This is a genomic window from Streptomyces sp. JLYT201 (genome assembly GCF_059448825.1).
In genome coordinates, this window is the sequence record NZ_CM182551.1 from 1,246,540 (window position 1) to 1,361,882 (window position 115,343).

Annotated in this window: 89 protein-coding genes (1 of these 89 running past the window's edge); 29 read left to right on the forward strand and 60 right to left on the reverse strand. The window is 73.0% G+C overall.

Annotated features, from left to right (window positions below):
• The 4 genes from AC5WAM_RS05315 to AC5WAM_RS05330 all read right to left on the reverse strand — a co-directional run.
• Positions 1–832 carry the 5' portion of an MFS transporter gene (locus tag AC5WAM_RS05315; protein WP_495523505.1) on the reverse strand. The gene continues 407 nt to the left of window position 1, outside the view, so 832 of the gene's 1,239 nt are visible here — the first part of the coding sequence; it begins with the start codon at positions 830–832; the stop codon falls past the left edge of the window.
• A gap of 22 nt (positions 833–854) precedes the next feature.
• Positions 855–1,970 carry a pyridoxal phosphate-dependent aminotransferase gene (locus AC5WAM_RS05320; protein ID WP_495521757.1) on the reverse strand — a complete coding sequence of 372 codons (1,116 nt, stop codon included), beginning with the start codon at positions 1,968–1,970 and terminating at the stop codon, positions 855–857.
• Entirely contained in the window at positions 1,970–3,493 is a 1,524-nt protein-coding gene (locus AC5WAM_RS05325) for a pyridoxal phosphate-dependent decarboxylase family protein (protein ID WP_495521758.1), read from the reverse strand. The genes AC5WAM_RS05320 and AC5WAM_RS05325 overlap by 1 nt, the downstream gene beginning before the upstream one ends.
• Before the next feature lie 227 nt (positions 3,494–3,720).
• The gene (locus AC5WAM_RS05330) at positions 3,721–5,673 is read right to left on the reverse strand and encodes a trypsin-like serine peptidase (protein ID WP_495521759.1); all 1,953 of its coding nucleotides are present in this window, start codon (positions 5,671–5,673) and stop codon (positions 3,721–3,723) included.
• 110 nt (positions 5,674–5,783) lie between these two features.
• Here AC5WAM_RS05330 and AC5WAM_RS05335 point away from each other — a divergent pair, with 110 nt between their 5' ends.
• Positions 5,784–6,353: a hypothetical protein gene (locus tag AC5WAM_RS05335; protein WP_495521760.1), complete on the forward strand. Its 570-nt coding sequence runs from the start codon at positions 5,784–5,786 to the stop codon at positions 6,351–6,353.
• A gap of 158 nt (positions 6,354–6,511) precedes the next feature.
• On the opposite strand, the gene AC5WAM_RS05340 is transcribed toward AC5WAM_RS05335, so the two are convergent.
• The 5 genes from AC5WAM_RS05340 to AC5WAM_RS05360 form a co-directional block, all read right to left on the reverse strand.
• The gene (locus tag AC5WAM_RS05340; protein ID WP_495521761.1) at positions 6,512–9,469 is read right to left on the reverse strand and encodes an AfsR/SARP family transcriptional regulator; all 2,958 of its coding nucleotides are present in this window, start codon (positions 9,467–9,469) and stop codon (positions 6,512–6,514) included.
• Between the two features lie 253 nt (positions 9,470–9,722).
• Positions 9,723–12,677, reverse strand: a complete 2,955-nt coding sequence (locus AC5WAM_RS05345) for an AfsR/SARP family transcriptional regulator (protein ID WP_495521762.1) — start codon at positions 12,675–12,677, stop codon at positions 9,723–9,725.
• Between the two features lie 435 nt (positions 12,678–13,112).
• On the reverse strand, positions 13,113–14,165 hold the full coding sequence (locus tag AC5WAM_RS05350) for a hypothetical protein (protein WP_495521763.1): 1,053 nt from the start codon (positions 14,163–14,165) through the stop codon (positions 13,113–13,115).
• Positions 14,166–14,251: 86 nt separating this feature from the next.
• The gene (locus AC5WAM_RS05355; RefSeq protein ID WP_495521764.1) at positions 14,252–15,223 is read right to left on the reverse strand and encodes an alpha/beta fold hydrolase; all 972 of its coding nucleotides are present in this window, start codon (positions 15,221–15,223) and stop codon (positions 14,252–14,254) included.
• Between the two features lie 194 nt (positions 15,224–15,417).
• Positions 15,418–16,860, reverse strand: a complete 1,443-nt coding sequence (locus tag AC5WAM_RS05360) for an aldehyde dehydrogenase (protein ID WP_495521765.1) — start codon at positions 16,858–16,860, stop codon at positions 15,418–15,420.
• Between the two features lie 225 nt (positions 16,861–17,085).
• Between AC5WAM_RS05360 and AC5WAM_RS05365 the strand changes: the two genes are divergently transcribed.
• Entirely contained in the window at positions 17,086–18,153 is a 1,068-nt protein-coding gene (locus tag AC5WAM_RS05365; protein WP_495521766.1) for an alpha/beta fold hydrolase, read from the forward strand.
• A 299-nt stretch (positions 18,154–18,452) separates the two neighbouring features.
• Entirely contained in the window at positions 18,453–18,941 is a 489-nt protein-coding gene (locus AC5WAM_RS05370) for a TetR/AcrR family transcriptional regulator (RefSeq protein WP_366789574.1), read from the forward strand.
• A 49-nt stretch (positions 18,942–18,990) separates the two neighbouring features.
• Here the strand turns inward: AC5WAM_RS05370 and AC5WAM_RS05375 are convergent, their stop codons facing one another.
• On the reverse strand, positions 18,991–19,455 hold the full coding sequence (locus AC5WAM_RS05375) for a cupin domain-containing protein (protein ID WP_495521767.1): 465 nt from the start codon (positions 19,453–19,455) through the stop codon (positions 18,991–18,993).
• A gap of 54 nt (positions 19,456–19,509) precedes the next feature.
• The gene (locus AC5WAM_RS05380; RefSeq protein ID WP_495521768.1) at positions 19,510–21,120 is read right to left on the reverse strand and encodes a tannase/feruloyl esterase family alpha/beta hydrolase; all 1,611 of its coding nucleotides are present in this window, start codon (positions 21,118–21,120) and stop codon (positions 19,510–19,512) included.
• Between the two features lie 404 nt (positions 21,121–21,524).
• On the opposite strand from AC5WAM_RS05380, the gene abc-f reads away from it, so the two are divergent.
• From abc-f to AC5WAM_RS05410, 6 genes are all read left to right on the forward strand, one after another.
• Positions 21,525–23,159 (forward strand): ribosomal protection-like ABC-F family protein, encoded by a 1,635-nt coding sequence (abc-f, locus tag AC5WAM_RS05385; RefSeq protein ID WP_495521769.1) that lies wholly within the window; start codon positions 21,525–21,527, stop codon positions 23,157–23,159.
• Positions 23,160–23,310: 151 nt separating this feature from the next.
• A complete protein-coding gene (locus AC5WAM_RS05390) occupies positions 23,311–24,927 on the forward strand; it encodes an ABC-F family ATP-binding cassette domain-containing protein (RefSeq protein ID WP_495523506.1) in 1,617 nt (538 codons plus the stop codon).
• 190 nt (positions 24,928–25,117) lie between these two features.
• Positions 25,118–25,678: a CGNR zinc finger domain-containing protein gene (locus tag AC5WAM_RS05395; RefSeq protein ID WP_366789499.1), complete on the forward strand. Its 561-nt coding sequence runs from the start codon at positions 25,118–25,120 to the stop codon at positions 25,676–25,678.
• 164 nt (positions 25,679–25,842) lie between these two features.
• The gene (locus tag AC5WAM_RS05400) at positions 25,843–27,186 is read left to right on the forward strand and encodes a diacylglycerol/lipid kinase family protein (protein ID WP_495521770.1); all 1,344 of its coding nucleotides are present in this window, start codon (positions 25,843–25,845) and stop codon (positions 27,184–27,186) included.
• Positions 27,179–27,778, forward strand: a complete 600-nt coding sequence (locus AC5WAM_RS05405) for a phosphatase PAP2 family protein (protein WP_495521771.1) — start codon at positions 27,179–27,181, stop codon at positions 27,776–27,778. Before AC5WAM_RS05400 ends, AC5WAM_RS05405 begins: the two co-directional genes overlap by 8 nt.
• Before the next feature lie 51 nt (positions 27,779–27,829).
• Entirely contained in the window at positions 27,830–29,488 is a 1,659-nt protein-coding gene (locus tag AC5WAM_RS05410) for an alpha/beta hydrolase (RefSeq protein WP_495521772.1), read from the forward strand.
• Positions 29,489–29,503: 15 nt separating this feature from the next.
• Here AC5WAM_RS05410 and AC5WAM_RS05415 read toward each other — a convergent pair whose 3' ends face one another.
• The 28 genes from AC5WAM_RS05415 to AC5WAM_RS05550 all read right to left on the reverse strand — a co-directional run bounded on the left by AC5WAM_RS05415 (position 29,504) and on the right by AC5WAM_RS05550 (position 61,648).
• Entirely contained in the window at positions 29,504–30,397 is an 894-nt protein-coding gene (locus AC5WAM_RS05415; protein ID WP_366789495.1) for an arylamine N-acetyltransferase family protein, read from the reverse strand.
• Positions 30,398–30,445: 48 nt separating this feature from the next.
• Complete coding sequence (locus AC5WAM_RS05420) at positions 30,446–30,841, reverse strand: pentapeptide repeat-containing protein (RefSeq protein ID WP_366789494.1); 396 nt, start codon at positions 30,839–30,841, stop codon at positions 30,446–30,448.
• A gap of 15 nt (positions 30,842–30,856) precedes the next feature.
• Positions 30,857–31,894, reverse strand: a complete 1,038-nt coding sequence (locus AC5WAM_RS05425; RefSeq protein WP_495521773.1) for a BtrH N-terminal domain-containing protein — start codon at positions 31,892–31,894, stop codon at positions 30,857–30,859.
• Positions 31,895–31,977: 83 nt separating this feature from the next.
• Entirely contained in the window at positions 31,978–33,477 is a 1,500-nt protein-coding gene (locus AC5WAM_RS05430; RefSeq protein WP_495521774.1) for a B12-binding domain-containing radical SAM protein, read from the reverse strand.
• A gap of 7 nt (positions 33,478–33,484) precedes the next feature.
• Positions 33,485–34,357, reverse strand: coding sequence for a carbon-nitrogen hydrolase family protein (locus AC5WAM_RS05435; RefSeq protein WP_366789491.1), 873 nt, complete (start codon positions 34,355–34,357; stop codon positions 33,485–33,487).
• Positions 34,357–35,061: a class I SAM-dependent methyltransferase gene (locus AC5WAM_RS05440; RefSeq protein ID WP_366789490.1), complete on the reverse strand. Its 705-nt coding sequence runs from the start codon at positions 35,059–35,061 to the stop codon at positions 34,357–34,359. Before AC5WAM_RS05440 ends, AC5WAM_RS05435 begins: the two co-directional genes overlap by 1 nt.
• A complete protein-coding gene (locus tag AC5WAM_RS05445) occupies positions 35,051–36,424 on the reverse strand; it encodes a coproporphyrinogen-III oxidase family protein (RefSeq protein WP_366789489.1) in 1,374 nt (457 codons plus the stop codon). Before AC5WAM_RS05445 ends, AC5WAM_RS05440 begins: the two co-directional genes overlap by 11 nt.
• Complete coding sequence (locus AC5WAM_RS05450; RefSeq protein WP_366789488.1) at positions 36,421–37,398, reverse strand: ABC transporter ATP-binding protein; 978 nt, start codon at positions 37,396–37,398, stop codon at positions 36,421–36,423. The genes AC5WAM_RS05445 and AC5WAM_RS05450 overlap by 4 nt, the downstream gene beginning before the upstream one ends.
• Positions 37,391–38,173 carry an ABC transporter permease gene (locus AC5WAM_RS05455; protein WP_366789487.1) on the reverse strand — a complete coding sequence of 261 codons (783 nt, stop codon included), beginning with the start codon at positions 38,171–38,173 and terminating at the stop codon, positions 37,391–37,393. Before AC5WAM_RS05455 ends, AC5WAM_RS05450 begins: the two co-directional genes overlap by 8 nt.
• Before the next feature lie 11 nt (positions 38,174–38,184).
• Positions 38,185–39,039 carry a carbon-nitrogen hydrolase family protein gene (locus AC5WAM_RS05460; RefSeq protein ID WP_495521775.1) on the reverse strand — a complete coding sequence of 285 codons (855 nt, stop codon included), beginning with the start codon at positions 39,037–39,039 and terminating at the stop codon, positions 38,185–38,187.
• A 43-nt stretch (positions 39,040–39,082) separates the two neighbouring features.
• Positions 39,083–40,264 (reverse strand): tyrosine decarboxylase MfnA, encoded by a 1,182-nt coding sequence (gene mfnA / locus AC5WAM_RS05465; protein ID WP_495521776.1) that lies wholly within the window; start codon positions 40,262–40,264, stop codon positions 39,083–39,085.
• A 1-nt stretch (position 40,265) separates the two neighbouring features.
• A complete protein-coding gene (locus tag AC5WAM_RS05470; RefSeq protein ID WP_495521777.1) occupies positions 40,266–41,087 on the reverse strand; it encodes a carbon-nitrogen hydrolase family protein in 822 nt (273 codons plus the stop codon).
• On the reverse strand, positions 41,084–42,043 hold the full coding sequence (locus tag AC5WAM_RS05475; protein ID WP_495521778.1) for a carbon-nitrogen hydrolase family protein: 960 nt from the start codon (positions 42,041–42,043) through the stop codon (positions 41,084–41,086). Before AC5WAM_RS05475 ends, AC5WAM_RS05470 begins: the two co-directional genes overlap by 4 nt.
• Positions 42,044–42,113: 70 nt before the next feature.
• Complete coding sequence (locus AC5WAM_RS05480) at positions 42,114–43,235, reverse strand: AMP-binding protein (RefSeq protein WP_495521779.1); 1,122 nt, start codon at positions 43,233–43,235, stop codon at positions 42,114–42,116.
• Between the two features lie 2 nt (positions 43,236–43,237).
• Positions 43,238–46,291 (reverse strand): flavin reductase, encoded by a 3,054-nt coding sequence (locus tag AC5WAM_RS05485; RefSeq protein WP_495521780.1) that lies wholly within the window; start codon positions 46,289–46,291, stop codon positions 43,238–43,240.
• On the reverse strand, positions 46,281–47,789 hold the full coding sequence (locus AC5WAM_RS05490; RefSeq protein ID WP_495521781.1) for a 4-hydroxyphenylacetate 3-hydroxylase N-terminal domain-containing protein: 1,509 nt from the start codon (positions 47,787–47,789) through the stop codon (positions 46,281–46,283). The genes AC5WAM_RS05485 and AC5WAM_RS05490 overlap by 11 nt, the downstream gene beginning before the upstream one ends.
• Positions 47,790–47,800: 11 nt before the next feature.
• Positions 47,801–49,282 (reverse strand): tryptophan 2,3-dioxygenase, encoded by a 1,482-nt coding sequence (locus AC5WAM_RS05495; RefSeq protein ID WP_495521782.1) that lies wholly within the window; start codon positions 49,280–49,282, stop codon positions 47,801–47,803.
• Between the two features lie 7 nt (positions 49,283–49,289).
• The gene (locus AC5WAM_RS05500; RefSeq protein ID WP_366789478.1) at positions 49,290–49,538 is read right to left on the reverse strand and encodes a ferredoxin; all 249 of its coding nucleotides are present in this window, start codon (positions 49,536–49,538) and stop codon (positions 49,290–49,292) included.
• Positions 49,539–49,541: 3 nt separating this feature from the next.
• Positions 49,542–50,909, reverse strand: coding sequence for a phenylacetate--CoA ligase family protein (locus AC5WAM_RS05505; protein ID WP_495521783.1), 1,368 nt, complete (start codon positions 50,907–50,909; stop codon positions 49,542–49,544).
• Entirely contained in the window at positions 50,906–51,892 is a 987-nt protein-coding gene (locus tag AC5WAM_RS05510) for a BtrH N-terminal domain-containing protein (RefSeq protein ID WP_495521784.1), read from the reverse strand. Before AC5WAM_RS05510 ends, AC5WAM_RS05505 begins: the two co-directional genes overlap by 4 nt.
• Entirely contained in the window at positions 51,879–52,556 is a 678-nt protein-coding gene (locus tag AC5WAM_RS05515; protein ID WP_366789475.1) for a hypothetical protein, read from the reverse strand. The genes AC5WAM_RS05510 and AC5WAM_RS05515 overlap by 14 nt, the downstream gene beginning before the upstream one ends.
• On the reverse strand, positions 52,556–53,242 hold the full coding sequence (locus AC5WAM_RS05520) for a class I SAM-dependent methyltransferase (protein WP_366789474.1): 687 nt from the start codon (positions 53,240–53,242) through the stop codon (positions 52,556–52,558). Before AC5WAM_RS05520 ends, AC5WAM_RS05515 begins: the two co-directional genes overlap by 1 nt.
• Complete coding sequence (locus AC5WAM_RS05525) at positions 53,235–55,355, reverse strand: molybdopterin-containing oxidoreductase family protein (protein ID WP_366789473.1); 2,121 nt, start codon at positions 55,353–55,355, stop codon at positions 53,235–53,237. The genes AC5WAM_RS05520 and AC5WAM_RS05525 overlap by 8 nt, the downstream gene beginning before the upstream one ends.
• Positions 55,352–56,389 carry a BtrH N-terminal domain-containing protein gene (locus tag AC5WAM_RS05530; protein ID WP_495521785.1) on the reverse strand — a complete coding sequence of 346 codons (1,038 nt, stop codon included), beginning with the start codon at positions 56,387–56,389 and terminating at the stop codon, positions 55,352–55,354. The genes AC5WAM_RS05525 and AC5WAM_RS05530 overlap by 4 nt, the downstream gene beginning before the upstream one ends.
• Positions 56,390–56,486: 97 nt before the next feature.
• Complete coding sequence (locus AC5WAM_RS05535; protein ID WP_495521786.1) at positions 56,487–57,869, reverse strand: TrpB-like pyridoxal phosphate-dependent enzyme; 1,383 nt, start codon at positions 57,867–57,869, stop codon at positions 56,487–56,489.
• 383 nt (positions 57,870–58,252) lie between these two features.
• Complete coding sequence (locus tag AC5WAM_RS05540; protein WP_495521787.1) at positions 58,253–59,485, reverse strand: hypothetical protein; 1,233 nt, start codon at positions 59,483–59,485, stop codon at positions 58,253–58,255.
• Between the two features lie 256 nt (positions 59,486–59,741).
• A complete protein-coding gene (locus AC5WAM_RS05545) occupies positions 59,742–60,359 on the reverse strand; it encodes a TOPRIM nucleotidyl transferase/hydrolase domain-containing protein (protein ID WP_495521788.1) in 618 nt (205 codons plus the stop codon).
• 164 nt (positions 60,360–60,523) lie between these two features.
• Positions 60,524–61,648, reverse strand: a complete 1,125-nt coding sequence (locus AC5WAM_RS05550) for a hypothetical protein (protein ID WP_495521789.1) — start codon at positions 61,646–61,648, stop codon at positions 60,524–60,526.
• Positions 61,649–61,962: 314 nt separating this feature from the next.
• Between AC5WAM_RS05550 and AC5WAM_RS05555 the strand changes: the two genes are divergently transcribed.
• Complete coding sequence (locus tag AC5WAM_RS05555; protein WP_495521790.1) at positions 61,963–63,468, forward strand: carotenoid oxygenase family protein; 1,506 nt, start codon at positions 61,963–61,965, stop codon at positions 63,466–63,468.
• Between the two features lie 67 nt (positions 63,469–63,535).
• On the opposite strand, the gene AC5WAM_RS05560 is transcribed toward AC5WAM_RS05555, so the two are convergent.
• From AC5WAM_RS05560 to AC5WAM_RS05580, 5 genes are all read right to left on the reverse strand, one after another.
• The gene (locus AC5WAM_RS05560; protein ID WP_495521791.1) at positions 63,536–64,066 is read right to left on the reverse strand and encodes a hypothetical protein; all 531 of its coding nucleotides are present in this window, start codon (positions 64,064–64,066) and stop codon (positions 63,536–63,538) included.
• A 260-nt stretch (positions 64,067–64,326) separates the two neighbouring features.
• Positions 64,327–65,460 carry a ferritin-like domain-containing protein gene (locus tag AC5WAM_RS05565; protein WP_495521792.1) on the reverse strand — a complete coding sequence of 378 codons (1,134 nt, stop codon included), beginning with the start codon at positions 65,458–65,460 and terminating at the stop codon, positions 64,327–64,329.
• A 31-nt stretch (positions 65,461–65,491) separates the two neighbouring features.
• Positions 65,492–66,550, reverse strand: a complete 1,059-nt coding sequence (locus tag AC5WAM_RS05570; RefSeq protein WP_495521793.1) for a hypothetical protein — start codon at positions 66,548–66,550, stop codon at positions 65,492–65,494.
• Complete coding sequence (locus tag AC5WAM_RS05575; RefSeq protein WP_495521794.1) at positions 66,547–68,790, reverse strand: hypothetical protein; 2,244 nt, start codon at positions 68,788–68,790, stop codon at positions 66,547–66,549. Before AC5WAM_RS05575 ends, AC5WAM_RS05570 begins: the two co-directional genes overlap by 4 nt.
• A 64-nt stretch (positions 68,791–68,854) precedes the next feature.
• Positions 68,855–69,088, reverse strand: a complete 234-nt coding sequence (locus tag AC5WAM_RS05580; RefSeq protein ID WP_366789461.1) for a hypothetical protein — start codon at positions 69,086–69,088, stop codon at positions 68,855–68,857.
• Positions 69,089–69,674: 586 nt separating this feature from the next.
• Between AC5WAM_RS05580 and AC5WAM_RS05585 the strand changes: the two genes are divergently transcribed.
• Positions 69,675–70,004 (forward strand): hypothetical protein, encoded by a 330-nt coding sequence (locus AC5WAM_RS05585; RefSeq protein ID WP_495521795.1) that lies wholly within the window; start codon positions 69,675–69,677, stop codon positions 70,002–70,004.
• A complete protein-coding gene (locus AC5WAM_RS05590) occupies positions 70,001–70,453 on the forward strand; it encodes an SRPBCC family protein (RefSeq protein WP_495521796.1) in 453 nt (150 codons plus the stop codon). The genes AC5WAM_RS05585 and AC5WAM_RS05590 overlap by 4 nt, the downstream gene beginning before the upstream one ends.
• On the opposite strand, the gene AC5WAM_RS05595 is transcribed toward AC5WAM_RS05590, so the two are convergent.
• Entirely contained in the window at positions 70,450–70,989 is a 540-nt protein-coding gene (locus AC5WAM_RS05595) for a hypothetical protein (RefSeq protein WP_495521797.1), read from the reverse strand. The genes AC5WAM_RS05590 and AC5WAM_RS05595 overlap by 4 nt on opposite strands.
• A gap of 5 nt (positions 70,990–70,994) precedes the next feature.
• On the reverse strand, positions 70,995–71,762 hold the full coding sequence (locus AC5WAM_RS05600; protein WP_495521798.1) for a sulfite exporter TauE/SafE family protein: 768 nt from the start codon (positions 71,760–71,762) through the stop codon (positions 70,995–70,997).
• An 84-nt stretch (positions 71,763–71,846) separates the two neighbouring features.
• Between AC5WAM_RS05600 and AC5WAM_RS05605 the strand changes: the two genes are divergently transcribed.
• The 6 genes from AC5WAM_RS05605 (at position 71,847) to AC5WAM_RS05630 (ending at position 89,132) form a co-directional block, all read left to right on the forward strand.
• Positions 71,847–72,782, forward strand: coding sequence for a LysR family transcriptional regulator (locus AC5WAM_RS05605; protein WP_495521799.1), 936 nt, complete (start codon positions 71,847–71,849; stop codon positions 72,780–72,782).
• 553 nt (positions 72,783–73,335) lie between these two features.
• A complete protein-coding gene (locus tag AC5WAM_RS05610; protein WP_495521800.1) occupies positions 73,336–77,265 on the forward strand; it encodes a non-ribosomal peptide synthetase in 3,930 nt (1,309 codons plus the stop codon).
• A complete protein-coding gene (locus AC5WAM_RS05615) occupies positions 77,262–86,429 on the forward strand; it encodes an amino acid adenylation domain-containing protein (protein WP_495521801.1) in 9,168 nt (3,055 codons plus the stop codon). The genes AC5WAM_RS05610 and AC5WAM_RS05615 overlap by 4 nt, the downstream gene beginning before the upstream one ends.
• Positions 86,430–86,459: 30 nt before the next feature.
• A complete protein-coding gene (locus AC5WAM_RS05620; protein WP_495521802.1) occupies positions 86,460–87,515 on the forward strand; it encodes a GSCFA domain-containing protein in 1,056 nt (351 codons plus the stop codon).
• Positions 87,481–88,185 (forward strand): hypothetical protein, encoded by a 705-nt coding sequence (locus AC5WAM_RS05625; protein ID WP_495521803.1) that lies wholly within the window; start codon positions 87,481–87,483, stop codon positions 88,183–88,185. The genes AC5WAM_RS05620 and AC5WAM_RS05625 overlap by 35 nt, the downstream gene beginning before the upstream one ends.
• Positions 88,186–88,259: 74 nt before the next feature.
• Complete coding sequence (locus tag AC5WAM_RS05630; protein ID WP_366789451.1) at positions 88,260–89,132, forward strand: TauD/TfdA dioxygenase family protein; 873 nt, start codon at positions 88,260–88,262, stop codon at positions 89,130–89,132.
• 100 nt (positions 89,133–89,232) lie between these two features.
• On the opposite strand, the gene AC5WAM_RS05635 is transcribed toward AC5WAM_RS05630, so the two are convergent.
• From AC5WAM_RS05635 to AC5WAM_RS05650, 4 genes are all read right to left on the reverse strand, one after another.
• Positions 89,233–90,069: a SpcZ gene (locus AC5WAM_RS05635; RefSeq protein WP_495521804.1), complete on the reverse strand. Its 837-nt coding sequence runs from the start codon at positions 90,067–90,069 to the stop codon at positions 89,233–89,235.
• A gap of 127 nt (positions 90,070–90,196) precedes the next feature.
• The gene (locus AC5WAM_RS05640) at positions 90,197–91,123 is read right to left on the reverse strand and encodes a phosphotransferase (protein ID WP_495521805.1); all 927 of its coding nucleotides are present in this window, start codon (positions 91,121–91,123) and stop codon (positions 90,197–90,199) included.
• Between the two features lie 72 nt (positions 91,124–91,195).
• Positions 91,196–92,494: an MFS transporter gene (locus tag AC5WAM_RS05645; protein WP_495521806.1), complete on the reverse strand. Its 1,299-nt coding sequence runs from the start codon at positions 92,492–92,494 to the stop codon at positions 91,196–91,198.
• The gene (locus AC5WAM_RS05650) at positions 92,487–93,284 is read right to left on the reverse strand and encodes an inositol monophosphatase family protein (RefSeq protein ID WP_366789447.1); all 798 of its coding nucleotides are present in this window, start codon (positions 93,282–93,284) and stop codon (positions 92,487–92,489) included. Before AC5WAM_RS05650 ends, AC5WAM_RS05645 begins: the two co-directional genes overlap by 8 nt.
• A gap of 374 nt (positions 93,285–93,658) precedes the next feature.
• Here AC5WAM_RS05650 and AC5WAM_RS05655 point away from each other — a divergent pair, with 374 nt between their 5' ends.
• From AC5WAM_RS05655 to AC5WAM_RS05690, 8 genes are all read left to right on the forward strand, one after another.
• A complete protein-coding gene (locus AC5WAM_RS05655) occupies positions 93,659–94,783 on the forward strand; it encodes a Gfo/Idh/MocA family protein (protein WP_495521807.1) in 1,125 nt (374 codons plus the stop codon).
• A 105-nt stretch (positions 94,784–94,888) separates the two neighbouring features.
• A complete protein-coding gene (locus AC5WAM_RS05660; protein WP_495521808.1) occupies positions 94,889–96,220 on the forward strand; it encodes an aspartate aminotransferase family protein in 1,332 nt (443 codons plus the stop codon).
• Positions 96,221–96,286: 66 nt separating this feature from the next.
• Positions 96,287–97,096 carry a sugar phosphate isomerase/epimerase family protein gene (locus AC5WAM_RS05665; protein WP_495521809.1) on the forward strand — a complete coding sequence of 270 codons (810 nt, stop codon included), beginning with the start codon at positions 96,287–96,289 and terminating at the stop codon, positions 97,094–97,096.
• On the forward strand, positions 97,087–98,277 hold the full coding sequence (locus tag AC5WAM_RS05670; protein ID WP_495521810.1) for an ABC transporter substrate-binding protein: 1,191 nt from the start codon (positions 97,087–97,089) through the stop codon (positions 98,275–98,277). Before AC5WAM_RS05665 ends, AC5WAM_RS05670 begins: the two co-directional genes overlap by 10 nt.
• 79 nt (positions 98,278–98,356) lie before the next feature.
• Entirely contained in the window at positions 98,357–99,676 is a 1,320-nt protein-coding gene (locus tag AC5WAM_RS05675) for a DegT/DnrJ/EryC1/StrS family aminotransferase (RefSeq protein WP_495521811.1), read from the forward strand.
• Positions 99,673–100,581 (forward strand): radical SAM protein, encoded by a 909-nt coding sequence (locus tag AC5WAM_RS05680; RefSeq protein WP_495521812.1) that lies wholly within the window; start codon positions 99,673–99,675, stop codon positions 100,579–100,581. The genes AC5WAM_RS05675 and AC5WAM_RS05680 overlap by 4 nt, the downstream gene beginning before the upstream one ends.
• Before the next feature lies 1 nt (position 100,582).
• Entirely contained in the window at positions 100,583–101,422 is an 840-nt protein-coding gene (locus AC5WAM_RS05685) for a glycosyltransferase family 2 protein (protein ID WP_495521813.1), read from the forward strand.
• A gap of 55 nt (positions 101,423–101,477) precedes the next feature.
• A complete protein-coding gene (locus tag AC5WAM_RS05690) occupies positions 101,478–102,281 on the forward strand; it encodes a DNA-methyltransferase (RefSeq protein ID WP_495521814.1) in 804 nt (267 codons plus the stop codon).
• Between the two features lie 63 nt (positions 102,282–102,344).
• On the opposite strand, the gene AC5WAM_RS05695 is transcribed toward AC5WAM_RS05690, so the two are convergent.
• On the reverse strand, positions 102,345–103,385 hold the full coding sequence (locus AC5WAM_RS05695; RefSeq protein ID WP_495521815.1) for a Gfo/Idh/MocA family protein: 1,041 nt from the start codon (positions 103,383–103,385) through the stop codon (positions 102,345–102,347).
• Positions 103,386–103,606: 221 nt separating this feature from the next.
• Here AC5WAM_RS05695 and AC5WAM_RS05700 point away from each other — a divergent pair, with 221 nt between their 5' ends.
• The gene (locus tag AC5WAM_RS05700) at positions 103,607–104,536 is read left to right on the forward strand and encodes an NAD-dependent epimerase/dehydratase family protein (protein WP_495521816.1); all 930 of its coding nucleotides are present in this window, start codon (positions 103,607–103,609) and stop codon (positions 104,534–104,536) included.
• A 29-nt stretch (positions 104,537–104,565) separates the two neighbouring features.
• On the opposite strand, the gene rfbB is transcribed toward AC5WAM_RS05700, so the two are convergent.
• Positions 104,566–105,558, reverse strand: coding sequence for a dTDP-glucose 4,6-dehydratase (gene rfbB, locus AC5WAM_RS05705; RefSeq protein ID WP_366789436.1), 993 nt, complete (start codon positions 105,556–105,558; stop codon positions 104,566–104,568).
• A gap of 99 nt (positions 105,559–105,657) precedes the next feature.
• Here rfbB and rfbA point away from each other — a divergent pair, with 99 nt between their 5' ends.
• Positions 105,658–106,533: a glucose-1-phosphate thymidylyltransferase RfbA gene (rfbA, locus tag AC5WAM_RS05710; protein ID WP_495521817.1), complete on the forward strand. Its 876-nt coding sequence runs from the start codon at positions 105,658–105,660 to the stop codon at positions 106,531–106,533.
• Positions 106,534–106,636: 103 nt separating this feature from the next.
• Here rfbA and AC5WAM_RS05715 read toward each other — a convergent pair whose 3' ends face one another.
• Genes AC5WAM_RS05715 through AC5WAM_RS05740 form a run of 6 tightly spaced genes read right to left on the reverse strand, consistent with a single transcriptional unit; the run spans position 106,637 to position 113,359 of the window.
• Entirely contained in the window at positions 106,637–107,149 is a 513-nt protein-coding gene (locus AC5WAM_RS05715; protein ID WP_495521818.1) for a DUF4430 domain-containing protein, read from the reverse strand.
• Positions 107,150–107,196: 47 nt separating this feature from the next.
• On the reverse strand, positions 107,197–108,684 hold the full coding sequence (locus AC5WAM_RS05720; protein WP_495521819.1) for a prenyltransferase/squalene oxidase repeat-containing protein: 1,488 nt from the start codon (positions 108,682–108,684) through the stop codon (positions 107,197–107,199).
• A complete protein-coding gene (locus AC5WAM_RS05725; RefSeq protein WP_495521820.1) occupies positions 108,596–109,627 on the reverse strand; it encodes an ECF transporter S component in 1,032 nt (343 codons plus the stop codon). Before AC5WAM_RS05725 ends, AC5WAM_RS05720 begins: the two co-directional genes overlap by 89 nt.
• Positions 109,624–111,228, reverse strand: a complete 1,605-nt coding sequence (locus tag AC5WAM_RS05730) for an ABC transporter ATP-binding protein (protein WP_495521821.1) — start codon at positions 111,226–111,228, stop codon at positions 109,624–109,626. Before AC5WAM_RS05730 ends, AC5WAM_RS05725 begins: the two co-directional genes overlap by 4 nt.
• The gene (locus AC5WAM_RS05735; protein WP_495521822.1) at positions 111,225–112,337 is read right to left on the reverse strand and encodes a CbiQ family ECF transporter T component; all 1,113 of its coding nucleotides are present in this window, start codon (positions 112,335–112,337) and stop codon (positions 111,225–111,227) included. Before AC5WAM_RS05735 ends, AC5WAM_RS05730 begins: the two co-directional genes overlap by 4 nt.
• Positions 112,334–113,359, reverse strand: coding sequence for an SCO2322-related protein (locus tag AC5WAM_RS05740; RefSeq protein ID WP_495521823.1), 1,026 nt, complete (start codon positions 113,357–113,359; stop codon positions 112,334–112,336). Before AC5WAM_RS05740 ends, AC5WAM_RS05735 begins: the two co-directional genes overlap by 4 nt.
• Before the next feature lie 622 nt (positions 113,360–113,981).
• On the opposite strand from AC5WAM_RS05740, the gene AC5WAM_RS05745 reads away from it, so the two are divergent.
• Positions 113,982–114,254, forward strand: coding sequence for a DUF6355 family natural product biosynthesis protein (locus AC5WAM_RS05745; protein WP_495523507.1), 273 nt, complete (start codon positions 113,982–113,984; stop codon positions 114,252–114,254).
• 55 nt (positions 114,255–114,309) lie between these two features.
• Here AC5WAM_RS05745 and crcB read toward each other — a convergent pair whose 3' ends face one another.
• Together crcB and AC5WAM_RS05755 are read right to left on the reverse strand one after the other, a co-directional pair.
• Positions 114,310–114,684, reverse strand: coding sequence for a fluoride efflux transporter CrcB (gene crcB, locus AC5WAM_RS05750; RefSeq protein WP_366789427.1), 375 nt, complete (start codon positions 114,682–114,684; stop codon positions 114,310–114,312).
• Entirely contained in the window at positions 114,681–115,169 is a 489-nt protein-coding gene (locus AC5WAM_RS05755) for a fluoride efflux transporter FluC (RefSeq protein WP_495521824.1), read from the reverse strand. The genes crcB and AC5WAM_RS05755 overlap by 4 nt, the downstream gene beginning before the upstream one ends.
• Between the last annotated feature and the right edge of the window lie 174 nt (positions 115,170–115,343).

Genomic DNA, 115,343 nt, shown 5'->3' on the forward strand with positions numbered 1-115,343 from the left:
CGTACGGCGTGCCCTTGAGGTGCACCAGGCCGAGGACGATCCCCGCGACGCAGGAGCCCACCGCGTACGCGGCGAGCACCAGGCTCGCCGCCCCCTTGTGGCCGCGCTCCTCCGCGAACGCCACCGTGACCACGTCGACGGATCCGAAGATGACGCCGATGGCGACATAGGTGGCGACGAGCACCTGGAGTCCCCGGGAGCGCAGCGCCAGGCCGCCGCCCCCGTCCGCCCGGGGATGCGGGGCGGGCTCGGTGGCGCGCTGGGCGGTGAGCCACAGCACGCCGACCGCGAGGAATCCGCCCGCGAGCACCACGCCCGCCTGCGGGAACCAGACGGTGGACAGGCCGATGGAGACGATGGGGCCGACGACGTAGCACACCTCGTCCACCACGGCCTCCCACGCGTACGCGGTGTGCAGCTCGCGCGGCAAGCCCCGGTGGACCTCAGCCCAGCGGGCCTTGACCATCGAGCCGACGTTGGGCGCGCACCCGATGACCGCGGCGCATCCGAACAGGGCCCACTCGGGGGCGTCCTGCCGCAGACAGAGCAGCAGCCCCGCCACCGCGACGACGGCGACCAGCGTCACCGGGCGCAGCACCTTCGCCTGTCCGTGCCGGTCCACCAGGCGCGACGTCTGCGGGCCGAGCACGGCGGCCGCGAGCGCGACGGTCGCGGCCAGCGCTCCGGCGAGGCCGTACCGCCCGGTCACCTGGGAGACGAGCGTGATGACGCCGACGCCCATCATGGAGAGGGTCATGCGTCCGAAGAAGCCCGCGGCGGTGAACGAGGCCGTGCCGGGCGCGGCGAAGATCTTCCGGTAGGGGCTGAACACAGGGGACACGGCGTGCCCCGGCTCAGCCGGTCGCGCCCGGCCCCGCCAGGGCGGAGCGGAGCGCGGCGGTCAGCGGCGGCACGTCGCGGGGGCGCGGGACGCTGATCCGCGCCCAGCCCGCGAAGCCCAGGCCCGCCATGTCCCGGATGTGGATGCCGTGCTGCTCCGCCAGGCGCGCGACGACGCCTCCGGCCCCCTCGGCGTGGTCGCTCAGCCGGGCGAGCACGAAGTTCGTCTGGGAGGGCAGGCTCTCCACGCCCAGGTCCGCGAGCCCGGACGTCAGCTCCCGCCGGGCGGCCGTGCACGCGTCGACCACGGTCCGCAGGTGGTCCTGGTCGGCGAGCGCGGCGCCCGCGGCGGCGAGGGCCACTCGGTTGGTGTTGTACGGCAGGGCGGTGCGGATCGCGGTCATCGCGGCGATGAGGTCGGCGTCGCCGAGGGCGTAGCCGCAGCGCAGGCCCGCGAGTCCGTACGCCTTGGAGAAGGTGCGCAGCACCACCACGCCCGGCCGCCCCAGGTGCGGAAGGCCGCTGCCGAAGCGCCGGGCGTCGGCGAACTCGGCGTACGCCTCGTCCAGGACGAGGAGGGCCCCGGCGTCGGCACACGCCTCGACGAGGGTCGTGACCTGGTCGGAGGTGAGGGCGACACCCGTCGGGTTGTGCGGGTTGCACACCACGACGCAGGCCGCGTCACGCGCCGCCTCGCATACGGCGTGCGGGTCGACCCCGCCCGCTCCGGCCAGCGGCACCGTGGTCACCGTGTGGCCCGCGGTCTCCAGGGAGGCCGCGTACCCGGCGAAGGTGTTGGCGGTGATGACCGTGGGGCGGTCCGCGCCGGAGGTGGCGAGGGCGACGAGCAGGATGATCTCGTCGACGCCGTTGCCGACGACGACCTGGTGCCCGGACAGGCCGTAGTGCGCGGCGAGGCGTCCGCGCAGGGGCTCGCCGTCGGAGTGCGGGTACCAGTGGGCGTGTTCGAGGGCGGCGCGCGCCGCGTCCATGGCCTTCGGCGAGGGGCCGAGGGGGTTCTCGGACAGGGCCAGGCGCAGCACGTCACGCGGGTCGTGCGCGACCGGACTGGCGCTGAACGGCGTCAGCGTGCGGAACTCCCGTACAGCGGCCGTGGTGTGACGCACCATCACAGCTCTCCCTCGTCGAACCGGGCGCCGAGCTCCAGGACGTAGTCGAGAACGCCGGTCATGTGCTGCTCCTCGATGCGCGGGTTGGCCGCCATGAACCGCATCGGGTACAGCGTCGCCCCGTACTTCAGGACGCCCGTGTCGTCGGGCAGGCCGAAGTGGTGCAGGTGCCAGGTGCCGTCGGCGAGCATGCGCTCGTGGATGCGCAGGTTGGCCTCGTTGATCCGGTCGATGTCCGGGGCCGTGACGTCCACGTCCGCGGGCACGTACAGGAAGGTGACCGCCATCATGTCGACGGGGTGCAGCCGGACCAGGCGATCGCGGGCGTCGACCAGGTCGGCGAAGCGCCGTGCCGTGGCGACGCGGTCCTCGGCGAGCCGGGCCAGGCCCGAGCGGCCCCGCGTGCGCATCATCATCCACAGCTTCAGGGACAGCCAGGCCTTGGTGCCGACGAACGGCGTGACCTGGCCGAAGTCGAAGTCGTCGCCCATGATGAGGCCCGAGTGGCTGGAGATGGCGCGCAGGCTGTCGGGGTCCCGGACCAGGACCGCCCCGAGGCTGTGCGGCACACCCATGACCTTGTGCGGGTCCACGGTCACGCTGTCGTAGTCGGCGATGCCCTCGATCAGGCCGCGCAGTTCGTCGCTGAAGGCGCACAGCAGGCCCCAACAGGCGTCCGCGTGCAGCCAGATGGTCTCGTCGGCGGCGCGCACCACGTCGCGTACGCCCCGCAGGTCGTCGACGGTCTGGGTGCGGCTGTCCCCTGCGTACGCCACCACGGACATGACGCGGCCCGCGTGCTCGCGCAGCGCCCGTTCCAGGGCCTTCAGGTCGTAGCGGAACCCGTCGGTGTCGACCTCGATGACCTGGTAGCCGAGGCCGATCCACTTCAGGGCGCTCTTGACGCTGTAGTGGCCGATGTCGCGGGGCACGACGATCGCGTACTGGCCGGGGTCCCGCACGCCGTGTTCCATGGTGCCCGGCACCTTGTGCTCGCGGGCCAGCATCATGGCGAGGGAGTTGCTCATGGTGCCGCCGTGGGTGATGATCCCGCCGACGTCGAACACGGTCCTGAGCTGGTCGACCGGTGGGTTGGTGAAGCCGATGAGCTCGCGCAGCCAGCGCAGGACCGTGGTCTCCACGAAGGTGCCGCTCGGCGAGTCGAAGCTCTGGTTGATGAGGTTCTGCTGGGTGAGCAGAGCGAGGACGCCGCCGGTGAGCGCGCCCACGTCGTCGCCGGTGTCGCCGAAGCCGAGGAACTGCGGGCTGGCCTCGTTCTTGCACAGCGGCAGCATGGTGTCGGTGAATTCGGCGAGCGCCGTCTCCACGCTCGCGGGCCCCTCGGGCAGCTCCGTCACCAGGCGGTCGCGCGCCTCGGCGGACGGGACGCGCTCGCGGAACACCTCCGGCTGGAGCTTGAAGTCGAGGCCGAGGTGGAGCGCCCTGGTGAGCAACGCGGCCGTCTCGTCACGGCTTTCGGCGGAGAAGGGGCGGGTCCGGTCGGTGTCCGGGGCAGGCGGCATGACGACTCCTGGTCAGTGAGTGCGTGACGTCCGTACGCGAGGTCGGGACGTGAGAGGGCGCGCGGGCACGACGACGGGCCGCGGCGCGCGGTGCGGCGACAGCGGTGGCGATGGCGAAGGAGTGACGGGAGGGACGGTGGGGGACGAAGGGCCCCCTCCGGGGGACGAAGGGCCCCTCCCCCGACGGGGAGGGGCCCTTCAACCCTGTTCCGTGCGGCCTGTGGCCGTTACGCGGGCGGGTACACCAGCGTGATCTCCCGGTTCAGACCGGTCTCGTCGGCGTCGGGGTACATGGAGACCTCACCGTCGGACCAGCGCACCAGGAAGTCGTCCGGGTGCTTGTTCTCGGTGTAGTCGCCCGCACCGAGGACCGTGGCGTGCGTCCAGAGCCGGTTGGGCTTCTTGACCTGGACCTCGCCGTGGAAGCCGTTCTGGTCGATGTCCTTGTAGAGCGTCAGCTCGCCGTCCGTCCAGCGCACCATGAGGTCGTGCTGGTCGTTGCCGGTGAAGTCGCCCGAGGTGATCGTCGAGGCGTGCGTCCACGTGCCGTTGGGCGCGGCGAGCTTCTTCTCGCCGTGGAAGCCGTCCTTGTTGAGGTTGGTGTAGAGGGTGACCTCACCGTCGCTCCAGCGGACCACGAGGTCGTCGGTCCACTTGTTGTCGGTGGTGTAGCGGCCGCCGGTGATGGAGGTGGCGTGCTTCCACAGGTCGTTGGGCTTCTGGAGCTGCACCTCGCCGTGGAAGCCCGCCACGTCGACGTCCGGGTAGAGCGTCAGCTCGCCGTCGGACCAGCGCACGATCAGGTCGTCCGTGTCGGCCCCGGAGAAGTCGCCCGCGGCCATGGTGACGGCGTGCTTCCAGGTGCCGTTGGGGCCGGTGAGACGGATCTCCTTGTCGAAGTTGTCGTTGTCCTCACCGGCGCCGCGGTACAGGCTGACCTCGCCGTCGGACCAGCGCACCACCAGGTCGGAGTAGTCCCACGAACCCGGGTTGCCGTCGGTGAAGTAGCCGCCGGCCATGACCTCGGCGTGCTTCCACGTCTCGGCCTTGCCGAGGACACCGCGCCCGGCCGGGGGCTTGTTGTTCACCGCGTCGTCGTACAGCGCCTTGGCGTCGCCGTCCAGGTAGGAGCTGTACGAGATGTCGTCCACGTCGCCGCCGGTCTTCCAGCCGCCGATGACGCCGATGATGCCGAAGCCGCTGCCGCGCTTGATCAGGAAGGGACCGCCCGAGGCGCCGCCGGAGTACTTGTCGCAGGCGATGCGCAGGAAGCTGCCCGGGATCTTCGGGTCGGTGCTGTTGTAGCGGACCGTCTTGTCCGTGCAGTCGAGCGGGCGCTTCTGGTTGGCGGGGTAGCCGATGAGGCGGACCGGGTTGTGGTCGTACCCGGCGTTGATCATCAGCTCGGCGCCGCCGACGACGTCCTCGACGTTCTTGCCGCCGCGCGGCTCGAGCACCAGGAAGTTGAAGTCCAGGTCGGCCGCGGCGTCCGGGCCCTTGGACAGGTACCGCTTGTCGACGTAGATGCGGCCGGGCTTGACGGTGAACGCGCCGTGCGGCTTCTTGCCGTCGTCGTACTGCGGGACGAATGTCAGGTTCTTGCGCGCGTCCTGGTCGTCGAAGCAGTGCCCGGCGCTCATCACGATGTTCTTGCCGGGGCTCTTGACGACCGTGCCCCCGCAGAAGCGGCCGGTGTTGGTGCCGTCGTTCCAGAAGAAGGTGCCGACGATCGGCAGGCCCTCGAAGGGCTTGCTGGCCGAGCGCGCAAGACGCCGCTGGGCCGTGGTCCCGGGCTTGCGGGTCGTGTCCTCCTCGACGGGCTCGGCGGCCCGCATGCGGGCGGGCGTCCAGTAGTCGTCGGCGTCGGCCGGGGTGAACGCGCGGGCGTCGTTGTCACCGCCCGCCGGTACGGGGGTCGGACGCGCGGTCGGGGCCTTCGGCGTGGCCGTCGGGGCCGAGCGCGTGGGCTTCGGCGCGTCCTTCCGGGCCGCGTCCTTGCGCTTGGGCACGCGGGTCGGTGCCGGAGGCTCGGCCCCCGGCGTCGGCTCGGTCACCGAAGCCGCGTCGGTGGCCTTCGCCGTGGGCGACGGATCGCCGGGCTCCGCCTGCGCCGGGAGCCCCGGCAGCAGGATCAGGGCGACGGCTCCCGCCGCGGCACCCAGCGCTCTGCGCACGTGCATGGTTGTTTCCCCCCACATGAATGAGACGCCTATCACCCGGTATGGCGTGACTGCGTCAAGGTCGGCCAAGATCGTATGGCCACCGCGCACCAAGGGAAGGTAAAGCCTCTATGAACAACTTCACAGGGCCGTCCGGGCGGGCGGCAGCCGCCGCGCTGACCACGTCCGCCGCGTTCGCCCTGGTCATCGGGGTGTCGGGCCCGGCCAACGCCGAGCGGCTGCCGTTCCCCGGGCGGGGCTACGCCTCGGTCGGCGGCCCGGCCGCGCCGGGTGGTCTGGTGGACCTCACGGTGAAGGAGCGCCCCGGCAATCCCCGGCCGACGGCGGTGGAGGTTTCGAGTCCCGCTTTGGACGACGGCACGGCCATGGGCGACACGGGCGCGGCCTGGGTCGGCGCCGGCCGGGTCAAGAAGGGCGTCCGGCCGGGGACGTACGCGGTGACGTTCACCCTGAGGCACAAGGACGCCGACTGCGTCGGCGAGGGCGAGGAGGACTACACGTGCGACTACCCGGCGATCGTCCTGCGCAAGAAGGTGACGATCGCCGCGTCCGAGGATGACCGGGACGGGGACGACGGTTCCGGGTTCGGCCGAGGTGTCGCGGTCGGCGCCGGGTCGGCCGTCGCCGCCGGGGCGCTGTTCGGCGCTGCCGTGGCGTGGCGCCGCAGGCGCCGGTCCTGACGCTCGGGCGGCGGGGTGCGGGTCAGCGGCCGCGGAGCTCGGTGACCCGCCCGGTGTCCGCGTCGCTGCCGGAGTTGAGCCGCCGGTGTCCGCGTCGCCACCGGCGCTGATCGGACGGGCGGGGGTCCGGGGGCCTGCCCCGGCCGGGGCCCGGGGCCTCACAGCTCCCCGAGGTGTCGCTCGACGTCGTCCGCGTCGGGCAGCCCGAGTTCGCGGAAGACGGTGTGCGCGCGGCGGTAGTGCTCCCGGGCGCGGTCGGTGTCGCCCTGGGCCCGGTGGGCGTGGCCGAGTTGGGCGAGGGCGCGGGCGACGATGCCCGCGTCGCCGCGCGCCTCGGCGATGTCGCGGGCCCGCGCGGCGTGTTCGGCGGCTTCCGCGGGGCGCCCCGAGAGGTTGTGGGCCTGGGCGATCGCGCCGAGCAGGAGGCCCTCGCGGAAGCGGGAGCCCGTCTCGCGCCACAGGCGCAGGCTCTCGTGCAGGCTGTCGAAGGCCTCGTCCGTGCGGCCGGTGCGCAGGCAGACCTGGGCGAGGTTGTGCAGCGCGTTGGCCCGGCCCGCGACGTCCCCGGTCGCCGAGGTGACGGCGACGGCCTCGCGGCAGTGCGCCAGGCCCTCGTCGGCCCGGCCGGTGGCCAGCAGGGCCAGGCCGAGGAAGCCGAGCGCGTACGCCTCGATGCCTCGGCTGGCGACGGCCCTGCCCTGGGCCAGCGCCTCGGTCAGCAGAGCGTGCGCGGTGGTGAAGTCGCGCAGGGCGAGGGCGCCTCCGCCCCGGGTGATCAGGACGTGGGCGAGCAGCGTCCGGTCCCCGGCCGCTCGGCACAGCTCGATGGCCCGGTCGAGCGTGGGAGCCCCCAGCCGCATGGCGAAGCGGTGCTGCACGGAGCTGCCCAGCATGTACAGGGCGCGCGCTTCGGCGGTGCGGTGCCCGGCGGCGCGCGCGGCCTCGGCCAAGGTCCGGGCGGCGCGTTCGATGCCGTAGGGCTGTGCGCCGAGGCGGCCGAGCGGGTCCGCGGCGAGGAGCAGGTCCGCGCAGACGGTCAGCGACAGGGAGGCGTCGCCCGCGGCCTGCTCGATGAGCCCGAGGAGCGACGTCTGCTCGTCGAGGAGCCAGGCGGCGGCCTCCTGCGGGCTGGCGAAGGCCGGGCCCTCGTAGCGCAGTGCGGCCACGTGCCCGGGGAACACGTCGTCGGGCAGCGAGGCCCGGTGGGCGCCGAGCGCGGTGGCCAGGCAGAACTCGAGCAGACGGGTGAGCGCGGCGGTCCGCTCGTGGTCGGGCACCGCGGCGCACGCGGTCTGCCGGGCGAAGAGCCGGAGCAGGTCGTGGTAGCGGTAGCGGCCGGGGGCGACGGACTCAAGCAGGCTCAGATCGACCAGCGCCTCGCACAGCTCCTCCGCCTCCCGTTCCGGCCGGGCGAGCAGCGCCGCGGCGGCGGGCACGCCCAGTTCCGGCACCTCGGGCAGGGCGAGGAGCCGGAAGGCGCGGAGGTGCTCGGCGTCGAGGAGTTCCATGCCGAGCCGGAAGGTCGTCTCCACGGCGGTGTCCTCCGCCCGCAACGCGCCGAGGCGGCGCCGCTCGTCCGCGAGGAGCGCGGCGGTCTCCGCGAGCGTGTGGTCCGGCCGGGCGACCAGGCGGGAGGCCACGATGCGGATGGCCAGCGGCAGATGGCCGCAGGCGTCGAGCACCTCGGCGGCGGCCCGCGGCTCGGCGGACACGCTCTGCTCACCGACGATCCGGGTCAGCAGCTCCAGGGCCTCCGCCCGGTCCATGGGCCGCAGGTCCACCAGCGTGGCCCCGGTCAGACCGACGAGCCGGGAGCGGCTGGTGAGCAACACCGCGCTGCCGGGTGTGCCGGGCAGCAGGTCGCGGACCTGGGCCGGGTCGCGGGCGTTGTCGAGGACGACGAGCACCTGCCGGGTGGCGAGCATGGAGCGGTACAGGGCGGCCCGCTCCCCGGGCAGCATCGGGAGGTGGCCCGCGCGGACGCCGAGGACGCACAAGAAGCGGCCGAGGACCTCCATGGGCTCCGCGGGCCGGGGGTCGGTTCCCCGCAGGTCCGCGTAGAGCTGCCCGTCCGGGAAGCGGTGGCGCATCCGCCGGGCCACGTGGACGGCGAGGGCGGTCTTGCCGATGCCGCCCATTCCGCTGATGGAGCTGAGGGAGACGATCCCGTCCTTCTCCAGCGCGGCGCACAGCCGGTCGGCCTCGTCGCTCCGGCCCGTGAAGTCGGTGACGTCCTGAGGCAGTTGTGCCGGTCCGTGGGGCCGGTCCGGGTCCCGGAGCCCGGCCGCGGCGCCCGCCTGCTCCCCGGGTCCGTCGGTGAGGATCTTCTGCTGGAGCCGGTCGAGGGCTGGCCCCGGGCGGATGCCCAGCTCCTCGGCGAGCGCACGGCGGATCTGCGCGTGCACGGCGAGCGCGTCCGCCTGCCGTCCGGCGTGGTGCAACGCCGTCATCAGCAGCTCGTGGACGCGCTCGCGCCAGGGGTGTTCGGCGGCCAGCGCGCGCAGCGGACCGATCGCGTGGTCGTTCCCGCCGCACGCGATCTCGGCCTCCCAGCGGGCCTCGACCGCCGCCAGGCGCAGCTCTTCGAGGCGAGTGCGCTGGGCCTCGGCGAAGGGGCCGGGCACACCGGCGAGCGGCCTGCCCCGCCACAGGTCGAGGGCGGAGACGAACAGGGACCGCGCCTGGTCCAGCCGACCGGCGGCCCGGGCCCGCCGCGCCTCGGCCGTACGGAGTTCGAAGACCGTCACGTCGACGTCCTCCGGGGCGACGTGCAGGGTGTAGCCGTCGCCCGTCGTCCGCAGGGTGCGCGCGGCGGCGCGGGGCGCCCGGTCGGGCTCGAGGAGTCGGCGCAGGGTGAAGACGTGCGTGCGCAACGACGCAAGGACGCCGGGCGGGGCCTCGTCGCCCCAGGCCCCGGCGATCAGTTCCCAGGCGGATACGGGGGTACGCGCCCGGAGCAGCAGGACCGCGAGCACCGCCTGCAGTTGGGGTGCGCCGACGGACACCTCGGCCGACCCGTCGTGGACGCGCAGGGGGCCGAGAACGGAGAAGCGGTGCGCGGCGGCTCGTCCGGACGCGCCGTCGGAGGAGGGGCCTGGCGGGGCGGTGGGGGGCATGGGATGTCTCCAAGTGACGACAGGACCAAAGGACGTCAGGACCAGGTGGCGGGAGAACCAGGTGGGGTGAGGACCAGGTGGTGTGAGGACCAGGTGACGTGACGGCCTTTGACGTGAGGGGCCATGTGGCGAGAGGGGCTTGGGAGGCGTGAGGTCACGGCGGGGGATCACCCATGACGCCGGTTCCGCCGTGACGGGTCCGGCACGCGAGGTGAGTCGGCCGGTCCCGTCGGGGAGGCCCGCCCCCGTCCCGTCAGGGAGGCCCCTGCCCGCGCCCGTCCCGGCTGCCGGACCCGTCGCCGAGCAGGGCGAGGAGGTCGTCGGCCTCCGGCATGCTCAGGCGGGTGCAGATCTCGTACGCGGCGCGCCGGTGCGCCCGGGCGCCCTCGTGGTCCCCGAGCCGGACGAGGGCGGAGCCGAGCACGGCCAGCGCGTGGGCGCGGCCCCAGTCGTTCCTGACCTCCTCCAGTGTCGTGGCCGCGGTGCGGGCCAGCCGCGCGGCCTCCTCGGCACGGCCGGTGGCGAGCCGGTTATCCGCGAAGCGGAAGAGGGTGAGCCCTTCCCACAGCCGGTTGCGGCGGTCGCCGAAGAGGGCCAGCGCCTCGGTGAGGCGTGCGGCGGCCTCGGCGGTCCGCCCGGCGGTGTCGAGGACGACGCCCAGTTCGTACAGGGCGAACCCCACCCGGTGGCCGTCGCTCAGCCCCTGATGGATCGCCAGGGCCTGCTCGGCGTCCGCGACCGCCAGGTCCGTCTCGCCCGCCGACTGGCGCACGCGGCAGCGCGCCCCGAGGACGTTCGCCTCGCCGAACCGGTCGGCGTGGGTCCGGAAGACCTCCGACGCCTCGGTGAGGAGGGCGCGGGCCTCGTCGTGGCGGCGCAGGTGGTACGAGCAGCGGGCGAGCAGCACCAGGGCGTCGGCCATGACGAGCGCGTCGTCGGCCGCGCGGCTCGCCGCCACCGCCCGGCGGCAGACCTCGACCAGTTCGGGCAGGCGGGCCGCGTAGTAGTAGCCGTGGCCGAGGGCCAGGTGGGCGCGCCCCTCGCTGCGCCGGTCGCCCTGGCGGAGCGCCGCGGAGATCACCGCGTGGGCGGCCTGCTCGAACTCCGGCCCGGGGCCCCCGCGTTCGAGGAGCTCCTCCATCATGAGCAGCAGGTCGGCCGCCGGGGCGACGGCGCGGGCGGGGCCTTCGGCCGCTTGGCGCACGGCCGCGAACAGGCAGGGTGCCTCCTCGGTGAGCCAGGCACCGGCGTCCCTGGCCGTGGCGAACGTCAGGCCGGGGACCGTCGCGGTCACCCCCAGGCGTTCGGCCCTGCGCAGGGCGTCGGGGTGCGAGGCCCGCACGGTGGACACCAGGAAGTCCAGCAGGCGGCGCAGAGCGGCGGCCTGTCCCTCGGGGGACTCCTCCGCGCTCGCGCGTCCACGCGCGTAGAGGCGGAGCAGGTCGTGGTAGCGGTAGCGGCCGGGCGTGGGTGACTCCAGCAGGCTGACGTCGACCAGGGACTCGCACAGCGCCTCGGCCTCCGGCTCCGGCAGGCCTAGGACGGCGGCCGCGGCGGCGGACGAGATGTGCGGCCCTTCGGGCAGGGCGAGCAGCCGGAAGGCACGCTGCTGGTCCGGCCGGAGCTGGGCGTGGCCGAGGGCGAAGGCGGCCTCGACGGTCAGGTCGGCGACGCGCAGTTCGGCCAGGCGGTGCCGCTCGTCGGCGAGCCGGGCGTGCAGCGCGCCGAGCGGCCACGCGGGGCGCGTGGCGAGGCGGGCCGCCACGATCCGTACCGCCAGCGGAAGGTGGCCGCAGGCCGACACCAGCCGGGCGGCGTCGTCCGCCTCGGCGGCGACGCGGGCCCGGCCCAGGGCCTTGGCAAGGAGGTCGAGCGCCTCGTGCGGGGTCATGACGTCGAGGTCGACCAGGCGCGCGGACGCGGGCCCGGCGAGCTTGGCGCGGCTGGTGACCAGGACGGCGCACCGGGGCAGCGCGGGCAGGAAGGGCCGCACCTGCTCGGGGCCGTGGGCGTTGTCGAGGAGGACGAGGACGCGGCGGCCGTCGAGGCGGGCGCGGAAGAGGGCGGAGCGTTCCGCGAGGCCGTGGGGCATCGCGGCGTCATCCACGCCGAGGGCCCGCAGGAACGAGCCCAGTACGACGGCCGGGTCGGCGGGGTGGCCGCCGACGCCCTGGAGGTCCATGTAGAGCTGTCCGTGGGGGAAGGACTTCCGTACCAGGTGCGCGACGTGCACGGCGAGGGCGCTCTTGCCCACCCCGCCCGCGCCGGAGACGGCCACCACGGGGGCGGCCCCGGGGCGGTCGGACGTCAGCAACGCGCACAGGTCCGCCACGAGCGCGGCGCGCCCGGTGAAGTCGGCGAGGTCGCCCGGGAGCTGGGCGGGCAGCGGCGGCGCGCCCTGGTCCGGGAGCCCAGTGCCGCCGGTGGCCGCCGGTGGCGTGAGCAGATCGCGTGCCTGGGCGAGGTCGTGGCCGGGTTCGAGCCCGAGTTCCTCGCTCAGCAGCAGGCGGGTCTCGTCGTAGACGGCGAGTGCCTCGGCGGACCGGCCGTCGCGGTGCAGGGCCTGCATCTGGAGGGCGCGCAGCCGTTCCCGGAAGGGGTGGTGCGCCGCCAGGCGGGCGAGTTCCGCGAGGACGGGCTGCGGGCCGTCCAGTTCCAGGTCGAGTTCCAGGCGGGCTTCGAGGGCCGTCAGGCGCTGGTCGGCGAGCCGGGCGCGGTGCGCGTCCATGGCCGCGCCGGGGACGCCCGCCAGGGGGTCGTCCTGCCAGGGTTCGAGGGCGAGGCGCAGCCGGGCGCGGGCCTCCGCGAGCTGCCCGGCCGCGCGGGCCCGGCCCGCCGCGGCGACGTGGTCCTCGAACCGGGCGAGGTCCACGGCCTCGCGCGGCACGTGCAGCGCGTAGCCGTCGGGGACGGACACCAGGACCCGGGGGGACTCGCCCGCGGCCCGCTCCGGCTCAAGGAGTTTGCGCAGCCGTGAGGCGTACGTCCGCAGGGCCCCCACGGCGCGGGGTGGCGGATTCCCGCCCCACAGGGCCTCCACCACGTCGCCCACCGAGGCGGCCCGCTCCTGACGCAGCAGCAGCACCGCGAGGAACGCCTGCTGCTGCGGGGAGCCGAGCTCCAGCTCCCTGTCGCCGCGCCATGCCCGCAACCGGCCGAGCAGCACGAAGCGCAGCCCGGTCTCCCCCGTGACCATCTTCCGCCCCACCCCATTGACACCTTCAGGCGCGCATGCCGCGCGACGGGCCGGCCCCGTCTTCCCGCCGGGCGCTCGGCACGTCGCCGTCCCGGTCGTCGTCCCCACGGGTCGTCCCCACGGGTCGTCCCCGTCGTCGTCCCCACGGCGTGCGCTGGCCTGAATCGTACCTGGGTGGTGCCCGCCGAACCGTCGCCGGACCGCCCTCGGGACCTGACCGCCGTGCGGCCGGGCGCCGCGCTGCCACGCCGTTCGGCGACCGTCTCCGGCGCGCTCGCCCGTACCGGGTTCCACCCTCCGCGTACACGCTCTCCGGCGCTCAGGAACCGTGCATTGCCCACGCAGATTTCGGCCAGACTTCGGTGTGCCGCTGCCCGCGGCGGTGGTGCCGCTGCCCGTGGCGGTCAGGGGCGTCGGTGCTTCTCCAGGCGGGTCCGGGGTCGGAGGCTAGTCACCGCCGCCTCCGTCACCGCCGTCACCGCCGCTGTCCCCGCCGTCGCCGCCGTCGCCGCCGTCCGAGCCCCAGCCGTCGCCGCTGCCGGACTCGTTGTCGTCGCTGCCCTGGCCCAGGTTGCTGAACCAGGGGCGGTCCCAGCCCTCGTCGAGGGCGATCGGTTCGCCCCCGTCCGACGGGCGTCGCTCCGCGCGGAACCGCGCCGAGCCCGTCGTGTCGCCGAGCCCGAAGGCCGTGGCGAAGGCGTGCGCCATGACGGCGTCCAGCGGATCGGCGGCCTCGTACCGCACCGGAGCCAGCGGCAGCAGTACCGTGCCCGGTTCCAGGACGGGTCGGCGCGGGGGCCGTGCCAGCAGGGCGACCCGGCGCTCGTCGCGCAGCAGCCACGAACTCGTGGCGTTCTCCCGCCGCAGCGTCCACGCCTGACCGGGCAGCCTCGCCTCCACCCAGCTCTTGGACTTGCGCAGCTTCTTCTTCAGGGTGAGCTCGGCGGTCACGTCGCCGACCGTCAGCAACAGGCCCTGGGACGGTTCGGGGGCGTTCCGCACGAAGCCGCGCGGGGCCCGGATCCGTACGACGGGAGCCTGCGGGCCCCACACGTCCACGCGTACCAGGCGCCGGTCCACGGCCACGGTGATCGGCCCGAGGGGTCCCGGCGCGGACCGCCGCGCCATCCACAGCGGTACGTCCTCGGCGCGGGCCCGGGCCGCGAGGGCGGCGACCTGGTCCGGGCCGCCGCTCTGGCGCACGGCCAACTCCCCCAGCTTGCAGGCGAACTCGAAGGCCTGCCGCACCTTCAGGGGTGTGGCCGTGCCGGTGACGCGGGTCACCGGGACGAAGCCGGGCCCTTCCGTGAGGCGCTCCAGCGGCCGTTCCGCACCGCCGCCGCCGAGCCAGCGCCCCCGCAGGAACGCCTCGGCCATCGCCGCGAGGTTCAGTTCGCCCAGCGGCGTGGTCCTGCCCCCTCGCCGCAGCCCGTCCTCGGACAGCTCCACCGTCCGCGCCAGCGGATTCCACGAACGCTCGCCATAGAGCACCTGGCTCACAGCTCCCCCATACCTCACCCATACAGCCGGCTGGACGGACTCACCTTCACACACCTCACGACGTGGGGTGACACCGAGTCCCCTGGTCAGCTCAGGGTGGCGGCTTCGAGGACGGCGTCGGTGAAGGCTCCGGGTCGTTCCTGTGGGAGGTTGTGGCCCGCGGCGGGCACGACGTGGTGGGTCCAGGGGCCGGAGAAGTGAGCGGCGTACTCGCTGCCGTCGGTCGGCGGAATGGCGCCGTCGGCCTGGCCGTCGAGCGTGACCGTGGGGACGGTGATCTTCGGCTGGTCCAGCAGCCTCCGCTCCAGCGCGGCGTACCGGTGGTCTCCGGGTGCGGCCGTCAGGCGGTGGCGGTAGCTGTGGATCACCACGTCGACGTAGTCGGGGTTGGTCCACAGCTCCGCCGCCTGTGCGAACTCCGCCTCGGTGAAGCGCCATTCGGGGGAGTTGCGGCGCCAGACGACGCGGGCCAGGTCCTCGCGGTTGTCCTGGAGCCCCTTCCGCCCGCGCTCGGTGAGGAAGTAGAAGAAGTACCAGTAGGCCTCCTCCCGCGCGGGGGCCAGGGGCTCTTGGGCGACGGCGAGGTTCTGGATGAGGTAGCCGTTCACGGAGACGAGGCCGGTGCACCGCTCGGGCCACAGCGCCGCGGCGACGTCACCGGCCCGCCCGCCCCAGTCGTAGCCCGCGAACAGGGCCCGGGGAATGCTCAGGGAGTCCATGAAGGCGACCAGGTCCGCGCCGAGCGCCGCCTGCTGCCCGGAGCGGACGGTGTCCTCGCGCAGGAAGCGGGTTTGTCCGTGGCCGCGCAGATAGGGGACGTAGCAGCGGTGGCCGTGCCGGGCCAGCGCGGGCGCCACCTCGGCGTAGGAGCCGACGGGGCTGAACGGCCAGCCGTGCAGGAGGATCACCGGCTCGCCCCGGGCCGGGCCGACGTCGTGATAGGCGACGTCCAGTACGTCGGTACGGGTGTGGCGCACCGGCCCCAGGCCGTCCGCGGCCCGCCCGGTCGCGGGCGCCGCAGCCGTGACGGCCCGGGCCGGTCCTCGCCTACTGATCATGTCGCTTCCTCGCGTTCGGTCGAAGGTGCCGGGTGTACGCGAGCTGCGTACGCGCCCCCTCATGTTCGTCACCACTCTAAACGGTGACAATGTTCGCCGTCAGCCTTGCCGTCAAGCCCGACGGAACGTCACGCCGAACCGGCCCACGGCGACGTCGGCCGTCACCCGCAGCCGCGTCCGTGCCGCACCGCGGATCACAGGGTGATGGTCTTGTACTCGGTGTACGTGCCGAGCCCGACCGCGCCGAACTCGCGGCCGACGCCACTCGCCTTGAAGCCGCCGAACGGGCCGTCGAAGCCGACGGAGGCGCCGTTGACCGCGACGGTGCCGGTGCGGACGCGGCGGGCCACCGCCAGGGCGCGCTCCTCGTCGGCGGACCAGACGCCGCCGGACAGGCCGTACTGCGAGTCGTTGGCGATGCGGACGGCGTCGTCCTCGTCGTCGTAGGCGATGACGACGAGGACCGGGCCGAAGATCTCCTCCTGGGCGATGCGCAGGGAGTTGTCGACGTCGGCGAAGACGGTGGGGGTGACGTAGTTGCCGCGCTCCAGGCCCGCGGGGACCTGCGGGCCGCCGGTGACCAGGCGGGCGCCTTCCTCGATGCCGAGCCGGATGTAGTCGCGGACGCGCTGCTGCTGGTCGGGGCGGATCATCGGGCCGATGAACGTGTCGGGGTCGCTCGGGTCGCCGACCTTCAGCGACTCCACCAGCTCCTTGAGCCCGGTCACGACCTCCTCGTACCGGTCGCGCGGGGCGAGGATCCTGGTCTGGGCGATGCACGACTCGCCGTTGTTGAGCAGGGAGCCGAATCTGACGCCCGCCACGGCCTTCTCGATGTCGGCGTCCGGGAGGATGATCGCCGCGGACTTGCCGCCCAGCTCCAGGCTGACCCGCTTGAGCTGCTCGCCCGCGAGGGAGGCGATGCGGCGCCCGGCCCGCGTCGAACCGGTGAAGGCGATCTTGTCCACCTCCCGGTGCGACACCAAGTACTCACTGGTCTCCCGGTCCGCGGGCAGGACGCTGATCACTCCTTCGGGCAGGCCCGCGCGCTCCAGGAGTTCGGCCAGGAAGCCCATGCTCAGCGAGTTCTCCGGGGACACCTTGAGGACCACGGAGTTTCCTGCGAGCAGAGCGGGGATGACCTTCGAAGTGGCCGAGGAGAAGGGCGAGTTCCACGGGATGACGGCGGCCACGACGCCGACCGGCTCTCGGCGCACCACGCTGCGCAGGGGGGAGGCGGGGGCGGACGAGGCAAGCGTCTCTTCCCAGGCGAAGTCCTCCGCCGCCTTCAGATAGGCGTTCGCCTGCCGGGTCAGGCCCGCCTGTCCGGCGCGGGTGAACCATCCCGCCGAACCGGTCTCCTGGGAGATCAGGCGGGCGATCCTCTCCGCGCTCTCCTCGCGCAGCGCGTTGAACTGCCGCAGACGCGCGATCCGTTCGGCCGGAGGGGTCAGGCGCCATGCGCCCGCCTCGAAGGACTCCCGCGCCGCGGACACCGCCCGGTCGACGTCCGCCGGTCGCGCCTGCGCGGCGCGGCCGAGGACCGTCCGGTCGTGCGGCGAGGCGATGTCGAGCAGCTGCGGGTCGCTCGGCTCGACCCAGGAGCCTCCGATGAAGAGCCGACCGTAGGTGATCATGCGCTTTCCCCCTTCCCGTGAGCTCGGCGCGTTCCCGAGCGCTCATTAACTGTCACATCAATGTAGCAGTAATGGACACTAACTGCCTCGCCTGCGCCGCCTCTCAGCGCGGCGAGGGCCACCCTTCGCCCGACCAGCACGACGCCACGAATCACCCCCTTGACCGGTGACACACCATCTGCGAGTGTCGCCCCCGTCCCCCGTACGCATGACGAAGGGCTTCAGATGATCGACCGGCGCACCTTCAGCAAGGCCGCGGCCCTGGGTGCCGGCGGCGCGGCCGTCGCGCTGTCCGGCCCGCAAGCCCGGGCCTCCGCCGAGGCCACCTCACCTCGGCCGCACAGCGGCCCCGCACCCACCGTGCCCGCCATCACCCCCGGCACCCACACCGCGTTCGCCACGCTGAAGCACGTCAAGGCGGGTGTCCTCGACGTCGGTTACGCCGAGGCGGGACCGGCCCACGGGCCGGTCGTCCTGTGTCTGCACGGGTGGCCCTACGACATCCACAGCTTCGTCGACGTGGCACCGCTGCTCGCCGGGATGGGGTACCGCGTGATCGTTCCCCATCTGCGCGGGCACGGCAGTACCCGCTTCCTCTCCGGGCGCACGCCCCGCACCGCCGAGCAGTCCGCCGTGGCCCTCGACATCGTCGCCCTGATGGACGCGCTCAAGATTCCCCGAGCGGTCCTCGCGGGCTTCGACTGGGGCTCACGCACCGCCGACATCATCGCCGCCCTGTGGCCCGAACGCGTCAAGGCCCTCGTCTCCACGGGCGGTTACCTCATCACCGACCTCAAGGCGCAGCGGGAGCCCGCCGCCCCGGCCGTGGAGCACACCTGGTGGTATCAGTGGTACTTCGCCACCGAGCGCGGCAAGAGGACCATGGAGGACGTGGACGACCGCGTCGCCCTCTGCCGCTACGTGTGGACCCTCGTCTCCCCCAACTGGCGCTTCGACGATGCCACTTTCGCCCGCACGGCCCACGCCTTCCGCAACCCGGACTACGCCGCCGTCGTCCTGCACAACTACCGGTGGCGCATCGGCCTCATCGAGGGCGAGCCCCGCTACGACCGCTACGAGAAGCTGCTCGCCGCCCGGCCCTCCCTCCACGTGCCCACCGTCACCCTCGACGCGGCCCTCGACCCCTTCACCCAGCCCGGCGACGGTTCGGCCTACCGCCATCACTTCACGGGGCCGTACGCGCACCGCACGATCGCGGACGTCGGGCACAACCTGCCGCAGGAAGCGCCCACCGCCTTCGCCCAGGCGGTCGTCGACGCGGACCACCTCTGATCCCTGCCGACTCGACGGCCCTCCCGGCGCGGGGGCTCCGCCGGTGCGGTGGCCCTCCCGGCGCGGGGGCTCCGCCGGTGCGGTGGCCCTCCCGGCGCGAGGGCTCCGCCGGTGCGGTGGCCCTCCCGGCGCGAGGGCTCCGCCGATGCGGTGGCCCTGCCGGTGCGGCAGCTCTGCCACCAAGGTGCACACCACTGTGGCGTTAGACGGCCCAGGCGCCCCACCTCACGGCTAGACTCCGTGCGGTGAGAGCCGACGCAGCGCGCAATCTGGAAGCCGTCCTGACCACCGGGGCCCGCATGCTCGCCACCGACCCCGGCGCCAGCATCGCGAGCATCGCCGCCGAGGCGGGCGTGGACCGGCGTACCGTCTACCGGCGCTTCGCCTCCCGCGAGGACCTCCTGGCCGCCATCTACGACGCCCGCCTCACCGCCGTCGAGCAGGCCATCGAGGACGCCCGGCTGCGCGAAGCGCCCGTCGCCGTCGCCCTGCACCGCTACGTCGAGAACGTCATCACCGTCAACCGCACCTGGCCCGTCGACCTGGCCCGCATGCTCACCGACGACGCCGTCCGCCGGCGCAGGGACGCGTCGGTGCACGAGGTCGACGCCTTCCTCCGGCGGGCCACCGACGAAGGCCTCCTGCGCCGCGACAGGCCCGAGGGCTGGGCGAGCGTCCTCCTGCCCCAGCTCATGCACCTGGTGGCACGGCACCTGCCCGACCTGAGTGCGGGTCAGGCGGCGGACGTCGTCGTCGACACCCTGCTCCACGGCATCGGCGCGCCCTGACAGGGACGCCACCGGGCGCGTCCGGTGCACGGACGCGCCCGGCCGGGCTCTAGTAGGTGGTCACCAGGGGCTTCGTCTCGTCGACGACGTACGTGGAGAGCATCATCGTCGTCACCTTGCCCACGTTGCGGGCGTTGTGGACGGCCCCTTCCGGGATGAAGAACGGGTCACCCGTGCGCAGGCGGAGCGGCGGCCTGTCGTCGAACTCCATCAGCACGTCACCGCGGATGATGTAGCCGACCTCGACACCGGGGTGGCTGTGCCGCCCCGACTCCTTGTGCCGCGGGATCTGTACGAGCGTCTGTACGGTCTCCCACCCCTTCGCGGGCGAAGGGTGCTCCTGGAGGAGGGTACGGGTGACGCCCCCGGTCGGATCGGGGTCCCCGCCGGGACGCGGGGACGGGCCTCGGGCGGGCTCCGCGGCCGAGGCGGTGGCCGACGGAGCGGCAGCACCGAGGGCCGCCGCCGCGGCGGCACCGCTCGTCCGTAAGAGACGGCGTCGATCGATCATCATGGTTCTCCATTCGTGGGATGCCGTGCCATGGAGGTCATGGCGGAGGGCAGGTGGTCAGCGCCGCTCGCAGCGGAAGCCGGCCGGGTCGGCCGGGTCGCCGTGGCCCCGGTAGCGGGAGACGCGCGGGTAGCCGCACAGGTCGCGGTTGACGCTCCGCCCCTGGGCGTCGACGAGGGTGGCGGGCAGGACCGCGGGGGCCTTGCCGTGCTCGACCCAGGTCCGCAGCGCGCCGAGGTCGTCGGTGGCGCCCTTGCCCCTGTTGAGGCCGCAGTGCGGCGTGCCCGGGGCGAGGAAGAGGCGGTAGAAGCCGTCGACGCGCCGGGCGCCGCCCATGGCCCGCTCGACCTGTCGGCGGTACTCGACCGTGCCCTGCGCGGGGATGTACTCGTCGGCCTCGCCGTGCCAACTCAGCAGCTTCCCACCGGACGTGCGGAAGGCCGAGAGGTCCGGGTCGTCCGAGCCGATGACCTCGCCGTACTCGGCCTGCGACTGCCGGAACAGCCGGGCGAACCGCTCGTAGGTGATCGTCGCGACGTCGAACGACGGCTGCTTCTCCAGCCAGGTCGCGACCCAGGCACGCGGCACGGGGAACGGCTCGCCCTTGACGTCGCCGTGCGCGTCGGGCTCGGTGACGCGGGCCAGACCCGTCAGGTCGGCGCCGACCGGGACGCCGGACCACAGCTTCTCGCCCGACGGGGTGCGCGGGCCGTCCCAGATCTTGCGGACCACCGCCGCCTCGGCCGCCGTGACGGTGTGCTTCCCGTCGCCGCACAGCACGTCGGTGCCGATCAGGCGGCGCGGGTCGAAGTCACACCGGGCCGCGTCGTTGACCAGGCCGTCCCTGAGGCCGTCGAGCGCGTCGCAGGCCTTGACGGCGGCGTCGGTGAAGGCCTTGAACGTGCAGGAGGACGGGTAGGTCCGCTCGTTGTTCATGACCACCTGCGGCCACAGGGTGGCGACCTCGAACTCGTCCCAGCTGACGGCGGGCGCGTTCGCGAGGATGCCGTCGTAGTCGTCGGGGTGGCGCTGGGCCTCCATATAGCCCTGGCGTCCGCCGGTGGAGCAGCCGTTGAAGTAGGCGTAGGAGGCACGCCTGCCGTAGACCCCGGCGACGGCCTGCTTGCCGAGGACCGCGGCCTCGTGCTGGGAGCGGGAGGCGAAGTTGGCCAGCAGCGCGGAGTCGACCCGGCCGTCGCCGCGCAGCCCCCAGCCGACGTCGAGGACGTCGCCGACGCCCGCGTCGGTGGTGGTCGCCGCGTAGCCGTTCTTGACCGCCGTGGCCAGGCCGACGCCGTTGTCCCCGGCCGCGTACGCACTGCCGCCGAGCCCCTGGAAGCGGCCGTTCCAGCCGTCCTCGGGCAGCCAGGTCCGCACCGTGGCGCGGTCGCCGGCGCCCGGGTGGGTGAGGGTGACCGTCACCTCGCAGTAGGCGGGGACGCCGGTGACCGTGCCGCCCAGGATGCCGCTCCCGTGGACGGTGCCGCCCGGTCGGCGGACCGCCGTCACGGACTCCGCCTCGGTCCCGGCCGGGGCGTTCAGGGGCGGCGCGACGCAGGCGGCCTTCGCGGGGCCGGAGCTCTCGTGGGGCGCCGCCGTCGCGGTCGGCAGGTACACGGACGCGGCCAGCGGGGCACCGGCGGCCAAGACCGTCAGAAGTCGTCTCATGGATCGTCCCGTCCAAGGAAAGGGGTGTGCGCGAGTGCGCCGACATGGGGTCCGGACGGCGCTGACGCTATCACCGGTTAGACCGGTGACGGCAAGAGCAGAGGGCGATTTCGCGTCAGCCCGGCGGCCAGAGGCCGACGACGAGGGCGATGGTGGCGGACGCGGCCGCCGCTCGACGCACGGCGGCGTACACGCCTGCTACTGTGTGCGCGACGTGGACCCATCGATCGAGGAGCGGCAGTCGTGGCAGGTGACGACGACATCTCCGGGTGAGACCCGGATGTGACCGGCCGTCGGACGGCGCTGTACGAGCGCCCGTACCGAGGCCCCTTCGTCGTACCCCCTTTCCCACAACTGCCCAGGGCAGAGCTCCGTCTGCCCTCGATCCTTCGAGGTCACTTCCCATGTCCGACGCCGCTGTCGTCTGCTCGAACGTCTCCTTCGCCTGGCCCGACGACACCCCCGTCTTCCACGACCTGTCCTTCACCGTGGCCACCGGCCGCACCGGCCTGGTCGCCCCCAACGGCTCCGGCAAGAGCACCCTGCTCAAGCTGATCGCCGGTGAACTCACGCCCGCCACCGGCTCGTTGTCGGTCGGCGGCACGCTCGGCTACCTCCCGCAGAGCCTCCCCCTGACCGGTGACCTCACGGTCGCCGAGGTGCTCGGCGTCGCCGCGGTGATCCGCGCCCTCGACGCCGTCGAGTCCGGTGACGTGAGTGAGGAGCACTTCACCACCATCGGCGACGACTGGGACATCGAGGAGCGCACCCGCGCCCAGCTCGACCGTCTCGGCCTGGCCTCGCTCGCCCTGGACCGCACCCTGAGCACGCTCAGCGGCGGGCAGGTCGTCTCCCTCGGCCTCGCCGCCCAACTGCTCAGGCGCCCCGACATCCTGCTGCTCGACGAGCCGACCAACAACCTCGACCTACCGGCCCGGCACAAGCTCTACGACGTCCTGTCGGACTTCACCGGCTGTCTGCTCCTGGTCAGCCACGACCGCGCGCTGCTCGACCGCATGGAACGCGTCGCGGAGCTCGGCAGCGACGAACTGCGCCTCTACGGAGGCAACTTCACCGCCTACGAGGAGGCCGTACGGGCCGAGCGGGAGGTCGCCGAGAAGAACGTCCGCAACGCGGAGCAGGAGCTCAAGCGCGAGAAGCGCGAGCTGCAGCAGGCCCGCGAGCGCGCCGAACGCCGCCAGAGCAACGCCGCCCGCAACCTCAAGAACGCGGGCCTCCCCCGCATCTTCGCGGGCAACATGAAGCGCGGCGCCCAGGAGTCCGCGGGCCGAGCCGGGCAGATGCACGCCGCCCGGGTCAGCGAGGCCAAGTCCCGGCTCGACGAGGCCGGACGCGCGCTGCGCGACGAACAGCGCATCACCCTCGAACTGCCCGACACCCACGTCCCCGCGGGACGCAACCTCTTTCTCGGCGCGGGGATGCAGGTCCACCACGGCGGCACGGCCGTGTTCGCCGACGGCGGCGTCGACCTCACCGTCCGCGGCCCCGAGCGCATCGCGCTGACCGGGCCCAACGGCGCGGGCAAGACCACCCTGTTGCGCCTGATCACCGGTGAACTCACCCCGGACAGCGGTGAGACCAAGCGGAACGACGGGCGGATCGCGTACCTCTCGCAACGCCTCGACCTGCTGGACGTGGACCGCACCGTGGCGGAGAACTTCGCCGCGTTCGCCCCCGAACGGCCCGAGGCGGAGCGGATGAACCTGCTCGCCCGCTTCCTCTTCCGCGGGCCACGAGCACACCTGCCCGTCGGGGTCCTCTCCGGCGGCGAGCGGCTGCGCGCCACGCTGGCCTGCGTCCTGTGCGCCGAACCGGCCCCCCAGCTCCTGCTGCTCGACGAGCCGACCAACAACCTCGACCTCGTCAGCGCGGGCCAGCTGGAGAGCGCCCTCAACTCCTACCAGGGCGCCTTCGTGGTGATCAGCCACGACGAGCGGTTCCTCACCGAGATCGGCGTGGACCGCTGGCTGCGGCTCGCCGACGGACGCCTCAAGGAGACCGGGGCGCCCGAGATGTGAGCCCGGCGCGTGCAGTGGCCCGCGCCGAGGCCGTGCGCCCCGCGGGCCGACCACCGCCACCGTCCCCGTGGAGCGGATCCCTGTGTCCCCACACACCCAGCACACCCGGTACACCCAGCGCACTCAGCACGCCCCACACACCCGGCACGCCCTGCTCGCCCATGACCTCGTCCGCGTCCTCGGCGGCCGACGCGTCCTGGACGGCGTCGGCCTCACCGCGTCGCCCGGCCACCGCATCGGCCTCATCGGGGAGAACGGCGTCGGCAAGTCCACCCTGCTGCGGCTCCTCGCGGGCACGGACCGGCCCGACGCCGGAACCGTCTCGCGCCCCGACGACCTGGGCTTCCTGCACCAGGAGATGCCCTTCCCCACGGGCTCGACCGTCGCCGCGGTCCTCGCCGACGCGCTCCGCGAGGCCCGTGCCGACCTCGCCGAGCTCGCCCGGCTCGGCGACGAACTCGCCCGCGTCCCCGAGGACGCCCCCGGCCACCAGGAGCTCCTCGACGCCTACGGCAGACGCCTCGAACAGGCCCAGGACCGCGAGTCCTGGGACGCCGACCGCCGCGCGGCCCTGGTCCTCGAAGGCCTCGGCCTGGGCGCGCTCGGGCACGACCGCACGCTCGGGTCGCTGTCCGGCGGGCAGCGCGGCAGGCTCGCCCTGGCCGCGCTGCTCGTCCGGCGGCCGTCGGCGCTGCTCCTCGACGAGCCGACCAACCACCTCGACGACGGCGCCGCCGCCTTCCTCGAGGAGCAGCTCCGCGCGCTGCCCGGAGCCGTGGTGTTCGCCAGCCACGACCGGGCGTTCCTCGACGCCGTCTGCACCGACCTGGTCGACCTCGACCCGGCGATGGCGGGGCCCGTGCGCTACGGCGGCGGCTACACCGCGTACCTGAGCGAGAAGCGCGCCGAGCGGCGGCGCTGGGAGCGGCGCTACGCCGAAGAACAGGAGGAGTTGACGGAGCTGCGCCGCTCGGCACAGGTGACCGCGCACCGCGTCGCGCCGGACCGGGGGCCGCGCGACAACGAGAAGATGGGCTACGGCCACCGGGCCGGGCGCGTGCAGCACCAGATCTCCCGCCGCGTGCGCAACGCCGCACGGCGCCTCGCGGAGCTGGAGCGCGACCGGGTCGCCGAGCCGCCCACCCCCCTGCGGTTCGCGGCCGGAGCGCCGGCCGTGGTGAGCGAGGACGAGCCGGGGCCCCTGGTCGCCCTGCGGAACGCGCACGTGCCGGGCCGGCTCGCGCCGACCGCTCTGGAGGTGTCACCGACCGACCGGCTGCTGGTCACCGGCGACAACGGCGCGGGCAAGTCGACGCTGCTCGCCGTGCTCGCCGGACGCCTCCCCGCCGAGGGCGTCGTCCGCGCGCGCCCTCGGTTGTCGGTGGGGCTGCTCGACCAGGACACCGTGTTCGACCGGCCCGCGCGCACGGCACGTGACACCTACGCGCTGTCGCTGGGCCCGGCGCGGGCCGAGCAGGTGCCCCTCGGCTCGCTCGGCCTGCTGCACGCGGGCGACCTGGACAAGCCCGTGGGGCAGCTGTCCGTCGGGCAGCGGCGGCGGCTCGCGCTCGCCCTGCTGGTGGCCCGCCCGCCCGAGCTGCTGCTCCTGGACGAGCCCACCAACCACCTCTCCCCGCGCCTGTGCGACGAACTGGAGGAGGCCCTGGGCAGCGGCCCGGGCGCCGTCGTCCTCGCGAGCCACGACCGCTGGCTGCGCCGCCGGTGGCCGGGCCGCACGCTCCACCTGGAGCGCGACCACGGCCGGTGAACGGGGCGGCCCGGCACGGTGAGCGGGCGGCCCGGCACGGTGAGCGGGCGGCCCGGCACGGTGAGCGGGCGGCCCGGCACGGTGAGCGGGTGGCCGGGCGCGGTGAGCGGGTGGCCGGGCGCGGCGAGCGGGTGGCCGGGCGCGGTGGCGATTCTTGCGCCCCTCGACAGTCACCTGCCAGGATGGTGATGTGAATCTTGACCACGTCTTCGTCTGCGGACAGCCGGCCCTCGACTTCGCGGCCACGCTCCGCGCACGGCGCTCGGCGCGGTTCGAGATGTTCGTGACGCCGGAGCGGCTCAACGCCTGGTACCTGGAGTCCGGGCTCGTGGACACGATCACCCCCGCCCACGAGGAGGACGTCCGGGCGGCGATCACCCTCCGCGAGGCCGTCTACCGGCTCATCACCAACCGCCGCCTCGGCGAGGAGTTCGACCGCGAGGCCCTCGCCGTGCTCAACGGCGCGGCCCGCGCCACCCCGGTCACGCCCCAGCTCTCCCTGACCGGACGGCACAACGAGGCGACCCCCGCCCAGGCCCTGGCCACCGTCGCCCGCCAGGCCGTCGAACTGCTCAGCGGCCCCGACGTCCCACTCCTGAAGGAGTGCGGCAATCCGGAGTGCACCCGCGTGTACGTCGACCGCTCCCGCGGCATGCGGCGCCAGTGGTGCGGCATGGAGTCCTGCGGCAACAAGATCAAGGCCGCGGCGTACCGCGCGCGCAAGAAGACCGCGCCCGCCACGACCGCCTGACCCGGCCGGGTGCGCCCCGGCGGCCTCGGGCGGCGCCCGCACCCGGCTCACCCGCACGGCCCGGCCGGGGTGCTCCCCGTCCGCGAAGTACGCAGGATGGTGCCCCGGACCAGGCGGCGGAGAGCGGAGAGCGGCATGCGAGGGCGGCCACGGGCAGGGCACGGGTGACGGGCTCCGGCAGCGGCGGCGCCGCGCGGTTCCTCGCCCGCCTGACCGTGGTCGCCGCGCTCGGCACCTTGGCGGTCCTCGTCCTGGTGTTGCGGGAGGGCGGTCTGCTGATCCTCGGGGCCGGGCTGCTGGGTCTCGTCGTCTGTGCCGCCGGGCTGTGGTGGTTCCTCGCCCACCGCGGGGCGGTGCGTCTGTGCGGGGCGCTCGTCGCGGTGGCCGCGCCCGTCGCGGTCCTCGTGTACTTCGCGTACGACGGCCTGTGGCTGGCCGCGCTCGTCCTGATCCTGTGCTGGGGCGCGACGCTGCTCTGTGCCCGGGCGGCGCTGCGGGCGGCGGTCGCGGCGCGGCCGCGGCGGGCGGTCGCCGCGCGCAGGCCCCGGCGGCCGGTGCTCATCATGAACCCCAAGTCCGGCGGCGGAAAGGTCGGCCGCTTCGGCCTCGCGGAGCGGGCGGAGGAGCTCGGCGCGCGCGTGGTCCTGCTCGACCCGTCCGCCCCCGCCGACGTCGCCGAACTGGCCCGCCGGGCGGTGGCCGACGGCGCGGACCTGCTCGGCGTCGCGGGCGGCGACGGCACCCAGGCGCTGGTCGCGGCGGTCGCCGCCGAGCACGGCCTGCCGTTCCTCGTGGTCTGCGCCGGCACCCGCAACCACTTCGCCATGGACCTCGGCCTGGACCGGGCCGACCCGACGCGCTGCCTGGACGCCCTGACCGACGGCGAGGAACTCCGGGTCGACCTCGGTGACGTCGCGGGCCGCGCCTTCGTCAACACGGTCTCCTTCGGCGTGTACGCGGACGTCGTACAGCGGCCGGAGTACCGCGACGACAAGGCGGGCACGGCCCTGAGCCTCATGCCGGACCTGCTGGTCGGCGAAGGGGTGCGACGGCTCGACGCCCGGGCGGACACCAGCGCGCTCTCGTCCCAGCAGGCGCTGCTCGTCAGCAACAACCCGTACGGCTCGCCCGACGACCTCGGTGCCAGTGGCCGACGGCCACGGCTCGACAGCGGCGAGCTGGGTGTCATCGCCCTGCGCGTCGAGGGCGCGGCCCAGGCCGCGGACCTGGCCGTGCGCGGCTCGCAGTCCACGGGCCTGACCGTCCTGACCGCGCGGCGCGTCGAGGTGACCTCCGACGCCGACGAGATCCCCGTGGCGGTGGACGGCGAGGCGCTGCGCATGCCCACGCCGGTGGTGTGCACGCTGCGCCCCGGCGCGCTGCGGGTCCTGGTGCCGCGCGACCGTCCGGGCGCCGTGGTGCCCGCGCCGCCGGTGAACTGGCGGCGCCTCATCGACCTCGCCTTCGGCGGGCCGGGGCGGACCTCGCGACGGGAGAGCCATGGCTGACGACGACACCGCCACGGAACGGCCCCGGTCGACGGCGGCGGCCGTGCTCGGGGACCTGCGCGCGATCGACGGGGCGCTGTACGCCGCCGTGGCCGCCACCCCCACGCCCACGCTCGACCGAGCGCTGCGGCGCCTGTCGCACGCGGCCGACCACTCGAAGATCTCGTTCGCGGTCGCGTCGGGCCTGGCGCTGGTGCCGGGACGCCCCCGGCGCGCGGCGCTGGCCGGGACCGGAGCGGTGGCGCTCGCGTCGGTGGCGGCGAACCTGTTCGGCAAGCGCATGGTCCGCCGGAGGCGGCCCGACCGGGAACAGGCCCGCGTCGTCGTGGACCGGCACGTGCCGATGCCCCAGTCGGCGTCCTTCCCCTCCGGTCACACGGCGTCGGCGGCCGCCTTCGCCACCGCCGTGGGCGTCGTCCTGCCCGCGGCGGCGGTGCCGCTCGGGGCGCTCGCGGTCGCCGTCGGCTACTCCCGCGTCCACACGGGCGTGCACTACCCCGGCGACGTCGCGGCCGGCGCGGTCCTCGGCCTCGGCGCCGCGGCGGTCTCCCTCGCGGTCGTGCGCGTCCTCGCGGACCGCCACAGCGGTTGAGATGCGCCCCTCCCCGGTCCGGGCGGCAGTGCAGGTGAGGCGGGAGGAGCCATGAGCCCGAGGTCGCCGGCGGCGCCGGACACGCGCCGCGCGCGGCACGCGACGCTCCCCGGCGCCTGGGGCGCGCTGCTGCTCGTCTGCCTCTCCTTCACCCCCTCGCTCCTCCCCCGCGGCGGCCTCCTCCAAGGGGTGATCTCCGGGATCCTCGCCGCGATCGGATACGGGCTCGGAACGGTCGCCGCGTGGATCTGGCGGGCCTTCGCCGACCGCGGGCCGCGGCCCGCGCGGCGGGCGTCCTGGCGGGTCTTCCTCGTGGCCGGGACCGCCCTGCTCGGCACCGCGTTCGGGCTCGGCCAGTACTGGCAGCACCAGATCCGCAGGCTCCTGGACGTGCCGGAGTACAGCCTCCTCCAGACGATCGCCTCGCTGCCGATCGCGTTCCTGCTCTTCGGCCTCCTCCTGCTGGCGGCCCGCGGGGTCCGCGGGGCCTACCGCCGGGTGGCCGGACTGCTGCGGCGCTGGATCGGCGCGCGGGCGGCGCAGGCGGTCGGCGGGATCCTCGTGGCCACCGCGTCCGCCCTGCTCCTCAGCGGTGTGCTGGTCGACGGCCTGGTCGCCGCGGCGAACCAGGCCTTCTCGCTGCGCGACACGCGGACCGAGGAAGGAGTGCGGCGCCCCGCCACCGCCCTGCGCTCGGGCGGCCCGGGTTCCACCATCCCCTGGGACTCGCTCGGCAGGAACGGGCGCACCTTCGTGTCCGGCGGCCCCTCGGCCGACGCCATCGCGCGGTTCACCGGCCGCCGGGCGCCGACGCCCGTCCGCGCGTACGCGGGGCTCGACACCGCGGACGACACCGAGTCCCGGGCCGCCCGCGCGGTCGCCGACCTGGAGCGCGCCGGGGGCTTCCGGCGCCGGAGCCTCCTCGTCGTGACGACGACGGGCAGCGGCTGGGTCGACCCCGCCGCGGTGGACAGCTTCGAGTACCTGACCGGTGGCGACAGCGCGAGCGTGGCCCTGCAGTACTCGTACCTGCCGTCGTGGATGTCGTACCTCGTCGACCAGTCCAAGGCCCGTGAGGCGGGCCGCGAGCTCTTCGACGCGGTCTACGACGTCTGGTCGAAGCTTCCCGCCGACGACCGGCCCCGCCTGTACGTCGCGGGCGAGAGCCTGGGGTCGTTCGGCGGCGAGACCGCGTTCAGCGGGGAGTACGACCTCCGCAACCGCACGGCGGGCACGCTGTTCGCGGGGCCGCCGAACTTCAACACCCTGTTCCGGCGGTTCACCGACGACCGCGACGCCGGCAGCCCGGAGGTCCAGCCCGTCTACAAGGACGGGCGCACCGTGCGGTTCGCCGACGACGCCGCGGCGGACATCCCGCCGTCGGACGCGCCGTGGGAGGGCACCCGCGTGCTGTACCTCCTGCACGCCTCCGACCCGATCGTCTGGTGGGGGCCCCACCTGATGCTCGACCAGCCGGACTGGATCGGCGAGGCCCCCGGGGACGATGTGCTCCCGAGCATGTTCTGGGTGCCGTTCGTGACGTTCTGGCAGGTCACCGCCGACCTGCCGTTCGCCACCGGGGTGCCCGACGGCCACGGCCACCGGTACCGGGCCGCGTACGTCGACGGGTGGAACGCCGTCCTGCGGCCGAGCGGCGTCGGCGAGCGGGACCTCGCCCGCCTGCGGGACATCGTGGCGGGTCACGCGTGACGGCGGCCGGGCGCGTCACCCGCCCCCGGCCGCCGGCGTGGTGACGGGCGGCGGCGCGAGGCTCGACCGGACGTCGGCGACGCGCGCCAGCAGTTCGCGCGTCTCGTGCGCGTTCAGGGTCAGTCGGAACTCCTCCGTGAGGACCTTCGCCAGGTCCGTGTCGTCGAGGTGTGACGTCTTCTCGCAGGTTCCGTCGGGCAGCACGCGGGAGAACTCCCGGTTGAGCAGGCGCCGCAGTTCGCCGCCGAGCCGCTGCATCACGACGAGCTGTCCGGTGAAGGGCGATTCGGGGTGGGTGGACGTGTAGTAGTTCGCCGCGTCGACGTCGGCGGCGCGCTGCCCGCGGCCGCCGAACGCGTACAGGGGGTTCTCCCCCGTCCCGGCGCGCTCCAGGAGCTGCCACCCCTCGTCGTGCCGCGCGAGGCGGAACGACCAGCCCCCTTGGGCGCACCACGCGCCCTCGGCGAGCGGCAGCGGTTCGAGCAGACCGGAGCCGAACCCGGCGTCGGCCAGCCACTCGCCGTCCGATCCGCGGACGCGCAGGGTCAGGTGCGTACGGGGCCAGGGCCGTCCGGGACGCTCCCTGGGCCGGGCGAGCAGCCGGTCCACGCGGTAGCCGAGCTGGTCGAGGACCGCCCCGAACAGCAGGCTGTGCTCGTGGCAGTAGCCGCCGCGCCCCGAGGCCACCAGCTTCTGCTGGACGTCCGCGATCGCCGTGGAGACGCCGCGCTCCAGCACGATGTCGATGTTCTCGAACGGAATCGTCTCCACGTGGGCGCGGTGCAGCAGTCGCAGCGTCTGCCCGCACGGTCGCGCGCGGCTCAGATCGGGCCTGCCGATCCGCTTCAAGTAGGTGTCGAGGTCGAGCTGTTTCACGCCCCATTCGTCAGCAAGCGCAGTGGTCGTCACCGGGGCCTCCTTCCGACGCACCCGCCAGGCCCTGTGGGACCTGCTCCTCTATGCCCAGATCGTGAGGTAGTCCGAGATCACCGCCGACCGCCGGAAGTCCGGATCGAGGACGGCGCCGGTGAGGTCCGCGCCGCTGAGGTCCGCGCCTTCCAGATTCGCTCCCACGAGGCGGCAGTTCATCAGGTCCGCCTGGATCAGATACGCCTCGCACAGGTCCGCGCCGTCGAGGATCGCGCCGCGCAGGTCGGCCGTCATCAGGTACGACTCGCTCAGCACGGCCCCCGTGAGGTCCGCGTCCACGAGGTCGACCCCGCGCAGGTCGGCGCCGTGCAGCCGGGCGGCCCGCAGGTCGGGGCGGAACGGGCCCTCGGCCCGGCGGCGACGCGCGTGTTCGTTCCACCGGTCGGGGCCCTGCATCAGTACGGATTCGTCCACCGTCGGCATGTCTCCACCTCGCGCCTACAGAGCGGTCAGCGCGCCGAGCGCACGCTTCTCGACGTCCATCGCGGACCGGACCGTGTCCGTCACGCCGTCCACGAGCGACGTGAGGTCCTGGCGCGAGTCGCTCGCACCTCGCTCCAGGAGCGTGGATCCCAGGGTCTGCCAGAGGCGGCCGCTCTCGAAGAACAGCTCGGCCGACTCGGCGTAGCGGGGGTCGTCCGTGGCCGCCGCCACCTGCGTCAGGAAGCGGCCCAGCAGCGGGCGGAAGAGCCCGCCGCCCGTGCCGAACGACTCGATCTGTCTGCCGACGTGCAGCAGCTGCCGGGCCAGCGCGTCGGTGCGGATCACCCGGCCTTCCAGGTCCACGTCCTCGACCTCGCCCCGCTTCGACCGCGGCCACGACGCGGCCGCCGTGATCAGGCGCTTCATGCCGGGGATGCCGAGGCTCCGGCTCCCCGGTCTGAGCACGTCGCGGCAGAGGGTGCGGACGGCCACGGGGCCGACCAGGCGCAGCCGCGGGGTGGTGCGCCGCGGCCCGAAGACGTACACCTTGCGGTCCGGGTTCACCGGCGGCGAGCTCCTGCTGGCGCGGGCCGCGTCCAGATCCGCCGCGCCGACGACGACGGGCGCGTCGAAGGCCGGGTCCGACACCTCGAACGCCTCGCCGCCGACGCCACGCGTCACGTTGACGAAGTACCCGCCGAAGGACGAGCGGCCCCCGAGCCCCCAGTGCGGCAGGAGTCCGAGGTCCACCCGGGTCATGACGGCGGGCGTCGAGGCGAGCAGCTTCGCGAGGGCGGCGCTGGACCTGGGCGTGTGCAGGCCCACCTCGACGCCCATCAGCCGGGCGGCGCGCAGCGGCATGATCTCCTGCTTGCCGACCACGATGTCCGGCGCGTTGCCATTCGCGGGGAAGAACGAGAAGCCGAAGCCCCCGTCCAGGCCGAACACCACCTCCTCGGCCACGTCGAAGCCACCCGCGGCGAGGATGCCGCACTGGCAGGCCGATTCGCAGTGGATCCCTCGCCGATGGACGTAGCGGCCTGCCGAGTTCACCGGTCTCCCTCCCTGGCGCGGGGCCGTCAAGGACGTTCGAGTCTGTCGGTCCAGCTCGTCGTCGGCGGTGTCGCTCACGTGCACTACGCCGATCCGAGGGTCAGGGAGACCGGCTGGGGGCCGGTCGGCTTCGGGGCCCGCTGCAGCCGCGGCTTGTCCCGCATCACGTACTCGTACTCCCGCTGCATCTCAACCACGGTCTGCATCGCGTCGGTCGACCGGTCCGTGAGGTTCTGGCCGCCGAGGCCCCACCACAGGTACCAGTTCTTGTGGCTCAGATAGGAGTCGCGGACGAAGTCGAGGGTCTCCCGGCTGGCGAGGATGTCCGGCTCGACGTAGAACGCGGGGACGAACGTCCCTTGCCCCTCCTTCATGATCCCGGCCTTGACGGCCTGCTTCTCCAGTTTGGTGGCGCTCAGGACGCGGATGCCGAGGTTCGCGTAGATCTGGGCCGGGTTCAGGAACCGCTCGGTGAAGCGGATCGACTCCCTCAGAGCCGCGGGCGTCTCCCCGGGACCGCCCAGGAAGACGCAGTGCGTGTGCTCGATCGGGCTGGCCGTGAAGAGGCGGTCGATCTCCAGGACCCGGGCCATGTCGAAGCCCTTCATGAGGTCCTGGAGCGCCTCGTCGGTGAGCGCGTCGGTGCCCAGGTCGACCCGGATGCAGCCGGCCGCGGCCAGCAGTTCCACGAACTCGGGCGTGACCGCGTTCGGGGTGAGCTGGCAGTACCAGGGCACGTCCAGCTTGGCGCGGACCATCTCCTCGCACACTTCGACCGCGTATTCCAGCGGATAGTTGAAGGTCGCGTCCACGATCTCGAACTCCCGGACGGCGGGGTTCTCCCGCATGGCCCGCTGGATCTCCGCGACGACTTCGGCCGGTTCCTTGAACCGGTTCCCCTTGCCCTCGGTCTTGCGGATGATGCAGTACGAGCAGTACAGCTTGCAGCCGCGCTTCGTCTGCAGCGTCTCGATCGCGGGCTGGGTGTCCCGGGTGAGGTCGGAGGCCGCCGAGACGCCCTCCTCGAAGTACCGCGGGTCGTACACGGACCGGTCGGGCACCAGGGCGCCCAGGTCGAAGGCGGAGTTCGAGGGGTTCTGGCAGAACCAGCCGTTGTCGTCGAGGTAGCACAGGCCCGAGACGTCGTTCAGGGAACCGCCGACCTCCAGGTACTCCAGGAGCTGGACGATCCCCGCCTCGCCCTCGCCCGCGATCCCGAAGTCCGGCTGTGCGTACTCGAAGAACGACAGCGGCTCGACGGAGAAGCCCGAGCCGCCGAGCACGACCTTGGCCGAGGTGTACTTGCGCACGCACCGGACGATCTTCTCGGTCATCGGGCCGAAGAAGATGGGGTCGATGAACGTCAGGTTGTCCAGGTTGCGCACCGCGATGCCGACGACGTCGTACGTCTTGGCGGTGAGGCGCTCCCTGACCGCCTTCAGCTCCCTGGACTCCCACAGCAGGTCCAGGACGTCGACCTCGTGTCCGGCCCGCTTCGCCGCGGCGCTGATGTAGGCCATGCCGATCGGCAGCGCTGGCCGCGGCACCCGAATCTTGTTGGTGGAGATGAGGAGAACTCGCATGGGGCCATCACTTCCGTTCGCCCGCGTGAGGAGCGCCCGCGACCTCGAAGGACCGCCAGTACGTCGCAGGCTGGAGATCCGCGCGCAAGGTGGCCGACTTCCGGTAGCGGCGCATGCGCTCCATGTCGACCTCGACGACGCCCACGCCTTCCCCGCTCTCCAGGAAGACCATGCGTTCGTCGCCGTCGACGAAGTCGAACTGCTCCGCCTCCAGGAACAGGGGGTCCGCCACGACCTGGCTGCACCCCATGTAGCCGAAGCCCGCGTACAGGTTGGTACCGATGCCGGAGGCGAACGCGATGATGCACTCGGTGTCCACGGCCCGCGCGAGGAGCCGGAGGTTCGCCACGTACCCGAACATCTCGGGGACCAGGGCCGAGCACACCAGCATGTCCACTCCGCGGCGGTAGTACTCCCGCGCGGCCTCGGGGAAGTTGATGTCGTAGCCCTGGAGGAGTCCGACGCGTCCGAACTCGACGTCGAAGACGGGGTAGTCCGAGCCGCTGGACAGGTACCGGCTCTCCAGTTCGTGGCAGTGCACGCGCCGGTAGCGGCCGATGAGGGTCCCGTCCGGCCCGAACAGGATCGAGGTGCTGTAGTACTTGCCGTCGTCGCCGCGCTCCAGGAGACCGGCGACGAGGTGGATGTTCGCGTCCTGGGCCAGCTTGCCGAGGCGGTCGGTCTCCGGGCCCGGTATCGGGACCGCCACGTCCGCGACCTCGAGGATGTTGCCCGACGTCAGAAAGGCCTCGGGCAGGCAGACGAGGGTCGCTCCGCGCCCGACTGCCTCCGCGACGTACCGCTCGGCGCGCCGCATGTTCGCCGTGTGCCGTCCGAGCTTCGACTCCATCTGGACGACTGCGATCGTGACGGCCGACATCACGTGCTCACGGGCTCGATGGGGCGCGAGGAGATGACGAGGCCGAGGTCCTCCTCAACCACGTGCCAGTCCTCAAGACCGGCCTGGCCGAGCAGTTCGACCACTTCCTCGCGGCAGTACGCCGACTGCAGCGACCTCATGAACTCGTCGCCGCCCTCCTTCACGAACTGGAGGATGAAGGTGATGTGCCCTTCCTCCGCGTGCCGGTTGATGTCCTCGATGATCACGAGTCCGTCGGGCTTGCAGATCCGGGCGCACTCCTTGAGCGTCTCGACGGGCCTGCGCCAGCGGTGCAGGGAGGAGAACGAGAACACGATGTCCGCCGAGTCGTCGGGGAACGGCAGTCGGCTCAGCTTGGCGAGTTCGAACTCGACGTCGCCCTCGGTGTTCGCCCACACGGCGAGCGTCAGGTTGTCCTCGGCGACGTCGACCAGGTTCTGGTTCTCCTCCACCCCGGACACCGCCAGGTGCGGCAGCTTCCCGGCGACGTGCAGCGACAGCAGGCCGGTGTTGAAGCCCACTTCGACGAGGTCGGTCATGCCGTCCCGGACGTTGGCCATGATGCGGTCGGTGGGGCGCTTGTACGCCATCAGCGCGGAGCGGCGCATGCCGAGGTCGTAGGCGCGCACGCCCTCGATGTCGGCGTACGGGGCCGTCTGCGGCACCCGGGCTTCCAGGTCGAGGAGCCGTGTGTCAGTGGTCATGGCAGGCCTCCTCGGCCGACGGCCTGGTGACGATCTCCAGGGGCAGCGAACGCGACGAGATGAAACTGGAGATGTCGGCGCCCAGGTGCTGGGGGTAGCGCCGGTACTCCTGCGAGTAGAACGCCTTCGAGATGTTGTCGAGGTAGTACCAGCCCTTGGGTCCGGTGACCTCGATGCCCTTCTCGTCGACGGTGACCAGTCCCTTGTCGACCAGGTCGTCGATCTCCGCGCGGAACATCTCGACGAAGTCGACGCCGTGCAGCCTGCGGAAGGTCTCCCGGTCGACGCGTCCGGCCTTGACCCCGAGGACCATGGAGCGCCGGATCGCCTCGGACTTGGTGATGTGCTTGCCCATGGCGATGGGCAGGCGGCCGTCCCGCACGGTCTGGATGTAGCGGCCGATGTCGGGCTCGTTGAAGTACCAGTAGTCGCGCAGGTGGCCGGTGGCGGTCGGGCCGAGCGGGATGATCGGCACGTCCTCGCTCCACGACGTCTCGCCGTACTTCGGCTGGTACCCGGGCTTGGCGAAGCAGTCGCCGTAGTAGCCCAGGAAGCCGTGCCGGGTGAGTTTGTCGGCGGCGAAGAGGAACATGTCGTCGACGACCGCCCGGTCGGGCACGGGCGGCAGCTTGCGCCGCTTGGTGGAGACCTGTGCGAACTCCATGTAGGTGTAGAAGGACACACAGGTCACGCCGAGTTCGATGGCGACGTCGAGGCTGTGCTCCCAGCTCTCCATCGTCTGCCCGTTGATGCCGTGCATCAGGTCGATGTTGATGTTCTCGAAGCCGCACTCGCGGAGCAGGCGGATGCTGTTCTTCAGCATCTCCGGGTCGTTGGGCCTGCCCAGGTTCTTCAGCTCCTCCGCCACGAAGGTCTGCACGCCCAGGCTGATGCGCCGCACGCCCTTGTCGAGCAGGACCCGGGCCTTGCGCTCGGTGATGTCGACGGGCGTCGTCTCGATGGAGAAGTCCGCGTCCTCGGCCATGTGCAGGCTGCCGAAGAGGTGTCCGAGCAGGTCGTCGAGCTGGGGTGCGGTGAGCGCGGTCGGCGTTCCCCCGCCGATGTAGCCCAGGGTGATCTCGTGGTCCTGGACGTAGGGGCGGTCGGCGTAGTTGGTGATCTCCGCCTTCAGGGCGTCCAGATAGGTCCGGGTCAGATCGCGGTCGGTCTGGTGCTTGATGTAGGGGCAGCTGAAGCACAGGCGGTTGCAGAACGGGATGTGGACGTACGCCCCCATGGGCTTGCGGGCGAAGACCTCTTCCTCGGCGACCGGCACGTGCTTCGTCGGGTACTGGCGCACCCACTCGTTGTCGCGCTCGGGATACTCTTTCCAGAACGGCATGCTGGTCGTGGTGATGCTCATACCAGTTGCTCCAATTCGGCTTGCTCGACGATGGCTCGGACGACGTCCGCCAGAGTGGGCTCGAAGTAGGAAACGGAGCGGAGCGCGATGCCCTCGGCATGCGCGCGGGCCACCACCTCCGCCAGTGAGTTCCGGTGGTCGCCCGCGCTCAGTGCGATCCTCACGCCGTTGTCGACGTCGTGGGCGGACCGGATCAGACCGCTCGTCATCACCTGGCGCGCCGCCCAGGACCGCAGCTGCGCGCGTTGCGGTTCGGCGAACGCCTCCAGGACCAGGCTCGACCGCTCGCCCGACCGCGTGACGGCCGCCAGTGAGGCGTCCTTGAGCTGGCGCCCCTCGTGGAGCACCACGACGGAGTCGGCGAGCGCGACGAGTTCGTCCCGGTGATGGCTGGCGAAGACCACGCCGACGCCGTCCCGCTTCAGGCTCCGCAGCAGCTCGAGCAGGGTCTCGCGCGCGGTCGGGTCGAGCCCCGTCGTCGGTTCGTCGAGGATCAGGAGGTCGGGGCGGTGCGCGACCGCGCAGATGACGTGCAGCTTGCGCTGGCTTCCCCCGGAGAGGGTGCGGACGTACTGGTCGTGGTGGCGTCCGAGGTCGGCCAGGGCGATGAGTTCCTCGTAGCGGCCCGCGTCGGCCCGCCGGAGCTTGAGTTGGTGCTTGACGTACGTCTCGACCGAGACGCCGTCGGGCAGTTCCTTCGTCTGCTGGACGTAGCCGATGTGCCGGCTGACCTGGCCCCAGCGGCGCGGCGGCGTTCCGCAGATCTCCACGGTGCCGTCGCCCGGGCGCAGCAGGCCCGCGATGAGCCGGATCAGCGTGGTTTTTCCGGAGCCGTTCGTGCCGATGACGGCGACGCCTTCACCGGCGGCGACGGAGAATTCTATTCGGCGGAGCGCGAAGCCCGGACTGACGCGGTATTCGAGCTTCGCTACCGAAAGCACGGGCGGCGCGGCGCCCCTTGCCGTATCAGCCATGGCCGATCCTCCAGCGGAATGCGAACGAGGCGATACCGACCGCGAGCAGAGCATAGGCGACGGCGAGAACCAGCGACAAGGCCGATACCGAAGGCCCTTCCCCGGTGGCCGCCCGGAAGATCTCGACGTGCACCGCGAGCGGCAGCCTTTCGAAGACGGACCCCAGCGTTCCGAGGTTCCGCAGGGGAAAGAAGATGCCCGCGAAATACATGAGGGGGATCACGATGATGTTCACGACCCCCGGGAACGAGATCTCGTTCGTGTACGTCGCGACCAGGATCCCGAGTCCCGCGAAGGCCATACAGGTCGCCAGGAAGCCGAGGACGAAGAGCGGCATCGATTCGATCCGCGCGTCGAAGACCCAGACTCCGAGAATGAGGACGAGGACGAACTGGAAGAGGCACTTCAACACCACGCCGATGAGCCTGGCGAGCAGGAATCCCGAGTACGAAAGCGGAGACAGGATGAGATCCTCGATCGTTCTTCGATTCCGATCGATGATCATCGTGTAGCCGACGGTGTAGGTGCAGCTGAACATGATTCCTGAGGCGACGATGCCCGGGAAGACGAATCCGAAGTAGTTGGTGGCCGAGTCCGAAGGGCTCACCATCTGGTCGGTCGCCGCGCCGAACGCGAGCACCATCGACACGGACGTCAGGAGGGTCGACACCGCGAACAGGCGGTTGTCCAGGAACTGCCGGAGGTCCATGGCGACGAGCCCGCTCACGTCCGCGAGCCAGCCGGAGCGCTCCGACCGGGCGCGGTCCGGTCGCATACGGCCTGTCCTCATCGCTCACGCCCCCTGTGGGCGGTGGCCCAGGTCGAGCGGGCGTCGTCGTGGAACGGCAGCCCCGCGCGCAGCTTGCGCCGCTGCCGCAGGTGCACGGCCGCGTCGATCACGGTGTCGCGCGTGCCCGCGCCCGCCTCGGCGAGGACGTCCGCCTCCGGGTCCTCGCGGGCGTCCTGCACGAGGCCGTCGACGATCAGGCTGCGGCCGAGGTAGGGCATCATCGCGAACCGGTTCTCGCCGATGGCGCTGGCCAGGACGAGCGCGCACTCGTTGTCCGCGGCCCGGGCGCGGCAGATCGACCGCACCGGGTGCGAGTAGGGCGCGAACAGGTTCGCCGCGCAGAGGACGACGTCGGCGCCCTGGAGCAGGTACGGCCTGGCGGCCTCCGGGAAGCGGATGTCGTAGCCGACGAGGAGCCCGATCCGCCCGACGGGCGTGTCGATGGCGGTGCCCGGCGCCCCGGCGGTCACGTACTCCGCCTCCCCCGCCCAGACGCACGCGCGGTGGTACCAGCCGAGCGTGTCCCCCGAGGGCCCGACGAGCACGGCCGCGTCGTAGACGTCACGGCCGTCGGCCACGAGGACGCCCGCGGCGATGTGGATTCCCAGACCGCGGGCCTGGTCCGCGAGGAATTCCACCACGGGGCCGTCGCTCGCGGTCGCGTCCGCGCGCAACGTCGGGAAATTGACCCCGGTCGCGAACGCGCCCGGCAGACACACCAGATCCGCCTTCCGTTCGGCCGCGACCGCGAGCATCTTGGCCGCGCGCGCCTGGTTCTCCTGCCGCATTCCGGGCTCGATCCACATCTGGATCGCGGCGAGTCGCGTGGCGGGGCCGCGGAACAGGCTCATCGCACGGCTCCCGTCCGCTCGGCTGCCGTATGGCTCGCTGACATCACGCTGCCGCCACCTCGGCCTCTATTTCCTTGCGGGCCCGGTCGAGCACGGGAATGAATTCGTCGACCATTTCCCGGGTGACGTGCCGGGCGACAACGAGGCGCAGGGTCTCGACGAACCGCTTCGACGTGGAGACGATCCAGCCCCATGATTCGAGCCGCTCCGAAATCTTCGAGGCGTGCGGCATTCTGACGACGACGATGTTCAGCTCCGGTTCGATGAACAAGGTGTACCCGGCCGCTCGCAGCCCGGCCACGAGATGAGCGGTCACCTCGTAGTTGGTGCGCGTGATCGAGAGGAATCCCGAATGTCCCAGGTGTTCGAGAACGGCGTAGGTCGCGACGGCGGCGCCCCCGGGGCGTGTGCCGAGGAACGTGTGGTGGGTCGGTGTGTCGATGAAGAAGGAGTCGAAGGCGAATGTCGCGGCGTCCTCCGCGCCCCGGAAGAGAATCGCGCCGGCGGGGACGCTCACGAGCCCGTATTTGTGCGGGTCGATGGTGATCGAGTCGACGCCGTCGACCGAGAAGTCGAACTGCGGCAGGTCGTGGCCGAGTTCGCGGGCGAAGGGGATGATGAAGCCGCCCGTGGCCGCGTCGACGTGCAGATGGACCTCGTGCGCGGACACGGCGCGGGCGATCGCGTCGACCGCGTCGACCACGCCGAACTCGCTGCTGCCCGCGGTGGCGACGACCGCGATGGTGTGCTCGTTGAGGCGCCGGGCCACCTCGTCGGCGGGCAGGCGCAGCGCCGCGTCGACGGGGACGACGACCGGTGTCAGGCCGAGCAGCCCGAAGACCTTGGTGAACGAGAAGTGCACGGTGCTGCTGACGACGACCTCGGGGCGGTCCGTGAGCCGCCCCCGGGCGCGGGCCGACTCGCGGGCCACCAGCATCGCGATGAGGTTGGCCTCGGTCCCGCCGGACACCAGGTTCCCGGAGCCTTCGGGGTTGGCGAGCAGGGAGAGGAGCAGCTGGACGGCCTTGCGCTCGATCCGCTTGGTCCCGCGGAAGATGCGGACGTCGCCCAGGTTGGTGTGTGCCGCGGCCGCGGCCGTCTCCACGCCGAGGGGGTGCGGTTCGGTGCAGATGGAGTTGAGCACGCGGTTCCACGGAACGTCGTCGTCCATCTCGGCCGCGATCCGGCGCCGGACGACGGACGCGGGAATGCCGTCGCTTCGCATCTCAGCCCACCTGCGCCCGGCTCGGGTGCCCGGCCGCCTCGTGGCCGTCCACGAGCGCCGCGTACAGATCGGGTCGGCGTGCCCACAGGCCGAACCACAGGGTCTGCTGGAAGCGCAGGTCGGGCTCCCTGAGGTAGCGGACGCGTTCGAGGTCCCAGGGCGCTTCGAGGACGGTCTCGTGCGTGTCCCCCTCGGCGGCGAACCCCTCGGGCATCGCCACGGCGCTGCCCCCGCCGGAGCGGTCGCTGAGCGAGCTCGCGAAGGCCACCGCGACGGTGTTGAGGGTCGCGATGCCCCAGACGGCGGCCCGCTGCGCGGCCTGCTCCCTGCCGTCGAGCGAGCCCGCCACGAGGAGCAGCTCCGCGCCGCCGAGGCACTCGATGCGCGGCGGCTCGACCAGCCAGAAGTCGGGGCCGAGCAACACGCCGACGTGGCCGAACTCGGTCTCGACGACGGGGAAGTCGTCCCCGGTGCCCGTCGTCCCGTCGGGCAGGAGCGGCCGCTCCACCTGCGCGCGGACCGCACCGCTCGGGTCGAGCAGGCGGGTCACCTGCACCGAGTCGCCGCCGGAGCGCTCCTCGGCCCACGATCCGGTGAGGACGTAGGTGCCGCGCCTGCGCGCCAGCCTCGTCAGGCGCTCCAGGCACCGTTCCCGCAGGTCGAGCGGGAGGACCACGGAGCCGTCGCGGCCGGCGAACGCGTTCTCCGGCAGGACGACGAACTTGGCCTCGGCGCTCACCCAGCTGTCGAGGTCGTCCAGGACGACTTCGGCCGTCGCCTCGGCGCTCGGCCGCCGCGCGTGCTGTGCCACGAAGATGGTCACGAACCCGTCCCCTCACTCCCTGGGGTCGCCGCGACCGGGCGACCTCGGTCCGCTGCGCCGCCCGCCTCGGCCATGCTCGACCGGAGTTCGGCGGCGAGGTCGCGGCGCGCTCCGACGTAGCCGTTCAGGAGCGCCCCGTACGCGCCGGGCCTGCGCAGCTCCTGCCAGCGCCGGCCGTCGCCGCCCGCGGGCCCGTCGCCGTCGGCCGTGGACGGCAGGTCGACGACCAGTACCTCCGGCTCGTCGCTGCCCGCCTGGGCAACGATGCCGCCCGGCGTGGTGACCAGGCTCGTACCGGCGAAGTGGATCTCGACGAGGCGGTCCCCGCGCACGCCCCTGACGACGCCGACCGAGCTGGCGTAGACGAGGGTGACGTCGTTCAGGTACGCCGCGGTGCGCAGCGCGTTCACCATCAGGGCCTGGTTCTGGCGGAGCGTTCCGCCGGGTACGAAGATCGTGCGCGCCCCGGCGAGGGCGAGCAGCCGGATGACTTCCGGGATCCAGAAGTCCGAGCACACGGCCACGCCGATCAGGCCGAACTCGGTCCGCATGACGCCGAGCGACTCGGCCTGGCGGCACACGACCATCTCGTTGCCGAACGCGTGCGCCTTGATGGCGCGGTCGGTGATGGCTCCCTGGCGGCCGATGAGGAGCGAGGTGTTCCTGTACATGCCGTCCTGGAGGTCCTCCACGATCGAGCCCAGGAGGATGTTCGTGTCGACCTTGCGGGCCAGGGACTGGAAGCCGTCGACGACGGGCCCGGGGACGGGTGTGTCGGTGCGCCCCCGCAAGCCGTCCTGGCCGGGCATGTACCACGGCGGGCCGAGCAGGAACTCGGGGAAGCAGACCATGTCGATGTCGCCGCCGCCGCAGACCTCCTCGATCGCCTTGTACGCGCTCTGCAGGCCTTCGTGGTGATCGTCGGCCCAGCGGGTCTGTACTACCGCTACCCTCATACGTCTCGTCTCCTCGAGATGCCACCGGTGGTTCGACCGCGGCGAGGGCTTCGCCGCGGCCGGGAGAAGGTCAGGACTCGGGGGTGTTCCAGTCGTGCACGGCGACGATCCGGACGTCGGCCTCGACGTCCAGCTCCGCGCGGATCCGCTTCTCCAGTGACCGTTTCGCCTCTCCGTCGCGGACCGCCTCCCCGTCCGTGACCGCGCACGTCACGTCGAATCCGCCCTCCCGGACGGCGCAGGCGAAGTGCGGCGCCAGCTCGGCGCGGTCGAAGACGACGCGCTCCACGTCGACCGCGGAGACCGGCCCGCGGCGGGCGGCGACCGCCTCGCTCACGGGGCCGAGCGGAGTCAGGACGGCGCTCCCCGCACCGCAGGCGCACCCACGGTCCGCGGGCCCCAGCTCGACCAGCTCACCGGTCGCACGGCTCTCGCCGTCCGGCGAGCCGGTGTCCGCGGCGGCGAGCAGCAGTTCGCCGCGGGTGACGGCGCCCCGCACACGGGCCCCGTCGGGGGCGGCCCGGCCGCTCGGCACGTCCCGGACGGACGCCCGCAGCCGGTGGTCGCACACGTGCAGCGCGCCGTACGCGCACGGAACGGCCACGGTGGGCGTCGACGCGGTCCCGTAGAGCGCGTGGGCCCGCGCGCCCCACGCGGCGCCGATCCGGTCGAGGCGCTTGCGCGAGCAGGCCTCCCCCACGCAGATCACGGAGCGGACGGTCGAGTGGTCGAGCGGCTGCTCCGACGCGAGCGCGAGGCCGGCCAGTTCCGTGGCCAGGCTCGGCGAGCAGACCAGGGCCGTCGCCTCGTACTCCTTGATCAGCGCGAGCAGCCGGGGCATGGGGCAGATGGTGTTGCTGGTGCCGACGGAGATCACGGACGCGCCGACCAGCTCGATGGCGCGGTCGACTCCGGCACCGGTGAAGGACAGTTCGTACGGGACCGCCACCACGACGACGTCGTCCGCCGTCAGGAGCTGGTCGAAGGACCGGGCCAGGTCGATCTGGTCGAGGATCCACTCGTCCCGGGTGATGAGGACGGCGTGCGAGCGGCCCGCGCCGTCGGTCCGCTCGCCGTAGCGCGCGCGGGCCGGTTCCCGGCCACCGCCCGGCGGGGGCGGCTCGGCGGGGCCGGGCCCCGGCGAAAGGAGCTCCAGGAAGCGCTCGTACAGCCTCGATGTGGGCTCGGACATCGTCACCTCACCCCCGCCTCGTCGTCGTAGCGGCGCCATCCGTAGGCGTCGAGGGCGCTGTCGGGCGGGCCCGTGCGCAGCAGTGGCCGCCGGTCCTGCTGGGGGTTCATGTCGACGCTCACGGCCTTCGCCAGGACGAATTCGTGATCGCCGAGCTGGTACGCCGACTCCAGGCTGCAGTCGATGGTCCCGAAGGCGCCGGAGAGCCGGGGGCAGCCGTTCGCCGACGGGGTCCAGGACAGGTCCTCGAAGCGGCTGTCCGGCCTGCCCTGCGAGAGCGCGGCGGCCACGTCCGTCTGCTGTTCGTCGAGGACGTTGACACAGAACCGGCCCTCGCCCGCGATGGCCGACCAGCTCGTGCTGCGCGAGCGCACCAGGAAGCCGATCAGCGCGAGTTCCTCGGAGACGACGGTGAGGGAGCCGATCACGAGCCCGTAGGGCGTCCCCCCGTTCTGTTCGGCGTGCCGCTTCGTCCCGGCGACCACCGTGATGGCCAGCGGCAGCAGCTTCGCGAGGCCCCGCAGATCGGGCGCCCCGCCCGGCCGCGCGTGTTCCACGGCCCCGGAGGCCTCGGCCGCCTCCGGTTGGTGCACCGGCGGGCCGACACCGTCCCGGAGCGCGCGCACGTACTGTCCCGTGCTGCTGTCCGGGTTGTCGGCGAGGTCCTCGGGGGTGCCGCAGTGGATGACGCGGCCGCCGTCGCCGCCCGCGCCGGGGCCGAGGTCGACCACCCAGTCCGCGATCGAGATGACCTTCGTGTGGTGCTCGATGACGACGATGGTGTTGCCCGTGGACAGTAGCCGCTCGAACAGCGTCAGGAGATGGCGGATGTCGGCGGCGTGGAGGCCGCGCGTCGGCTCGTCGAAGATGAACAGCGTACGGCTGCGGCGCTGTTTGAGCAGCTCGCTCGCGAGGTTGAGCCGCTGTGCCTCGCCGCCGGAGAGGGTGGTCGTCGCGCACCCCAGTTGCAGATATCCCAGGCCGAACTCGTTCAGGACGGTGAGGGCCTGGGCGACCTTCGGATGGCTGTCCGGCTCGAACCAGTCGAGGGCGTCCTCGACGGTCATCGACAGGACGTCGTGGATGTTGCTGCCGCGCAGGCGCACGTCGAGCACGTGCTCCTGGAACTTGTGGCCTTCGCACTCCGGGCACACGATGAATTCGCTCTTGAAGAGCGTCATCTCGATCTCGGAGAGGCCGAGCCCCTTGCACGCCTCGCAGCGGCCACCGGGCACGTTCGGGCTGAACTGCGCCCGGTTGAGGCCTCGGTCGGCCGCGTCGGCGCTGGCCGCGAAGGCGTCCCGGATGTGGTCGCTGATGCCGATGTAGGTGACGAGCGTGCTGCGGCTCGACCGGCCGATGGCGCGTTGCTCGACGTGGATGACCTCGTCCAGGGCGTCCGCGCCCGCGACGTCGGCGCTGTCGTCCGCCACGCCCGCCACGCGCCGGGCGATGGCCCGCGACACGGCGTCGTGGACGCCCGCCACCAGCGAGCTCTTGCCCGCCCCCGACACGCCGGAGACGCAGGTGAGCCCGCCGATCGGGAACCTCGCGGTCTGCCGTACGACGTTGTTGCGCGAGATGTCGCGCACCTCGAGCCACTCCCTGTCGCTCAGGTCGGGCTTGGTGCGGTTCGGCGCGGAGGACAGCAGGGCGGCCGCCGTCGGCGACTGGGCGGCGTGCAGGAGGTCGGCGAAGCGGCCCTGGAAGACGACCTCGCCGCCGCGCGACCCCGCGCCCGGGCCCAGCTCGACGATCCAGTCGGCGGCCCTGATCACGGTCTCGTCGTGCTCGATGACGATGACGGTGTTCCCGAGGTCCCTGAGCCGGCGCAGCGAGGTGAGGAGCTTGCCCGTGTCGCTCTCGTGGAGGCCGGCGGTGGGCTCGTCCAGGACGTACATGACTCCGGTCAGATCGCTCGCGAGGTGCTGGGCGAGGAGCAGCCGCTGGAGTTCGCCGCCGGACAGCGTCGCCACGGGGCGTTGCAGGTGCAGATGGCCCAGGCCGACCTCCACGATGTTTGCACTCTGTTTGACGATGGCCGTCGCGAGCTCGCGGACCTGCGGCGGCAGACCGCCCGACGACAGGCCTTCCCGCAGCCGGGCGATGGCGTGCGTCAGCTCGTCGCTCTGGAAGTCGTGGAAGGTGTGCCCGGCGACCGTCGCCCTGAGCGACTCGGGCCTGAGCCGTCCGCCCGCGCACGCGGAACACGGCTCCTTTCCCAGGTAGTTCGTGAACGCGTTGCGCCGCGACGCGGACGAGGTGTTCTTGTACGAGCGCTGGAGGAATCCCAGAATTCCTTCGAAGCGGAAGTCGTTGGTGACCTTGCGGACCTTGATCGTGTACACCGTGTCCGAGCCGTGGAGTACCCGCTCGCGTTGTTCCGGACTCAACGATTCATAGGGGGTGTCGAGGTCCAGACCCGTGTCCGCTGCCATCGCTTCGAAGACCTTGCGCACATTGGGAATCGCGAACGTGCCCGGATCGGCGTTGTCCCAGATTTCCCGCAGCGTCTTCGACGGGTCGGGAATGATTTTCTCCAGCGAGAAATCGACGATCTCGCCGACGCCGTCGCAGTGCAGGCACTTGCCCTCCTTCCTGTTGGGGCTGAAGTGCCGGGCCGTGTGCGGTTCGGCGAAACAGCCGCAGTCGTCGCAGAACAGATCCGGCTTCGTCGGCCCAAGACAGGCCGGACAGACGGGCCTGGAGCCCGCCCCGAACAGCAGGCGGTAGAGCCCGTCGAGACCGGTGAGGGTGCCGACGGTCGAGCGCGGATTCGACAGGCCGCCGTCGCGCTGACGCAGCGCCACGGGCGGCTGTGTGCCCGCGATGCGGTCGAATTGGTAGTCGGCGTCCCCCATGTCGAGGGACTTGCTCGACAGGGCGCCCAGGTACAGCGACTTGGAATGCTCGAACAGGGTGTCGATGACGAGGGACGACTTGCCCGACCCCGAGACCCCGACGGCGACGACCAGCTTTCCCTTGGGAAACGAGACGTCGACGGACTTCAAATTGTGGGTGGCCACTCCCTCGAGAACGATGCTGTCAAGAACCATGACTGCCGTTCCGTCCTGCGAGCAGCTCGCGGACCTGGCTCTCGCACCGTTCCAGGTCCGGATACGTGGCGTACAGCATCGAGCGGACCCGTGCCGGGTCACCGCGGTTCCAGGACTCGTAGAGCTCCTGGCGCATCCCGAAGCGGTCGACGACGAGGTCCGCGGCGAGCGCGAAGATCCGGGCCTTCTCGTCCACGCCGACGTCCCGCCCGCACATATAGGTGTCCAGGACGTCGCGCAGCTCGGCCGCACCCAGATCGCCGTGCGTGGGCTGCATGATCAGACCCGAGGCGCCGATCTGCCGGATGATGGCCGACGCCCTGGCCGAGAAGCCCCCGGCGACGGCGTCGAGCGCGGCCGTGGAGCCCGGGGCGAGCAGGCCGGAGGCGGTCGGCACGCACTCGGCGTCCACCGCGGCGAGACCGAGGCGCACGATCTCGACGTACGAGGTCAACTCGCCGAGCATGGCGGCGACCTCGCGGAACTTGTCGACGCCGATCGACTGGGCGAGGAGCGAGGCCACGCCGAGCATGGTCCGCAGCCGGTAGTAGAAGCGCAGCTGGCCGGTGTAGAGCGACCACTTGTTGAGCTCGTGGAACCCCCGGGCGGCCACGCCGGAGTCGTCGAGCAGGAACACCCGCGACATCGGCACGAACACGTCGTCGAACACGAGCATGGCGTCCTGCTCGTCGAACCGCGAGGCCAGGCCACCGGACTCGTCGACGTACGACTTCCGGCACAGGACGCGCAGCCCCGGGGTGGCGATGGGGATGCCGAACCAGCAGACGTAGGCCGGGTCCTCGCGGAGGTAGTTCGCCGGGGAGAGGTAGATGAGCACGTCGTGGGCGTAGGGGGCCAGGGTCGCGATCTGTTTGGCGCCCCGTACGACGATGCCCTCCGCGTCGCGGCGCACCACGCGCAGCCCGAGTTCGGGGCGCTCAAGGGGGCTCGACGAACGGTCGATCTGGGGGTCGCCCAGGCCGTGCGTGAGCGAGATGTCGTTCTCGCGGCAGTAGTGGTAGTAGTTCTCCGCGTTGCGGCCGAACTCCGGATCCACCTTCGCCAGCTCGAAGCGGTAGTCGTAGAGCCCGACGACGACGTTCGCCATGAAGTCGGGCACCCGGGAGAGCTGGCCGCCCGAACTCTCCGCCCAGCGGCGGGAGTTCCGCCACTTCAGGCTGAGCTCCTCCCTGTTCGACGGCGCGAGGTAGGAGCGGCTGACGAGCCGGCCCGTGGTGGGTGACCGGTAGAGCATCTCGTCCGCGCGGTCCGGTGCGTGCTGGTCGTCGTAGAGGCCGGCCAGGGTGGTCAGCATCGGCTGGAACCTCGGCTCGCCGGTCACGTCGATCCGGCGGCCGTCGGACCAGACCTCTCGCTTGTCGCGGAGGCTGGCCGTGTACTCCTGCCCGCGCCACGCGCCGCCGGGGGAGCCCGGCAGGATCTCGATGTCGTTGCTCGGCCCCGCGGTGTCGGAGGCCTTCGGTTCTGCTGTCGTCACCGTCAGCACTCCTAGGGGTTTCGCTCGGCCGCACCCGAGCGGAACGGCTGGTAGCTCTGCTCCTGCACCTGCGGGAAGTACTCGCGCGTCGCCTCGCCCACCACGCGCATCAGCTCGGAGTCCACCGACGCCGGGTCCGCGATGAGCTTGGCGAGCGGTGAGTCCGGCGCGGAGTTCGCGAGGCTCACGCGCCGGGCCCGGTGCACCGCGGCGAGCGCGCTCTGGCAGTTCGCCGCCTCGCGCATCTTGTAGACCGCCTGGGGCCCGTCGGGGATGCCGATCATCGACTTCGTCCCGCCGCTGCCCAGGCAGTTGCGCGGCATGTGCAGATGCTCGTGCCGCCACTCCTGGTGGGCGAAGTGCAGCTGGAAGGCCTGGTCGACCACGCTGTGCCGCAGCCATGCCGCCGCGTCCTGGTGCCGGCGCTCGTCGATGTGCCGCACGGCTTCGTCGAGGGAGGGCTCCCCCAGCGAGCCCAGCCACGCCTCCATGTCGTTCCACAGGTGTTTGAACAGGTCCTTGAACATGTGCTGTTTGATCGCCAGCGAGTGCGTACCGCTCGCCGGGCCGAGGTTCGTACGGAAGGCGTGGTACTCGCCGGTCGCCAGGTGTTCGGCCATCACGCGCTGCGCCTCGACGATCGGCTCCAGCATCGTGCGGCAGGCCGCGAGGTGCTGCGCCGCCTCGCTCAGGGACGACGAGCGCAGGTGCCGGATGGCGACTTCGAGGTGGTCATTGGCCTCGGCGCACAGGATCTCCGGGATCTGGTGCAGGGCGACGAACTCGCCGTGCAGCGTCGCCGCGTTCAGCTCGGTGGCGGCGACCGCCCGCGCGAGGATCTCGGTGGAGAGGAGCTCGTCCACGCCGCTGTGGGTCTCCACGGGCACCCCGGTGAGGTCGCCCTCCCACTTCGTCGCGTCGTGACAGCCGATCCTGATGCCGTGCAGCACGCGGTACAGCGCGTCGTCGATGCTCTTCGACGCGATCGTCGCGCGAGCCACGTCCGGCGCGCCGAGCAGCAGCGACTCCTTCACGGTCTCTTCGAGGCCGCGCAGCGCGTCGGCGTACGCCGCGTACCCCGCGGAGTCGGCGATGCTGATGCTCGTGGATCCGGCGGTGCTGCTGGCCCCGAAGATGCTGCGGAAGTCGAACATCACCGAGCCGAGCTTGCGCAGCAGCCGATGGAATCCGTTGCTCCACTGGATGTGGCGGGACGCGCCCGCGATGTCCTCGGCCTCGACGCACGCCTGCGTCCGGGCCGCCATCCGCACCAGGTTGAGCAGGCACACTTCCGCGGCCTGGAAGACGGCGCACACCAACGAGTCGTAGGACGCCGGGGGCACCCCCCGCGACTCCCGCGCCAGGGCGAGGAGGTCGATGCGGTGCAGTTGGTCGTAGCTCTCGGCCACCGGGCCGAGTTCGGTCGTCCGCCGCCCGTCGGCGGCGCGTTCAGCACCCGCTTCGGCTCGCCCCGGATGTTCTAGGCTTGACATTCCGCCATCACTCCTCCGTAGACGCAGCCAGATACCGGATCGATTCGGTCGGGCAGGAGTCCAGCGCGTCGATGACACATTCGAGCTCATCCATCGTTTCGGGCTGTTTGCAGACGTAGTGGACGTCGTTGTCGACGTCGCACTCGAAGTTCTGTGGTGCGAGGTCCTGGCAGAGGCGGCAGTCGATGCAGGTCTGATCGATCGCGAACCGCCCCGCGAGCGGGAGGCGGGTGGGAAGCGGCAGTTCGGTCGGCACGCCTCAGCTCCCTTCCTGGTACGCGCTGAAGTTGCGCATGGTCGGCTTGGCCGAGGTGCGCAGCGCGGTTTCGAACCGGGAGACGTCGAGGCGGCGCAGCCGGGTCGGCACACCGAGGCGGTCGCGGACGCCGTCGGCGACCGCCGTCCTCGTCGCGTCGTCGTCGGCGCTCCGGGGAGGCAGGGCGATCTCCAGCACGCCGCCGTCGACGTGGAAGGCGAAGTAGTACGGCGGCCGGGTCAGGGCCCCGAGGACGATGTCCTCGATCTCCAGCTGCGACGTCCCCCGCTCGCCGATCCGGATCCGGTCGCCGATGCGGCCGCGGTGGCGCAGCCTGCGCAGCGGCGATCCGCACGCGCAGGGCGCGGCCTCGATCTGGCAGACGTCCCCGGTCCGGTAGCGCAGCAGGGGCATCGCCCGGCTCGCGAGCGTCGTCAGGGCGAGCTCGCCGACGCCGCCGTCGGGCAGGGGCTCGCCCGACGCCGGATCCACGATCTCGAAGTACGTGCGCGTCTCCACGAGGTGCAGTTCGCGGTGCGCGCAGAACATGGCGAGCGTGTTGGTCTCGGTCATCCCGAACATCGAGTACGCGGTCGCGCCCCACTGGTCGGCGAGGCGCCGCTTCTTGGCCGGTGACGCTCCTTCACCGGCCATGAGGATCTTGGAGACCTTGAGGTCGGTGCGCGGGTCCAGGCCCCTGCGCCGGGCGATCTCGCCGAGGTAGAGCGCGCGCGTTCCCGAGCACACGAGCGTGGTGGCGCCCGAGCGGTGCAGGGCGTCGACCATGCGCTCGGGCGTGCAGGAGGGCGAGGCGGCGCCCAGCGGGACGATGGTGCACCCCAGGACCTCGATGGCGCGGTCGAGGTCCTGCCCCACACCGGCGAGTTCGTAGGGGACGGCGATGGCCGCGACGTCCCGCTCGTCCAGCACGCGGGAGAGCAGGGCGGCGACCGTGAGGTTGTTCTCCAGCCAGTCCCTGCGCGTGAAGAACGCCGCGATGGGCCGTCCGTTGCCCGTGCCCGAGCTCTCGTCGAACCGGATGACGTCCCTGCGCGGGACGGCCAGCATGCCGAGGGGGTAGGCGGCGGAGAGGTGCTCGCGCGTCGTGAAGGGCAGCGCGCCGAACGCCCCGGGCTCGCCGTCCGCGGCGGCCCGGGCCAGGTGGGCCGGGACGAAGTCGGCGTAGAACGGGGAGTTGCCGCAGGCGTGTTGCACCGTCGCCGCGAGCGCCTGGCGCACCCAGGAGTCCAGGGCCCGCCGGTCGAAGGAGGTCACCTCCGCCACGTGGCGGGCGACGTCGACGCGGGCGAGCAGCACGTCGCGGAGCCTGTCGGGCGCGTCGGGCCCCGCGGGCCTGGCCAGCGTGGTCATCGGGACGCCTCCTCCAGCTCGGCCATCGCCTTCTGCTCCTCGGTCGCGAGCTCGCCGACGATCGCCGCGGCCTCGTCGAGGGCCGCGTGCGCGGTGGAGTCGTCGGCTTCGCGCAGGAGGTTCGCCACCGCCGTCCACCGCTCGGAGACGCGGTGGTACTCGGTCGCGCCGCGCTCGTACGCCGCGATGCCGGTGAGGCCGTGGGCCTCTTCGAGGAAGCGGGCCCACAGCGTCCGGAAGAGCCCGCCGCCGGTGCCGCCCTCCTCCATGCTGGTGCCGACGAGCCCGAGGACGCGGCCGGGGTCCTCCAGGCGGCCCCATCCCTTGCGCATCACCGCGCTGGTCTTCGCGATGCCCTTGAAGCCCAGGTTCGCGATGGGCGGGCGCAGGAACTCCCGGGCGGTGGCCCGGATCGAGGCCCGGCAGGCCTCGGCCGGCGCCGTCGGGTCGTATCCGGCGGCCCTGATCACGAACGAGAGGTTGCGCGAGCTCATGGGCCCCTTGGCGGCGCGGGCCTCGGCCATGCTCTGCCGGGACGTCGACCGGACCCCGAGCGAGGAGGTCTCCACGACGACGAACCGTTCGTCCTCGTAGCCGATGCAGGCGACGTAATGCGCGGCGAAGTGGTGGTCCTCCTGGGCGTAGTCGAGGTGGTAGCGGTCCAGTTTCAGGCCCACCACGTCGCCGTTGTCGAGGGCCTCGACGAGGCTCGACTCGGCCTTCGTCCGGGACGCGGTCCGCTGCTCGCGCAGGTCGAGGCCGAGGGCCCGGGCCGCGTTGCGCATGAGCTGGTCCGGCTTGACGCGCCCGGCGAGGAACGGGGCGGGCATCTGCTTCGAGTGCCAGTAGAGGAAGGACAGGCCCTGTCCCAGGCCGAAGACCATGGGCTCGCTGAGGTCGATGCCGCGGTTGCGCAGCATGTTCACCAGAGCGGTGGATTCGCAGTGGTCGCCGGAGAACGGCGTGATGTCAATGACTCCCATGGGGCTGTTCACTCTCGTCCCGCGGCGCCTGGTACACGATTTCGAGCACGGACATGTCGGCGTTGTTCCGCACGTGGCCGTAGGTGTGGCCGAGTTCGTCCGCTTCGGTGAACGCGATGACTTCGAGGCTGTCGACGTCCCGTTCGAGGGCGTCCAGGACGAAGCGGACGCCGTCCTCGGTCCGGGTGTCGATGGCGACGTGGGACATGAGGCGGCGGCGCTCGTCCACGGCGCGGTCCGCCCACGGGCCGAACTCCATGCAGGCGAACGTTTCGATGGCCCGGCCGTCCGGGAGGACGAGCGCGTTCCACCAGCCCGGAGTGCCGTACTGCCGGGGCGAGATGTACGAAGGGCCCATCTCGACGGTCGCGATGTGCGCGGACTTCTGCAGGTCCCGCAGGTAGGCGTTCCAGGTGAGGATTTCCTCGTCGCGTTCGTAGTCGCCCATGTAGATGCCGACGTGGTTGACACCCGCGACGTGGTCGACGATGTGGTCGGGGGCGGTGCCGCACCAGCCGCGGATGTATTCCGCGCAGTCCGCGTTCCGCCAGGTGTCGGAGGTTTCGAGGATCTGTTCCCAGGCCGTGTCGAAGCTCGGACGCTTGGGGAAGCGTCCGTCGCGGCTGGCGGCGATGGTCGGCCAGCCCTCCGTGATCGAGCCCATCACGCTTCCTTCCTTCCGGCGATGACGATGCCCATCTGGACTTCCGTCACGGCGGCCGTCGTGAGCGCCGCGTCGCGCAGTACCTGTTCGACCTCGCTCCTGATGTAGGAGGAGCGGATCGAGGAGCGAAAACCCGGCCGCATGTCGGCCGCGATGTTCGCCTTCATGAATTGGAAGGTCGTCCGGTCGATGTCTCTGCGCAGGTCCATGACGCAGTACCGGCCACCGGGCCGCAGGACGCGGTGGATCTCCGACAGGGCCCGCACCGGGTCCGCCCATTCGTGCAGGGAACTGGCGCTGAACGCGTGCTCGAACCTGCCGTCCTCGTACGGCAGCGCCAGGACGTCCCCGCATTCGTAGGCGCACTGTCCGGCCACGCCGTACGCCTCCGCGTTCCCGCGCGCGCGGCGGACCATGGCCTCGGAGATGTCGACGCCGGTGAGGCTGACGGTCCCGGTGACCTGTTTGATCCACTCCAGACCGAGGTAGCCCGGCCCGCAGCCGACCTCCAGGACGGTCCCGGAGGTGATGTCCGCCGCCAGGATGTCGTCGACCTTCTCCTGCAGCCAGCCCTGATCGCGGATGTGGCGCTGCATCTCGTCGTACTTGAGCGCCAGTTCGTCGCCTTGCAGGCCTTCGTCGGTCTCCGGGATCCGGCCGGCGACGCTGCCACGCGCGCTATGCATGGTCGGCTCGTGTCACCGGGCCGGACGGTGCACCGGCTCGCCGAATTCCTACGGGTACGCCTCTCATCGTCGCGCTCCCCATGTGCTCGTCGGTCCGATCGTTGCTTGTCACGAGATTGACGGAGGACGTCAGGGAGGCGGCGACCGAGGATTCGTCGGGATACCACCAACAGGCGTCCGCCACTACGACGTGCGGTTCGACGTCCTCGGAGAGCTTGACCGCCATGCGCACCCCGCGCCCTCCGGGCCGTGTGAACAGTTCCGCCTCGTCGCCGTCCTTGAGTCCTTCTCGCGCCGCCGCCCGCGGGTGCACGGTCAGCCGCGGCACGGCCCGGCCGCGGGCCGTGGTCGGCAGCTGGTGGTACTCGCTGTTGTAGAACTCGCGCGCGTGGGCACTCGTCATGAGGTACGGGAGTTCGGGGCTCGGGGCCGGTGGCATCTTGAATACCGGCAGTTCCCGGTAACCCATGCCGCGCAAGGCGTTGTTGACGAGGTCGACCCGCTTCGACCGGGTGCGGAAGCCGTCGGCCCGGTATTTGAAGTAGCGCTTTTCATTCCGGATGTAGCCGACTTCTTTGAACTGCTCCCAGGTGAGTCCGATGCCCGCCAGCTTGGCGTCGAGCGCCGCTTCCACGGACGGGAAGAAGTGCCGGCCGAGGCCGAGCCGGGCGGCGAGTTCCAGGATGATCTCCTCGTCCGACCGGCAGCCGTCGACGTGCGTCACCTTCCTCCTGGCCGCGAGGTAGGAGTTGAACTCGACGATCTGGTCCCGCTCCAGCCAGCTCGACGCGGGCAGCACGACGTCGGCGAACCTGGCCGTCGGCGTCATGAACAGGTCGCAGACGACGATCAGATCGAGCTTCGCCAGGGCCTTGAGGACCGCCTCGGTGTTCTCGTACGAGGCCAGGACGTTGCTGCCGAAGAGCACCAGCGAGCTGATGCGGTACGGGGAGCCGCTGAGGACGGCCTCGTGCAGGTCTCCGGGGGCGACCCAGCCGGACATCGACAGGACCTTGTGCCTGTCCCCGCCGATGCGCTTCCTCGCCTGGTCGTCGCCGAGGAGGTCCGTGCGCGGGAAGGCGCGGCGGCCCTCGATCGGCATCGGGTCCCAGATGAGGTCGCCGCCGGGGGCGTCGAGGTTTCCGCAGATCGCGGAGAGGATGGCGATGGACCGGTAGGTGTCGAAGCAGTTCTCGTTCTGCGAGACGCCGGTTCCCGCCTCGATGCACGCCCGCGGCGCGAGGGCGTAGGCGCGCGTCGCCTCCAGGATCAGCTCCGGGGCGAGGCCGGTGATGCGGGACACCGTGTCGAGGTCGTAGGCGCGGACGTGGTCGGCGAGTTCGTCGAAGCCCGTGGTGTGCGCGGCCACGAAGTCGCGGTCGTACCAGCCCTCGTCGACGACGATCTTGATCATGCCGAGGGCGAGGGCGCCGTCGGTGCCCGGCCGGACGGCGAGGTGGAGGCTCGACCGGGCCGCCGTCTGCGTCCGGCGCGGGTCGATGGCGATGACGCGGCTGCCGCGCTCGACGGCGCGCAGGAGCTTGATGCCGATGACGCCGTCGGAGTGGGTGTTCGGCTTGTTGCTCCCCCAGAGCAGGATGACGTGGGGGTCGCCGTCGTAGTCGCAGAAGGTGAACCCGCCGTACGTCAGCACGGAGGCCATGACGCGGGGGTAGAAGCACACGTGGGCCGGGCCGACCACGTTGGGCGTGCCGATCGCGTTCGCGAGCCGGAACACCCACTCCTGGTAGTTGCGGTCGGTTCCCTGGCCCAGGACGATCGACTCGGGTCCGTACCGCTCGATGTTCGCGGTGAGTTCGCCGACGATGCGCTCCAGGGCGGCGTCCCAGCTGACCTGGTGGAACGTCCCGGAGCCGCGCGGTCCTGTACGCATCAGCGGGGTGGTGAGCCGGTCGGGGCTGTGCACGAGGTCGAGTGCCGCCTTGCCCTTGATGCAGAAGTAGCCCTCGCTCGTGGGGTTGTCGGGGTCACCGTGGATGGCGGTCGGGACGCCTTCGACCAGATCGACGATGGCGCCGCAACCGCCGTGGCACATGCGGCAGATGGTCTTCACCCGGGTCGTGCGGGGCCGGTCGACGTCACGCGTGGTCACGGCGACTCACCCACCCGTTCTCCGGCGAGGCGGTGCAGGCGCTCGAAGGCCGACTGTTCGGCGTCCGCGGCCGCGTGCAGGAGGGCTTCGACGGCTTTGAGCCGCCCGCCGGGGTCGGCCGCTTCGCCGTAGCCGAGCAGGAGGTCGATCGCCTCGTCCCACTGCTGCCGCACGCCCTCGAAGGCGTCGGCCGCGCGGTCCAGACCGGGCTCGCCGGTGCGGTGGCGCGCTTCGTGGAGGAAGTCGCGGTACAGCGCCCGGAAGTTCGCTCCGCCGGTGCCCGCGTACCGCCAGAAGCGCCCTGTGGCGGGCACCAGCTCCTCGCTGGGCGTCAGGGTGTCGTGCCACCCGGAGACCTCCGCCGCGGCCCTCCGCAGCGCGCTGAGGCCGCGCCGGGGGCCGCGGTCGGTGAGCATCCGCTCCGCGGTGGCGCGGACGGCGTGCCAGATCTGCTCGCGCGGTACGGCCGCGCGGTCGGTGGTGAGTCGGTGCGGCAGGCCGCCGATGTGCATCTGGAGGTTCGGCGACGGCAGGAATCCCTCGCGGGAGTTCCGCGCCTTGCGCAGCGACTCGCCCGGGAGCGTCTGCGCCCCGCCTTGCTGTTCGGTGTCGACGACGTGCGCGAGGTCGTCGTCGAGTCCGTACACCGCGATGCAGTGCGCGGCGAAGTGGCTCCGCGACGAGAAGTAGTCGAGGTGGTAGATGTCGACGGTCACGCCCACCACGTGGCCCGCGGCGAGCAGTTCGGCGGTTCGCGTGCGCGCGGCGTCGGGGTCGGGCGGCCGCTCTCGGCACAGTGTCGCGCCGAGTGCGACGCACGCCCGGTGCGCTATCTCGCCGGGGCCGACGCGGCCGGTGAGCATGGGCGCGCCGTGCCCGGGAACCGGCGCGTCCCAGTACTGGAAGTCGATTCCCTGGCCGAGTCCGAAGAGAAGGGGTTCCGAAAGGCGCGCGCCGGCGTGGTGGAGCATGTTGCGCAGCGTCGTGGTTTCACAGTGCACGCCGACCTGCGGCTGAAAGGCCTCCAAGCGCATGGAACCTCCTGGGCGCGAGGTGTCAGGGTGCGGTAGGGAGTGGTCGGTTCACGCGTCGAGCAGTGGTTGGTTCACGCGTCGAGCGGTGGTCGTCGGTTCACGCGTCGCGCAGGACTTCGTGATAGCCCTGCAGATCGAGGTGCCCGGAGCCGCTGGCGAGCACCACGACGACCGGTTCGAGGTGCTGCGCGTCGGCCTTGGCGACGACTTCGAGGGCGGCGGCGACCGCGTGGCTCGCCTCGGGGGCGAGCAGCAGGCCCTCGGTCTGGAGCAGCAGCCTGCCCGCTTCGAGCGCTGTCCTCTGCTCGAACGCGACGGCGTCCAGGACGCCTTCGCGGCGCAGCAGGCTGACGACGGCGGAGCTGTGGTGGTTGCGCAGGCCGCCGACGTGGACGGGGGGCGGGACGAAGTCCTCCCCCATCGAGTAGCCGAGGACCTCCGGTGTGAATCCGCCGAGGTCGGCGCGGCCGTAGGTGTAGGTGCCCGCCGTGAGACGGGGAGCGGCGGTGGATTCCGCGGCGAGGAGGCGGAGGTCGGCGCCGTCGGCGCGGGCGCGCAGATAGGGGCCGATCAGACCGCAGAGATTGCTGCCGCCTCCGGAGCACGCGATGAGGTGGTCACCGCGTCCGGCGACTCCGATGGCCTCTCCGTGTATTTCTCTGAGTTGCGCCTCGACTTCGAGTCCGAGGAGCGTTTGATGGAGATAGATGTGCGTCATTCCGCTTCCGGAGAGATAGGCCGCGGAAGGCTTGTCGAGTGCGTGTTGAATCGCGTCGCTGATCGCGGTTCCGAGGCTCCCCGGGTGATCCGGATTGCGTTCCAGGATCCGGCGGCCTATCTCGGTCCTGGGAGATGGCGATGGGTGCACTTGGGCCCCGAGGAGCTCCATGTAGTGGCGCCGGTAGGGCTTTTGCTCCAGCGAGCACCTGACCATGAAAATCTCGGCTTCGAGGCCGAACATCTTTGCCGCGAGGGCGACGCTCATGCCCCATTGCCCGGCGCCCGTCTCGGTGACGAGAGAGGTGCGCCCCTCCTGCGCCGCATAGAACGCCTGCGCTATCGCGGTGTTCAGCTTGAAGCTGCCCGTGGGCAGGACGTCCTCGCGCTTCAGATAGATGCGCGCGGCCGTGCCGAGGTGTTTCTCCAGCTGGTGGGCGCGGTGCAGCGGAGTCGGGCGTCCGCACTGCCGCAGCCGCTCGCCGACCTGCTCGGGTACGGGTACCCAGCGGTCGGACGGATTGTTCTGTGCGACGAGAGCTCGCGGTCGGACCTGTGCGGCCACTGCTGCCGCCGAGGGGCTACCGGAGTCCCGTATTCGAGGTAAAGGGGCAGGCAAGTCACCCAAGAAGTTGTACCAGTACTCGGGTACGCATGACCCCGGCCGATCACTTGGGGCCGGAACCTCGGGCAATACCGATGGGATGCGCACAGCATCATGTGCAGGATGAGATGTCAATTCATTCCCCCGCCTGAATCTCATTGCACGCGATCTTTTGTCCACGCCAGTTGATCATTCAGACGATCTTGAATCGGCTGGCGATTGCTGGGGCGTCGCGTCCAAGAGCCGTTCAAATCCCGCGATGGGGCGTCAGCCTACTCGGACGTTCGGCGATGGCGCAACAGTAAATACCGTCCGGGCGCAATTTGCTATTGATCTCAGATGCGACGGATAGCGAATTGATCGCCATTAGCCAAATGATCGCATTCCGTCGGGGCGAGCGGGCCGCTCGCTTGTTGGTCAAGTGTGATCGGGTGCGATCGAAACTGAGCAGATGTGTCGGCGGGGGCCCGGCCCCCGCCCCCGGCCGGTGCGCTCGTGGGCGGGCCGGGGACGCCGGGCACGCACGTGCTGTCGGCGCGGCTCTACTTGCCGGGGTCCTCGTCGGGGGCCGGGCCCTCGCCCCGCTCCCCGGCCGGCTCCGCGCTCGGCCCCTTGCTCCGGTCCTTGTCGGGGTCCCTGCGGAAGCGGCCGAACGCCCGTGTGAGGGCGCTCAGCGGCGAGCCTTCCGCCTTGGCGGAGCCCGACCCGGACAGCAGCGGCGCGCCACCGCCGCCGGACGCGTCGGCCAGCGCGGCCTGAGCCGCCTCGGCCGCCTCCCGGTACAGGTCGCGCGACTTCGTCATGGCGTCGAGCGCCTCGGCGTACTTGGTGACCATGTGCTGGGCGTGAGCCAGCTCCTCGTCCGGGGTGAGCAGGTGCCAGCCCTGGCGCAGCCGGGTCAGGGCCCGCTCGGCCTCGTCCGGCAGCGGCCGCGGCAGCGCGGCGAACTCCGTGATCCTGTCGAGGAGTTCGGTGGGCTCCGAGCCGTCGAGGAAGACGCTGCGCACGGTGAAGCGCTCCGCGTCGTAGTCCGGGCTCCGCGGCTCCACGGGCAGGATGACGGCACCGCCGCGCGGCATCCGGACGCCCAGCTCGCGCTTCATCGCGAAGTCGGCGATCTGCGCCTGCTCCGGCGTGCCCCGGTGCTCGACCACCCGGTGCCGCAGGCCCGGCGGCAGGAACGCCGAGACGGGCTGCTGCCCGGTCGCGTCGGGCGTCATCGCCTCGTGCACGACGACGTGGATGAACCAGCTCTGCCGGATGCTCTCCCGCAGCCTGCGGCGCAGCTCGTCGTCGTCCTTCGGCAGGTGGTTGGTCGTCCGCAGGCGCAGCTCCCCCACCGTGTCGTGGTCCCAGGCGACGCGGTCGCTGTCGGGCCAGAACATGGTGGCGGGCGAGGGCCAGTGCGCGTCCCACACCCGGTCCGCCTCGGCGGCGAGGACCCAGACGACGCCCGCGCCGTCCTTGCGGCGGCCTTCGGGGTCGTACGTGGTCAGCTGCGCGCGCACCGTGACGTCGTCGGCCACGCGCCAGCGGGCCTCGAAGAGACGGCGGGCCGAGGGGCCGGGGTCGGCGGCCTCGTCCCGCGGGTGCAGGACGCTGGAGCGGGCGGCGTCGGCGGGGTCGAGGTCCAGGAAGTCGTCGAGCACCCCGGCCGCCTTGAGGGCGATCAGGTTGCGCCGGACGTCCTGCTCGGGTTCGGGCCCGAGGTGGCGCCCGCGCCCCAGCCACGCGGTGTCGGGGGCGGTGGTCGCGGAGGTGCTGTTCTCGGCCATGGACTCGTTCTGTGGGTGGTCAGGGCATGACCAGTATGGTCGGTGATTCCGTCGGAGGAAGCGCTACCCCGTCCACAACTTCGACACTCCTGCCGCACGACGGGCGAGGTTCCGGCCACCTCCGGTATGCCGGTCGTTCGTGCAGTGGCCGCCTCCGGCCGGTCGGCCGGGTGATGCCCGCGGGGCCGCCCCGGCCGGTCGGAGCCCGGTGAGCAGCCCGCCGACGGTCGGAGCCCGGTGAGCAGCCCGCCAGCGGTCAGAGGCTGGCGAGCAGCCCGTCGAGCGGTGCGGGCACGCGGTCGGGCGCGAGTCCCTCGACGAGGACGCGGCCGTAGCGGATCTTGCGGCCCTTCTTCGTGCCGAGGAAGCGCCGCAGCTGCTCGTGCGCGGTGCGGTCCCGCTGCGCGGGCTGGCGCAGGAAGGTCTCCAGGGCGCGCAGGTCGCCCTCCGCCCGGACCAGCTCCTCGACGCGCGGCACGCCCAGGGCGCGGATGAGCTCGTCCTCCAGGTCCGCCGCGCAGACGAAGAAGTCCCGCGGTGCCGCGCTGGCGCGCTCCCAGCCGCGGGCGTAGTAGCGCCGCTCCGCCTCGTCGCACAGCCCGGTGAGGCGGAGGCCGAGTCCGCGGGGGCCGAGGAGCCGGGCGAAGCGCCCCACGCTCATGGCGCCGCCGATGGCCAGAACGCAGACGCCTTCGGCCGCCAGGTCCCGGCCGCGGCTCGCGGCGAGCGCGTCGACCGCGGCGACGTCGCTCGGTCCTTCGAGCAGGACGACCGCCCGTACGGGCAGCTGCTCGGCCAGCTCGCGCGCGAGGTCGCCGGGCCCTCCCGCCGCCCACGCGACGACCGCTTCACGGAACGCCTCCATGTCAGACATGCGGCGAGTCTCCGCTGTTTCCGGCCCGCGGGGTAGTGAATTTCCGCCGCCGCACCGCTCTGTGCCGCCCGGCACCACGCCACGCCGCTCAGCATTCGCCCCACGTCGCACCGCGCCACGCAGCTCAGCATCGCCCCACGTCCCACCGCACCGCATCGCACCGGTCAGCTCCGCGCGGACGTCCCCGTCGGGCCGGGCACGCACAGTCGCTCGACCCGCGCCTGCCCGGGCGGGTACGGGAAGAAGGACGTCGACCCCACCGCCCAGTACGTGTGCGTCCCGGGCACGCGCGCGATCCCGTTCATCAGCACCGGAGACGGGGACGCCGGTCCCCGCTCGCTCACCCAGCCGCCGTTCTCCCAGCGGAGGTAGTGCGCCTGGTTCCAGTTCGGGTACTCCCAGCCCGCGATGCGGTCCGGTCGGTCCCGGCCGTCCCCGACCACGCCGACGAGCTCCCCGGCGGCGAAGGGCAGCTCGACGTGGTGCCACGCGGTGCCGTCGTAGTGGCGCAGCCGCGCGCCGGGAGGGCGGCCGCCGGTGAGGATCCAGTCGTAGCCGCACACCCAGATGTCGTCCGCGGCGACCGGGAGCTGACCGGTGACGTAGGTCGGGTGGCCCTCGACCGGGATCTCGTGCCAGGTGCCGTCCCAGCGGGCGCACACTCCGTTGCCGTGGATCCAGACGTCCCCGCGGCGGGTGCGCCGCACCCTGACCGCGGGGCTGCTGTTGCCGCTGGGCAGCGGACGGAGCCAGCGCCAGCGCCGCCCGTTCCAGTGCATCGTCCGTGACCCGTTCTCGTACGAGCCGACGGCCCAGGCGTCCCCGTCGGGGGCGACCGTGAGGGCGTGGACGGTGGTGCCCGGGGTGCCGTCGCCGGGGAAGGGAACGCGCTCCCAGCCGTCGCCGTCCCAGGCGTACAGGTGCCACAGGCTGTTCTCGCGGTCGAGTCCGACGGCCCACGCGTCGCCCGATGCGTTGGCCGCGACGTCCATGAGGAAGCCGTTGAAGTGCAGGCCCGCCGTGTCCGTGCGGGTCCAGTCGGTGCCGTTCCAGAGGTAGGAGAGCGGCCTGCCGTACGTGCCGCGGTCGAGGCCCTCCGTGCCCACGGCCCAGGCCAGGCGCGGCCCCGCGGCGGCCACGGAGCGCAGGCCCGCCATCTCCGGCGCGCCGGGCACCGGGACCTGCTGCCAGCCGTCGGCCCGCGCGGCGGCCCCGGCCTCCGGCACGCGCAGCAGGGCGGCTCCGGCCGCCGCGCCCAACGCGCCGCCGACGAAGCGTCTGCGGTCCATGGCGATGCCCCCTGGGACGTGCGGCCGTGGCAGCGGCGTGAGCCGTGCGAGCGGTACGAGCCGTGCGTGGGGAGAGCGTGCAGCAAGCCACACGTAGAGGGAACGCACGCGCGTGAGTGTTTTCCGCCCGCTCCGCCTCCGCACGCGCTCCAACACCGAGGCGGCACCGGGGCGGCCTCCGCGGTCCCGCCCCCCGGAACGGGGTGGTCTCAACACCACCCCCGTTCCGGGCCCTGGGCCGACTGACCCGGCGCCTCCATCGGCGGAGGCTTGTCCCTGTCACAGGCGAGCGGTTCGACGAGCGACAGGGAGACATGATGGCCAGTCACACGCGGCGGAGGGTCCTTCAGGGGGCGGCACTCGCGGCGGCGGGCAGCGTGGTCGGCGGCTATGGAGGCGGCCACTACGCGGCGGCGGCACAGACGACGACGGGCCGCGCGGCCAAGGGCGGACACCTGCCCTTCCTGGAGGGCGCCTTGGCGCCGGTCACGGAGGAGCTGACGGCGTTCGACCTGGAGGTGACCGGCCGGTTGCCGCGCGACCTGGACGGCCGCTATCTGCGCACCGGCCCGAACGCGCTCGGCCTGGAGGACCCGCGGGCGCACCACTGGATGCTGGGCGACGGCATGGTGCACGGGGTGCGGCTGCGCGACGGCCGTGCCGAGTGGTACCGCAACCGCTGGGTGCGCTCCTCGGGGGTCGCGAAGAAGCTCGGCGAGCCGTACCCGGGCCCGGTGCCGCCGGACGACTTCGCGTGCAACACGCACGTGATCCCGTACAAGGGGCGGATCCTGGCGCTCCAGGAGGGCGGGCCGCTGCCGTACGAGCTGGACGGGGAGCTGGGCACGGCGGGCCCGTACGACTTCCGCCGCACCCTGAAGGGCTCGTTCACCGCGCACACGAAGTACGACGCGGCGGCCGACGAGCTGCACGCGGTCACGTACTACCCCACCTGGGACCACGTGCGGCACCTGGTGATCGACAGCACCGGGCGGGTGGCGCGGACCACCAGGATCCCGGTGGCGGACGCGCCGATGATGCACGACTTCGCCCTCACCCGGAACTACGTGGTGATCATGGACGTGCCGATCACGTTCGACGCGGCGGCCGCCGAGGCGGGAGCACTGGTGCCGTACGTCTGGAACGAGCGCCACCCCCCGCGCGTGGGCGTCATGCCGCGCGCCGGAGGCACCACGCGCTGGTTCGAGGTCGACCCGGTCTACTTCTCGCACACCCTCAACGCCTACGACCAGGGCGACGAGGTGGTGGTGGACTTCACCTCCATGCCCGCCCCCTTCCACGCGGCGGGCCGGGGCAGCGGCGGGCCCGGCGCGACCGGGACGCCGACGCTCGACCGCTGGCGGATCGACCTGCGCGGCGGCCGGGTCCACGGCACCCGCGTCGACGACCTGCCGCAGGAGTTCCCCCGCGTCAACGAGTCCCTGGTCTCGCGAAGGCACCGCTTCGGATACACGGTGAGCGCGGCGGAGATGTGGCGCGCCTACCTGACGGTCGACGGCGTGCCCCCGGCGGGGAAGTTGACCGACCACCTGGTCAAGCACGACATGCTGCGCGGCACGAAGCAGACGCACCGCCTCCCGAAGGGCGCGGCGGCGAGCGAGCCGGTGTTCGTGCCGCGCCGGGGCGCGCGGGACGAGGACGACGGCTACGTCCTGACCTATGTGAACGACCCCGACCGGGGCGCGACCGACCTGGTGGTCCTCGCGGCCCAGGACTTCACCGGCCGCCCGCTGGCCCGTGTCCGGCTGCCCGGCCGGGTGCCGCTCGGCTTCCACGGCAGCTGGGTGGCGGACCGGTAGGTGGGGCCCGCTCGCGGGGAAGAGGCGCCTGACCGGGTCGTGCCCCGTCAGGCGCCTGCGCGCGGGATCAGGCGCCGGGCGGGGTGGCGCACTGCACGCGGGTGGTGGGCGTGGTGAAGATGCCGTCCTTCTTGCCCTGGCCGTCGTTGTACTCGTAGTAGACGTACGAGTCGAAGGCGATGTTGCCGTTGCAGCCCGAGTCCGCGGCGATCTGGACCGGCAGCGTGACGGTGCGGGCCTGGCCGGGCGGCACGGGGACGGAGTAGCTGAAGCCCAACTGGTTGGTGCCGGTGCCGCTGCAGGTGACGCCGGTGCCGGTGCAGGCGCCGAAGGCGTACTTCAGGTCGGGGCGCTGGGTGGTGGCCCAGGTGGGCTGCATCGTCTGGTAGACGAACCAGATGTCGGTCGTCTGGTTGTTCGTGAAGGTCATCGTGAGATTGACCGTCGACCCCGGAGTGACCGTGGCCTGGTCGGTGCTGAACGTGACGTCGGCGGCGGCCGCGCCACTGGCCCGGGCGGTCTGCCCGAGGCCCAGCAGCGCGAGACAGAAGGCGAGGAACGCGGCGAGGCCGAAACGCCGCAGGTGTGTGATTCGCATGGGGGTGGAGAGTACGAGCGTGCCCACGGGCCGTCTGCCCTCCCTCAGACGTGCGGGAGGGCCCCTGTCTCATCCACGTGTTGCCCCGCCTCCCGTCAAGGAGCGTGCTTCCCGCCCTTGCGTCCCGCGTCTGCCGATGCCGGACGCGCGCCACCGGGTCCGCGCGCACCGGAGCTGTCCGGTAGTCGCCGCGCCGTACGACGGGGTGAATGGCGGGAACCGCGCGAGGGCGGATCCGGTGGGCCGCCGACGCGGCCTCCTCACACCTCCAGCGCGGGGATCCGGACGGGTCGGTCGGTGTAGGGCCTGCACTCGAAGGTGGGCGCGGCGTAGTACCCCGCGTACTCGCCCTCGGCGATCCGGCACGCGAGGACCTCGTCGGCGAGGACCTCCAGCTGGTGCATCTGCCCCACGGCGCTGTCGACCTGCTGCGGATGGCCCGTGAGGCCGGTCTCCAGGTTCGCCACGAGGCGCTCGTAGAAGCGGTTGAAGTCGTCCGCCGCCCGCCACTCCGGTGAGCCCTTGCGGTACTTGCACATCTGCGGATCGGGCAGGACGTGCACGATGTCGGTGTCCACGGGCAGGGTGAGGCGCGGGCCCGTGGGGTGGCAGGGCTTGTCCTGCGGCAGATAGCGGCGGCCCTGCGCCAGCTCGTCGAACTTGTAGTAGTGGGACAGCTCGCCGTTGTCGTCCCACATGCGGTGCGGGTCGCCCTCGCCCTCGTGGATGATGTCGGTCAGCAGGGCGACGGCCTCCTGGGAGGTGCGTACGCCGATGTTGTCCTGACCCCCGAAGTGCGTGTACTGCCGCGTGATGGTCTCCGGGTGGAGGACGTCCTCCTCCTTCCCCTGCTCCACCAGGTAGGTGATGCCGTCGATGAGGGCGTTGTAGAAGTCCCCGATGGACTCGAAGCGCAGCGGGACGGGGCTCGGCAGGGCCTTGATCAGGTCGAGTCCGCCGCCGGTGCGCAACCGCGGCGACTCCAGGTCGATCGCGCCGCGGATCCGCTCCCGGGTGTCCGTGGGCAGGGGGTCGGGCTGCTCGATGAAGAGGCCGAGCTGCCAGAGGCCGGCGCCGCAGGGGAGCAGCCGCACCAGGCCCGCCCGGGTGAAGTCCGGGATCTGGCAGGGGTACACCGGCGCCGCCTTCATGACCTCCGGCCGGCCGCCCACGGCGGTGAGCACGTTCGCGGCGATGGCCATGTGCCGCATCTCGGAGATCACGATGCTCTGGACGATCCGGGTGACGTCGGGGAACTTCGACCGCCGGTCCTTGATGCAGAGCAACCCGTAGAGGTAGGCGGGAACGGTGGTGAACTCCAGGGCCAGGGCGTCCTGGAGCTCCGCGCGCAGCGCCTCGATGGTGTGGATCGGCGGCGGATCGGTCCGGGCCATGTCGGGGTCTCCCTCCGGCGGGGTGCGGCGGCTAGCTGCTGAGCACGTCGCCGACCCCGGCGAGCAGGCCGGGGGTCGGCAGCAGCGCGGCGAAGACGACGTTCTGGGCGATGACCTCGTCCGGGTGGAAGAGCTCCGAGGAGGTGTTGCGCCCCACCTTCTCCAGGTACTGGTCCCACAGGGTCCTGTTGTCCTCGGGCCTGTCCGGCATGAGGTACGTCAGGGGGCGCCCGTCGTCCCCAGTGACGGGCGCCCACCGCCCCCCTCCTTGGTCCTCGACCGCCAGGAAGTACCACCGCAGATAGCCGAAGAAGCTGCCGCCCGCGTACGGCCCTTCGGCCATCAGGACCGGCACCAGGTCGCGCGGGACCAGGTCCTGCGCCGGACCGTCGTAGGGCCCCTTGGGCACGTTCAGCCGGATCCGGACGTCGAGGAGCGGGGTGTCCGGGTTGGTGATCTTCAGTTCCGGCATGGTGGTGGGAGAGGCCCCCTCCGGCCAGGGCACGGACGGCAGTTGGACCGGCGCGGCCATGAGGGTGTATCCGACCAGGTCGTACAGCCGTGCGCGCAGCTCCCGGTTGTTCTTGCTCACCAGGTGGAAGAACTCGTGCACGAGCAGGTCCCGCAGGCTCTTGGTGTTCTGCGCGGCGAACAGCGGGTCGCTGTCGGGGGACGGCAGGTGCAGCGTCTCCACCTTGCCCGCGGGGACCACGATGGTGTCCTCGCCCCGGGTGTAGGCCGCGCGCCCCTCCTCTTGGCCGGAGGTCTTCACCAGCAGGACGGTCGGGGGCAGTTGGAAGGACCAGGGCGCGAAGAGCCCGTCGATCTCCTCGACGATGCGGGTCAGGGCGGCCAGCTCGTCGTCCGTCCAGCCGAGGGCCTGGTTGCCCACGTAGTCGAGGTAGCCCTCGACCGTCACGTCGAGCACGTCGGCGCGCAGACACAGCCGCGCCTGGCGGTCGAAGGGGCTCAACTGCCGCACGAAGGCGTCCCGCCGCCGCAGCACCGAGCGGCCGCGCTCCACCGAGGCGGCGACGACCTCCGACGCCGCGACCTCGCCCACCCTGGTGCCCGCGCTCGTTCCCGTCATCGCCACTCCCCCAGCCTCTCCGCCGGCCAGCCCTTGCCGACCAGACCCTGGTACGTCTTCAGTACGCGCCGCTGCCCCTCGGAGAGCTCGCGCGTCACGGGCATGTAGAGGGTGGAGTGCAACAGCTCCCGCTCGGCGAGGGCCACGATCTGGTCGATGTTGCGGTCCACGGACTCCTTGTCGCCCAGGTCGAGGTGGGCGTAGTGCTTCATCACCGGGTACACCACGTCGTGTACGTAGAGGACCTTCCGGTAGAGGAAGTCCCAGGCGTCCTGCGGTGAGAACCCCGCGTTCCAGCAGTCGGCGAACTGCCGGGGCAGGTCGTCGTGGAACGGCAGCACGCGCACACAGGCGTAGGAGGCCCACGAGATGCCGTAGGGCACCCCCGAGCCGTCGTCCGTGCCGGGCGCGGGGCCGATGGCGGCGGGCGGCGTCCCGGGGCCGTAGCGCTCGACGGGGAAGAACGCGACGGTGGCGCAGCCGGAGCGCACGGGCCGGAAGGAGACGGTGGCCTCACCGGTCCCCGCCGCCACCGTGACGGTCTCCGTCGTGAGGTCGAGCACCTGCTGGTACGCGCCGCCGTCCGGCTTGCGCCAGGCTCCGCCCTCCGCGCAGGGCTGCGGCGGGTCGGGGACGTACTGCTGGACCACGAGCTCCACGTCCCGCCGGGGTAGGGCACCGCGCTCCCGTACCTGCACGGTGATCGTTCCTGGCTCGCCCTGGTCCAGGTAGACGCTGCGCTGGTCGGTCTCGGCGGTGACGGTGCTCTCCGTGAGCAGCGCCACCGGGTCGCCGCCCGGCGCGTAGTGGAGTTCCAGGGTGCCCGTGTCGAGGAGCGGCACGGCCTCCGCGGCCGCCTTGACGTCGACGATGCCCGCGGTCGTCTCGTACGCCGCGGTGCGGTAGGCGTCGAAGGGGAGGTCACCGACGGCGTGCACGACGCCGTTTCCGTCGCGCACGACGAGCCGCAGCTCGCCGAGGTCCGCCTTCTCTCCCCGGGAGTCGACCTCCGGCAGGGTGTTGCCGAGGTCGAGGCTCACGTACACCGCGTCGTGCGTGTGCCGGGTCTCCGCCACCGCCGGGGCACACCACCCTTGGAGGGCCGTCGCTCGGGGAGTCGTCCCGCGCCTGTCCTGCCTGCTCTCGTACGCGCACTGGAACATCCGTGACGGCAGCAGGCACCGGCCGCCGGGCGCGCTGGTCGGCTTCTCGCCGTCGTGCCAGAGGCCGACGGTCCCCAGGACCGTGGACACGCACGGGTTCTGGGACGGCGTCCGCCCTTCCCTCAGCTCGCGGTCCCACAGCTCGGTGAGCCGCCGGTACTGGGCCGTCGTCCGTTCCCGGGGGTCGCTGATGCTGTCGCAGTGCTCGAACTCGGCGGCCGTGAAGTACAGCGTGCGGTACGCGGTGAGGCGCACCATGAGGCCCTGGACGCCCCGCTGGGCGAGGGCCGCACGGAGCGCGTCGAGGAGGGCCGAGGCGCCGGACGCGATCCGCAGCGTCTTCGGATCGCCCGGGACGCAGGCCTGGAGCACCGCGCCGCCCACGCCCGCGATCTGGAGCTGCCCGTCGGCGTTGAGGTTGCGGGCCAGGCTCAGCCACCGGGAGTTCATCGACGAGCCCGGTGCGACGTCCCCGCTGAGGTGGCACTGCGGTGCGATGCGCGAGCCGATCTGGAAGCGCTTGAGGTAGAAGGAGCTGCCCCACCAGGCGTCCGGGTTGTTGTCGACCACGCGGCCCGGGGTGTTGAAGGTGCTGTGCGGGAAGGTGTCCCCGACGACGTCGATGATCCCGCCGCTGTCCGGGTCCTCGGGGTGGTGGACCAGCGGGTCGGAGGTGATCACGGGGCCGCCCGGCTCCAGCTGGCCGCCGGTGAACCGGGTGTCCGTCGACGCGCCGGGTCCGGGGTCGTCGGGCCGGGCGGTGTCGTGCAGACACCACTCCATGCCGCCGAAGTAGCCCCACTCGCCGGGGTTCTGCCACCAGCCCGGCTGCGGCTGCCCCTGGTCGTCCACCGGCTGGTACCACCGCAGGGTGCGGGCCCAGGCGGGGAACGCCTCGCGGACGTTGTCCGGCGTGATGCCGATGGGCGGCTCCTGCGCCGGGTCGTTGAGGAACGCCCAGTTCAGCTCGGCGCGGGTGAAGTCGTAGAGCGGCCACTGGTCGTTGTTGTTCCCGGTGGCCGGATTCCACGACGCCCTCCCCTTGAAGAAGAGGCGCGGCACGGACAGCACACTCACGGTTCCTCCCGAGGGGGCGCACGGGCGATGTACGGGGGTGTGGTGCTGGGCTGCGGGTTCCGCGTCAGTAGGGGCGGGGCTCGACCCGCACGTCGAACGTGCCGAGTTCGAGCCCGCCCGCGAGCAGGACGAGTTCGCTCACCTCGTCGCCGTACAGCTCCAACTGGGCGCGCAGGGCTTCCCGTTGCTCGCCGGTGAGCTCGATGAGGATCCGCTTCCGCGTCGGCTCGCCGTCCGGTGCGCGCCGGGCGGGGACCGCACCGGGCTCGCCCGCGAGGGACCTCAGATCTCCGACCATGACCTCGTCCGCCGTCCTTCCGACGCCGCTGCGCCTGCCGATGGCAAGCGCCGGGCGCACAGTCTCGGGGCCCGCGGGGGCGGCGGAAACCCCCGCGCGGCGCGAACGAGCCGACAGGATGTTGGGAAAAACCAGGCGCTCCGGAGCCGCACGGGACGGGATCATTCGAGCGATTCCGGCTGCCGCGGCGCACACTTCGGGCCACCCGCTCCCGCCGCACGCGCACCCGTCCGGCCGCGTGCCCAGCGGTCCCCGCGCGCCCGGACCGCGTGCCGTGCCGCGAAGCGCGTCCCGCAGGCCGCGAGCCCCCGGCCGAGACCCACCGTGGAGCCGGGCCCCGTTCGCATCCGATTCCGCCGTCGCGACCGTGGGGGGCGGTCCGCCCTTTGGCGCGCGGAGCGCTCCGCGCGGCCCGTGCGTCTACGCTCCGCCTACGCCAACCGTCGCCCTGTACGCCCGCCGTCGGGCCCGCTGCCGCCGGACCGTCACTCCGTAGCGCGAACGGTCACAACCAGTGATCGCCGTCGTCGTTAGGCGACCGGAGGGGCCGAGAACCGGTGCGGGGCCGACGGGCGGGCGAGGATCCATGACAGACACGTCGCTGTACGACACCGGCCCGTCGCGCGCGGCCGCCTCCGGGGCGGACGGCGAGGAGCTCCTGCGGCGCGGGGCGGCGCCCGTCGATGAGCACCGCGGGTGCCGACAAGGACGGCTCCAGCTCCTGCCCGAATACGGCCCCACCCAGGTCTCGGCCGCCGCGGCCTTCACGCCCGGCGTCACTCCGTACGGCCATCTGCTGCTCGGCCCCGCCTGGTTCCTCGCCACGTGGCCGCTCGGCACGGGCGCGTTCTTCGCCAGGACCCGCGACCACCTGCCCCCGCCCTCCGCCCCGCTGCCGACCGGGAGACCCGCGTGAACCGCCACGACATCCGCCTCTCGGGCACCTGGCGCACCCCGCTCGCGCCGGACACCGTCTACGCGCTCCTCGCCGACGTGGCGTCCTACCCGACGTGGTGGCCCGCCTTCCGCTCCGTGCGGCGGACCGGCGAGCGGGAGTGCGAGGTCGTCATCAGGTCGGCGCTCCCGTACGCGCTGCGGGCCACCCTGACGGCCGTGGCGGAGGACCCGGCCGCGCGCGTCCTCGAAGCGGCGCGCGACGGGGACCTCTCGGGCAGCGTCCGCTGGACCGTGGCCCCCGACGGACCCCATGGCTGCGTCGCCACGCTCACCCAGCACGTCACGGTCCGCAAGGCCGCGCTCCGGCGCTGGATGCCGATGGCCCGGCCGGTCTTCCGCGTCAACCACGCACTGGCGCTGCGCGGCGGCCGGCGGGGGCTGACGGCCCGGGCCCGCCGGGGGCGTTAGGGCAGACCGCCGGAGACCGGGGCGGGGCCCGGGTCCGCGTCGCCGTCGGCGTGGCGCAGGACCCAGTCGTCGAGGTCGCGGGCGGCCTCGCCCGGGGCCCGCCGCACGTGGGCGCGCCACCAGCGGTCCGGGGCCTCGGGGGCGCCCGCGCGAAACCGGGCCTCGGCGGGTGCGTACCGCTCGCTCACGCTGTGTGCCGGTACGTCGAGCACGTCACCGACGAGCTGCCAGGCGGCGCCGCCGAGGCGTTCGTACACGACGGCCGCTTCGAGCAGCCTTCGTGCGGCCGCGAGCACGTGGGCGGCGTCGGCCAGCGCGGCGCCCGGCGTCCTGGGCGTGCCGTCGCGGCGCAGCTCGTGGGGGCCGACCGGCACGGCGGTGCGGGCGAGTTCGGAGAGTTCGTACGCCTCGTACGCGAGGAGCAGCCGGGCGCGCGCCGCCTCCGGGTAGCGGTCCGGGTACGGCGTGGCGGCTGCGGGGGTGCCCTCGCCTTCGCCGTCGCCTTCGTCCCCGGCGCCTCCGGTCGTGTCGGTCACCTCGGTCAGCCCCAGCTGCGGACGAAGTACAGGACGGTCATGGTGACGGCGGTGGTCAGGATGACGCCCCGCAGCACGCGCGCGGACAGGCGGCGGGCGACGTGGGCGCCCGTGAAGCCGCCGGTCACCGCGCCGGTGAGCATGGCGGCGAGGAGCCAGGGGGTGTCCAGGGCGTCCGAGCAGAGGAGGAAGAGGACGGCCGCGGTGACGTAGATGGCCGCGATCTGGACGGTCCGCATGGGGTTGCTGACCGCGGTGTCGAGGCCGAGGCCGACGCTCCACAGGGCCATCATCATGATGCCTACGGCTCCGCCGAAGTATCCGCCGTACAGGGCGAGCAGGAACTGCCCGCCGAGCACGGCCGTGGAGCCGATGCCGAACGGGCGCCCCGTGGCGTCGCCCAGCGCCCGCGCCAGACGGCGGCCGAAGGCCAGGACCACGGTGGCGAAGGCGAGCAGCCACGGCACGGCCGCGTCGAAGGAGGCCGCGGGCAGGGCCAGGAGCAGTCCCGCGCCGAGGCCGCCGCCGACCGCGCTGACCGAGGTCAGCGCCGTCGTGGACGTCTCGCCCACCGGGGTGACGTCGCGGCGGTACACCCAGGCGCTGGCCATGGTGCCGGGCAGGAGGGCGACGGTCGACGAGGCGTTCGCCGTCACGGGCGGCACGCCGACCGCGACGAGCGCGGGCAGCGCCACGAACGTGCCTCCGCCGCCGAGGGCGTTCAGCGTGCCGGCGGCGAGGCCGGCGATGAGGGCCAACAGGATCTCGGACACCCGCCGAGCATCACGCGGTCGGGGGCGGGCCCACAATGCGTAATCGACACACTGTGCCTCAGCCTGTGCCATAGGCTCCCGGGGGTGCGTTACGACTTGGACGACCTCCGGCTCTTTCTGCACATCGTGGCGGAGGGGTCGATCACGGCGGGTGCGCGGCGGATGCACCTGAGCCTGCCGTCGGCCAGCGCCCGGGTGCGCTCCCTGGAGCGGCACGCCGGGGTGGCGCTGCTGATCCGGGGGCGGCGCGGGGTGCGGCCGACACCGGCGGGCACCGCCCTCGCCCGGCACGCCCGGGACGTGCTCACGCACACGGCGCGCCTGGAGAGCGCCGTCGCCAGCTACACCCGCTCCCCCGCCGCGCCCCTGACCCTGTTGAGCGGCGGCTCGGCGATGCACGGGCTCGTGCCGCGGGCGCTGGTGTCGTTCCTGCGCGCGCACCCGGACACCGACGTGACGGTGTCCGAGAGCCGGACCCCGCGGACCGTGCGGATGCTCGCCGACGGCGAGGCCGACCTCGGGGTCGTCGTCGACGACGAGGCCCACGACAGCGGGCTCGTCCTGGAGCCCCTCGGCGACGACTCCCTCGTGGTGATCGGCCAGGCGGGCGGAATCCTCGCCGGGCGCACCGCCCTGACGTACAGCGAGGTCGCGGAGCACCCGCTCGTGGGGCTCGACGCCGATTCCTCGCTGCGCCGCTGGATCGAGCAGCACCTCGGCCCGCACGCGCCGGTGGTGCGCTACCGCACGAGCGTCGCCGGGCTGAGCACCCTCGTCTCGCTCGTGGCCGCCGGGGTCGGGCTCGCGGTCGTGCCGCGCCGCGCCCTGGACCCGCACCGGCCGCTCGACGTGTGCGCGCTCCAGGACGGCTGGTCGCGGCGGCGGCTCCTGCTGGCGTGGGGCGTCGGGGACGGGGCCGCGGCGCCCGCCGCGGTCGCCCTCGCCGAGCATCTGCGGCGTGCGGCGTCGACCGAGGCGCCGCCGCCCGGCGCACCGGGGGCGGGGTCCGGCGACAGCTGAGCGGCCGGGCGTCGAAGAGCGGGGCCTGTCGGCGGGGTTGGCCCTCGCGGGTCCGGGGGCGCGGCGGCCCCGGCGCGCGCCAGCGGGCGGCCACGGCACGGAGCAGTCGGTGGCCCCAGCACGCAGCGGTTGGCCCAATCTGCCCGGAACCGACCCCTCCAGGCAATACCCGAGCCTAACTCTATGACCTTTCCCATACCGCTCGTTTGCGGCGGGGCAGGACAGGCGCAGCCATATTGACAGACCCTCAAGGACTGATCGATCATCCCGTTGACGGCTCCCCACGTGTCCGGAGGTATCCAGGCCGCACAGCAGGTCAGACGGCACGTCGGACCGCACGGCAACGAATTCGCTCACGATCGGCGCCCCTTGGGCCCAAAAGCCCGACGCATTATGGATCCGATTGCAAATTCGGAACTGTCGGGATACTCGTCCGACCTCGCTGAGTGATAACTCCGCGCCTTTCCGTCACCACTCCCCGCACCACCGTGAATAAGCCACCCGCAGAGTGGAAGAGTTAGCTTTGTCCGCGAACAGCGACGTCCCCCTTTCCATGACCCTCCCGACCGCGGACCGCGCCGCCCCCTTGGCGGCGTCCTCCGCACAGCAGCGGCTGTGGTTCCTGTCGCAAATGCCGGGCGCGAGCGAAGCGCACCACACGCCCACGGCGGTTCGGCTGCGGGGCGCCCTGGACCGGGCGGCGCTGAGCCGGGCCCTGGACGCGCTCGTCGACCGCCACGAGGTGCTGCGCACGCGCCTCGTGGCCGACGGGGGCGCGGCGGTACAGCAGATCGACCCGCCCGGCGGGGGCCTGCCCCTTACGGTCGACGACCTGACCGGCAGGGCCGACGCCGAGGCCGAACTCGCGCGTCTGCGGCGGGAGGAGGCCGCGGCCCCGTTCGACCTGGCGCGCGGCCCCCTGATCCGCGGCCGTCTGGTGACGCTCGGCGCCGACCGGCACGTCCTGATGCTCACGGTGCACCACGTCGTGGCCGACGACTGGTCCGTGGGCGTCCTGACCCGGGAGGTGGGCGCCCTGTACGCGGCCTTCCGCGAGGGCGCGCCCGACCCGCTGCCGCCGCTGCCGGCGCAGTACGCCGACTACGCCGCCCGGCAGCGGCAGTGGCTGGCCGACACGGCACCCGACGGGGCCCCGGCCCGGCAGAGCGCCTACTGGCGCCAGGCCCTCGCGGACGCCCCGGCGCTCCTGGAGCTGCCAACCGACCGGCCGCGCCCGGCCGAGCAGGACTACCGCGGCGGACAGGTGCGGCTCGACGTCGACGCGGAGCTGACGGCCGCGCTCAAGGAGGCCGGCGGCGACGCGACGCTGTCCGCGACGGTCCTGGCCGCGTGGTCCCTGGTGCTCGCGCGCGCCGCGGGCCAGTCCGACGTGGTGATCGGCACTCCCACCGCCCACCGGAGCCGCCCCGAACTCGAAGGGCTCATCGGCTGCTTCGCCGACACCCTGGCGCTGCGGATCGCGGTGTCCGACGACCTGACGGTGGGCGGGCTCATCGAGCGCGTCCGCGCGGCAACGTTGTCAGCACAGCGCCACCAGGATCTGCCCTTCGAGCAGGTCGTCGAGGCCGTCAAGCCCGCTCGCAGCCTCGCGCACACCCCGCTGTTCCAGGTCCTGTTCGCCTGGCGGGACGGCACCGAGGAGGGCACGTGGGCGCTGCCGGGCCTCGACGCGACGCCGCTCGCGGCGCCGCTCCCGGTCGCCAGGTTCGACCTGACCCTGACCCTGGCGGAGGAGGACGGCGGGCTCACGGGCACGCTGGACTACGCCGCCGCCCTGTTCGACGCCGAGACGGCCGAGCGGTACGTCCGTCAGCTGCGGCACGTCCTCCGGCAGCTGGCCGCCGGGCCCGGCACGCCGGTCGCCGAGCTGACCGTGCTCGACGAGGACGCCCGCCGCCAGGTGCTCGTGGACTTCAACGACACCGCCCGCGCGGGCTCGCCCGCCGGTCTGGTGGAGCGCTTCGAGGCCCAGGTGCGGGAGCGGCCCGGACAGACGGCCGTGGTCCACGGGGGCGACGCGCTCGACTACGCCACCCTGGAGCGGCGCGCCAACCGGCTCGCCCACGCCCTGATCGCGCGCGGCATCGGCACCGACCGCGTCGTCGGCCTGCACACGCATCTGTCGGTGGACCTGCTCGTGGGCATCCTGGGCGTCCTGAAGGCGGGCGGCGCGTATCTGCCGCTCGACCCGGCGCTGCCTGCCGAGCGGCTCACGGGCATGGTGGCGGACGCCGGTGCCGCGCTCGTCCTGAGCAACGACGCCGCGCCGCCGGACGACGCCTGGCTGCCGCTCACCGCGGTCGAGGCCGAGGGGGCGCGGGACGGCGCGCCCGGCCGCGGCTTCCGCCCGGACGACCTGGCGTACGTGATCTACACCTCCGGCTCCACCGGCCGCCCCAAGGGCGTGGCCGCGACGCACCGCGGCATCCTCAACCTCCTCGACTACTGGCTGGGGCAGTTCGACGCGACGCCGGGCGAGGCCTCGGCGATGTGGCCGAGCTTCGCCTTCGACGCCTCGGTGCAGGAGCTGCTGCTCCCGCTGACCGCGGGCGGCGTCCTCCAGCTGGTGCCGAAGGAGGTGCGCGACGACCCCGAGGCGCTCATCGCCTGGATGCGTGAGCACCGCATCGTGGACGCGCTCCTTCCGCCCGCCTACGTCAAGTGGATCTGCGAGGCGCCCGAGGAGCGCCTCGCGGGCCTGTCCCTGCGCTGCATCCGCACAGGCCTCGAACCCCTGCCCGAGGACAGCCTGCACCGCATGACCCGGGCCCTGCCGGGCCTGCACGTCCTCAACGGCTACGGCCCGACCGAGACCGCCCTGTACTGCACCGCGTACCTCACGCCCCGGGACCTGGAGCGCCAGGCCCCGATCGGCCCGCCGGTGGCCAACACCCGTACGTACGTGCTCGACGAGCGCCTCAGGCCGGTGCCGGTCGGCGTGGTGGGCGAGCTGTACATCGCGGGGGCGGGCATGGCGCGCGGCTATCTGGGCCGCCCCGGCCTGACCTCCGAGCGGTTCGTGGCCGACCCGTTCGTGCCGGGCGCGCGCATGTACCGCAGCGGCGACCTGGTCCGCTGGCTGCCCGACGGCAACCTCCTGTACGCGGGCCGCCGCGACCACCAGATCAAGCTGCGCGGCTTCCGCATCGAGCTGGGCGAGATCGAGGCGACGCTGCTCGACCAGCCCGGCGTGTCCGAGGCCGCGGTCATCGCCGACCGCGACGGCGCGGGCGAGCCGCAGCTGGTGGCGGCCGTCGGCGTGGGCGACGCGACGCCGCGCCCGGCCGCCGAGTGGCGCGCGGCCCTGGCCCGGCGGCTCCCGGCCCATATGATCCCGGGCGTCTTCGTCGAGGTGCCGCGGCTTCCGCAGACCCAGAACGGCAAGCTCGACCGCGCGGCGCTCCTGGAGCGGGCCCGCGCCGACCGGCCCGCCCAGGTCAATCTGGCGAGCCCGCGCGACCACATAGAACTGACGCTGTATCAGATATGGCGGCGCCTGCTGCTGCAGCCGGACATCGGCATCCGCGACAGCTTCTTCGACATCGGCGGCACCTCCGTCTCCGCCATCAAGCTCGTGCACGCCGTGCGCGAGGCCTTCGGCGAGACCCTGTCGGTCCGCGACGTCATGCTGCACCCGACCATCGAGGAGATGGGCGGACGGCTGCGCCGGGGCGCGTCGGGGGCGCCGCCGAGCAACCTCCTGCGGTTCCGCGCGGGCGACGGCGACGCGCACGTCGTCTGCGTCCACCCGGCGGGCGGCACCGCCTTCTGCTACCTCTCGCTGGCCAAGGCCCTGCCGGAGCACATCGGCGTCCACGGCATCCAGTCCCCCGGCGTGAACCCCGGGGAGACCTTCCTGCCCACGGTCGAGGCCATGGCCGAGGCCTATCTGAAGCTCATCGAGCCGCTGTCCGGCGGGCCGCTGATCCTCACCGGTCTGTCCTACGGCGGTCTCGTGGCCCACGAGATGGGCCGCCTCCTGGCCGCCGCGGGCCACGAGGACGTCAGCGTGGTGCTGCTCGACGCCCAGGGCGCGGGCGACGCGGAGCAGCGCGCCAACGTCCCCACCGTCGACATGGCCGAGTTCCGCGACAAGCTGGTCAAGTTCAACGGCATGTACCCGGGCATCGACGACCGACAGATCGAGCAGTACTTCCACATCTACAACCACAACCGCACCACCGCGGTGGCCTACGCCCCGCGGCCGACCGCGGCCCGCACCGTCTACCTCCAGGCGATCGAGGGCGCGACGGACCAATTCCTCGCGGACGTACGGGACTTCTGGCGCGAGCGCGCCGACGGCGACTTCGAGGTGGAGCCGATCGCCTGCGACCACTGGGGCATGCTGGAGTCCGCCGAAATCCTCAGGGTCGCCGCGCGGATCGAGTCGGAACTGGCCCGCCTCGCCGGGACCGGACAGCCGCGGCTCGCCGAGTCCGCTCCGGCGCGGGAGGCGGAATGACCATCGCCGCACCGGTGCCGTCCCCGGCCCCCACGCTCGCCCGGTCGGTGCTCGACCGGGCCCGCCGCCACCCCGACGCCGTCGCGGTCGTCGAAGGGGAGCGGTCCTACACCTACGGCGAGCTCGACACGGCGAGTGCCGCCGTCGCCGCCGCGCTGCGCCACCACGGCCTGCGCCCGGGCCAGGCGGTCGCGGTCTGTCTGCCGCGCTCCTGGGAACTGGTCTGCGCCCTGCTCGGCGCGCTGCGCGCGGGCGCGGTGGTCGTACCGCTCGACGCCCAGAGCCCGGCCGACCGGCGCGCCCACATCCTGACCGACTCCGCGAGCGTGGCGGTGATCCACGGTGCCGCCGCGCCCGACGCGCTGCCCGACGGCGTGCGGCCGCTGCCGGTGGCCGCGCTGCTCGACGGCGGCCAGGACGCGTCGCCCGAGCTCGCGCCCGCCGCACCGGTGTCGTTCGTCTTCTACACCTCCGGCACCACCGGGCAGCCCAAGGGCGTCGAGGTGCGGGACGCGGGCGTCCTGCGCCTGGCCCGGCCCGGCTACGTCGAGACCCACGAGGGCGCCGGCTTCGCCTGCATGTCCAACCCCGCCTTCGACGCGATCAGCTTCGAGGTGTGGGTGCCGCTGCTCACCGGCGGCCGCTGCGTGATCCTCGGTGACGCCACGGTCCAGGACCCCGAGGTCCTCGCGGCCGCCCTGGAGCGGCTGCGCGTCGACATCGTGTTCATCACGGTGGCGCTGTTCAACGCCGTCGTGGACAAGGTGCCGCACTGCTTCTCCTCCGTCGGCCAGCTCCTGACCGGCGGCGAGCAGCTCAACGCCCGGCTGATCCGCCGCTGGTACCGCGACAACGCCGACAGCGGCACCCGTCTGCACAACGTGTACGGCCCGACCGAGGCCACCACGTTCGCGCTGTGCCACCCCATCCCGCGTGACTTCGACGGCGACGTGGTGCCGATCGGGCGCGCCCTGCCGGGCACCGGGACGCTGCTCGTGGCGGCCGACGGCAGCCGGGCGGCCGCCCCCGGCGAGGTGGCCGAGCTGTATCTGTCGGGCGAGGCGCTCGCCGCGGGCTACCGCAACCTCCCCGAGGAGACCGGACGCCGCTTCGTGACGCTGCCCTGGCACGAGGACGGATCCACGCGCCACTACCGCACCGGCGACCTGGTACGCCTGGACGCCGACGGCCACATCGCGTACGTGGAGCGCGCCGACCGCCAGGTCAAGGTCCGCGGCTTCCGCGTCGAACCGGGCGAGCTGGAGCGGCAGATCGTGGCGCACCCGGCGGTGCGCCAGGCCTATGTGTGCACCCGCCGCGACGCGAACGGCGTCAACGAACTCCTTGCCTATCTGGTCCTCGGCGCCGACCTCGCGTACGACGACTTCGACGCGCACCTGGCGGCGAGCCTGCCCGCGTACATGCGGCCGCACCGCGCCTACCTGGTGGACTCGCTGCCGCTCAACGCGAACGGCAAGGTCGACAAGGCGGCGCTGCTGCGGCGCCCCGACGCGCCCTGGCGGCGCGCCGACGAGCCCGGTGCGGCCGAGGCCGTCACCGCCCTGGAGCGCGAGGTGCTCGACCTGGCGGGCGAGGTCCTCGGCCTGACGGGCCTGCGCCTCGCCGACCGCTGGATCGCCTGCGGCGGCGACTCCCTGAAGGCGCTGCGGCTGCGCTTCGAAGCGCGCCGCCGCTGGGGCTGCGAGCTGCCCCAGGCGCTGGTCCTGCACGGGGACTTCGCCGGGCTGGCCGCCGCCGTCGAGGCGGGCGGCGGGGACGGCACCGGCGGCTCGCCCTACCCGGCGGCACCCGCACCGGCCGGTGCGCGCTCCGCCCCCGCGACCTCCGAGCAGCAGCGGCTGTGGCTGCTCCACCAGCGCGACCCCGCGTCCCGTGCGTACCACGTCCCGATGGTCTTCCGCGTGGACGGCGACGTCGACACCGAGGCGCTGCGGCGCGCGCTGCGGCGTCTCGTCGAACGCCATCCGGCGCTGCGCACCGCCTTCGAGGCCACGCCCGAGGGGGTGCGGCAGGTGGTGGCCGAGCCCTACGACCCGTGGGCCGAGCCCGACGCCCGGGCGCTGCGCGACGAGGACGGCCGCCGCGCCTTCACCGAGCGGTTTCTCGCCGCCCCCTTCGACCTGGCGCTGCCCCGGCTGGTGCGGGCCTGCTGGCTGCCCCGGCCCGGCGGCGGCGAACTGCTGCTGCTCCTGCACCACATCGCGGTCGACGGCTGGTCCCTCAACGTGCTCTTCCGGGAGCTCTCGGCCGAGTACGCGCGCGACGGCGCGGACCCGGCCCCACCGGCGCGGCCCGCGCCGACGCCGCTCGACTACGCCACCTGGCAGAGCGAGTGGTTCTCCCGCGACGCCTACCGGGCGCTGCGCGCCGAACTGCGCGCGCACTACGCCGAGTCGGCCGACGCCGCGCCGGACAGCGCGCCGCTGGAGCCGGTCCGCGCGAGCGAGCGCGCGGGACTGCTGCACACCACGCTCGACGCGGACCGCCGCGCCGCGCTCGACCGGCTCTGCGCCGAGCTCGGCCTCACCCGCTTCCAGCTCCTGCTCGGGGTGTACGCCTGGAGCCTGTACGGGGTGACGGGCCGCGCCCGGCCCCGGATCGCGGGGCCGGTGGCCAACCGGCCGGTGCAGGACTTCGAGGCCAGCGTCGGCATGTTCGCCAACACCGTGCTCCTGCCCCTGGACCTGTCCCCGGGCGAGCCGCTCCGCACCCAGCTGCTCCAGCACGGCGCCGCGGCGCGCGCGGTCCTCGACCGGCAGGACGTGGCCCTGGCCGACGCCCTGGCGGACCGGGGCGCGGGCGCGGGCGACGCGCCGTTCGACTTCCTCTTCGTCCTGGAGAACACCGACTTCGACGCGTTCGCGCTGCCCGGCTGCGCGACCCGCCCCGAGTGGCCGGTACCGGACCGGGCGAAGTGCCCGCTGACCCTGTCGGTCATCGAGCGCGGCACCGGCTTCGACTGCCTGTGGGAGTACGACGCCGGCCACTTCGACGCCGCCCAGGCGGCAGCCCTCGACGAGCTGTTCCGGCGCGCCCTGGACCGGCTCGCCGACGGCGCCGACACCACCCTGGCCGAGCTGGTCGCGCCCTACCGGCGCGCCCTGCCCGAGCCGGGCCGCTCCAGCGCCGCCGACCTGCCCTTCACCACCGTCGCCGAGGGCTTCGCCCAGCAGGCCCGGCGCACGCCCGACGCCCCGGCGCTCACCACCGGGGACCGCACGGTGACGTACGCCGAACTCGACGCGCACGCCGCGGCGCTCGCGGCCGAGCTGAGCGAGCGGCACCCGCTGCCGCCGCGGGGCCGGTGCCACGTCGCGCTGTACTTCCAGCCGTCGGTCGAGCACGTGGTGGCGCTCCTGGCGCTCGCCCGGCTCAACCTGACCGCGGTGCCGCTCGACCCGGCGTACCCGCCGGGACTGCTGCGACAGATCCTGGAGCAGGTGGAGCCGCTGTGCGTGCTCCTCACGCCCGGCGACGAGGCGGCGCTCGCCGCGCTCGCCCCGGACGGACTGCCGCGCCACGAGGTCGTCCTGGGCCCGGCGGCCGCGGGCGCGGCGGTGCAGTCCCCGCCGCACGACGGCGCGCGACCGCTCTACACCCTGTTCACCTCCGGCTCCACCGGCACCCCCAAGGGCGTCCAGGTGCCCGACCGGACGATGGCGAACCTGCTTCAGTGGCAGCGCACGTCCGGCGGCCTCACGGCGCCCGCCGCCACCCAGCAGTTCTCCATGCTGTCGTTCGACGTCTCCTTCCAGGAGATCTACAGCACGCTGTGCGGCGGCGGCACCCTGCACCTGGTGCGGCCCGCCTGGCGCCAGGACGCGCCCGCGCTCCTCGACCAGCTCGAATCCGCGGGAATCGAGCGGCTCTTCCTGCCGTACGTGGCGCTCCAGGTCCTCGCCGAGCACGCGGTGCGGCTCGGCCGCTTCCCCGCGCGCCTCCGCGAAGTGATCACGGCGGGCGAGCAGTTGCTGTGCACCGACGCGATCCGCGCCTGGTTCGCCGGGCTGCCGGGCGCGCGCCTGTTCAACCACTACGGGCCGAGCGAGACGCACGTGGTGAGCGCCCTGTGCCTGGAGGGCGACCCGGCCGACTGGCCGGAGCGCCCGGCGATCGGCGTGCCCGTGTCGGGCTCCTGGCTGCGGGTGGTCGACGAGGCCGACGAGCCGGTGCCGCCGGGCTGCCCCGGCCGGCTGCTCATCGGCGGGCCGATGGCGACCCCCTGCTACCTCGACTCCCCGGCCCTGAACGCGGAGCGCTTCGTCGAGCTGCCCGGGCTCGGCACCTTCTACCGCAGCGGCGACGTGGCCCGCTTCGACCACGACGGCCTGCTGCACTATCTGGGCCGCGACGACCAGCAGATCAAGCTGAGCGGCCACCGGCTCGAACTGGGCCAGGTCGAGGCGGCGCTCCTGCGCCACCCCGACGTCGCCAACGCGGTGGTGGCCCGCGACGAGGACGCCCGGCTCGTGGCGTGCCTGGAGTGCCCCGGGAACGTCCCGTCGCCGGAGGACCTGGCGCGCCATCTGGCGCCGCTGCTTCCGGCGTACGTACGCATCGACCGCTTCCGGCGGCTCGCACGCCTTCCGCTCGCGCCGAGCGGCAAGCTGGACCGCCGCGGGGTGCTGACCGCGCCCGGTGAGGAGCTGCGGCCGCGGGGCGGGGCCGCTCCGGTCCTCTCGGCGCGCGAGGCCCGGCTCACCGAGCTGTTCGAGGCGGTGCTCGGCCGTCCCGTCGGGCCCGAGCAGCGCTTCTTCGACGCCGGGGCCACCAGCCTCGACCTGATGCGCTTCCATCTGCGCTGCGGCGCCGAGCCCGGCCTCGACTTCACCATCCCCGACCTGTTCGAGCACGTGACGATCCGCAGCCTGGCCCGCTTCCTCGACCAGGGGGCGGCCGAGGCGGACGCGAGCACCGCGCCCGCGCGCGGGGAGTCCGGGACCGAGGGCCTGGCCGACGAGCCGATCGCCGTGATCGGCATGGCCGTGCGGCTGCCCGGCGCCGACGACCTGGCCGCGTTCTGGGACCTGGTGCGGTCCGGGGGCCGCGGCATGGAGCACTTCGAGGCCGCCGAAGGCCTGGTGGGCGCCCGCAGCCAGATGTCCGGCCTCCTCGGCTTCGACCCGGAGCACTTCGGCCTCAGCCGCCAGGAGGCGCGGCTGATGGACCCGCAGCAGCGCCACCTCCTGATGAGCTCCGTCCAGGCCCTGGCGCACGCCGGGATCGCGGACCCCGCGGGGCGGCGCGTCGGCATCGTCGCCGGGTGCGGCGAGAACACCTACCAGCAGTCCCTGATGCGCGAGGCCGACCCCGAGCGGCTGCCCGACAGCTTCCAGATGGCCCTCCACCACGAGAAGGACTTCCTCACCACCAAGGTCGCCTACCACCTCGACCTGACGGGACCGGCCTTCACCGTCCAGGCGGCGTGCGCCAGTTCGCTGGTGGCCGTGCACGTGGCGGCCGGGCTGCTGCGCCAGGGCGACGCCGACGTGATGCTGGCGGGCGGTGTGCTCGTCGACACGCTCCTCACGGACGGCTACCGCTACCGCCCGCAGCACATCTTCTCCAAGGACGGCCACTGCCGGCCGTTCAGCGACGACGCCAGCGGCACCATCGGCGCCAGCGGCGTCGGCGTGGTCGTGCTCAAGCCGCTGAGCCTCGCGCGGCGCGACGGCGACACCGTGTACGCGGTGATCACCGGTTCGGCGCTCAACAACGACGGCTCGGGCAAGCTGAGTTACAGCGCGCCCTCGCTGCCGGGCCAGCGCGAGGTGATCCGCTCGGCGCTGCGCCGCAGCGGCCGCACCAGCGCCGACCTCGGCTATGTCGAGGCGCACGGCACCGGCACCCAGCTCGGCGACCCGGTCGAGGTCGGCGCGCTGCGCCAGGCCTTCGCCCTGGACGGGTCCGACCGGTGCGCCCTGACGTCGGTGAAGAGCCAGATCGGCCATCTGGGCGCCGCCGCGGGCGTGGTCGGCCTGGTGCGGGCCGCGCTCGCGGTGCACCACGGGGTGATCCCGCCCAACGTCGACTTCCACCAGCTCAACCCGAAGCTCGGCCCCGACATCGCGCCCTTCTACGTGCCGACGCGGGAGCTGCCCTGGCCCGAGGACCGCCCCCGGGTCGCGGCGGTGAGCAGCTTCGGCATCGGCGGCACGAACGCGCACCTGGTGCTCGAGGCCGCCGCCGCGCACGAGGCCGCCGCCGCGCACCCGGCCGTCCCCTGCCTGGTGCTCTCCAGCAGCAGCGCGGAGGGCCTGCGCGCCGACGCCGCCCTCGTGGCCTCCTACCTGGAGGCCCGGCCCGAGGCGTACGCGCAGGTGCTGCGCCACCTCCAGGCGGGCCGCACGCCGCGCCGCCGGCGGGCCGCGGCCGTGTGCGCCGACGCCGCCGCGGCGGTCGCGTGGCTGCGCACGGTGTCCGGTGTCGAGGTGACCGCCGAGGCCGCCGAGACCGCCGCGGACGACGAGCCGTACCGCGCCGAGGGCCGCACGGCCGCCGAGCTCGCCGAGGCCTGGCTGTCCGGCCGGGCCGTGCGCTGGCCCGAGGGCCCCGCACCGGCGCCGTGGGACTTCCCGCCGCCGGCCTTCCGCCTCACCCCGTACGCCTTCGAGCGCGCCGCCGCACCCCGCGAGTCCGTCGCGGAACCGCAGCGGCTGCCCGAGGCCGACTGGCTGCACCAGCCGCACTGGGTGCGCCTCGCCCGCGCCGCCCGCACCAGCGGCCCCACCGCGCCCGGCCTCCTCGTGGTCATGACGACCGGGCCGCTGCCCGCCGAGGCGCTGCGCGTCTTCGAGGCGGCGTACGAGCGGGTCGTGCGGGTCGACGCGGCCGCCGCCTTCGCCCGCGTCGCCGACGACGTGTACGAGGTGGATCCCGCCGACGCGGACTCGCTGCGGGAGCTGTTCGCCGCCCTGGGCGACGCGACCCGGGCCGGGGTCGACTGGCTGCACGCGCTGCCGCTCGCCGTCGAAGGACCGGTCGGCGGGGCGAGCCTGGAGCGTGCCCGGTGGGCCTGTCTGGACACTCCGGCCGCGCTCGTCCAGGCGGCCGGTCCGCTCCGGCTGCGGCCCTGGTGGCTGTCGTACGGCGCCCAGCCCGTCGTGGGCGACGTGGACCGGCCCGAGCTGGGGCTCCTCGCGGGCGCCGGTGAGGTCGTGCCGCAGGAGTCCGGCGTCGACGGCCGCTGGCTCGACCTGCCCGGCGCCGCGCCCGCCGACTGGGCGCTCGCCGTCGCGGGCCTGCTGACCGGCGCGGACGCCACGGCCGACCTGCCGCGGCGGCTCGCGCTGCGGCAGGGCTACTGGTGGCGCCAGGCGCTGCTGCCGGTGGCCGCGCCCGCGCTCGCGGCGCCCGCCGCCCTGTCCGTGACGCCCGGCGGCACCTATGTGGTCCTCGGGGGCACGGGCGGCATCGGCTGCGCCCTCGCGGCCCTGCTGCTCGCCCACGCCGACTGCCGCGTGGTCCTGCTGTCCCGGAGCGGACGCCTTCCTGCCGACCTGGCCCAGTGGGCGGACCGGGTGGACCTGGTCGCGGCGGACCTGGCCGAGGACACGGCCGACGACGTCCTGGCCCGGATCGAGCGGCACACCGGCCGGGTCGACGGCGTGGTGCACGCCGCCGGTGCGGCGGGCGGCGGTCTGATCGCCCGCCGCGACGGCGCCGCGATGCGGTGGGTGACGGCGGCCAAGCTGGGCGGCGCGCTGCTCGTGGAGCGCCTGATCGAGCGGCACCGGCCGGACTTCGCCGTGTACTGCTCGTCCATGGCGGCCCTGTTCGGCGGCATCGGCCAGTTCGACTACGCCGCGTCCGCGGGCCTCCTCGACGGTTTCGCCCGGTTCCGGTCCGGCGCGGACGAGGCCACGCTGCGCATCGGCATCGACTGGGACATCTGGAGCGAGGTCGGCATGGCGCGCGACGCGCTGCGCTCGGACGCCCGGCACCAGGCCCACCTCGCGTTCGGCCTCGCGGTCAAGGAGGGGCAGCGGCTGTTCGAGCGGGCGCTGCACCTCCAGCTGCCGCAGCTCCTCGTCTCCACGACGGACATCGAGCGGGTGCGGGACTTCTACGCGCCGCCGGACGACGCGCCCCTGGACGGGCGCCAGGACGCGCCGCCCCTCGCGGAGCGGGACGCGGCGGCGAGCGCAGGCGGCGAGGCCGGTGAACTCGCCGGGTGGCTCCGGGACGCGCTCGGCCTCGACGAGCTCGACCCGGACGCCTCGCTGTACGACCACGGCGCGGACTCGCTCACGCTCATCGACCTGATCGCCGAGGTGGACGAGCGCTTCGGCGTCGACATCGAGCTGTCCCGGCTCAGCCACCGGGTGAGCCTCAACGAGGTGCTCACGCACCTCGGCGAGGTCGCGCCCGCCACCACGGAGCCGGTCACCCTGGAGGTCTGGCAGGAGGGCACGGGCCGCGAGGTGGTGTGCCTGGTGCACCCGGTCGGCGGCGACATCCAGGCGTACCGCGCGCTGGTGTCGGCCCTCGACCCCCGCCTGACGGTCTGTCTGATCGCCGACCCGGCGCTCCGGGCCGGCGACCCGCCCTCCTGGTCCCTCGCCGAGCGGGCCCGCCAGTACCACGCCGCGCTGCAGGCGCGCTTCCCGCACGGCACGTGGCGGTGGCGGCTCGCGGGCTGGTCCTTCGGCGCCTGGGTGGCCCAGGCCATGGCCGCCGAGGCCGAGGCGGCCGGGCGCCCGGCCGCCGGGCTCTATCTGCTCGACCCGCCGCCGCCGGACGCCGGGCCGCACTTCCGGGCCTACGACGACACGCGCCTGGAGGCGGTCTTCGCGCACGAGCTGAACCAGGGCGGCGCCGGGCAGGCGAGCGCCGGGGCGACGGCCTACGCGGAGCGCCTCGCGCGCTGCTGCCGGGCCAACATCGCGGGCATGGCGGAGCACGAGCCGCCCGTGCTCGCGGCGACGCCCGCCTGGCTGTGGCTCGCGACGCGGCCGGTGGCGGGGCTGCCCGCGCTCGGTGCGCCCGAGCGTCAACAGCGGCTGTGGCAGGAGCGGTTGCCCGCCCTGCGGGAGTGCCACCCCCTCGACACCACGCACTACGACATCGTCCGGGCACCTCGGGTACGGGCGGTGGCCGACATCGTCAACGCCACGTCGGCACCGGTCCCCGGGGCCTGCTGACACCGCCCGACGTACCATCGAAGGACCCACATGAACCCCTATCAATCGCTGCCGCCGCGCTCCTTCTGGCGCACCGCCGTGGCCGAGCCGGACCCGCGTGACATCGCGGAGCTGTGGACGCCCAAGTTCGCCGTCGGGCAGGACGACGTGATCCTCACCGCCGGGTCGTGCTTCGCCCGGCACATCGGCCGCGCCCTGCTGGAGCGCGGCATGAACTGGCGCGACGCAGAACCGGCCCCGCCGGGCCTGACCGCGGCCGAGCGCGAGGCCCGCCACTACGGCGCGTTCTCGTTCCGCACCGGCAACATCTACACGGCCGCCACGCTGCGGCAGTGGCTGTCGTGGGCGTTCGGCGAGAGCGCCCCGCCCGCGCAGGTGTGGCAGGACGAGGGCCGCTTCTTCGACCCCTTCCGCCCGTCCGTGGAGCCCGCGGGCCACGCCTCGCCCGAGGAGGTGGCGCGGGCGCGGGAGCACACCCTGGCGGCGATCCGGGGGGCGGTCGCCGAGGCGAGCTGTCTCGTCTTCACGCTCGGCCTGACGGAGGCGTGGCTGGACCGCGTCGACGGCACGGTCCACCCGGTCTGCCCGGGCACCGTGCGCGGCACCTACGACGCCGAGCGGCACGCCTTCCACAACTTCACCTTCGCCGAGGTGTACCGGGACCTGTCCGCGGCCGTCGAGCTAGCCCGGACCGTCAACCCGGGGCTGCGGGTGCTCCTGACCGTGTCCCCGGTCCCGCTGACGGCGACCGCGACGGGCGGTCACGCACTCACCGCCACCACGTACTCCAAGTCCGTCCTGCGCGCGGTGGCCGGGCAGCTCGCGCAGGAGCTCGACCACGTCGACTACTTCCCGTCGTACGAGATCGTGACCGGCGCGCCGTTCCGGGCCGGGTTCTTCGAGCCGAACCTGCGCACGGTCACGCCGGAGGGCGTCGCCTTCGTCATGGGCCGGTTCTTCGACGGCCTCGCCGGGGCAGGGCGCCCGGCCGAGCAGCGGCGGCCCGCCGGCCGTCCCACCACCCCGAACGCCGGAGAGGACTTCTGGTGCGATGACGCCGTACTCGACTACTACAACTCCCACTGACACGGCCGCGGCCCGCTTCCTGCTGCTCGGCGACTCGCACGCGGGGGTGATCGGCCGTGCGGCCAAGGCCGCGGGCATCGCCTTCAGCGGCGGTCCCGTGGGCGCGGGGCGGGAGTTCAACGCGGAGTTCTTCGACCGGCGCGGCGACGACGTCGCCTTCCGCAAGCCCGAGACCGACTCGCTCTACCGGGGCTTCCTCAAGGAGATCGGCGTCGACGGGCTCGACGAGCTCACCGTGCCGCTGGTGTGCACGTTCGGCTTCAGCGCGCACTTCGTCGCGACGACGGCGAACTGGGACGTCTACCGCGTCGGCGGCGCGTTCGTCCCGGGCTTCCTGGAGAGCCGCCTCTTCGACGACCTCGTCCGCGCCACGGTCCGCGACGCCCTGGCCTTCTACGGCCACGCCCGTGACCTGGGGCTCCGTGTCGTCTCCGTGATGCCGCCGCAGCGGGTGCCCGGCATGTCCGACCCGGTGGTCTTCATGGCGGCCCAGGACGTCGTGCGCCGCGCGCTCCTGGAGCTCGGCGTCGAGGTCGTGGACCTGCGCGCCCGCGTCACCGACGGGGCGGGCGTCCAGCGCCCGGAGTTCAGCGAGGCCACCGACGCGATCCACGGCAGTCTCGCCTTCGGCCGCCTGATCCTGGCGGAGCTGCTCGACCTCGGCCTCTGACCCCCCGCACGGCCGCACCGCGCGGGCCGACAGCGGCCCCGCCCACCCATCCGATCCGCAGGAGGAACACCACCATGGAACAGTTCGCGCTCGATGCCATCGAGGCCATCACCACCCGGCCGCCCGAGGTCTACGACCACATCACGGTCGACGCGCTGACCCCGGTGATCGGCGCCGAGGTGTCCGGACTCGACCTGTCCAAGGAGCTCACCGAGGAGCAGGCCGCCGAGGTCAAGCGGGCGTTCCTGCGCCACCACGTCCTCGTCTTCCGCGACCAGGAGATCGACGGCGAGCAGCACAAGCGCTTCGCCCGGCACTTCGGCGAGCTGCACCCGGTGGCGCTCGCCCCCGAGGGCTCCGACCCGCACATCCTGGAGATCAGCGCCGACGCGGAGTCGCGGAACGTCGCCGGGCACGGCTGGCACGCCGACGGCACCGCCGACCTGCGGCCGTCGCTCGGCTCGATGCTGTACGTCACGCGCACCCCGGAGGTCGGCAGCGGCGGCGACACCATGTTCGCCAACATGCACCTCGCCTACGAGATGCTGTCGCCCGCGATGAAGGCGCTCCTGGACCCGATGACCGCCGTGCACAACGGCCTGCTCGCCTGGGAGGGCGCCACCCCGCCGCCCGAGTACGACGTGCCGGTGAACACGCACCCGGTGGTGGCCCGCCACCCCGACACCGGCCGCAAGCTGCTCTTCATCAACGGCATCTACGTCTCGCACATCGAGCAGCTCTCCAAGGGCGAGAGCCGGGCGATCATCGACATGATCGTCAAGCAGATCACCAACACCGCGCTGCTGAGCTGCCGCGTCCGCTGGACCCCGAACACGTTGGTGTTCTGGGACAACCGCTGTGTGCAGCACCACGCGATCTGGGACTACTTCCCGTACTCGCGCTACGCCCAGCGCGTCGCGATCGCGGGTCACCGGCCCACGGCCTGACGCCCGACGCGAGGGGGCGGAGGCCACTGCGGCCTCCGCCCCCTCGTCCGTTCCTCACGGACCCGTAGGCGTCCTGATCGTCCTTACGCGTCCTTGCGCGTCACGCGGCCTCACGGGCTCGGCCCGCGGCGCGGTCCAGGGCGGCGGCGAGCCCGTCCGCGAGCCGCGCGCACGCCGCCCGGTAGCGCTCCTCGCGTCCGGTCTGCTCCGCGCGCTCCGCGTCGGCGAGCGCGTAGGCGTGGACGTACGCGAACGGATACGCCTGCGCGAACGCCCGCCCGTCGGCCGCGGCGAAGGCGGCGGCCAGCGCCCGGGTGTTCGCCAGGGCGTTGGCGTCGGCATAGGAGCGGGCGTTGGCGTCGGTGTTGAGCTTCGCGTACATGGCGGCGAACTCGGCGGCCTTCTCCTCGCCGTAGTCGTTGTCCATCGCGTACTCGCGGGCGTTGAGGGAGGCCGTGGCGTAGGCGTCGGCGTACGCGTAGGCGTAGCCGTAGACCTGGGTGAGGGCGGGGCCGAGCGCCTCGGTCCACTCCTGCCGCGTCACCCGCTCCCCGGCCAGGGCCCGCTCGTGCAGGCGGCGTACGGACTCCAGGGCGGTGCCGTCGCCGCCGCGCCGGGTGCTCACCTCGGCCAGGAGCGGCGCCACGGCGTGGGCGTGCCAGTCGTGGACGACGGCGAAGGGCACCGGCCCTTCGAGGCGGCCGAGGGCGGTGTGCACGCCCTGCGCCCAGCGCCGCGCCGTCCGGTCGTCCTGGCCGTGGAACAGGGCGGCGGCCAGCTGGACCAGCCACGACGGCAGCTCGGCTCCGGAGCCGTCCGGGGCCTCCGAGTCCTCCGGCCCGGTGGGGCCGGCCGCGAGCCGGGCGACGAACCGGTCGAACGCCTCCGTCGTCTCCGCCGCCCGTGCCGGTTCCGGGGCGCCCGGTATGCGACTCATCTGCCTGTCTCCTGTTCCGTCCGTTCCCACGGCCCGGTCACCGGCCGTCCGTACACCTTCTCACGGGGCCTGACCAGCGGCGCGGCCGGTGAGGTCGGGGCGAGCGCGGGGGAAAGCGGCCGGGAGGTCAGCCGCTCGCCGCCGCCAGGTGCTCCAGGGTGTCCGTGAAGCCCTTCCACGCGGACTCGGTATCCTCCGTGCGCTGGTGCTCGCCGCGGAACCACTCCACGAACTCGGCCACGTCCAGGAGGCTCCAGCGCAGCCGGTGGAGCGCGAGGGCGTCCGGGTCCGGGGTGCGCCCGGTCAGCTCGGTGTAGCGGGTGAGGGCCGCGGGGTCGTCCGAGAGCAGGGAGAGGTCGCGCTCGGGAAGGGCGAGGCCCACCGTGTCCCAGTCGACCAGGAGATAGCCCTCGTCGCCGAGGATGAGGTTGCCCGGATGCGGCTCGCCGTGGGTGACGACCAGCGGCGCGCCCCGGCCCCGCACGCGCGCGACGAGCGTCTCGAAGGCGGCCAGGCGCTCGCGGAGCGTCGCCTCGTGCTCGCGCAGGAGCTTCCGCGCGGGCTCGGCGAACGGTCCGCCCGACCAGGGCCCTTCCGACTCGTCGAGGGCCGCGAGGACGCCGTCGAGGCCGGGGGGCTCCACCGCGGCGGGCGGCGTGGTCTCCGGCGGCGTCCGGCCGTGCAGCTCCGCGAGCAGGTCGAGCACCTGGTCCCGCTCGGCTTCGGACAGGCGCTGCCCGAACTCCCCCGCGCGGCCCGGGACGTGCGGGAACACCGTGAGGGCATACCGGTCGTCCAGGGGCAGGACCGGACCGCCGCCGGCGGCGGCCACCGGTGCCACGACGAAGCGCAGTCCGTCGCGCTCCCGGAGGGTCAGTGCCGTGTCCATGGCCTGGCGCAGGCCCTTGAGCGCGGCCACCGCGCCCTGCCCGCAGTGCTCCTTGTGCTCCAGGTCGGAGACGGTGGCGAACCACGGCCGGCCGTCGTCGTCGGTCACCGTCCAGTGGTAGTCCCCGAATCCGACCGGGGCGTAGGTGACCCGCGACGGAGACACCCCGAATCCCCGCAAAGCTTCCCATAGGAGTGTTTCATCAAACTTTTCAGGAAGATTCTGCATTGCTCCACGCTAGCAACTGGAGGGTGTGGTGGGGAAGTTGACGTCGAAGTCCCGTGTCCGGCGCAGCGGTGAGCAGAGCAGGAGCGGCGCCACGACGAGCAGCGCGACCGCGAGGGTCCACAGGGCGGGGCGGACGCCGAGGTGGGTGGCGAGGGCGCCGCCCGTGAGCGCCCCCAGGGGCGCGGCGCCCCACACCGCGCAGCGGAAGATCGCCGACACCCGGCTGAGCATGCCCGGCGGGCACACCCGCTGCCGGTAGGTGACTTGGAGGATGTTGAAGACGGTGACGCCAACGCTGATGGCGATGTGGGCGAGGGCGAAGAACAGGACCCGCCAGTCGTCCTGGGCCAGCGGCGCGAGCAGCAGGAAGGGGGCGGCGACGGGCACCGCGAGGACCACGGTGCGGGCGTCGCCGAAGCGCCGGGCGAGGCGCGGCGTCAGCCAGGCCCCGGCGAGCGCGCCCACCGCGCCCGAGGCGAGCAGCACGCCCACGAGCCCCGGCGAGATCCCGACGACCTTGCTGAGGAACACCACGTCGAGCGCGAAGGCGGCGGAGAAGACGAGGTTGTTGAGGCCCGCGGAGAGCGCGATCATGCGCAGGACCGGCTGGCGGCGCACGAAGCGCAGGCCCTCCCAGGTCTGGCGGGCCAGGCCGTGCGCGAGTGCGGGCGGCTCGGGCTCGGGCACCTTGATGCGCCACAGCAGCACCGCGGAGACGGCCGAGCCGAGGGCGTTCGCCGCGAGCGCCCAGTACGCGCCGAGCCACTGCACGGAGAGCCCGCCGAGCCCGGGTCCTCCCAACTCGGCTCCGGAGCGCACCAGTTGGAGCGTGCTGTTGCCCTGGACGAGCTGCTCGTCGCGCACCAGGCGCGGCAGGTAGCTGTGGTCGGCGATGTCGCCGAACAGCTGCGCGCAGCCGAGCAGCAGCGCCACCGCGTAGACCATCGGCAGGGACAGCGCGTCGGCCGCCCAGGCGAGGGGCAGCGACGCGAGGGCCAGACAGCGGACCAGGTCGGCGCCGATCATGACGCGGCGCGGGCGCGCCCGCTCGACCAGGGCGCCCGCAGGCAGCCCGAGCACCAAGTAGGCGGTGAAGTAGGCGGTTTCGATCAAGGCCGTCTGCCAGGCCGAGGCATCCAGGGCCAGGACGGCGGTCAGCGGCAGGACGACGAGCGTCGCCGCCGCCCCGGTCTCGTTGAGCACGTGGGAGCCGACGAGCAGCCGGAACCCGTGCCGCACGGCCCGCTCGGCACCCGGGTCCGGTGCCGTCAGCACGCCGGAGGCAGGGGACTCCACCGGGTCAGGCATGACCCACCAGGGCGCGCAGTGCGTGAGCCACCTGCGGGGCGGACGCGATCGTCATCGCGTCGCCGGGCGGCTCCCCGGCCGCGCCGCCGCCGACCCAGGCCCCGGCCTCCTCGGCGATCAGCACTCCGGCCGCGCGGTCCCACAGGCGCGTACCGGATTCGTAGTACGCGCCCAGGCGGCCCGCCGCCACCCAGCACAGGTCGAGGGCGGCGGAGCCGCTGCTGCGGATGTCCCGGACGTGGCGCACCACGTGGGCGGCGAGGGCGGCCTGCCGGGCCCGCGCCGCCGGGTCACTGCTGAACCCCGTGGAGACCAGGGCCTGTTCGAGCCGGTCGGGGCCGGACACGGACAGCGGCCGGCCGTCGCGGGCGGCGCCGTGGCCGCGGATCGCGGTGAACGTCTCACGGCGGGACGGGTCGTGCACGACGCCCACCTCGGTGCGGCCGTCGCGCTCGGCGGCGACGGACACGACGTACGCCGGGTATCCGCTGACGAAGTTCGCGGTGCCGTCCAGGGGGTCGATCACCCAGCGCACCCCGGAGCGGCCCGGGCGTTCGCCGCCCTCCTCCCCCAGGATGCCGTCGTCGGGGCGGGCCGCGGTGAGGACCTCGACGACGCGCTCCTCGCTCGCGCGGTCGAAGGCGGTCACCAGGTCCGTGGGGGACGACTTGGTCCGTACCTCGGGCGGTCCCGACGCGGCCCCCTCGCGCAGCAGGTCACCGGCCGTCCGCGCGGCCCTGACGGCGAGTTCGAGTAAAGCGGCACCGCCCTCGGCATGTGCCAAAGACATGGGTAACCCCCTTGTGGTGTACACGCGACTATGTAAAGGTAACACCAAGTCGTTCCAAGGGTGTGAGCCGTGCCGAGTACTTCTCGGCACGCAGGAACTCGCCTGCCGTGTACGTGCCTTGGTGCCGTCCCAAGCACGGGGGATTTGAGTCAGATTCGTTAGCCGAACGATGTCCGGGCACAGAGGAGACCTTTGTGGAATTCCGCCCAGCAGCATCGGTGACGTAAGCCAGCAGTCGTCATCACCTCTTTCCCTCCGGGCGCCGTGCACCGTGGGGTTCACCCCGTTTCGGGACAGCAGGTGCTGCCTTTTCGTGCTGCCCTGTTTCCCTGTTCCGCCGCTCCCCTCCACTCCTGTCGAGAGAAGTTGGTGCCGTGCAGAAAGAACGTGTCCGCGTGGGCGTCATCGGTTGCGGAACCGTCGCCCAGATCATGCATCTGCCCTATCTGCGGAGCCTCTCCGACCAGTTCGAGATCACCGCGCTCAGCGACCTCTCCCCCGGCCTCCTCGACGCCCTCGGCGAGCGGTACGGGGTGCCGCCCGGGCGCCGCTTCACGGATCACCGCGCGCTCCTGGACACCGACGTGGACGCCGTCCTCGTGCTCAGCGGCGGCAGCCACGCGCCGCAGGTCCTGGCCGCCGTCGAGGCGGGCAAGCACGTCCTGGTGGAGAAGCCGCTGTGCTTCACGCTCCGCGAGGCCGACGAGATCGAGGCGGCCGCCGACCGGGCCGGGGTGCGGCTCATGGTCGCCTACATGAAGCGGTACGACCCCGGCTTCCTGTATGGGAAACAGCTGGTCAGCGCCATCGAAGAGCCTCGGTACGCGCAGATCAACACCCTGCACCCCAGCGAGGACCAGTACATCTCCATGCACGGCGTGCGCCGCTTCGACGACGTGCCGCGCCAGGTCGCCGAGCGGGCGCACCGGGCCCAGGAGGAGCTGCTCGACGAGGCGGTCGGCGCGGTCCCCGACGCCCTGCGCTTCGTCTACCACGACGTGTTCCTGGGCAGCATGGTGCACGACGTCAACGCGCTGCGGGCCCTGGTGGGAGAGCCGGACGGCGTGCTGTTCACGGAGATCTGGCCGCGGGACTCCCGCTACCCGTCCGTGACGACGGTGCTCTCCCATCCGGGCGGACTGCGCACCAGCTACACCTGGACCTATCTGGACGACGTCCGCGACTACTTCGAAGAGATAGCGGTGCTTTCCCCGGCCCAGCGGGTGCGCATTCAGTTCCCCTCGCCTTTCCTCAAGCACTGGCCGACTCCCGTCGTCGCCCAGCACATGGAGGACGGCGCACTCGTGGAAAGACGGATCCAGGTCTCTTACGACGAGGCGTTCCGCGAGGAACTGCAGGCTTTCCATTCCTGTGTCGTCGACGGCACGCAGCCGCTCACCGATGTGCGGGACGCCCGGGAGGACATCGCCGTCCTCCAGCGGGTCTTCGCCCGGTGTGCGCCCGAAGGGCTCGGCGGCGAAGCGGGCAAGAGCCGCTGAGGCACGGCCCGGAACCAGTCGCACCGAACTTCAAGGGAATGTAAAGCGATAGCGCGAGAGGCAATGCGCAGCGGACGCAAACGTGGCAGAAAGGCCCAAGGAAGCATGAGTCCCACCGCCGTGCCCGCGTCGTCGACCCACCACACCATCGCACTGGAGCGGAGCCACCGGCTGCCGGGCGGACAGTCCATGACGGACCTGTCCGGTCTCGTCGTGGACCGCGCGCGCAACGCCGAGGTGTGGGACAAGGACGGCAAGCGGTACATCGACTTCTTCACCGGCGTCGGCGTGTGCAACATCGGCCACGCCCACCCCAGGTTCCTGGCCGAGGTCGGGGAGCAGCTGAGCGCGTGCGCCGTCGGCACGTTCTACACCGACGCGCGCTCCCGCTACTACGAGCTGCTCGCCGCCCAACTCCCGGAGCGGCTCGGCAAGATACACATGTTCTCGACCGGCAGCGAGGCGGTCGAGGCCGCCGTGAAGCTCGCCCGCGCCGCCACCGGCAAGCACGAGGTCGTCAGCTTCTGGGGCGGCTTCCACGGCAAGACCCAGGGCGCCCTGAGCCTGCACGGCGGGCCCCGCAAACACCGCTCCGGACCGTTCCCGCCGGGCTCCCACCAGGTGCCGTACGCCTACTGCTACCGCTGCCCGCTCCAGCTGGAGCACAGCAGTTGCGGCCAGGCTTGCGTGGACCTCGCCGAGCAGTCCATCGAGAACGGCTCCGTCGGGGACATCGCCGCGATCATCGTGGAGCCGGTGCAGGGCACGAACGGCAACATCATCCCGCCCGCCGGATATCTGCGGGCCGTGCGCCGCCTCGCGGACCGGCACGGGGCCCTGCTGATCCTGGACGAGGTCATCACCGGCTTCGGCAGGACCGGTGCGCTGTTCGCCTTCGAGCACGACCCCGAGGTCCGCCCGGACGTCGTCGTGCTCGGCAAGGCGATGGCGTCGGGGGTCCCCGCAAGCGCGATCGTCAGCCGTTCGGAGCTGGTCGAGGGCACCTCCTTCGGCCAGCCGAGCGCGGCCGCGTCCACCTTCGGCGGCAACCCGCTGGCCAGCGCCGCCGCCCTGGCCACCCTGGGGATCCTGCTCGACGAGGGCCTGCCCGAACGGGCCCGCGCGCTCGGGGAGTCGGTGGCGCGCCGCCTCGCCTCCTGGACCGAGGAGTTCCCGTTCGTGGGCAACGCGGCGAACGTGGGCCTCATGGTCGGCGTGGAGCTCGTGGAGCCCGGCACCCGGCGGCCGCTGCCCAAGGACGTCACCCGCCGGGTCTTCCAGGACCTCCTCGCCGAGGGCGTCCTGGCCATGGCGTACGACAGCCGGATCCGGATCTACCCCCCGCTGAGCATCCCGGAGGACCACCTCGACGAGGGGCTCGCGGCCTTCGAGTCGGTCTTCCGGTCGATGCGGTCACTCCGCTCGACGCAGCAATGACGCGGCAATGACGCAGCAGCGAATGCAGCAACGGACGCAGCAACGGACGCAGAAGTGAGGAGCGCCATGGAACTCGGGTGCGTGGTGCGCAGCGCCCCGGAGGCCGAGCAGGCCGCCCGGCTGCCGCTGGACTACCTGGAGATCAAAGGAGACATGCTGTGTGTCGATGGCGATGAGTTCACCGCCCTGTGCGCCCGGCTGAGCGCGGCGGGCCTGCCCTTCAGGGCCATGACGTCCCCGCTGCCGCGCCGCTACCGGTGCCGGGTCGTGGGCCCGGAGGCCGATCACACGGCGGCCCTGGAGGTGTTCCGCGACCTCTGCGACCGGGGTGCGGCGCTCGGCGTGCGCACGGTCGTGCTCGGCAGCGGGCAGGCGCGCGGCATCCCGCCCGGCTTCTCCGCCGACCGGGCCCTGCGGCAGTTCAGGGAGTTCCTGGCCCGGGCGCACCAGGAGTGCGACCGCCGCGGCATGACGCTCGCCCTCGAACCCCTGAACCGCACGGAGACCAACTTCGTGAACTCCTGCGCCGAGGCGCGGGAGGTCGTCGACGGCCTCACCGGGGCGGACGTGCGGATCACCACCGACTGCTTCCACATCCTGAGCGAGCAGCTGCCCATCGCCGAGGAGGTGGCCGCCGCGGGTGCGGCCATCGGGCACGCGCACACCTCGTCCGTGCCGCGCGGCAGCGGTGACTTCCACGAGGGCGCGCAGCAGGAGTTCGTGGCGGCCCTGCTCGCCGCGGGGCACCGGGGCGGGCTCACCATCGAGGACGAGTTCGGCGACTTCGGGCGCGAGGCGTCCGCCGCGGTCGACGTCTTCCGCCGCGTCCTCGCCGCCGCGTCCGGTCCCCGGCCCGAGGAGTCCGTATGCCCCTGAGCTTCCTCACCGACCACACCTCCCCCCTCATGCGCGGCTTCGCGGACGAGGTCGTCGCCCGCTGGAACGAGCGGCGGCCCGGTTCCCCGGTCGAGCTGACGGTGCAGGACCACGAGGAGTTGCGCGCCCTGCTGCACGCCGGGCTCACCGGTGAGCGCCCGCCGGACGTCATGACCTGGTTCGCGGGCAACCGCATGCGCGCCCTGGTGGACCAGGGGCTGATGCTCGACATCTCCGCGATGTGGCGGGCGGAGGGCTTCGCCGATGTGTACCTGCCGAGGTTCAGTTCCATGACCGGCGGCATGGGCCCGTCGCGCTTCCTGCCGACCTCGCACTACTGGTGGGCGGTGTACTACCGCCCCTCGGTCTTCGCCGAGCTCGGCATCCGCACGCCGGTCGAGACGTGGCAGGACCTCACGGACGCGTGCGCCGTGCTGCGCCGCGCGGGCCTCACCCCGTTCTCCCTCGGGGCCCGGCACCGCTGCCCGGCCGCCGCCTGGTTCGACTACCTCGACATGCGGCTGAACGGGCCCGCGTTCCACCAGGACCTGATGGCGCTGCGCGTGCCGTACACCGACGCGCGCGTGACCAAGGTGTTCGCCTTCTGGCAGCGCCTGGTCGAGAGCGGCTGGTTCCTCGGCGACCCGGCGGCGTACGACGAGGAGGAGGCCGTCGCCGCGGTGCTGCGCGGCGAGGCGGGCATGACGCTCGTGGGCGCCTACGCGACCGACGAGTACACCCCGCCCGGCGAGCCGGACATCGACTTCTTCCGCTTCCCCCTGATCGATCCGGGCCTGCCCGTCGGCGAGGACACCCCGGTCGACGGCTACTTCGTGACCGGGACCAGCGAGGCGCCCGCCGAGGCCACCGCCTTCCTCGCGCACCTCGGGTCGCGCGAGGTGCAGCAGCTGACGATCGAGCGGCTCACCACGCTGCCCACCCGCACCGACGTGGACGTGGCCCGGGGCGGGCGGCACGTCACCAAGGGCATGGAGATCGTCCGGGGCGCCGACCACCTGGGGCAGTTCTACGACCTCGACACCACCTGGGAGCTCTCGGACACCGGCATGGCGGCGTTCGTGTCCTTCTTGCGGGAGCCGTCGCGCGCGCAGGAGCTCCTTCAGGAGGTGGAGGCGGCCCGCAGGGAGCTCCTCGCGGCCCCGTCCGCGGCGCGGGCCTGACCGCCCCGTCCACGGCGCGAACCCGACCGCCCGACCGCCCTACCCGTATCTCCCGTTCCTGACGACCAAGGGGACACACATGTCAGCGGTACGCAGTTCACCCCTCGCCCTGCTCGGCGGCACCCCGGTCCACGACGGCGCCTGGCCGGCCTGGCCGCAGGCGCCCGAGTCCACCCTGACCCTGCTCAACGCGGCCGCCACGTCGGGGCGTTGGGCGGTCAGCGGCGTCTACACCGGCACCCCGAGCTTCGAGCGGCGCTTCTCCGAAGCGTTCGCCGCCTACCACGCGGCCCCCGGTGTGACGCCCTACGCGGTGCCCACCACGAACGGCTCGGCCGCGCTCACCATCGCCATGGAGGCCCTCGGCGTCGGCCCCGGCACGGAGGTCATCGTGCCGGGCCTGACCTGGGTGGCGTGTGCGTCGGCCGCGCACGCGCTCGGCGCCACGCCGGTCCTGGTGGACGTGGACCCGCACAGCCTGAGCATCTCGGCCGACGCGGCGAAGGCCGCGGTCACCGACCGGACCCGGGCGATCCTCGTCGTGCACGCCTACTGCTCGGCCGCCGACGTCGACGCGTTCCAGGAGCTCTCGCAGAGCACCGGCATCCCCCTCATCGAGGACTGCTCCCAGGCGCACGGCGCGGAGTGGCACGGGCGCAAGGTGGGCACCTTCGGCACGATCGGGGTGTTCAGCCTCCAGCAGACCAAGGTGCTCACCTGCGGCGAGGGCGGCGTCGTCCTCACCACGTCGGCCGAGCTGCACGACCGGCTCCAGCAGTACCGCGCCAACGGGCGGCGCTACACCGCCCGGCCGGTCGCGGGCCAGCTCGAACTGGAGGACGTCGGCGCGGTCGAGGGCCACAACCACTCCATGTCCGAGTTCCACGCGGCGGTCGCCCTCAGCCAGCTGGAGTTCCTGGAGGAGCAGAGCGTGCGCCGGGAGCGCAACGCCGCCGCCCTCACCGAACTGCTCGCCCAGATCCCGGGCGTGTCCACGCTGCCCGCGCCGCCCGGTCTGACCCGGCGCACCTACTACGACTTCGTCATCCGCCTGGACGCGGAGCTGCTCGGCCCGGTGCCCGTCGGCCGCGTCGTGGACGCCATGTCCGCCGAGCTGAACATGTTCTTCGAGACCCTCGACGCACCGCTGAACGCCAACCCGCTGTACGTGCCGCTCAAGTCCCCGCGCACCCCCGGCTCGGACGACGCGCGGCGGGGCCTGGACCCCGCCCGGTTCGACCTGCCCGCGGCGACGGCCGCGTACCGCACCTGCTTCGCCTTCCTCCACCAGGCGCTGCTCGGCACCGAGCGGGACGTGGCGGCGATCGCGACCGCCGTCGAGAAGGTCGTCACCCACCTCGACGAGCTCGGGGACGGGGCGGAGAGGGGCCGGGCATGAGCGTGCGCCTGGCCGACGGCAAGGTGGTCAACCCGGAGGGCATCGAGGTCAACGCCAGCCTCCAGTGCAACATGCGCTGCCAGTCCTGCGCCCACCTCTCGCCGCTGTACCGCCGCGAGAACGCCGACCCCGCGGAGATCCACGACACCCTCGCTGTCCTCGCCAGGAACTACCACGCCTCGTACGCCAAGATCATGGGCGGTGAGCCGCTGCTGCACCCGGACGTCGTCGGCCTGATCGAGGCGGTGCGGGCCACCGGGATCTCCGACACCATCCTCGTGGCCACCAACGGCACGCTCCTGCACCGCGCCCCGGAGCGCTTCTGGGAGGCCGTGGACTCCCTGGAGATCTCCGTCTACCCGAGCCGGATGATCCCGCCCGAGGAGGTCGAGCGGTACCGCGCGCTGGCCCGGGACCACGGGGTCTCCCTGCTCGTCAACTACTACGGGCACTTCCGCGCGGTGTACTCGGAGTCGGGCACGGACGCGCCGGGCCTGGTGCGGGACGTCTTCGACACCTGCAAACTCGCCCACTTCTGGAACTCGCACACGGTCTACGACGGCTGGCTCTACCGCTGCCCGCAGAGCGTGTTCATGCCCCGCCAACTGCGCGACGGCGGCTGGGACCCGCACGTCGACGGCCTGCGGATCGAGGAAGGACCGGACTTCCTGGAGCGCCTGCACCGCTTCCTCACCGGTGCCGATCCGCTGCGGGCCTGCCGGAACTGCCTGGGCAGCGTCGGCAAGCTGCATCCGCACCGGGAGCGCCCGCGCGCGGGGTGGCAGGTGACCGAGCAGCTGGAGGAGCTGGTCGACTACCCGTTCCTCGAGGTCTGCAAGGACGACATCACCGCCGACGACGGCTGCGTGGAGCGGTCCCTGTCGGCGCCGGTGGGAGGTGCCTGACATGACGGCGAACGAGAACCCGACCGGCGGGGCGGCACCGCGGGAGGGCGGCGAGAGCATCACCGTCGTCACCCTCACCCGCTACCGGCCGGTGCTCGTGCAGCGGGCCATGCGCAGCGTCCGCGCCCAGGTGACCGACGTGCCGGTGCGCCACCTCGTCCTCATCGACGACAGCGAGGAGACGCTCACCGCGCTGCGCGAGGTGACGGACGCGTTCCCGCGCTGCGAGATCCGCTACGTGCCGCGCGAGCCGCACGAGAAGTCGGGCCCGGGCCGGTCCTCACGCCTGCGCAACCTGGGGGTGCGGCTCGCCGGCTCCTCCTGGATCGCCTTCCTCGACGACGACAACGAATGGACACCCGACCACCTCCAGTCCCTGCTCGACCAGGCCCGCGCGCACGCGGCGCGCGCCGTGTACAGCGAGGTCGGCCTCCTCGACAAGGACGGCGCCCCGTACCTCGAACCGCGCTGGCCGTGGGCGAACAGCGTCGCCGAGGCGGAGCGGATGTACGCGGACTACGTGGCCAAGGGCATCTGTGTGCCGGGCTCCAACGTCATCAAGGACCGGCCGGGGTCGTTCGAGGTGCCCGTGGACACCAGCGCCTGGCTGCTGGCCCGGGAGCTGCTGATCGACGTGCCCTTCGAGGAGGAGTTCTCGGCGGCCGACGCGGACGGCCTGGTCAGCGAGGACGACAAGCTCTACTACCGCCTCGTGCAGCGCGCGGAGCCGATGGTGTGCACGGGGCGCGCGACGCTCCGCTACTACCTGGGCGGCTACTCCAACAGCGGCGAGACCGTCGCCCCCGAAGAGCGGGGCGCGATCGCCTGGGCCTCGGAGTGAGCCGCTCCGACAACCGCGGTACGCAACGACGACAGGGAAGGGAGAGGGTTTCGTGGTGACCGAGTCGACGACGGTGGCGGGAGACCGCTGCGCTCTGGGGGCCGAACACGGCTCCTACTACTGGGGGGACAGCCTCGCGCTGATGGAGGGGGTGCCCGACGGCAGCGTGCGCGCGGTGGTCTGTTCGCCGCCCTTCGAGGGCCCGCGGCTCATCGCCGACGAGGACCGCACGGGCGCGGAGTTCCTCGACTGGATCCTGCCGTTCTTCGAACAGTTCGACCGGGTGCTGCGCCCGGACGGCTGTGTCGCGTTCGAGCTGGGCGGCATCTGGCTCTCCGACGCGCCGGGCAAGGCGGTGCAGCACGCCGGTGCCGTGCACGCCCTGGCCGCGGCGGGCTGGCGCCTGGTGCAGGACTTCTACTACTACAACCCGCAGTTGCTCAACCCGGAGCCGGACGGCGCGGCGCGGGCCCCGGACTCCATCACGCCCATCTGGGTCATGGCGCGCACGCACGACGTGCACTACGACGTCGTGGCGCTGCGGCACCCGGCGCGACAGCCCTTCGTCCGGGGCAATCTGCTGGAGTTCGACACGTCGGGCGTCTACGACCAGGCCTACGAGAAGGTCCTGGCGGAAACGTCACTGCACCCCTATGTGGACCGTTGGCCCACGGTGGTGCCGGAGTTGTTCGTGGAGCTCCTGACCGAGCCGGGCGATCTGGTCCTCGATCCGTTCGCGGGCAGCGGGGCGACCTGCTTCGCCGCCGAGCGGCTGCGCCGGCGGTGGCTCGGCTTCGAGCTGGACCGGGGGCTCGAACAGCATGTGCGGGCGATGTTCGCCGCCCGCCGCGCGGGCTAGCGGGTGGTCCCGTGCTCCGGCACGGGACCACCGCACGTCCCCGCCCGTGGCCCTGACGATCCGTCAGGCGGGGGTCAGGAGCGCCTCGGGCACGCGGCAGTCGACCCACCGGCCGCCGTCGGCCGCCGAGGCGTAGGCGCCGTCGATCACGAACGAGGTGGTCAGCGCCTCGCGGATGAGGTCACGGCCCCGCTCGGGCGCGGCGACCACCGCCGTGAAGTCGAGCAGCATCCGCTCGAACCACTCCTGGTGGGACGGGTCGTCGAAGCCGGACTCGATGGACGTGCGGACCACGTCGCCGTCCGCCGCGTAGGTGAGGTCGTCACCGTCGACGACCACGGAACCGGAGGTCCCCATGATCGAGTATCCGGTGCTGCGATGACCGGCGGCCCACGACAGGTGCAGCGCGATCTCGACGCCGTCCTCGCACCGCAGCCGCATCAGGGCGGTGTCCTCGGTGTCGGCGTACGCGGCGCCGTCCCGCAGCCGCCCCGTGAGGCAGGACACCGACACCGGGGTCAGACCTGTCAGGTTCATGGCCAGGTACACGCTGTGCGGGCCGTGGTCGCGCAGGATGCCGCCGTGCGACGTGCCGGGCTCGCGCCGCCAGTGCGGCCGCCAGTCGGGCACGCCCTTGGCATGTCCGGCGCGCAGGGTGCGGAAGTGGGCGCCGACGACCTTGCCGAAGCCGGGTGCGGCGATGCGCTCCTTCATCGCCGCGAGCACGGGCGCGTACTTGTAGACGTGGCACGGGTAGTAGACGCGGTCGCTGGCGCGGATCCGGCTCAACTGGCCCGCGTAGCCGTCCCCGTCGGGCAGGAAGACCGGCTTCTCGCACAGGACGTGCAGTCCGTGGGCGAGGCCGAGCGCCGAGTACTCGGCGTGGCTGCTCGGCGGTGTGCAGATGTCGATGAAGTCCAGGGTCTCGTTCGCGACCAGCTTGGCGAAGTCGCTGTAGGCGGGGAGTCCGAACGATTCCTCCGCATGGCTTCGCCGTTCCTTCGACACATCGACGACCGCGGCAATGGATAAATCCTGCACCCGCGAATAGCCGACCATGTGCCCCATGGCGATGGTGCCGAATCCAATGATGGCTCCGCGCATGGCGGACCTCCTTCGTCAATACGGCTGCCGGACGCGTGGAAAGCACGCGAGAAAGGGGGATGCGTGCACAATTTTTAAGCGCCGCACGACGTACTGTCAACCTGCGGCCAGAATTAAAGAGAAGCCATTTTCGGCTCCCGAGAATTCCCCGGAGCCGTTTATCAGGCACGCCCGGAAATACATATCAGGAAGCGGTTTTCGAGGAATGTGGGGGCCACGTCATGACATCGAGCCGAGGCGGTGCGGCCGGATCGCCCGCGGCCGCACGGGTCGCCGTGGTCGGCGGTTGCGGGTTCATCGGCAGGAACCTCCGCGCGGCGCTCGACGCGGCGGGCGTGCGGACGTGCTCCTTCACCCGGCAGCGCCCCTTCATGCAGGGCGACCGGGTGCACCGCGCCCTGCTGCGGTCGCACACGGTCTTCTACGTGGCGGGCGGCGTGACACCGGCGCGGGCGGAGCGGGAGCCCCGGCTCGCCGCGCAGGACTACTGGAACCTGCAACTGCTCCTGTGGGGGCTGCGCGGCACCGCCCACCGGCCGCTGGTGGTCCTCGCGAGCTCGGGCGGGACCGTGTACGACCCCGACGCCGGGGCGCCGTACCGGGAGGACGCCCCGACCCGGCCCGTCACGGCGTACGGCAGGGTGAAGCTCGCCCAGGAGCGGGCCCTGGTCAGCGCTGAGTGGGTGGCGCCGGTGACCCTCCGGCTCGCCAACGTCTACGGCCCCGGGCAGCCCGCGGGCGCGGGGTTCGGGGTGGTCCCGCACTGGGCCGCCGCCGTGCGCGCGGGCCGGGCCCTGACGCTGATCGGCCGGGCCCGGCGGGACTACGTGCACGTCGCCGACGTGTGCGCCGCCCTGCTCGCGGTGCACCGGCGGGCCGACCGGCTGCGGGCCGGGCCCGGGCCGACGACCCTGAACATCGGCTCCGGCGTGCCGACCTCGCTCGACGAGCTGCACCGGCACTTCGAGCGGGCGGCGGGCCGCGCCCTCGACGTACGGCGCGAGCCCGCCCGGAGCTTCGACCGGGCGGACGTGTGGCTGGACGTGACGGCCGCCCGGCAGGAGATCGGCTGGAGGGCCCGGATCGGCCTCGTGGACGGGCTCACGGGCACGCTGGCCGCGGCGGGGGCGCCCGCCCGGATGCCGTCGTGACCGGGCGGGCAGGGGCGTCCTCGCGGTGGTTACGCCGGCGTCCGCAGGGCCGCTCGCCGCTTCAGCGGCTCCCACCAGGAACGGTGGTCCGCGTACCAGGCGACGGTCTCGGCGAGGCCGCGCTCGAAGCCGACGAGCGGCGCGTAGCCCAGCTCCGTGGCGGCCTTGGTGCAGTCCAGGGAGTACCGCGCGTCGTGGCCCTTGCGGTCGGGGACGCGCTCGACCCGCTCCCAGCCGCAGCCGGTCGCGGCGAGCAGATGCCCGGTCAGCTGCTCGTTCGTCAGCTCCGTGCCGCCGCCGATGTGGTAGACCTCCCCGGCCCTGCCGTGGCGCAGCGCCAGCTCGATGCCCCGGCAGTGGTCGGACACGTGCAGCCAGTCGCGGACGTGCTGTCCGTCGCCGTACAGCGGCACCTTGCCGCCGTCGAGGAGGCGGGTGATGAACAGCGGGATGACCTTCTCGGGGAACTGGTACGGCCCGTAGTTGTTCGAGCAGCGGGTCACCACCACGTCCATGCCGTGCGTGCGGTGGCAGGCGAGCGCGAGCAGCTCGGAGCCCGCCTTGGTGGCCGCGTACGGCGAGTTGGGAGCGAGCGGGCTCTCCTCGGACCAGGAGCCGACCGGGATCGAGCCGTAGACCTCGTCGGTCGACACGTGCAGGAACCGGCCGACGCCGTGCCGGCGCGCCGCGTCGAGCAGCAGCTGCGTGCCGAGGACGTTCGTCGTCACGAACGGGGCGGAGCCCGTGATGGACCGGTCCACATGGGTCTCGGCGGCGAAGTGCACCACCGCGTCGTGCCCCGGCACCACCTCGTCCAGGAACGCGCCGTCGCATATGTCCCCGTGCACGAAGGTGTGGCGGGGATGGCCCGCGACCGGGTCCAGGTTTTCCCGCACTCCGGCATACGTCAGCTTGTCCAGGACCGTGATACGGATGTCGCGCGCCGCGCCCGGCGCCAACAACATGGACCGGACAAATTCGGACCCGATGAAACCGGCACCGCCCGTCACAATAATCCGCATGGAGAAAAGATACACACGGACGGGGGTACCGCGGTAGGGACCCCGAACAGGAAGGGAGGAAAGGGCCGGTCCGTAAGAACGTCCGGCCCGCCGTCAGCAATGCGCGGAATCATACTTGCAGGTGGCACGGGATCCCGTCTGTGGCCGGTCACCCAGGCCGTTTCCAAACAGCTGATGCCGGTCTTCGACAAACCCATGGTCTATTACCCGCTGTCCACGCTGATGCTGGCCGGAATCCGCGAGATCCTCATCATCACCACGCGCGAGGACGAGGACGACTTCCGGCGGCTGCTCGGCGACGGCTCGCACCTCGGCCTGAGCCTGACCTACCGGACGCAGGACCGCCCCGGTGGCATCGCGGAGGCCTTCCTGATCGGCGCGGACTTCATCGGCGGCGAGCCCGTGGCCCTGATCCTCGGGGACAACATCTTCCACGGCCGCAGCTTCGGCGTGCAGCTGCGCGAGCACACCGCCCCCGACGGCGGCCGCATCTTCGCCTACCCCGTGGCCGACCCCACGGCCTACGGCGTCGTCGAGATCGACGAGCACGGCACGGCCCTGTCCATCGAGGAGAAGCCCGCCAAGCCCAAGTCCCGCTACGCCGCCGTCGGTCTGTACTTCTACGACAACCGCGTCGTCGACATCGCCGCTGGCCTGCGCCCGAGCGAGCGCGGCGAGCTGGAGATCACCGGGGTCAACGAGGCGTACCTGCGCCGCGGCGCGCTGTCCGTGACGGTCCTGGACCGGGGCACCGCCTGGCTCGACACCGGCACGTTCACGGCGATGGTCCAGGCGTCGGAGTACGTGCGCGTCATCGAGGAGCGCCAGGGCCTGAAGATCGGCTGCGTGGAGGAGGTCGCGTGGCGCTGCGGCTACATCGACGACGCGCGCCTGCGCGCGCTGAGCGGTCCCCTGCTCAAGAGCGGGTACGGGCGCTATCTGCTGAGCCTGCTCGACGAGGAGGCGCTGTTGTGAGGGACGGGCGCGGTCCCGGCGCGGTGCGCTGCGCCGGGACCGCGCCGGGCGGGCGGCGGCCTGCGGGACCGTGCCCGCCGCCGCCACGCCCGCCGCCGTGCGGTCAGCGGGCCGGGTTGACCTTGGTCCAGGTGAAGGCGACCTTGTCGCCCGCCTTGATGTGCAGCTGGCAGCCGCCGACCTGGGTGGCCACGCCGTTGACGGCGATGTTCCAGTAGTACGCGTTGCCGCCGTTGTGGCCGCCGATGGTGGTGACGAAGTAGTCGTCGAAGGACGGGTACCAGGTGCCGTCCCAGGTGAAGCCCTGCTTCTTGGCGGCGTCGTCGAGAGCGGCCGTCGGGGTGGGCCCGGCGGAGGTGTTGGCCTCGTTGTTGGTGCCGTCGCACTTGTGGGTGCCGCCCGTGGCCGTGGTCACGGAGTGGCCCTTGGTGGTGACGCTGCCGTTGAAGAGGGTGCTGTTGGGACCCTTCACGGTGACGGTCACCTTGACCGCCGTGTTGGCGGTCGCCTGCGCGGGCACCGCCTCGGCGACCGGGGTGACGGCGAGGGCCAGGCCCAGGGCACCGACGACGAGGGCGGCTCGTCTGACGGGCGACAGCGTCGAGGTGTGGTTCATGGTTCTCCTTGCGTGGGTGCGGAGTTGCTGGTGCTGGGGAGGGGGGTTCAGGGGGTGGCCCGGCGGCGCCGGGCCACCAGGACGGCCGTCGCGCCGACGGCGAGCAGGCCGCCCGCGGTGGCCGTCATCGGCAGGGTGGCGGTGCCGGTGGAGGCGAGGCTGCCGCCGGGGTTGCCCACGGGCTGTACCCCGGAGCCGCCGATGTCGCCGCTGCCGCCGGAGGTGCCGCCGGTCTGCGGGGCGGGCGTGTTGCCGCCGCCGCCCGTCGCGTCGTCGTCCGGGCCGCCGGTCGTGGTGTCGCCGCCGCCGGAGCCGGTGCCGCCGCCGGAGCCGGTGCCGCCGTCCGAGCCGGTGTCGCCACCGCCGGTGCCGCCGGTGCCGCCGGTGCCGCCGTCGTCGTCGCCGTTTCCGCCGCCGTCCGTGCCGCCGTCGTCACCGTTGCCGCCGGAGGTGCCGCCGTCGTCGCCCGGGGTGCCGCCACCCGGTACGCAGGTGATCCTTTCGAGGTCCGGGGCGGAGTCGGCGGCGTCCACCTGGGCCAGGGACCTGCCCGCGAGGGCGGGCACGACCTGGGCGGTGGCCCGCAGGGCCATGCCGTCGGCCTTCGGCTCCAGGAAGCCGACCGCGCCCCGGTCCTTCGCCGGGGCCGAGCAGTTCACCTGCCGGGACCTGAGCCAGGCCACGCCCTTGGCGGCGGCTTCGGTGCGCCCGCCTGCCGCGAGGGCCTGGACGGCGAGGGCGGTGCTGTTGGAGTTTGCCTTCGCGCCGGAGCCCATGGAGTTGTCGGGGAAGCCGCCGTCGGGCAGCTGGTGCTTCACCAGCCAGTCGAGCGCGGGCTTCACGGCGGCCGTGCGGCCCGACCCGAGCAGGGCCTGCACGGCCAGACCGGTGCTGTCCATATGGGACTTGCACGCGTCGGGGGCGGCGCCGAGGCCCAGCGGGAAGCCGCCGTCCGGGCAGCGGGACCGGGCGATGAAGTCGACGGCCTTCACCGGTGCCCCGCCGGTGCGCTGGAGCGCCAGGACCGCCAGGGACTGGGTGAACTGCTGGGAGCCGTCCCCGGTGGGGTTCTTGTCGGTGAACCGGCCGTTCTCCTGCATGCTTTCGGTGAGGGTCTTCACCAGGTCACGGCCGCCGAAGTCCTTCGGGTCGCGGTGCTCGACGGCGGCGACGAGGGTGAGCTTGGCGAGGCCGCCCGCGAAGACGGTGCCGGGTCCGCCCTTGCTCTCGATGTAGGCCCCGGCGTTGGCCTCCAGCCAGTCCGTGGCCTTCTTCTGCACGGCGCCGCCGGTGTCGGCCGACGCCAGGCCCATGACCACGTCGGCGGTCAGCCCCTGGTCGCCCTTGGCGTGGGTGCCGTCGGTCAGCTTCGAGGCCATCCAGGTGGCGGCGGCGCTCGCCGGTGCCTTGGGGACGGGCGCCGCCCCCGCAGCCGGTGGTGCGGGCTCAGCGTGGGCGGTGACCGGAAGGAGCACCGCGGCCAGCGCGGCCACCGGTATCCCCACCGCCGTTCTCGACCGTACGGACAGAGGCATGGTGAAGCTCCTTGTGCTTGCGGAGGAAGGGCGGGGAGGAGAACCCGGCGGAGGGTGCGGCTCCGGTGTCCGGAAGCGGCGCGGGGCCGGGTACCGAAAGGGTCACCGGCGCCCCGAAGGCGGCCCGGCGCGCGGCCCGGCGCAGGACGGCGAGGACCGCGGGGCCGAGCGTGACGATGGCGACGAGGTTGGTGAGCGCGCGGCCGGTGTCCCAGCCGAAGGTGGAGGTGACGAGCGTGAAGACGGCGAAGCGGTGCAGGTTCTCGCCGACCGGCGCGCCGGGCACGAAGGACAGGTCGGTGTCGGGGCCCGCCGTGAACGGCCAGAACCACATGTTCAGGAGGAAGCCGAAGAGGTAGGCGACGACGACGCCGTAGGCGGCGAGCATCGCGACCTCCGCTCGCCCGGCCACCCGCCGGGGCAGCAGTCCCGCGCCGAGGCCGATCCACCCGGAGGCGATCATCTGGAACGGCAGCCAGGGCCCGACGCCCGCGGTGAGCAGTGCCGAGGCGAACAGCGAGGTGCAGCCGAGCACGAACCCGAAGCCCGGCCCGAACACCCGGCCCGCGAGGACCAGCAGGAAGAACACGGTCTCGATGCCCGCCGTGCCCGCGCCGAGCGGCCGCAGCCCGGCGTTGACCGCGGAGAGCACGCCCAGCATGGCCACGGCCTTGGTGTCGATGCCGCCGGAGGACATCTCGGCGAGGACGACGGCGAGGAGCACCGGCATCGTCAGGAGGAAGACGAGGGGCGCGTCGGCGGTGTGCGCGACTCCCTCGGGCCGGGGCGCGGCGAACAGCGGCCAGAAGAACATGGCGAGCCCCGCGAGGCTCGCGAGGGCGAGCACGGTGGCGGTGCGCGCGCCGAGGGGCAGCACGGGCACGCGGAGCCGCCGGGCACCCCGCCCCTGACGGCCCGTCACGGACGGTCTCCCGGTGCTCATACGGCCTCCAGGGCGGTCCGCACCTGCTCCACCGTCAGCCACTCCTGCGGGCTCAGCACCTTGGCGACCTGCGGTGCGAACGCGGGTGAGGAGACGACCACGTCGGCCGTCGGGCCGTCGGCGACGATCTCGCCCTCGGCCATGACGACGACGCGGTCGGCGGCCCGCGCGGTGAACTCCACGTCGTGCGTGGCGACCACGACCGCCCGCCCCTCGGCGGCGAGGCGCCGGATGACGCCGGTGAAGGCCTCCTTGGCGTGGTAGTCGAGGCCGCGCGTCGGCTCGTCGAGGAGGACGACGCCGGGTGCGGCGGCGAGCTGGACGGCGAGGACGAGGGCGAGTTGCTGCCCCTCCGACAGGTCGCGCGGGTGCCGGTCGCCCGGGATGCCGGGCGCGAGCGCGTCGAGCAGTTCCCGGCAGGTGCCGTCGGCGGCGTCCGACTCCCGGTCGGCCTGCGCGCACTCGGCGTCCACGGTGTGCAGATAGAGCAGGTCGCTCGCGGTCTGCGGGACGAGCCCGACGAGCGCGCGGGCCGTGCGGGCGGCGACCTTCCCCGGGTCGGTGCCGCCGACGTCGACCGTCCCCGCGTGGCGGGGTCCCGAGCCCTGGAGCGCCCACAGGAGCGAGGACTTGCCGGAGCCGTTGCGGCCCATGAGGGCGGTGACCTCGCCGCCCGCCAGGTCCAGGTCCAGCTCGCGGACGGCGACGGTGTCGGCGTACGCGACGGTGACCCGCCGCGCGGTCAGGGCGGGTTCGCCCCGGGGCGCGGGGGCGGCGGCCGGGGTGTGCCCGGTGAGCCGGGTGCGCAGCACGGCGGCCCTGCGGCGCGCGTCGCGCACCGACAGCGGCAGCGGCTCCCACCCGGCGAGCCGCCCCAGGCGCACGACGGGCGGCGCGACGTCGCTGTCGCGCATCAGCTCGGCCGGGTCGCCCTCGCGGACCCGGCCGTCGCCGGTCAGGTGCACGAGCCGGTCGGCGTACTGGAGCACGCGTTCCACGCGGTGCTCCGCGACCAGGACGGTGGTGCCGAGGTCGTGGACGAGCCGGGTGACGGCGGCGAGCACGTCCTCGGCGGCGGTGGGGTCGAGCGCGGACGTCGGTTCGTCCAGGACCAGGACCTTGGGGTGCGCGGTGAGGACGGAGCCGATGGCGACGCGCTGCTGCTGCCCGCCGGAGAGGGTGCGCAGCGCACGCCGGCGCAGCTCGGCGATGCCGAGCAGGTCGAGGGTCTCCTCGACGCGCTTGCGCATGACGGCGGCGGGGACGGCCAACTGCTCCATGCCGTACGCCAGTTCCTCCTCGACGGTGTCGGTCACGAAGGAGGCGAGCGGGTCCTGCCCGACCACGCCCACGACGTGTGCGAACTCCTGCGGCGGCGCCTCGGCCGTGCAGAGGCCGCCCACGCTGACGCGGCCCTGGAGGTGGCCGCCGGTGAAGTGCGGCACGAGCCCGTTGACGGCGCCGAGCAGGGTCGACTTGCCGACTCCGGTCCGCCCGGTGACCAGGCACAGCTCGCCCTCGCCGATGGTCAGGTCGACGTCGCGCAGGGCAGGCTCGGCAGCGCCCGCGTAGGTGAGGGTGACGTGCTCGAAGCGGATCACGCGGCGGCCTCCCCCGGTCGGGGCACGACGCGCGGCGGTGCGGGCGCGAGCCGGGCGGGCAGGACCCCGGCCAGGGCGGCGAGCGCGGGCAGCGCGGTCACCTCGGGCCAGGCGAGCGGCGAGAGCGAGGGGTAGAGGGAGGCCGCGTCCGTGCGGGAGGCGACGTACATCAGCGCGCCCGCGGCGAGCCCGGACGCGGCCACGGCCCACTCGGCGCCCCGCCACGGGTCGGGCCGGTAGGCGCTGCGCGTGACGCGGCGCCCGCCGAGCACGAATCCGGCCACCGCCAGGGCGAGTCCGGCGAGCAGCAGCGGCGTGCCGAGGTAGGGCGGCGTGCTCGCGCCCAGCGCGCCGTACAGGCCGCCGCACACGCCGAGCAGCCCGGCGATGACCAGCGCGCCGGTGAGCAGCCGGGTGCGCGGGTCGGCGCGCCCGGTGCGGCCGTAGCCGTGCGAGGCCATCGCGGCGGCGAGGGCCAGGGAGCGGTTCATGGCGTCCTCCAGGACGGGGACGACGATGCCGCGCAGCGCGCCGATGCCGCGGTAGCCCTTCTTGACCGTGCCGCCGCGCAGCAGCCGGGCCCTGCGCACCCGCTGCACGCTCTCGACCAGCTGCGGCGCCACGGTGAGCGTGACGACGACGGAGGTGCCGATCTCGTGGAGCGCGCCGGGCAGCGCCTTGAGCATCCGCTTCGGGTTGGCGAGGGCGTTGGCCGCGCCGACGCACACCACCATGGTGGCGAGCCGCAGCCCGTCGTACAGGCCGCCGAGCAGCTGCTCGGCGGCCACGGGTCCGAACAGGCGGATTCCGGCGGCCCATTGGGGCAGCGGCACCTCCGGCAGCGTGACGAGGACGGTGTCGCCCTGGCCGCCGCCGAAGACGATCCGGAAGCCGACGCGCATCACGACGATGAACGCGCCGAGGCTCAGATACATCCGGAACGCGAGCGCCCACGGCGCGTCGTCGCGCCGCTGGGCGACCACGAAGCCGACCGCGGCCAGGATCAGCACGAGCAGCACCGGGTTGGCGGTGCGGCTCGCCGCGGCGGCCATGCCGAGCGCCCACAGCCACCAGGCACCCGGGTGGACCGACCGGGCGAGACGGGTCACGGCGCACCGCCCGGGGCGCGCCCGCGACGGCGCAGGGCCGTCACTCCCCCGGCGACGGCGAGGGCCACGGCGGCGGCCGCGGCGACGACGGTGCCGGTGGGCACCCCTTGGTCCTTGCTCGCCGACACGGTCCGGGTGTCCTCGCCGCCGGTCCAGTCGGCGGCCTCGCTCGGCGTGGGCGCGGGGCCCGTACGGGTGGAGGGCGTCGGCTCCGCGCTCTCCTTGCCACCCTTCTCGCTCTTCCCGGGGCCCGTGGTCCTCGTGCCCTTGCTGTCCTCGGTGCCCTTCCCGCCGTCCTTCTCGCCCTGGTGGCCGGGCGGCAGTGCCAGGCCACCGCCGTCGGCGGGCGGTCGGGCGCCGTTGCCGCCGCCGGAAGTGCCTTTGGCGGGCGGGGCCTTGGGGCCCGGGGTCTCGGGCGTGGTGCGGCGGTCCGGTGCTCCGCCGCCGGGCTTGCCGCCGCCGGTGTGGCCGCCGCCCGCACCGCCACCGCTGCCGGGGGCGGCGGGGCGCCGGGGTGCCACGCGCGGCGCGGGGGCCTCGCCCTGGTCCCGGCCGAGGGAGAACGACCAGCCTTCGAAGCTGCCCTTCGGCGGGGTGCGGTAGGTGGCCCCGTACTGGCTGTAGGTCCAGCGGCCGCCGTTGGAGGCGTGCCAGTACGACCAGTAGGCCTTCGCGGGCGGGGTGTCGACGCAGGGCTCGCGGTCGGCGCCCGGCTTGCCCTCCAGGCGGCAGACGAAGGACTCGCCCCAGCGGTTGGTGCCGGTGACCCGGATGCCCGCGTCCTTGAGCGCGGCGAGGCCGGTCCGCTGGGAGCCGACGGCGCACCGCACGAGCGTGGTCCCGCCGAGCTCCCGGAAGTCCACGACGACGGTGACGCCTTCGCCCGCCTTGCAGAAGCCGCTGTGGCCGCGCCCGGTGTCCACGGCGGCGGCGGGCGTCGCCGGGCCGGGGCCGACGCCGAGTACGGCCGACGCGAGCAACAGTCCGAGCCCGGCGGCGGACGCGCGGAGCGCACCGGCCATGTCGAGGAGCCCTTCGGTTGGGGTCGCACGAGGACCCCGCGCCACGGCCGCCGGTGCCGCACGAAAAACCCCTACGCGCGTTCCAGGAAGGAAGCGGCAGGGGGCCGTAGAACCGGTGACGGGCTCTGGGCTCCACGCTGCAGACCATGACAGTGAGAAGCAGTGCACGTGCCACGCTGGGCAGCCCGACTCGCGGTCACGCACAGGCGTGCCGCACACGGTTGCAGGTCAGTGCCGGAGTCTCACCGGCTTTCCCCAGTCGCGTACGCATTCAGTTGTCCGTGTGCCCTCAGCCGCACGTTTCCGTCACGGCCGGAGCACACGCATCGTAGGCCCGCCGCCACCGGCCGCGCCAGGGCAGTGAGTTGTGACGCCCACCACCGAATGGCCTGATCCTTGCGGACGATGACGTTCCCTCATCGATCACCCGAACGGCCCATGCGGAAACGATCCGCCAGGTGAGACCCCTCGCGTTCACGCGTCCGGCGCGGGGCGCGGCGGCGATCCTCGGGGCCGACGACCGGGGTCCGGCGGCCGCTCACGCGGCCGGTCCGGCTCCCTCCTTCCGGCCCCTTCCGGCCCTTTCCTCTTGAGGAGTTCTCTGGTGCGTATCCGTCGCAAGGTGCTCGGCGCCCTCGGTTCGGCCGCTCTCGCGCTGACGTCGTTCGGGGTGGTGACCGTCTCCGCGAGCCCGGCGGCCGCCGATCCGTGCGGCTTCTACGAGACGAGTTCCGACGCCTACTACCAGCACTGCACGTCGGACGGCTCCCGGGTGGTGATCCAGGTGAGGGTCGCCCTCGCCCCGGACTACGAGCGGTGCGTCGCGCCCGGCACGACCTGGCTGGGCTCCGCCGACAAGATCCAGGGCGCTCACTACGTGGGCCGTACCTGCTGACACGGGCCACCGGCGGGGCGCTCACAGGGGGGCGCCCCGCCCGGCCCCGCGCGCGTCAGCCCCAGACCGCCCGGGCCACCGCCGCCCCGGTGACCGCGGCGCCGAGCCCCGCCGCGACACTGGCCGCCGCGTTGGCCGCGGCCAGGAAGCGCGCACCGGTCTCGGCCAGGCGCAGCGTCTCGTACGAGAAGGTGGAGTACGTGGTCAGCGCCCCGCACAGGCCGGTGCCGACGAGCAGCTGGGCGGAGTGCGAGGCGGCGCCGTAGGTGACGGCGCCGGTGAGGACGCCCAGCACCAGACAGCCCACGACGTTGACCGTGAAGGTGCCCCAGGGGAAGACGGAGTCGTGGCGGCCCTGCACGGCCCGGTCCGTCAGATAGCGCAGGGGCGCGCCGACGGCGGCCCCGGTGAGCACGAGCACCCAGTTCATCGAGGCCTCCCGGAGAGCACGCGGCGGGTCGTGGTCGCGGCCGTCCACACCGCCACGAGCGCCACCGCCGGGGTGGCGGCCAGATAGGCGAGCGCGATCCGGGCGTGGCCGTCCCCGAGCAGCCGCTGGATGTCGACGGCGTACGTGGAGAACGTGGTGAAGCCGCCGAGGACGCCCGTGCCGAAGAAGGGCCGCACCAGGCGGTGGGCGCTCCACGCCTCCGTGACCAGGACCAGGAACACGCCGATCACCGCGCAGCCGAGCGCGTTCACGACCATCGTGGTCCAGGGGAAGGCGTCCGCCGGGGTGGGCCACAGCAGTCCCGCGCCGTAGCGGGCCGCCGCGCCCGCCGCGCCGCCCGCCGCCACCGCGGCGAGCACGGGTGCCTGGCCGGGTGCCCGTCCCGCGTGCCCGGCGGGCGCCGGGACGTCGAGGTCCGGGTCGATGGGTTCGGGCTCGGCGGTCCGGTCGCGCGGTGCTGTCATCCGGTCGTACGTCTCCCACTCGTGCGCCGCCCGGAAGTGTGCGGGCGCGTGTCCTCACAAGCAGGGACCGTCGTCGGCGCCGTCACCGCGGTTGGGGTACGGCGGGCCCCACCGCCGTACGGCCGTGCCCCGCGTACGGGGCGGCCGTGCCGCCCAGGATAGTCGGCACCGGGC

Excerpts from the sequence above, each read along its gene's own strand:
- AC5WAM_RS05320 (WP_495521757.1), bottom strand. The coding sequence starts at position 1,970 with ATGGTGCGTCACACCACGGCCGCTGTACGGGAGTTCCGCACGCTGACG.
- AC5WAM_RS05325 (WP_495521758.1), bottom strand. The coding sequence starts at position 3,493 with ATGCCGCCTGCCCCGGACACCGACCGGACCCGCCCCTTCTCCGCCGAA.
- AC5WAM_RS05330 (WP_495521759.1), bottom strand. The coding sequence starts at position 5,673 with ATGCACGTGCGCAGAGCGCTGGGTGCCGCGGCGGGAGCCGTCGCCCTG.
- AC5WAM_RS05335 (WP_495521760.1), top strand. The coding sequence starts at position 5,784 with ATGAACAACTTCACAGGGCCGTCCGGGCGGGCGGCAGCCGCCGCGCTG.
- AC5WAM_RS05340 (WP_495521761.1), bottom strand. The coding sequence starts at position 9,469 with ATGCCCCCCACCGCCCCGCCAGGCCCCTCCTCCGACGGCGCGTCCGGA.
- AC5WAM_RS05355 (WP_495521764.1), bottom strand. The coding sequence starts at position 15,223 with ATGATCAGTAGGCGAGGACCGGCCCGGGCCGTCACGGCTGCGGCGCCC.
- AC5WAM_RS05360 (WP_495521765.1), bottom strand. The coding sequence starts at position 16,860 with ATGATCACCTACGGTCGGCTCTTCATCGGAGGCTCCTGGGTCGAGCCG.
- AC5WAM_RS05365 (WP_495521766.1), top strand. The coding sequence starts at position 17,086 with ATGATCGACCGGCGCACCTTCAGCAAGGCCGCGGCCCTGGGTGCCGGC.
- AC5WAM_RS05370 (WP_366789574.1), top strand. The coding sequence starts at position 18,453 with ATGCTCGCCACCGACCCCGGCGCCAGCATCGCGAGCATCGCCGCCGAG.
- AC5WAM_RS05375 (WP_495521767.1), bottom strand. The coding sequence starts at position 19,455 with ATGATGATCGATCGACGCCGTCTCTTACGGACGAGCGGTGCCGCCGCG.
- AC5WAM_RS05380 (WP_495521768.1), bottom strand. The coding sequence starts at position 21,120 with ATGAGACGACTTCTGACGGTCTTGGCCGCCGGTGCCCCGCTGGCCGCG.
- abc-f (WP_495521769.1), top strand. The coding sequence starts at position 21,525 with ATGTCCGACGCCGCTGTCGTCTGCTCGAACGTCTCCTTCGCCTGGCCC.
- AC5WAM_RS05405 (WP_495521771.1), top strand. The coding sequence starts at position 27,179 with ATGGCTGACGACGACACCGCCACGGAACGGCCCCGGTCGACGGCGGCG.
- AC5WAM_RS05410 (WP_495521772.1), top strand. The coding sequence starts at position 27,830 with ATGAGCCCGAGGTCGCCGGCGGCGCCGGACACGCGCCGCGCGCGGCAC.
- AC5WAM_RS05420 (WP_366789494.1), bottom strand. The coding sequence starts at position 30,841 with ATGCCGACGGTGGACGAATCCGTACTGATGCAGGGCCCCGACCGGTGG.
- AC5WAM_RS05430 (WP_495521774.1), bottom strand. The coding sequence starts at position 33,477 with ATGCGAGTTCTCCTCATCTCCACCAACAAGATTCGGGTGCCGCGGCCA.
- AC5WAM_RS05435 (WP_366789491.1), bottom strand. The coding sequence starts at position 34,357 with ATGTCGGCCGTCACGATCGCAGTCGTCCAGATGGAGTCGAAGCTCGGA.
- AC5WAM_RS05440 (WP_366789490.1), bottom strand. The coding sequence starts at position 35,061 with ATGACCACTGACACACGGCTCCTCGACCTGGAAGCCCGGGTGCCGCAG.
- AC5WAM_RS05445 (WP_366789489.1), bottom strand. The coding sequence starts at position 36,424 with ATGAGCATCACCACGACCAGCATGCCGTTCTGGAAAGAGTATCCCGAG.
- AC5WAM_RS05450 (WP_366789488.1), bottom strand. The coding sequence starts at position 37,398 with ATGGCTGATACGGCAAGGGGCGCCGCGCCGCCCGTGCTTTCGGTAGCG.
- AC5WAM_RS05455 (WP_366789487.1), bottom strand. The coding sequence starts at position 38,173 with ATGCGACCGGACCGCGCCCGGTCGGAGCGCTCCGGCTGGCTCGCGGAC.
- AC5WAM_RS05460 (WP_495521775.1), bottom strand. The coding sequence starts at position 39,039 with ATGAGCCTGTTCCGCGGCCCCGCCACGCGACTCGCCGCGATCCAGATG.
- mfnA (WP_495521776.1), bottom strand. The coding sequence starts at position 40,264 with ATGCGAAGCGACGGCATTCCCGCGTCCGTCGTCCGGCGCCGGATCGCG.
- AC5WAM_RS05475 (WP_495521778.1), bottom strand. The coding sequence starts at position 42,043 with ATGAGGGTAGCGGTAGTACAGACCCGCTGGGCCGACGATCACCACGAA.
- AC5WAM_RS05480 (WP_495521779.1), bottom strand. The coding sequence starts at position 43,235 with ATGTCCGAGCCCACATCGAGGCTGTACGAGCGCTTCCTGGAGCTCCTT.
- AC5WAM_RS05485 (WP_495521780.1), bottom strand. The coding sequence starts at position 46,291 with ATGGTTCTTGACAGCATCGTTCTCGAGGGAGTGGCCACCCACAATTTG.
- AC5WAM_RS05495 (WP_495521782.1), bottom strand. The coding sequence starts at position 49,282 with ATGTCAAGCCTAGAACATCCGGGGCGAGCCGAAGCGGGTGCTGAACGC.
- AC5WAM_RS05505 (WP_495521783.1), bottom strand. The coding sequence starts at position 50,909 with ATGACCACGCTGGCCAGGCCCGCGGGGCCCGACGCGCCCGACAGGCTC.
- AC5WAM_RS05510 (WP_495521784.1), bottom strand. The coding sequence starts at position 51,892 with ATGGGAGTCATTGACATCACGCCGTTCTCCGGCGACCACTGCGAATCC.
- AC5WAM_RS05515 (WP_366789475.1), bottom strand. The coding sequence starts at position 52,556 with ATGGGCTCGATCACGGAGGGCTGGCCGACCATCGCCGCCAGCCGCGAC.
- AC5WAM_RS05520 (WP_366789474.1), bottom strand. The coding sequence starts at position 53,242 with ATGCATAGCGCGCGTGGCAGCGTCGCCGGCCGGATCCCGGAGACCGAC.
- AC5WAM_RS05530 (WP_495521785.1), bottom strand. The coding sequence starts at position 56,389 with ATGCGCTTGGAGGCCTTTCAGCCGCAGGTCGGCGTGCACTGTGAAACC.
- AC5WAM_RS05535 (WP_495521786.1), bottom strand. The coding sequence starts at position 57,869 with ATGAGATTCAGGCGGGGGAATGAATTGACATCTCATCCTGCACATGAT.
- AC5WAM_RS05540 (WP_495521787.1), bottom strand. The coding sequence starts at position 59,485 with ATGGCCGAGAACAGCACCTCCGCGACCACCGCCCCCGACACCGCGTGG.
- AC5WAM_RS05545 (WP_495521788.1), bottom strand. The coding sequence starts at position 60,359 with ATGTCTGACATGGAGGCGTTCCGTGAAGCGGTCGTCGCGTGGGCGGCG.
- AC5WAM_RS05550 (WP_495521789.1), bottom strand. The coding sequence starts at position 61,648 with ATGGACCGCAGACGCTTCGTCGGCGGCGCGTTGGGCGCGGCGGCCGGA.
- AC5WAM_RS05555 (WP_495521790.1), top strand. The coding sequence starts at position 61,963 with ATGATGGCCAGTCACACGCGGCGGAGGGTCCTTCAGGGGGCGGCACTC.
- AC5WAM_RS05560 (WP_495521791.1), bottom strand. The coding sequence starts at position 64,066 with ATGCGAATCACACACCTGCGGCGTTTCGGCCTCGCCGCGTTCCTCGCC.
- AC5WAM_RS05565 (WP_495521792.1), bottom strand. The coding sequence starts at position 65,460 with ATGGCCCGGACCGATCCGCCGCCGATCCACACCATCGAGGCGCTGCGC.
- AC5WAM_RS05570 (WP_495521793.1), bottom strand. The coding sequence starts at position 66,550 with ATGACGGGAACGAGCGCGGGCACCAGGGTGGGCGAGGTCGCGGCGTCG.
- AC5WAM_RS05580 (WP_366789461.1), bottom strand. The coding sequence starts at position 69,088 with ATGGTCGGAGATCTGAGGTCCCTCGCGGGCGAGCCCGGTGCGGTCCCC.
- AC5WAM_RS05585 (WP_495521795.1), top strand. The coding sequence starts at position 69,675 with ATGACAGACACGTCGCTGTACGACACCGGCCCGTCGCGCGCGGCCGCC.
- AC5WAM_RS05610 (WP_495521800.1), top strand. The coding sequence starts at position 73,336 with ATGACCCTCCCGACCGCGGACCGCGCCGCCCCCTTGGCGGCGTCCTCC.
- AC5WAM_RS05615 (WP_495521801.1), top strand. The coding sequence starts at position 77,262 with ATGACCATCGCCGCACCGGTGCCGTCCCCGGCCCCCACGCTCGCCCGG.
- AC5WAM_RS05620 (WP_495521802.1), top strand. The coding sequence starts at position 86,460 with ATGAACCCCTATCAATCGCTGCCGCCGCGCTCCTTCTGGCGCACCGCC.
- AC5WAM_RS05625 (WP_495521803.1), top strand. The coding sequence starts at position 87,481 with ATGACGCCGTACTCGACTACTACAACTCCCACTGACACGGCCGCGGCC.
- AC5WAM_RS05630 (WP_366789451.1), top strand. The coding sequence starts at position 88,260 with ATGGAACAGTTCGCGCTCGATGCCATCGAGGCCATCACCACCCGGCCG.
- AC5WAM_RS05635 (WP_495521804.1), bottom strand. The coding sequence starts at position 90,069 with ATGAGTCGCATACCGGGCGCCCCGGAACCGGCACGGGCGGCGGAGACG.
- AC5WAM_RS05645 (WP_495521806.1), bottom strand. The coding sequence starts at position 92,494 with ATGCCTGACCCGGTGGAGTCCCCTGCCTCCGGCGTGCTGACGGCACCG.
- AC5WAM_RS05650 (WP_366789447.1), bottom strand. The coding sequence starts at position 93,284 with ATGTCTTTGGCACATGCCGAGGGCGGTGCCGCTTTACTCGAACTCGCC.
- AC5WAM_RS05660 (WP_495521808.1), top strand. The coding sequence starts at position 94,889 with ATGAGTCCCACCGCCGTGCCCGCGTCGTCGACCCACCACACCATCGCA.
- AC5WAM_RS05665 (WP_495521809.1), top strand. The coding sequence starts at position 96,287 with ATGGAACTCGGGTGCGTGGTGCGCAGCGCCCCGGAGGCCGAGCAGGCC.
- AC5WAM_RS05670 (WP_495521810.1), top strand. The coding sequence starts at position 97,087 with ATGCCCCTGAGCTTCCTCACCGACCACACCTCCCCCCTCATGCGCGGC.
- AC5WAM_RS05675 (WP_495521811.1), top strand. The coding sequence starts at position 98,357 with ATGTCAGCGGTACGCAGTTCACCCCTCGCCCTGCTCGGCGGCACCCCG.
- AC5WAM_RS05680 (WP_495521812.1), top strand. The coding sequence starts at position 99,673 with ATGAGCGTGCGCCTGGCCGACGGCAAGGTGGTCAACCCGGAGGGCATC.
- AC5WAM_RS05685 (WP_495521813.1), top strand. The coding sequence starts at position 100,583 with ATGACGGCGAACGAGAACCCGACCGGCGGGGCGGCACCGCGGGAGGGC.
- AC5WAM_RS05695 (WP_495521815.1), bottom strand. The coding sequence starts at position 103,385 with ATGCGCGGAGCCATCATTGGATTCGGCACCATCGCCATGGGGCACATG.
- AC5WAM_RS05700 (WP_495521816.1), top strand. The coding sequence starts at position 103,607 with ATGACATCGAGCCGAGGCGGTGCGGCCGGATCGCCCGCGGCCGCACGG.
- rfbB (WP_366789436.1), bottom strand. The coding sequence starts at position 105,558 with ATGCGGATTATTGTGACGGGCGGTGCCGGTTTCATCGGGTCCGAATTT.
- rfbA (WP_495521817.1), top strand. The coding sequence starts at position 105,658 with ATGCGCGGAATCATACTTGCAGGTGGCACGGGATCCCGTCTGTGGCCG.
- AC5WAM_RS05715 (WP_495521818.1), bottom strand. The coding sequence starts at position 107,149 with ATGAACCACACCTCGACGCTGTCGCCCGTCAGACGAGCCGCCCTCGTC.
- AC5WAM_RS05720 (WP_495521819.1), bottom strand. The coding sequence starts at position 108,684 with ATGCCTCTGTCCGTACGGTCGAGAACGGCGGTGGGGATACCGGTGGCC.
- AC5WAM_RS05725 (WP_495521820.1), bottom strand. The coding sequence starts at position 109,627 with ATGAGCACCGGGAGACCGTCCGTGACGGGCCGTCAGGGGCGGGGTGCC.
- AC5WAM_RS05740 (WP_495521823.1), bottom strand. The coding sequence starts at position 113,359 with ATGGCCGGTGCGCTCCGCGCGTCCGCCGCCGGGCTCGGACTGTTGCTC.
- crcB (WP_366789427.1), bottom strand. The coding sequence starts at position 114,684 with ATGAACTGGGTGCTCGTGCTCACCGGGGCCGCCGTCGGCGCGCCCCTG.
- AC5WAM_RS05755 (WP_495521824.1), bottom strand. The coding sequence starts at position 115,169 with ATGACAGCACCGCGCGACCGGACCGCCGAGCCCGAACCCATCGACCCG.